This window comes from Paenibacillus camerounensis (assembly GCF_000723885.1).
GTDB classification, from domain to species: Bacteria; Bacillota; Bacilli; order Paenibacillales; family Paenibacillaceae; genus Paenibacillus_AQ; species Paenibacillus_AQ camerounensis.
In genome coordinates, this window is record NZ_CCDG010000035.1 from 57,672 (window position 1) to 141,170 (window position 83,499).

Annotated in this window: 81 protein-coding genes and 1 pseudogene (2 of these 82 running past the window's edge); 59 read left to right on the forward strand and 23 right to left on the reverse strand. The window is 50.1% G+C overall.

Annotated elements, in window-relative coordinates; all coding sequences use genetic code 11:
• Positions 1-3: the end of a Na(+)/H(+) antiporter subunit F1 gene (locus BN3772_RS13145; RefSeq protein ID WP_042176271.1), read on the forward strand. It extends 291 nt beyond the left edge of the window; the window shows 3 of its 294 coding nt (coding positions 292-294); its start codon lies beyond the left edge, outside the window; it ends in the stop codon at positions 1-3.
• Positions 1-358, forward strand: partial view of a monovalent cation/H(+) antiporter subunit G gene (mnhG, locus tag BN3772_RS13150; protein WP_042176273.1) — the 3' portion only. Its footprint begins 23 nt before the window's first position; 358 of the gene's 381 nt are visible here — the last part of the coding sequence; the start codon falls outside the window, past its left edge; the stop codon is at positions 356-358. The genes BN3772_RS13145 and mnhG overlap by 26 nt, the downstream gene beginning before the upstream one ends.
• A 108-nt stretch (positions 359-466) precedes the next feature.
• Here mnhG and BN3772_RS13155 read toward each other — a convergent pair whose 3' ends face one another.
• Complete coding sequence (locus tag BN3772_RS13155; RefSeq protein ID WP_042199919.1) at positions 467-1,711, reverse strand: MFS transporter; 1,245 nt, start codon at positions 1,709-1,711, stop codon at positions 467-469.
• Between the two features lie 203 nt (positions 1,712-1,914).
• On the opposite strand from BN3772_RS13155, the gene BN3772_RS13160 reads away from it, so the two are divergent.
• Positions 1,915-3,018, forward strand: coding sequence for a metallophosphoesterase (locus BN3772_RS13160; RefSeq protein ID WP_042200021.1), 1,104 nt, complete (start codon positions 1,915-1,917; stop codon positions 3,016-3,018).
• 51 nt (positions 3,019-3,069) lie between these two features.
• On the opposite strand, the gene BN3772_RS13165 is transcribed toward BN3772_RS13160, so the two are convergent.
• Positions 3,070-3,759: a DUF975 family protein gene (locus BN3772_RS13165; RefSeq protein WP_209443647.1), complete on the reverse strand. Its 690-nt coding sequence runs from the start codon at positions 3,757-3,759 to the stop codon at positions 3,070-3,072.
• A 321-nt stretch (positions 3,760-4,080) separates the two neighbouring features.
• Between BN3772_RS13165 and BN3772_RS13170 the strand changes: the two genes are divergently transcribed.
• The 3 genes from BN3772_RS13170 to BN3772_RS13180 all read left to right on the forward strand — a co-directional run bounded on the left by BN3772_RS13170 (position 4,081) and on the right by BN3772_RS13180 (position 7,829).
• Positions 4,081-6,054 carry a methyl-accepting chemotaxis protein gene (locus BN3772_RS13170; protein ID WP_042199922.1) on the forward strand — a complete coding sequence of 658 codons (1,974 nt, stop codon included), beginning with the start codon at positions 4,081-4,083 and terminating at the stop codon, positions 6,052-6,054.
• A gap of 208 nt (positions 6,055-6,262) precedes the next feature.
• Positions 6,263-6,949: a TetR/AcrR family transcriptional regulator gene (locus tag BN3772_RS13175; protein ID WP_042199924.1), complete on the forward strand. Its 687-nt coding sequence runs from the start codon at positions 6,263-6,265 to the stop codon at positions 6,947-6,949.
• Entirely contained in the window at positions 6,942-7,829 is an 888-nt protein-coding gene (locus BN3772_RS13180) for an alpha/beta fold hydrolase (RefSeq protein WP_244444736.1), read from the forward strand. Before BN3772_RS13175 ends, BN3772_RS13180 begins: the two co-directional genes overlap by 8 nt.
• Before the next feature lie 30 nt (positions 7,830-7,859).
• On the opposite strand, the gene BN3772_RS13185 is transcribed toward BN3772_RS13180, so the two are convergent.
• From BN3772_RS13185 to BN3772_RS13210, 6 genes are all read right to left on the reverse strand, one after another.
• Positions 7,860-8,570 carry an ABC transporter ATP-binding protein gene (locus tag BN3772_RS13185; protein ID WP_042199926.1) on the reverse strand — a complete coding sequence of 237 codons (711 nt, stop codon included), beginning with the start codon at positions 8,568-8,570 and terminating at the stop codon, positions 7,860-7,862.
• Between the two features lie 11 nt (positions 8,571-8,581).
• A complete protein-coding gene (locus tag BN3772_RS13190) occupies positions 8,582-9,343 on the reverse strand; it encodes an ABC transporter permease (RefSeq protein ID WP_042199928.1) in 762 nt (253 codons plus the stop codon).
• Positions 9,318-10,145, reverse strand: a complete 828-nt coding sequence (locus tag BN3772_RS13195; RefSeq protein ID WP_052380496.1) for an ABC transporter substrate-binding protein — start codon at positions 10,143-10,145, stop codon at positions 9,318-9,320. The genes BN3772_RS13190 and BN3772_RS13195 overlap by 26 nt, the downstream gene beginning before the upstream one ends.
• Before the next feature lie 534 nt (positions 10,146-10,679).
• Positions 10,680-12,968, reverse strand: coding sequence for a preprotein translocase subunit SecA (locus BN3772_RS13200; RefSeq protein ID WP_042199930.1), 2,289 nt, complete (start codon positions 12,966-12,968; stop codon positions 10,680-10,682).
• A gap of 37 nt (positions 12,969-13,005) precedes the next feature.
• Positions 13,006-13,212 (reverse strand): helix-turn-helix transcriptional regulator, encoded by a 207-nt coding sequence (locus BN3772_RS13205; RefSeq protein WP_042176301.1) that lies wholly within the window; start codon positions 13,210-13,212, stop codon positions 13,006-13,008.
• Between the two features lie 245 nt (positions 13,213-13,457).
• Positions 13,458-13,670, reverse strand: coding sequence for a hypothetical protein (locus BN3772_RS13210; RefSeq protein WP_042199935.1), 213 nt, complete (start codon positions 13,668-13,670; stop codon positions 13,458-13,460).
• 304 nt (positions 13,671-13,974) lie between these two features.
• Between BN3772_RS13210 and BN3772_RS13215 the strand changes: the two genes are divergently transcribed.
• Positions 13,975-15,879, forward strand: coding sequence for a serine hydrolase domain-containing protein (locus tag BN3772_RS13215; RefSeq protein ID WP_157643592.1), 1,905 nt, complete (start codon positions 13,975-13,977; stop codon positions 15,877-15,879).
• A 97-nt stretch (positions 15,880-15,976) separates the two neighbouring features.
• On the opposite strand, the gene BN3772_RS13220 is transcribed toward BN3772_RS13215, so the two are convergent.
• From BN3772_RS13220 to BN3772_RS13240, 5 genes are all read right to left on the reverse strand, one after another.
• Positions 15,977-18,037 carry a methyl-accepting chemotaxis protein gene (locus BN3772_RS13220; RefSeq protein ID WP_042199937.1) on the reverse strand — a complete coding sequence of 687 codons (2,061 nt, stop codon included), beginning with the start codon at positions 18,035-18,037 and terminating at the stop codon, positions 15,977-15,979.
• 142 nt (positions 18,038-18,179) lie between these two features.
• Entirely contained in the window at positions 18,180-19,466 is a 1,287-nt protein-coding gene (locus BN3772_RS13225) for a hypothetical protein (RefSeq protein ID WP_042199938.1), read from the reverse strand.
• 155 nt (positions 19,467-19,621) lie between these two features.
• Entirely contained in the window at positions 19,622-21,112 is a 1,491-nt protein-coding gene (locus tag BN3772_RS13230) for a DHA2 family efflux MFS transporter permease subunit (RefSeq protein ID WP_042199939.1), read from the reverse strand.
• A 40-nt stretch (positions 21,113-21,152) separates the two neighbouring features.
• Positions 21,153-21,686 carry a SoxR reducing system RseC family protein gene (locus BN3772_RS13235; RefSeq protein ID WP_042199941.1) on the reverse strand — a complete coding sequence of 178 codons (534 nt, stop codon included), beginning with the start codon at positions 21,684-21,686 and terminating at the stop codon, positions 21,153-21,155.
• A gap of 234 nt (positions 21,687-21,920) precedes the next feature.
• A complete protein-coding gene (locus BN3772_RS13240) occupies positions 21,921-23,189 on the reverse strand; it encodes a methyl-accepting chemotaxis protein (protein WP_209443648.1) in 1,269 nt (422 codons plus the stop codon).
• A gap of 420 nt (positions 23,190-23,609) precedes the next feature.
• Between BN3772_RS13240 and BN3772_RS13245 the strand changes: the two genes are divergently transcribed.
• From BN3772_RS13245 to BN3772_RS13255, 3 genes are all read left to right on the forward strand, one after another.
• On the forward strand, positions 23,610-24,281 hold the full coding sequence (locus BN3772_RS13245; protein ID WP_042199943.1) for a response regulator transcription factor: 672 nt from the start codon (positions 23,610-23,612) through the stop codon (positions 24,279-24,281).
• Complete coding sequence (locus BN3772_RS13250) at positions 24,278-25,354, forward strand: HAMP domain-containing sensor histidine kinase (RefSeq protein ID WP_042199944.1); 1,077 nt, start codon at positions 24,278-24,280, stop codon at positions 25,352-25,354. The genes BN3772_RS13245 and BN3772_RS13250 overlap by 4 nt, the downstream gene beginning before the upstream one ends.
• A gap of 74 nt (positions 25,355-25,428) precedes the next feature.
• On the forward strand, positions 25,429-25,980 hold the full coding sequence (locus BN3772_RS13255; protein WP_042199945.1) for a hypothetical protein: 552 nt from the start codon (positions 25,429-25,431) through the stop codon (positions 25,978-25,980).
• A gap of 71 nt (positions 25,981-26,051) precedes the next feature.
• Here BN3772_RS13255 and BN3772_RS13260 read toward each other — a convergent pair whose 3' ends face one another.
• Entirely contained in the window at positions 26,052-26,465 is a 414-nt protein-coding gene (locus tag BN3772_RS13260; protein ID WP_244444737.1) for a hypothetical protein, read from the reverse strand.
• Positions 26,466-26,922: 457 nt separating this feature from the next.
• Between BN3772_RS13260 and BN3772_RS13265 the strand changes: the two genes are divergently transcribed.
• The 4 genes from BN3772_RS13265 (at position 26,923) to BN3772_RS13280 (ending at position 31,808) form a co-directional block, all read left to right on the forward strand.
• Positions 26,923-28,542, forward strand: a complete 1,620-nt coding sequence (locus tag BN3772_RS13265; protein ID WP_244444738.1) for a helix-turn-helix domain-containing protein — start codon at positions 26,923-26,925, stop codon at positions 28,540-28,542.
• 106 nt (positions 28,543-28,648) lie between these two features.
• Positions 28,649-29,662 (forward strand): ABC transporter substrate-binding protein, encoded by a 1,014-nt coding sequence (locus BN3772_RS13270; protein WP_042199948.1) that lies wholly within the window; start codon positions 28,649-28,651, stop codon positions 29,660-29,662.
• Positions 29,662-30,699, forward strand: coding sequence for an NAD(P)/FAD-dependent oxidoreductase (locus tag BN3772_RS13275; protein ID WP_042199950.1), 1,038 nt, complete (start codon positions 29,662-29,664; stop codon positions 30,697-30,699). The genes BN3772_RS13270 and BN3772_RS13275 overlap by 1 nt, the downstream gene beginning before the upstream one ends.
• A 425-nt stretch (positions 30,700-31,124) precedes the next feature.
• Positions 31,125-31,808 carry a hypothetical protein gene (locus tag BN3772_RS13280; RefSeq protein ID WP_042199953.1) on the forward strand — a complete coding sequence of 228 codons (684 nt, stop codon included), beginning with the start codon at positions 31,125-31,127 and terminating at the stop codon, positions 31,806-31,808.
• Positions 31,809-32,526: 718 nt separating this feature from the next.
• Here BN3772_RS13280 and BN3772_RS13285 read toward each other — a convergent pair.
• The 3 genes and pseudogenes from BN3772_RS13285 to BN3772_RS13290 form a co-directional block, all read right to left on the reverse strand.
• The gene (locus BN3772_RS13285) at positions 32,527-33,441 is read right to left on the reverse strand and encodes a phosphotransferase (protein ID WP_042199954.1); all 915 of its coding nucleotides are present in this window, start codon (positions 33,439-33,441) and stop codon (positions 32,527-32,529) included.
• A 61-nt stretch (positions 33,442-33,502) separates the two neighbouring features.
• A pseudogene (locus BN3772_RS30655) lies at positions 33,503-33,613 on the reverse strand (IS1595 family transposase); the annotation flags it as partial.
• A gap of 168 nt (positions 33,614-33,781) precedes the next feature.
• A complete protein-coding gene (locus BN3772_RS13290) occupies positions 33,782-34,702 on the reverse strand; it encodes a sulfurtransferase (protein ID WP_042199956.1) in 921 nt (306 codons plus the stop codon).
• Between the two features lie 227 nt (positions 34,703-34,929).
• Here BN3772_RS13290 and BN3772_RS13300 point away from each other — a divergent pair, with 227 nt between their 5' ends.
• Positions 34,930-35,943, forward strand: a complete 1,014-nt coding sequence (locus BN3772_RS13300; protein ID WP_042199960.1) for a phosphotransferase enzyme family protein — start codon at positions 34,930-34,932, stop codon at positions 35,941-35,943.
• A gap of 357 nt (positions 35,944-36,300) precedes the next feature.
• On the opposite strand, the gene BN3772_RS13305 is transcribed toward BN3772_RS13300, so the two are convergent.
• Together BN3772_RS13305 and BN3772_RS13310 are read right to left on the reverse strand one after the other, a co-directional pair.
• Positions 36,301-37,671: a cryptochrome/photolyase family protein gene (locus BN3772_RS13305; RefSeq protein ID WP_042199961.1), complete on the reverse strand. Its 1,371-nt coding sequence runs from the start codon at positions 37,669-37,671 to the stop codon at positions 36,301-36,303.
• Between the two features lie 132 nt (positions 37,672-37,803).
• Entirely contained in the window at positions 37,804-38,175 is a 372-nt protein-coding gene (locus BN3772_RS13310) for a hypothetical protein (RefSeq protein WP_042176344.1), read from the reverse strand.
• A 243-nt stretch (positions 38,176-38,418) separates the two neighbouring features.
• On the opposite strand from BN3772_RS13310, the gene BN3772_RS13315 reads away from it, so the two are divergent.
• Genes BN3772_RS13315 through BN3772_RS13335 form a run of 5 tightly spaced genes read left to right on the forward strand, consistent with a single transcriptional unit; the run spans position 38,419 to position 41,938 of the window.
• Positions 38,419-39,390, forward strand: coding sequence for an ABC transporter ATP-binding protein (locus tag BN3772_RS13315; protein ID WP_042199962.1), 972 nt, complete (start codon positions 38,419-38,421; stop codon positions 39,388-39,390).
• A complete protein-coding gene (locus tag BN3772_RS13320) occupies positions 39,383-40,129 on the forward strand; it encodes an ABC transporter permease (protein WP_042199963.1) in 747 nt (248 codons plus the stop codon). Before BN3772_RS13315 ends, BN3772_RS13320 begins: the two co-directional genes overlap by 8 nt.
• A complete protein-coding gene (locus BN3772_RS13325; RefSeq protein WP_042199964.1) occupies positions 40,129-40,509 on the forward strand; it encodes a GntR family transcriptional regulator in 381 nt (126 codons plus the stop codon). Before BN3772_RS13320 ends, BN3772_RS13325 begins: the two co-directional genes overlap by 1 nt.
• A gap of 2 nt (positions 40,510-40,511) precedes the next feature.
• The gene (locus BN3772_RS13330) at positions 40,512-41,213 is read left to right on the forward strand and encodes an ABC transporter ATP-binding protein (protein ID WP_042199966.1); all 702 of its coding nucleotides are present in this window, start codon (positions 40,512-40,514) and stop codon (positions 41,211-41,213) included.
• Positions 41,207-41,938, forward strand: coding sequence for a hypothetical protein (locus tag BN3772_RS13335; protein WP_042199968.1), 732 nt, complete (start codon positions 41,207-41,209; stop codon positions 41,936-41,938). The genes BN3772_RS13330 and BN3772_RS13335 overlap by 7 nt, the downstream gene beginning before the upstream one ends.
• A gap of 66 nt (positions 41,939-42,004) precedes the next feature.
• Here BN3772_RS13335 and BN3772_RS13340 read toward each other — a convergent pair whose 3' ends face one another.
• Positions 42,005-42,382, reverse strand: coding sequence for a PilZ domain-containing protein (locus BN3772_RS13340; RefSeq protein WP_244444739.1), 378 nt, complete (start codon positions 42,380-42,382; stop codon positions 42,005-42,007).
• 124 nt (positions 42,383-42,506) lie between these two features.
• Between BN3772_RS13340 and BN3772_RS13345 the strand changes: the two genes are divergently transcribed.
• The 12 genes from BN3772_RS13345 (at position 42,507) to BN3772_RS13395 (ending at position 51,407) form a co-directional block, all read left to right on the forward strand.
• Positions 42,507-43,112 carry a pentapeptide repeat-containing protein gene (locus BN3772_RS13345; RefSeq protein ID WP_042199971.1) on the forward strand — a complete coding sequence of 202 codons (606 nt, stop codon included), beginning with the start codon at positions 42,507-42,509 and terminating at the stop codon, positions 43,110-43,112.
• A 171-nt stretch (positions 43,113-43,283) separates the two neighbouring features.
• On the forward strand, positions 43,284-44,915 hold the full coding sequence (locus BN3772_RS13350) for a sensor domain-containing diguanylate cyclase (protein ID WP_042199972.1): 1,632 nt from the start codon (positions 43,284-43,286) through the stop codon (positions 44,913-44,915).
• A 409-nt stretch (positions 44,916-45,324) separates the two neighbouring features.
• Positions 45,325-46,122, forward strand: coding sequence for a glycoside hydrolase family 73 protein (locus tag BN3772_RS13355; RefSeq protein ID WP_042176363.1), 798 nt, complete (start codon positions 45,325-45,327; stop codon positions 46,120-46,122).
• 5 nt (positions 46,123-46,127) lie between these two features.
• Positions 46,128-46,409, forward strand: coding sequence for a holin (locus tag BN3772_RS13360; RefSeq protein WP_042199974.1), 282 nt, complete (start codon positions 46,128-46,130; stop codon positions 46,407-46,409).
• A 121-nt stretch (positions 46,410-46,530) separates the two neighbouring features.
• Positions 46,531-46,953, forward strand: coding sequence for a hypothetical protein (locus BN3772_RS13365; protein WP_042199975.1), 423 nt, complete (start codon positions 46,531-46,533; stop codon positions 46,951-46,953).
• Between the two features lie 149 nt (positions 46,954-47,102).
• Positions 47,103-47,237: a sporulation protein YjcZ gene (locus BN3772_RS31260; RefSeq protein WP_197071804.1), complete on the forward strand. Its 135-nt coding sequence runs from the start codon at positions 47,103-47,105 to the stop codon at positions 47,235-47,237.
• A gap of 115 nt (positions 47,238-47,352) precedes the next feature.
• Positions 47,353-47,805, forward strand: coding sequence for a GNAT family N-acetyltransferase (locus BN3772_RS13370; protein WP_042199976.1), 453 nt, complete (start codon positions 47,353-47,355; stop codon positions 47,803-47,805).
• An 88-nt stretch (positions 47,806-47,893) separates the two neighbouring features.
• On the forward strand, positions 47,894-49,609 hold the full coding sequence (locus BN3772_RS13375; RefSeq protein ID WP_052380498.1) for an alpha/beta fold hydrolase: 1,716 nt from the start codon (positions 47,894-47,896) through the stop codon (positions 49,607-49,609).
• 156 nt (positions 49,610-49,765) lie between these two features.
• Positions 49,766-50,338, forward strand: a complete 573-nt coding sequence (locus tag BN3772_RS13380; protein WP_157643593.1) for a hypothetical protein — start codon at positions 49,766-49,768, stop codon at positions 50,336-50,338.
• A 4-nt stretch (positions 50,339-50,342) separates the two neighbouring features.
• On the forward strand, positions 50,343-50,891 hold the full coding sequence (locus tag BN3772_RS13385) for an accessory gene regulator B family protein (RefSeq protein ID WP_244444740.1): 549 nt from the start codon (positions 50,343-50,345) through the stop codon (positions 50,889-50,891).
• Positions 50,860-50,994 carry an AgrD family cyclic lactone autoinducer peptide gene (locus tag BN3772_RS31720; protein ID WP_086074564.1) on the forward strand — a complete coding sequence of 45 codons (135 nt, stop codon included), beginning with the start codon at positions 50,860-50,862 and terminating at the stop codon, positions 50,992-50,994. Before BN3772_RS13385 ends, BN3772_RS31720 begins: the two co-directional genes overlap by 32 nt.
• 17 nt (positions 50,995-51,011) lie before the next feature.
• On the forward strand, positions 51,012-51,407 hold the full coding sequence (locus BN3772_RS13395; RefSeq protein ID WP_042199981.1) for a LytTR family transcriptional regulator DNA-binding domain-containing protein: 396 nt from the start codon (positions 51,012-51,014) through the stop codon (positions 51,405-51,407).
• 24 nt (positions 51,408-51,431) lie between these two features.
• Here BN3772_RS13395 and BN3772_RS13400 read toward each other — a convergent pair whose 3' ends face one another.
• Positions 51,432-52,166: a DUF2569 family protein gene (locus tag BN3772_RS13400; protein ID WP_157643594.1), complete on the reverse strand. Its 735-nt coding sequence runs from the start codon at positions 52,164-52,166 to the stop codon at positions 51,432-51,434.
• A gap of 447 nt (positions 52,167-52,613) precedes the next feature.
• Between BN3772_RS13400 and BN3772_RS31265 the strand changes: the two genes are divergently transcribed.
• The 5 genes from BN3772_RS31265 to coaD all read left to right on the forward strand — a co-directional run bounded on the left by BN3772_RS31265 (position 52,614) and on the right by coaD (position 56,024).
• A complete protein-coding gene (locus tag BN3772_RS31265; protein WP_244444741.1) occupies positions 52,614-53,456 on the forward strand; it encodes a hypothetical protein in 843 nt (280 codons plus the stop codon).
• A 561-nt stretch (positions 53,457-54,017) separates the two neighbouring features.
• Positions 54,018-54,263, forward strand: a complete 246-nt coding sequence (locus BN3772_RS13410; RefSeq protein WP_042199983.1) for a sporulation protein Cse60 — start codon at positions 54,018-54,020, stop codon at positions 54,261-54,263.
• A gap of 399 nt (positions 54,264-54,662) precedes the next feature.
• A complete protein-coding gene (locus tag BN3772_RS31520) occupies positions 54,663-54,785 on the forward strand; it encodes a hypothetical protein (RefSeq protein WP_280114387.1) in 123 nt (40 codons plus the stop codon).
• Positions 54,786-54,922: 137 nt separating this feature from the next.
• Entirely contained in the window at positions 54,923-55,531 is a 609-nt protein-coding gene (rsmD, locus tag BN3772_RS13415) for a 16S rRNA (guanine(966)-N(2))-methyltransferase RsmD (protein WP_042199984.1), read from the forward strand.
• Complete coding sequence (gene coaD, locus BN3772_RS13420; protein WP_042176387.1) at positions 55,515-56,024, forward strand: pantetheine-phosphate adenylyltransferase; 510 nt, start codon at positions 55,515-55,517, stop codon at positions 56,022-56,024. The genes rsmD and coaD overlap by 17 nt, the downstream gene beginning before the upstream one ends.
• On the opposite strand, the gene BN3772_RS13425 is transcribed toward coaD, so the two are convergent.
• Positions 56,005-57,231, reverse strand: a complete 1,227-nt coding sequence (locus tag BN3772_RS13425; RefSeq protein WP_052380499.1) for a nucleoside recognition domain-containing protein — start codon at positions 57,229-57,231, stop codon at positions 56,005-56,007. The genes coaD and BN3772_RS13425 overlap by 20 nt on opposite strands.
• 153 nt (positions 57,232-57,384) lie before the next feature.
• Between BN3772_RS13425 and BN3772_RS13430 the strand changes: the two genes are divergently transcribed.
• The gene (locus tag BN3772_RS13430; RefSeq protein ID WP_042200035.1) at positions 57,385-58,434 is read left to right on the forward strand and encodes a SepM family pheromone-processing serine protease; all 1,050 of its coding nucleotides are present in this window, start codon (positions 57,385-57,387) and stop codon (positions 58,432-58,434) included.
• Here BN3772_RS13430 and BN3772_RS13435 read toward each other — a convergent pair.
• Entirely contained in the window at positions 58,412-59,650 is a 1,239-nt protein-coding gene (locus BN3772_RS13435) for a tRNA(Met) cytidine acetate ligase (RefSeq protein WP_042199985.1), read from the reverse strand. The genes BN3772_RS13430 and BN3772_RS13435 overlap by 23 nt on opposite strands.
• Positions 59,651-59,800: 150 nt before the next feature.
• On the opposite strand from BN3772_RS13435, the gene BN3772_RS13440 reads away from it, so the two are divergent.
• The 21 genes from BN3772_RS13440 to BN3772_RS13540 all read left to right on the forward strand — a co-directional run bounded on the left by BN3772_RS13440 (position 59,801) and on the right by BN3772_RS13540 (position 83,244).
• Positions 59,801-60,322: a YceD family protein gene (locus BN3772_RS13440; protein ID WP_042176393.1), complete on the forward strand. Its 522-nt coding sequence runs from the start codon at positions 59,801-59,803 to the stop codon at positions 60,320-60,322.
• A gap of 53 nt (positions 60,323-60,375) precedes the next feature.
• Positions 60,376-60,549, forward strand: coding sequence for a 50S ribosomal protein L32 (gene rpmF, locus BN3772_RS13445; RefSeq protein ID WP_026263995.1), 174 nt, complete (start codon positions 60,376-60,378; stop codon positions 60,547-60,549).
• Positions 60,550-61,019: 470 nt separating this feature from the next.
• Positions 61,020-61,580, forward strand: a complete 561-nt coding sequence (fapR, locus tag BN3772_RS13450; RefSeq protein ID WP_042199986.1) for a transcription factor FapR — start codon at positions 61,020-61,022, stop codon at positions 61,578-61,580.
• Positions 61,581-61,599: 19 nt separating this feature from the next.
• Positions 61,600-62,589: a phosphate acyltransferase PlsX gene (gene plsX / locus BN3772_RS13455; protein ID WP_042199987.1), complete on the forward strand. Its 990-nt coding sequence runs from the start codon at positions 61,600-61,602 to the stop codon at positions 62,587-62,589.
• An 8-nt stretch (positions 62,590-62,597) separates the two neighbouring features.
• Positions 62,598-63,587, forward strand: a complete 990-nt coding sequence (locus tag BN3772_RS13460) for a beta-ketoacyl-ACP synthase III (RefSeq protein WP_042200036.1) — start codon at positions 62,598-62,600, stop codon at positions 63,585-63,587.
• Between the two features lie 69 nt (positions 63,588-63,656).
• Positions 63,657-64,580: an ACP S-malonyltransferase gene (gene fabD, locus BN3772_RS13465; RefSeq protein ID WP_042199988.1), complete on the forward strand. Its 924-nt coding sequence runs from the start codon at positions 63,657-63,659 to the stop codon at positions 64,578-64,580.
• A 45-nt stretch (positions 64,581-64,625) separates the two neighbouring features.
• Positions 64,626-65,375 carry a 3-oxoacyl-[acyl-carrier-protein] reductase gene (gene fabG, locus BN3772_RS13470; protein ID WP_042176404.1) on the forward strand — a complete coding sequence of 250 codons (750 nt, stop codon included), beginning with the start codon at positions 64,626-64,628 and terminating at the stop codon, positions 65,373-65,375.
• Between the two features lie 122 nt (positions 65,376-65,497).
• Positions 65,498-65,731, forward strand: coding sequence for an acyl carrier protein (locus BN3772_RS13475; protein WP_019911228.1), 234 nt, complete (start codon positions 65,498-65,500; stop codon positions 65,729-65,731).
• A gap of 216 nt (positions 65,732-65,947) precedes the next feature.
• A complete protein-coding gene (gene fabF / locus BN3772_RS13480) occupies positions 65,948-67,186 on the forward strand; it encodes a beta-ketoacyl-ACP synthase II (protein WP_081947615.1) in 1,239 nt (412 codons plus the stop codon).
• A gap of 15 nt (positions 67,187-67,201) precedes the next feature.
• Positions 67,202-67,906, forward strand: coding sequence for a ribonuclease III (gene rnc, locus BN3772_RS13485; protein ID WP_042176408.1), 705 nt, complete (start codon positions 67,202-67,204; stop codon positions 67,904-67,906).
• Positions 67,907-68,136: 230 nt separating this feature from the next.
• Complete coding sequence (smc, locus tag BN3772_RS13490) at positions 68,137-71,706, forward strand: chromosome segregation protein SMC (RefSeq protein ID WP_042199989.1); 3,570 nt, start codon at positions 68,137-68,139, stop codon at positions 71,704-71,706.
• 77 nt (positions 71,707-71,783) lie between these two features.
• Positions 71,784-72,788, forward strand: coding sequence for a signal recognition particle-docking protein FtsY (gene ftsY / locus BN3772_RS13495; protein WP_042199990.1), 1,005 nt, complete (start codon positions 71,784-71,786; stop codon positions 72,786-72,788).
• A gap of 517 nt (positions 72,789-73,305) precedes the next feature.
• Entirely contained in the window at positions 73,306-74,769 is a 1,464-nt protein-coding gene (locus BN3772_RS13500) for a circularly permuted type 2 ATP-grasp protein (protein ID WP_042199991.1), read from the forward strand.
• A gap of 71 nt (positions 74,770-74,840) precedes the next feature.
• Positions 74,841-75,794: an alpha-E domain-containing protein gene (locus BN3772_RS13505; RefSeq protein ID WP_042176416.1), complete on the forward strand. Its 954-nt coding sequence runs from the start codon at positions 74,841-74,843 to the stop codon at positions 75,792-75,794.
• Positions 75,791-76,657, forward strand: coding sequence for a transglutaminase family protein (locus BN3772_RS13510; protein WP_042199992.1), 867 nt, complete (start codon positions 75,791-75,793; stop codon positions 76,655-76,657). The genes BN3772_RS13505 and BN3772_RS13510 overlap by 4 nt, the downstream gene beginning before the upstream one ends.
• A gap of 587 nt (positions 76,658-77,244) precedes the next feature.
• The gene (locus BN3772_RS13515) at positions 77,245-78,054 is read left to right on the forward strand and encodes an SDR family oxidoreductase (RefSeq protein WP_042199994.1); all 810 of its coding nucleotides are present in this window, start codon (positions 77,245-77,247) and stop codon (positions 78,052-78,054) included.
• Between the two features lie 166 nt (positions 78,055-78,220).
• Positions 78,221-78,565 carry a DUF1801 domain-containing protein gene (locus BN3772_RS13520; RefSeq protein WP_042200037.1) on the forward strand — a complete coding sequence of 115 codons (345 nt, stop codon included), beginning with the start codon at positions 78,221-78,223 and terminating at the stop codon, positions 78,563-78,565.
• 23 nt (positions 78,566-78,588) lie between these two features.
• Complete coding sequence (locus BN3772_RS13525; protein WP_042199996.1) at positions 78,589-78,981, forward strand: DnaJ family domain-containing protein; 393 nt, start codon at positions 78,589-78,591, stop codon at positions 78,979-78,981.
• 25 nt (positions 78,982-79,006) lie between these two features.
• Positions 79,007-79,837 (forward strand): class I SAM-dependent methyltransferase, encoded by an 831-nt coding sequence (locus BN3772_RS13530; protein WP_042199997.1) that lies wholly within the window; start codon positions 79,007-79,009, stop codon positions 79,835-79,837.
• 77 nt (positions 79,838-79,914) lie between these two features.
• Positions 79,915-82,410 carry an ATP-dependent helicase HrpB gene (hrpB, locus tag BN3772_RS13535; protein ID WP_042199998.1) on the forward strand — a complete coding sequence of 832 codons (2,496 nt, stop codon included), beginning with the start codon at positions 79,915-79,917 and terminating at the stop codon, positions 82,408-82,410.
• A 183-nt stretch (positions 82,411-82,593) separates the two neighbouring features.
• Entirely contained in the window at positions 82,594-83,244 is a 651-nt protein-coding gene (locus BN3772_RS13540) for a general stress protein (protein WP_086074566.1), read from the forward strand.
• Positions 83,245-83,499 lie beyond the last annotated feature (255 nt).

The window sequence follows — 83,499 nt, forward strand, 5'->3', positions numbered from 1 at the left end:
TGAGCTGCTGTTTGCCCTGCTTATTCTGACAGGGGCGCTGCTAAGCGCCGTCAGCTCGTTTGGGCTGATCCGTCTGCCTGACGTTTATCTGAGATCGCATGCGGCAGCCAAAAGCGCTACGCTGGGTGTCCTGTGTGTACTAAGCGGCGCATTTCTCTACTTTGCTGTGTTTCTCGATTTCATCAGCGCGAAGCTGCTGCTTGGAATTGTCTTCGTCTTTATGACTTCGCCGTTGTCAGCCCACCTGACCGGGCGGGCGGCTTACCGGACTGGAGTACCGCTGTGGAACAAGCGCATTCAAGATGATCTGAAAGAGGTGCTGGAGAAGGAACGGCTCAAATCTGATCCTACTTCCTAGCCTCCTGAACAAAACAGGGATGTCTTCACGCCATAATCCGGCAGAGAAGCATCCCTGTTTTGTTGCGGAGAATATTTGTGCAATTGCTGTGATCAGCGGATTCGTTTTTCAGAGCGCAGTGACGTTGCTTTTGCTCCCGGTACGTTTCTGGTATAGGTGCAGCAGCATGTAGGAAACGACAAAGGCGGCTGTTACGAGCCATAGGGGAATCCGCGGGTCGAGCTTGTAAGCCCAGCCGCCGATGATGCCCGCAGGTGCGGTGAACAGCAGAATCAGCACGGACAGCATGGAGAATACCTTGGCCCGCTTGTCATCGTCTATGGCGTTCTGCACTGCAGCCTCCAGATAAGGCGAGCTAATCATCAGTCCTACAGCAGCCAGAACAGTGCTGAGCCCGATCCACAGCAGGCTGGAGGAAGGATAGAGTACCAGCATAACATTGGATGCTGCAGAAAGTCCAAAGCCGGCCATCATCGCGCGGTGAGCGGCCTGATCCGGAATTTTGGGCATAAGGAGCCAGAGCGTCACCAGCATAATGATGGAGGAAACCGCCGGGAACAGAGAGATGATGCCGCCGTTAAGCCGTAAATAGTCTGCCATATAGAGTGAGAGATACGTCGTCTTCAAGGTTGCCTGGAAGTTGAACAGGATGTACACACCAAAGACAAGCAGCAGGTTGCGGTCCGTTCCCAGCTCCCGGAAAGCGCCGCCATATATGGCCATGCTCTCCCTCAGTCCCAGCTCACGGGTCTCCTGCCGTTTACGGATACCTGCCTCAGTCTCACGTGTAGTCAGATGACGGCCGGTAAACTGAAAGGTCATGAAAAGAAAAGCAATTACATACATAATCCGCATGCCTGTAACCATACCGTACTGATTCACCAGCAGGCCGCCCAGCGGGGCGAACAGTCCTCCGATAACCCCGATGATCTGCAGCAGGGTGAATACATAAGTCCGGTCAGACGGTTTGGTGTCCTCTACGATAAGGCAGTAAAAGGCAATATGCGGCACACGCTGAAAGCCGTTGATGATGGCTGCAGCAACGAAAAACCACAGGTTCTGTGAAAAAGCCCATAACAATGTAGCTAAACTCCAGCTGAGCAGGTCGAAATACAGAATGGCGCGTTTGCGTCCCATGCGGTCGGTTAAATATCCGCTTAGCAGGGAAGAGAATACCTGCACGATCAGTCCGATGGTCGTAATCCAGCCGATGTTCAGCTCGGTCAGTCCCAGCTCGTACATATATAGGGTAGCGTAGGTGGAGAACATGCTGAACGGGATCAGAAAAAACGGTTCAAAGGTCAAGCAGCCCCGGCTGTTCCCATGCAGCCGCGGAAAAATAGTCTTTGCCATGAAGTCCTCCGGATAGTAGTAAGAGAGTAAGGTCCAAACTAGTAAACGATAATTAAAGAATATTGTCAACAGAGCAGCGGTTAGAATACAGGGCTGTATCCGCGGAAGTTGCAGGAGGGCTCGCAGTTACTGTAGACTTGATGAGGACGGCTGTTAAGTATGCTTTTAAAGCAGATATCACTCTAATTAGTAAGGTGGTTAACATGTTTATTATTCTCGGAATCGTATTCATTCTTTTGTACGCCGCAATCGTATTCTACATCGGGTGGAGCGGCTGGAGCTGGATTAAGCCCGTCGTATCAGCCAGATTCCGCCTGGTCTATATCATTCTGCTCGTCTTTTTGGCAAGCTCACTTATTCTATCCAGAGTAGTGGCCGGCTCAGCGGTGTTAAGTGTAATCGGCAGCTATTGGCTGGCCCTGTTCAGCTTGTCGGTACTGCTGCTGCCGATTATCCATCTTATTGTCTGGCTAACCAAGCTGTCACGTCTGCCGCGCCATACCGTCCAGAAATGGTCGGGGATAATCACTTTGCTGCTGCTGGTAGTATTGATAGGCTTCGGCAGCTTTAACGCCTTCAGTCCGGTTACACGCTCCTATGATATCAAGATTGACAAGCCTGGTCCGGAGAGCGGTCAGCTGCATATTGTAATGGCTTCTGATATGCATTTCGGGTATCTGTCCGGAGCAGGACATGCCCGGCGGATGGTTAAAGAGATTAACGCGTTGAAGCCCGATATTGTACTGCTGCCAGGTGATATTATAGATGATGATATCGTACCTTATAAGAATAAAGGGATAGGGGATATTCTGTCGGGGATTAATGCACCGCTGGGAGTCTATGCCTCACTGGGGAATCACGACCGGTTCAACGGGGAGATTCAAGAGCTGATCAGCCTGCTTGAGGAGAGCGGGATGAAGGTGCTCTATGACGAGGCAGTACAGGTTGGTGACTGGCTGACGCTGGTTGGCCGGAAGGATTACAGTGATGATGAGCGGGCAGACCTGGCTGCTCTGACGCAGGAAATAGACCGGTCACAGCCGGTAGTGATGCTGGAGCACCAGCCGGTCGAATTGGGTACCGCAGAGGAGCAGGGCATGGATCTGATGCTGTCGGGCCACACCCACCGCGGTCAGATCGCACCGGCTAACCTGATAACCTCACGGATATTTGAAAATGACTGGGGTTACCTGCAGAAGGGGCAGATGCACTCCATCGTATCTTCAGGATATGGGTTCTGGGGACCTCCGATCCGGATTGGGTCACGCTCAGAGATTGTATCCATACATGTGACGTTTGCTGAATAACAAGAACAGGAGGCAACTGAGAGCTGCCTCCTGTTGTTTTTTCACTGTCCATCATTTGTAGTAGGGTGTTTCCATCACATTGAGCTCATACTCTGATGTCAATCCTCCAGCAAGCGCATTGTGACGCAGATCCAGATACAGCTCTGCTTTGGTCGCATTGATATAGGGCTGCACAAACAAGACACCGACCCCCAGTGCCAATAATCCCAGCAGAACCCAGCCAAGGAAGCTTAAATCAAGGACGAACATGCGGAACTTATGACCGTGAGTCATTTGTCTGCTTAAGTCGACTGCACGGCTGTACCCGATATGCGGATTGTCTGCGAGAATGTACGGTACCTGACTGTACGAATATGATTTTATGATACCTGGAATGATCAGCAGCAGGAACCACAGGAATAGTAAAAAGTTTCTCCAGAGCATCGTGGCCACAACCGCCCAGTAGCGGTCCTTGTTAAATGCGTAACCAACATTCCGCATGCTGACTTCACCTTCGGCTGACCGCTTAAAATAGCGCTGTGCACCGACTATCAGGGGAGAACTGATCAGGATGCCAAAGGCGATGCCGACCAGAACAATGATAATAATAAAGAACAGCGCGATTAGCAGGAAGGGGGCGAGAAACCCCCAATCAATGCTGTTAACAGAGTTATGCCATTCATACCGGTCTGATGATCTCAGATTTTGGCTGGCACTTGGAATACCTGAACCTTCCCCGAGAACAATCAGGATTAAGCTCACTACAAATGCCTTCCAATAAGAGGTGCGGAGGACATTCTTAGCCCTTCGTTTTAGATCTGCACGTTCCCACATAATAAAACCTCACTTTGTATGTATAATATTCTTCGTCCTACCATTGTTACCATAAAATATATTCCAACACAAATTTAAAAGTACAGTGAGCGCTGCTGCATATGCGGCATTCTGTGTTCATACCGGGCTAATATACTGAATCTCAGGATTGTTGTGGTGAATTTATCTTCTTCAGATGAAAAAAGTAATGAAAATATCAGAAAATCCGATATATTAAGTGATGAAAAAGATTGTAAAAGGGGAATGTATGTGAATCTGAAGACGAAAGTGATCATCCTTGTAACATCGATTTGTATTATTCTGGCGGCTCCGCTAAGTACCTTTTCATTGTTTCTGCTTCAAAAGCAGACACATGATGCCATTGATGAACAGCTCAAAAGCACTGTGCAAAAAGCCGTTGCCGAGATAGAAGGCTGGGCGCAGATCAATGCTAAAGTGATTGAAACGCTCGGCACAGTCATTGAACAGACAGTACCGCTGGAAGACATCGGCATGGAGCATTTGCAGGCCTTTCAGCTGCCGGAGAACAAACAAGATATCGCTACCATTTATTTTGGCCTGGAGGACGGAACCTATATGGATGGTGCAGGATTTATTCCTGACGCCTCCTTTGATGCGCGTGAGCGTCCCTGGTATTTGGCCATTAAGGCAGCTGATAAGCTGACCATAAGCGATGCTTATACAACAAAAGCCGGAATTCAGTCTATATACATAGGGGTTCCGCTTCATGATCAGAACGGCGGGTTTAAAGGGGCTATGGCGGAGAATATCTCCCTTGATTCCATTAAGACGCGGATCAGCTCCATAGAGACGGACAACGGCTTTACTTTTTTGCTGGACCGAACGGGAGTCGTTCTTTCCCACCCGGAGCAGGAGCTGCTGAATAAGCCGCTGGCTGAACAGCCCGGTTATGCCGGTCTTGCCGAGCAAATGCTCAAGCAGCCTTCAGGGCATTCTGAATATGTGTATAACAAGAATGACCAATTAATCTATTATGAACAGATTCCGAGTACCGGCTGGGTTATAGGAACCTCTATTTCCGAAAAAGAGGCATTTGCCGAGCTTGTATCCACCCGGAAGCTTTTGATTAGTTTAGTCGTCCTGTTCAGTGTCGTATTAGCTGCAGGCGCCTATTTATTCGCCCTAAAAGCGTTAAAGCCGTTGCTTAATATGAAAAAAAGTGCTGAGCATCTTGCGGCCGGTGATCTGACTGTACGGGTACCGGTGAAGGGGAAGGATGAGATCGCCCAGCTCGGATTATCCTTTAATGCAATGGCAGGCTCCCTGCGGAATCTCATAGCTCAAGTGAATCAATCGGCGCAGGTTGTCCAGGATTCTTCCAAAATCATGTATAAGGATGCTCTGGGCAGTAATGAAATTGCCGGACAAATCTCGGCAGTAATTGACGATATTGCAAATGGGGCTTCAGAGCAAGCCGAGTCGATCCAGTCCGGTGCAGAAATGGTAGCGGATATCAACGAGGTTATTGATCAGATTGTGGAAGAGGCCAGACATGCTAGTTCTAATATTATGGATGTAAATCAGGCAATGGAGAGCGGTGTCGGGGCAATATCCCGGCAGAATGATCTGGTACAAGCCGGACAGCAGAACACCGGGCGGGTTGAAGCCGCTAACGGGCTGCTCCTGGACAAAATCAATGAAATATCCTTCATCACGAATAGCATTCAGGCGATCGCAGCCCAGACAAATTTGCTTGCGCTGAATGCTTCCATTGAGGCAGCACGGGCCGGAGAGCATGGCAGGGGCTTTGCCGTCGTCGCCGGTGAAGTCCGCAAGCTGGCTGAACAGTCCTCCCATTCGGTAACCGGTATTGATCAGCTGCTTAAGGATCTCAATGAGGCCGGACGGCAAAGCGCCGGCGAGCTGGAACAGCTCCGCGTAAACAGCGAGTCTCAGCTGAGCTCAATGGAAGAGACATCAGAATCATTTGACCGCATACGCAAATCCGTTGAGGACATCATTGCCAAGCTGGGCTTTATAGCGGACGGCATGACCGAGCTGAAATCCGGATCAGGCCAGGTATCCGACGTGATTACAGGTCTGGCCGCTGTTGCCGAGCAGAGCGCAGCCTCTACAGAAGAGGCGGCTTCCTCAACAACAGAGCAGACTGCAACAATAAGCGCCATTTCAGACACCGCTAAGGAGCTGACCATAAATGCGGAGCAGCTCATTCAGGAAATAAATAAGTTTAAGACACAATAATAGATGAGAAATATGTAAAGCAGCTGACCCGGTTAACGGAATCAGCTGCTTTTGCTGTTTAACTAGGTTTATTAGCAGGTACTGCGGTCAAGGTCATTATTTATAGCAGAGCAGGCTGTAAATTTCGTCTTTACTAACTAACACCCGTTAGTTATACTAGGGACAATAGGATTAATTTAGCAAAATATAGAAATGGGAGATTTATTTTATGAATACGGTTGATGTATCGGGGATATTTGTTGATACGACAGGAGTGTTGATCGGGAATCAGAATAAAAATTTGATTCTAAAAGTTGCTATAGATCTCTTTTCTCAAAAGGGATATAATGCCGTTTCGATTCGTGATATTACCAGAGAGGTCGGGATTAAGGAAAGCTCTCTGTACAACCATTTTAAGAGTAAAGCATTCATTCTGGAGACGATTTATTACAACTTTAGGATGGACATAGCAAAAATTATACCGCCGCAGGATAGGCTTGATTATATTACGGGTGCTATGAATATAGAGTTATTTTTGACACAGGGGTTTCATAATTTTCTGGAGCATATCCAAAATCCGGAGACGGAGAAAATATGGCGGATTATCTATCTGGAACAAGTCAGGGATGATGTTGCGAGGGCAATCTATCTGAACAATATTGTTGCAGGTATAACGGATAGTATGACAGAGGTGTTTGAAAAATATATCGCTCTTGGTCAAGTCAAGCCGTACGACCCCCGAATGCTCTCCATTCAGTATCAGTATCCTTTGCTTCAAATGGTTAACTCCTTTATTCTATGCAGAATTGACGGACAGGAAACTGCAGGAGTTGAACAAATGATGGTGAAGCATATTCATTTTTTTCTAAGCATGTTCCGCAAGGATATAGAAGAGGGAGGGTTGCTGAGTGTATGAAGATCATCAAGTAATTTCAATCTACAGGAAGGCAGGCAAGCCTGATAGAGTGATGGAGGCTTACGATAATACGCTGCAGCTGTGGAAAGTTCAAGTTGAGTCTAAATATATTTCCACCTCTTTTGGTAATATCCATGTTCTTGTGGCGGGACCGGAAGATGGCGAACCAATGGTTCTTCTGCATGGTTTTGGATTCAGTTCGACAGTCTGGCTGGATACTATTGAAGCAGTATGCACTTGTTACCGGGTGTATGCAATTGATTTTCCCGGTGATATTAACAAAAGCATTTCAACCCGGCCGATTAAGAGCAAAGAGGAATGTGCAGCATGGTTTGCTGAGGTACTTGATGGGCTGGACATAGATAGGGTTCATGTATGCGGACATTCTTTTGGCGGATTTATAGCTTTGGTGCTTGCAGCCCGGTTATTCTCACGTATTCAAAAGATAATTGCCTTAGCCCCGGGCGCAAGCCTGCAGCCGCAGAGTAAAGAATTCTTCATACGCTCCTTATTTGCAGGATTAATGCCCACAACAACAAGGTTAACGAAATTTATGGATTATATGACGGGGAAAGGGAACAGCGTAAATGAGACAATCAAAAACCAGTTCATAACGGGTATGCAGCATGCGCTGCCCCGGACCAGATTATTTGTATCCTGCCTTAACGATGATGAATTACAGTTAATTAGCAATCCTGTCTTACTGATAATAGGGGATCAGGATATCCAGTATAATGTAAATAGAGCCGTTGAACGGGCTAACAAGCTGATACATAACATTGAAGCCTCGATTATTCCCCGTACCGGGCATGGGCTTCCGCTAGAAAGACCTGAATTAGTGAATGATCTAATACTGGAATTCTTGGGGCGGAAGCCGTAATGCAACAGTACTATGTCCAATTATATGATGCTATTGCGCATCCAGCAGCTGATCCAGAATATCAGTCCGGGCCAGCATCAGCTCCTGATCCTTCAGGGAGCGGCTGCGCTGCGGCGTGTTAATCTCAATGCGTTTTACAATTCTGCCGGGATGCCGGGACAGAATCAGAATTTCATCGCCCAGCAGCAGGGCTTCGTCGATGTCGTGAGTTACAAATACGATGGCGCATTGCCTTCGTTCCCACAGCACAATCAGCTTGTGCACCAGATCAAACCGCAGATGATAGTCCAGGGAATGAAACGGTTCATCCATCAGCAGTGCATTGCCTCCATGATAAAAGGCGCGGGCAATTGAACAGCGCTGGCGCATCCCGCCGGACAGCTGATGGGGATAATGATCCTTGTAGCCGGAAAGGCCGACCTCATCCAAAAAGCTGCTGATTTCCGCCCGGGCAGCAGCGGGCTCGTTATCCCTCACAAAACCAATATTCTCGCTTACCGTAGACCATGGCAGCAAACAATCCTCCTGAAAAACATAGGAGAGCTTCAGCTTGGGGCTGGTAAGGACGCTGCCGGAATCGGCGGCTTCCGTCTGCGAGAGGATATTTAGCAGTGTTGATTTGCCTGCCCCTGACGGACCGAGCAGGCATATTATTTTGGACGGCAGCAGGGTAAGGTTAATCTTCTCAAGGACCGGTACTCCGGAATAGCATTTGGATACATCTTGCAGTGTTATAAGCATAAGACCCATCCTTATTTGTTCAACTGAGCGGGCAGACTCACTCTGCTGCGGAACAGATACATAATGCACCGCTTGATTACATTCCAGAAAACAGCCATGAACAACGCCAGGGCAAATACACGGCTCGTTTCCAGATTCGTTCTGGCATCGGACAGCAGGCTGCCGATGCCGTCGGTGGAGGTTAGCAGCTCAGCCATCACGGCGAGCTTCCAGCCCAGACCGGCTGCTGTTATCATCCCGGACTTCAGATGGCTGCTGAGTGAAGGCAGAATGATATGCCGCAAGACCTTCTGACGGGGAATGTGGTATACCTGGGCCATCCGCAATAATTTGCTGTCGATGGAGGCAAAACCTTCGTGCAGATTAACAACCAGAACAGGTGTAGTAGACAGTACAATAATAAAAATAGACGGGACATCCGTAAGACCGAACCAGATAATAGCGATGCCCAGCCAGGCGATTGGCGGGATGGACTGCATCATATCGATTACAGGCTCCAAATAGGGCTTACAGCTCTTACGGAGTCCAATCAGCAGACCCAGGCTCCCGCCCAGCAGCAGCACACAGATCATTCCGATAATCAGTTTCTTAAGAGTCCGGTAAACAGCGTAATAGAATTCCGGGTCACCCAAATAATGCAGGAAGGTCCGGATAGTCTCCAGCGGCCCGGGCAGGACGAAGGGGTCCATCTGCATAGCGGCTATTTGCCACAGCAGGCAGATGGCGAGCAGGGACAGTCCCTTTTTGCTAAGGCTGGTAATAGAACTGTTCATCGGGAAGCTTGCCTCCAATGCTGTCCTTGCTGTAATTCATAAGGGTCTGATAATAAGTGGCCAGAACCTCCTTGCTGTCAGAAGCGGATGCGAAGGCCAGGGCCATGTGGGGGATTGCCTGTTCAACAACAGCTGCATCCAGCTTGAAGTATTTGTTGGCTAGTGCACCTGCTTCCTTGGGATTATCGAGTGTCCATTCCAGCGCTTTCTGATATTCCTCCTGGAAACGGGCAACCAGCTCAGGCTGGCTTGTAAGGACGGATTGTTTAGTGGCAAGGCCGGCGTTAGGCAGATCCGTGCTTAAACCGGTGACCTGCTGCCATTCTTTTTTATAATCCACGATGGAGCGCACCTGGTCATTTTTCATTTGAATCGCGGTAATCTGCGGCTGGATACTAACGATTGTAGAGGCTTTTCCAGACAGCAATAATTGGGCACCCTCGGCAAGCTGGGTATACTGCAGGTCTATATCTATTCCGGGTTCAAGCCCGTTCTGCTTCAAAAAGGTCTGTGTAATATAATCAACCGGTGAGGATTTCATCGGTACATAGAGCGTTGTTCCTTTGAGGTCAGCCCAGCCCTGCACAGCAGGATCTGTAGTAACCATGTCCATTACAGACCATGTGTTAATATTCATCAGAGACAGGTCCATCCCTTTATTGTACATAACCACGGCATTATTCAGCGGCAGGGCGAGGAAGCTGACTTTCGTATCGTTTGCCAGGGCAGTAAGCGTATCGATAGATTCCCAGGCCTGAAAATTGATGCTGACGGAATCGCCCAGTGCTTTGGATTCAATCATTCGTAGTATCGGTAAGGAAGGGGGAGAAGGCGGGCCGGCGACTGTAATGCTCATTTGTTCTATGGGAGCGGCCGTAGGTACGGCAGCAGATTCGGCTGTTTGAGGTTCCTTTTGCCCGGCACAGGCACTCAAAATAAAAGTTAAGCTTAACAGGAGACTGAAAATAATAGTGCATGAAGATTTACGGTTCATAGTGGAATTCCTTTCAAATCATTATTTTGGCTGAAAAAGGGTTGTTGTCCCTTTCAGATTATGCACAGGGTAGAGCAACTGTAGCCTCCTTGTTTCATCAATATGATAATGAGAATCAATATCATTTGTATTAGTATAGCAGAGTGAGTAGTGTGACTCCGTTGCTATGGCAACAGAAGACAGGAAATATTGTCAACACAAAAAAGCCGCCGGGAACGATCACGGACAGCTTCGCAAAATAATTACAACATTGTTTGCGATAATTCGACATCGCATAATATCTCGATCATAAATCTCCGTTACAATTGATGGATTCGCCTCATTATTGGAAGCCAGGCCGGCTCAATACTTAGGCAGCTTAATAACCGGTGACAATATCCACTTTAGAGGCTTGCGGAGCCAGTAGGACAGTACGGTAGCAGCGGTCCATGAGCTGCGTTTATCCTGGATGTATTGGTCATTGATAATATAAGTCCGGGTGGAGGGGGGACTCATCAAGCCGAGCTTTTCCCAATCTGCCGGATCATTCGAGCCTCCAAGTTTAGCAAGCATTTTAGCTGACGCCTTATCGATTTTAGCATGAAGCTGCTCGAAGGCTTGGCTGGTCTGGTGATGAAATTCGTCAATCGGATTGCGGCTGGCAAGGCTCTCCAGATGAATGCTTTCGCGCAGGTAAGAGATGTAGGCCAAATGCTCAGCCCAAAACTCGTCAATATAATAGAGCCGGACCCGCTGCTCCGAAGGGCTCAGCCCTTGTCTGTCTCTCAGAATATCCAGCCGTTCACTGTAGAGAATCCGCCTCTGATCCTCTACCATATCGGAATAACCGTTCAGCTCCTGGTGGATTTCAAAGTTCTGGCCCATAATAACGCGCTGTATATGTGTGATTGTGCTGCGGAGTGCCGGATCTTCGAGAGCGTCATCCTGCCGTGGTGTACGAACGGCCTTATCATTGCCGAAGCGCAGCATCAGCTCATCCTCCAGACTTACAAAAAATACAGATGAACCCGGGTCGCCCTGGCGCCCGGAACGCCCGCGCAGCTGATTGTCAATCCGCACACTTTCGTTCACATGTGTACCGATTACATATAGTCCTCCCAGCTTGGCAACAGCGTCAGCCTGCCGGGAATCGCCGCCGCCGAGCCGGATATCGACACCGCGTCCTGCCATATTCGTCGATACGGTCACGGCACCGAGCACACCCGCTTTGGCGATAATTCCGGCTTCCTCTGCGTCGTTCCTGGCATTCAGAACATGGCAGGGTACACCGGCGGCTGTCAGTGCCCCGGCCAGCTGGTCTGATTCCTCGACGCTTGAAGTCCCTATGAGAATTGGGCGTCCTGTGGCATGGACTGAGGATATATCCTTAACAAGCGCATGAAGTTTGGCTGCTTTATCGGTATAGATCCGGTACGGATGGTCTATCCGATTGTTGGGACGGTTAGGCGGAATTTGCACGACCTGCAGGCTATAGGTCTTATCGAACTCCATAGCTGATGCACGGGCTGTTGCCGTCATGCCGCAAATCTTCGGATACAGGCTGATAAAGTGCTGGACGGTGATCGTTCCTAGGATTTTACCGCCGGCTAAGGAAGTTAGTCCTTCTTTGGCAACAAGCGCGGCCTGCAATCCTTCCGGTAAATACCGGTTCTCCGCGACGCGCCCGGTGTATTCTTCGATTAACTCGATTTTACCGTCCCGGACGATGTAATCGATGTCTTTTTTCATCAATGCTTCCACATGCAGCGCACAATTCAGAGACGTTAATAAATCGCTGTTATGGCTGTCATATAAATTGCCGCATCCCAGCAGCAGCTCTGCTTGTACAGCACCTGCTTCATTCAGATAGACATTGCGCTTAAAGTCGTCAAAGTCGTAATGTTCAGCCGCTTGAAGCTGCCGGGCCACTTCTGAGAACCGCAGGTCCTCATTCGTTGAAGTGCTTGTGTCGCCGCTGATGACGAGTGGCACCCTGGCTTCGTCAAGAAGCAGTGAATCCGCTTCGTCTACAATGACATAGTGGAAGGGACGGTGTACGGTATCGGCTTCGTTTAATACGATGGAGTCGCGCAAATAATCGAATCCCGCTTCTTTTGCCGTAACATAGGTTATATCACTGGCATACGCTTCCCTTTTCAGAGACAGACTCATGCCTGCTTGAACCGCATTGACGGATAACCCCAGGAAACGATAGACCGGTCCCATCCACTGTGCATCCCGATCAGCCAGATAATCATTAAAGGTCAGCACATGTACACCTTGTCCGGTCAACGCGTTGAGATAAGCGGGCATAACGGCAGACAAAGTTTTACCTTCGCCGGTGTGCTGTTCGATCAAATGACGCTCGTGCAGGGCAATGGCGGCCATAATCTGGACCTTGTAAGGCTGTAACCCGAGGGTCCGCTTCGCCGCTTCACAGACTACAGCATAAGCATCCACCAGCAGCTCGTCCACAGCCGTGCCGGATTTTGCAGCCATCTGCAGCCGGAGAGATTCCTTCTGAAGCTGTTCATCGTCCCAAGCTGCCAGATTTCTGGCTCTGATAAGCTCTGCTTTGTGCTGAAGGTTTTTTAATTTATTCTGATTATCATAGTCTTTAAAGGAACGGAGTAACCGGCCGGCTATATTCATTGGATTAAATCCCCTCTCGATCGAATACCGCTAGTTGTTATTCAGCTTCTTCTTTCAGATAAAATACATCTTCGACATTCAGATGGAAGGCGGCGGCGATTTTTAGAGCGAGGGTAACAGAAGGGGAGTAGTCTCCTTTTTCTATCAGCCCTATGGTCTGGCGTGTGGCTCCGATTGCATCAGCCAGGTCCTGCTGCGACCATCTGAAGCGTGCCCTGAGTTCACGGACGTTGTTAGCAAGCATGCTGCAGTTCCTTTCCAGATAATGTATTAGGGATAATTGTAGCCTTTCGAGAGAGAAATGTAAATGATCTATTGCATTTTGGAAGGTATATTAGACATTATTGGGGAAAAGAGTGGATCATCTCACCGATAGCGGGGATTCTGACGAGTGCGTTATATGTAGGGGCCGGACTGATCCTTCGCAGTAGAAGATTGCGGAAGTCCAGTCCGGCCGGTGTTTATCCAGGTGTTTAACCAGTAGTCTGATTAATCCGTAGAACCGGATTCCTGACGTTTAATGGCTTTCTCATCGCTTACCGCGTTCAATTCATACTCGTTCTGATGGAATTCCTTAAGCATATTACGGTAAATATGAGCCTCCTGATGGTTCAGGCCATCACGGTTTTCTTTTAAGACCCAATTCTCAACGGTTTTTTTCAAAAGTTCGCTTTTCCGCTCCAGCAGTTCTGTATAACTCAAATTACTTCATCCTTTCCGGTATAGGTGATCGGTAAGTATAACGTTACACCCGGCGTAATGTTTCTCATTATACAGGAAAGCCTGAACGTTCCCAATTCGCGTCAGCAGTCCTTATATAGACTGAGCACGGCGCTGACAGGAACAGCAGGCCTCAGCAGGCTTCTTCGTAAAAGTCCGGCCGGATGCTCCGGTATGCTGGCTGATGCATCATCGGTACTATTTTAGATTATTAGGCTATATGGAAGGTATTTTGATAGAATAGGGGGGACTGCAGTAATTTACCTGACAACAAGGAGAGGTTTCATTGTTAAGAAGAGGAATGATACTTGTATTATCGGTCCTATTGCTATTATCCGGCAGTGTGACAGTATTTGCAGCTGAGAAGACAGGAGAGGGAGTGACACCTTCCGGTATTCCGCTGGCCGGCCTGGAAGCCTTTGTCGACAATTATGTACAAGAATACATAGGACAAAAGACGGTAGGCGCATCCGTTGTTATGGTGAAGGATGGCCGGATCGTTCTGTCCAAGGGTTACGGCTTCGCCGACGTAGAGCGGCAGATCCCTGTCTCCCCGGATACGGTGATGGAGTGGGGCTCCATCAGCAAGCTGGCAGTCTGGACTTCAGTGATGCAGCTGGCTGAACAGGGGAAGCTTGATCTGAATCAGGATATCCGCAGCTATCTGCCGCCGGATTTCCTGACCAGGCTGAAATACAGCGAGCCGGTTACGATGCTCAACCTGATGAACCATAATGCCGGATTTGAAGAGTATATGTTCGATATGGCCTATCAGTCCCCTGAGGAGGTACAGTCACTGGAAGCAGGGCTGCGGCTTGCCCAGCCGGCACAGATTTTCAGACCCGGGGAGGTGGTGGCTTACTCGAACTACGGGAATTCACTTGCTGCTTATATTGTGGAGTTAATCAGCGGCCAGCCCTATCATGATTATGTGCAGGAGCATATTTTTGAGCCGCTGGGCATGCAGGATTCCATTGCGTATTCCGTTGTCGAAGACCGTCCCGAGCTGCTTGAGCATAAGGCTAGGGGATATTTCTTCGAAGAAGAGGGCTCCTTCACGCAAGGATCATGGAATTATATGTCCATGTATCCTAACGGCGGCAATAACGGGACTGCAGAGGATCTCGCTAAGTTTGCAATGGCATTTATGCCTGCAGCAGGAGAACAATCTCCACTGTTTGAGAAGCCGGAGACGCTGGAGACGATGCTGGCCCGCAGCTATTCCAGCGCTGAAGGGATGCCGGGCATTGCCCATGGCTTCTGGGAATATCCGGGTACGCTGCGGACGCTGGGGCATGGCGGAAATACGATTGCTTTTGCTACGAATCTGCAGCTTGTGCCTGAAGACCGGTTTGCAGTTATTATTATGACCAATCAGGCCGGTGAATCCAATATCGTGCATGGCCTCACCAAAGAGATCGTAGGCATGCGCGGGCTGACAGAGGCTGTGGATCTGCCCGATACTTCTGCGGTGCAGGGCGAGTTCATGGCTGCGCGGCGCCCGGGGTATGGCTTCATGAATCTATTTCCATATCTGACGCTGATGAAGCTTAAGCCGCAGGGTGAGAATCAGCTTCAGGTATCTCTTGCAGGCATGACTGGAAGCTATCAGCAGGTTGAGCCGTACCTTTACCAGAAGGTGGGCGGAGATTCGGCACTTGATGTCTGGCCGATGCTGTACGCTAAGATGGGGGATGGCAAGGTGGAGGCAATCTCAGTCTACACCTCCGATTATTTACCGCTGCCGGCCGGCAGAACAATGCCTGTGCTTATTATCAATGCCTTACTTGCAGTGCTGGCTGTCGTCTATTTCATTATCTCCCCGTTTGTATTGCTGGTGCAGGCTGTTTTGAAAAAACGCAGAGCCAGCAGACACTCTGTGTCAGGCGCCGGGAGCCGCAGACTGCTGACCTGCCTTACCCTCACAGGGACAGGCATTGTGGCAAACAATCTGATATTGGCTCTAAGGATGCTCAGCAACAATGAGCGTGCATATTCCGAAGTCTATCCGCAGCTTGTAATTAACTACGTCCTGACCGGACTGGCGGTGCTATTTGCTGCGGTGCTGTTAATATCCTGGACATCAAAACGTTCTGCATTAACCGTCCGTGATAAGCGGGCAGCCATACTGCCCGTCGTAATGATTGCTGTACTGGCAGGGCTGCTGGTTTTCTGGCAATTCTACAGTTAAGCAAGTTTATCGTAACACCCATACAAAAGGCCTGCGCTAAGCGCAGGCCTTTTGTATTCATTAGCTTGACTGTAGGGCAGTCCCTATAATTGTCCCGTCACTCAACCTTAAATTGTTTTAATTCCTCCTCCAGCCTTTGGGAGATTTGACTCAATTGTCTGGATAATTCGGCGACCTGCTCGATGCTGCTTAATTGCTCCTGTGTATTGGCGCTCACCTCTTGTGTGGAGGCGGAATTCTCCTCGGTTGTGGAAGAGATGATCTCAATAGCCTGTAGAATCTCATCCTTGTGCTTATGGACAATGGAGGTGTTATTGCTGATCTGAATCATCCGTAGCTTCAATTCCTCCAGATCCCTGTTCAGATCAAAGAAGACCTGCTTCGCATTCTCTACGGACCGGGCATTTTCCTCAGCAATCTTCAAGCCATTATTAGTGTGCTCTACTGAGATTACTGTTTTTTCTTCAATGGCGCTGACTTTTTTGTAGATTTCCTGCGTCGCTAATGCCGTTTGTTCAGCGAGCTTCCGGACTTCTCCGGCTACCACCGCAAATCCCCGGCCATGTTCACCTGCACGTGCAGCCTCTATAGAAGCGTTGAGCGCCAGCAGGTTGGTCTGGGTGGCGATCTGATTAACGGTGCCCACAATGCCCGTAATCTCGTGCCGGCTGGTATCAATTGCCTCTATAATAGACGACACTGCCTGAGTTGATCTGTGATTGTCTTCAGCGGATTGGGATAGCTGTTCTACCAAGGCAAGACCTGTTTCGCTCAGCTGCACAGAGATTTGCGCCATCGATTCCACAGCCTGCGCATCACTGGTAATTTCGTTAATCTGATCCGACAGAGCCCCTGTTTTGCGCAGGATACTTTCTGATTCTGTTGACTGGTAATTTGTGGCGTTGGCAATCTCATTGATGGCTGTCGCCGTTTCGTTCATCGTTACGGCAGTGCCGGCAGAAATACTTTGCAGGTTATGGGAAGACTGGCTCAACACCTGGGTAGTATTGCTGATGACTTGGATCATGCCTTGAATCTTCAGGACCATGCTGGAGATACCTTGGGCAATCTGTCCGATTTCGTTGTCTGAATGTTCTTTGAACTGAACCGTCAGATCACCGTCTTCAATCCGTTTGATTGCAGTAAGCAGCCTTGGTATAGCCCGCAGCAGGTACCGGAGTGTGACATAACAGATTACCACCAAAAGAAGGGCAGCTGCTGAAAAACCGGCAATTGTGCTGCGGGTAAAGGATTTTAATTCGCTTAGCGCTTCTTGCTGAGTAATGGTCAAGCCGACAGACCACCCTGTATCCTTGCTGGTAGCGTACCCGATATAACGAGATTCACCATTATCATTTATCAGCTCTACGCCGGATTCGCCATTAACCATTTTTTTGCCGATTAAGCCGAGGTCACCAGAGCTATCATTAATTTTTTCATTCATGACTTTGTCTTTGTCGGGGTGATACAGCAGGTCACCGGAGCGGGTGGCCAGGATGGAATAACCGGTGCTTCCCAGCGAGTAGCTCTGCATGATGGACGGAATATCATCGAAGGCAATGTCTGCGGCAATAAAGCCGATCAGCTGATTACTGTCATTTTTAATCGGATAAAAGATACCCATCAGCAAAGTGCCGGTGTTGACATCAGCATAGGGCTCTGAATAATACAGGCCGTCAGCGTCGGATGCAGGCTTGAAGTAGGGACGTGAACGGATATCAAAATCAGACTTGGAGGCCACTCCGTCATTTTGCAGGAAATAGCCCTTTCCGGAAAATCCGGCAACCCAGGCATCGGCAAAGGACGGCTCTGATTTAACAATTTCTGCCAAGGTCGCTATGGTGTCAGCAGCATGCGGGGATGTGGTCACCTGATCTGGTGTTGTACTCTCAATATATTGCCTGAAAAGATCGTTCGTGGACATTTGCTTGACGAGTGAGCCCTTTTCCTTAAATAAGGCATCGAATTGGCTGACAATCCCCTGTGTTTGGGTCATGAGTATAGACTCCTGCTGGTCAACCAGAATGCTTTTGGTGTTCGAAAAAAAGAAGGTACCGAGAATCGAGAAGACGACAACGATGATGACTAGCAGGACGAGGGCCAAAGTGTTTGCAATGCTCGATGAACGAAAAGCCCGTTTTTTGATAAGCTGTGACATAAGTCATCCCCCGAAAGTATTATTGAGCGAAAGCTCTTAAATAATATGTCGGAATATGGGCGATAATCTTTTAGATATCATGCAAAACCGGTTTGGAGCATTGCTCCAAACCGGTTTTGCACAAGAATGCAGGCATCAGGCACTATTTCAAAATATATTTTGTCAAAGTATTATTGAACCAATAGTCTGATAGATAAAGCTCGCCTTTTCCGGCGTAGATGTATTGGTGTCCGGCGTGATAGTCGGTCCATAGCGTGGAGAGATGGTATTTAATCTGCAAATTCCCCGGATCAAGCACGTAAAAATCCTCTCTGGCTACATCCCCTTCAAAAGTCTCCGGATCAATTACTGCCGGACGTTCCTGCCACTGGTACTGCTTCTCTACAGTAATTTCGCCCGAAGGCGTTATGCGGGAATTCCAGCCGGTATCACCAAGCTCGCCGATTTGCTGCTTGCCGAGCAGCTTGTTGTCTTTGCTGTACAGCCGGTACACGGCACTGTTGCTCTGGACCAGATAGTTATTGCCGGTAATGCCGAGGACACGGTCTTTAGGGTTAAGCGTGTGTACCCAATTCTTTTTGCCATCCGCACCGAATCCGATTAGCTTGTAGTCAGTCTTGCTGTATAAGGAGACTAATACGGACCCGCCGCTGAAGGGCTGTACCCCCACATTGACGTCAACCATTTCTTTAGGGGCGGTGTATTTGACGAAAGGCGTTTTGAGGGAATCCAGACTCCGGTAGACATTCACGCTGGACTGGTCAGAATTATGCACAATATAGCCGTTCGGGAGTATCTCCAATGTACCTGTTGTTAGTGCACCTTTGGTTACTGCCAGTTTTCGGACCTGCTTCCCGTCACTGCTGAACTCCTCGAAGTGGCGGGTAGAGGTCTTGCTTGAATAGCTATAGGTAGTGTAATACAGCAGAAGATTTCCGGTATCCAGCACAACCAGATCGAACGTAGTATTGAACGTTTTGGTCCATTTCAGCTTGCCGTTCTCATTGACTGCGGAGAGGAGGACCTTTGTTCCATTATCGTTCCTTTTATAAAAATAGCTGTTGCCATCCTTGCTGTAGTAAGGGTACGATCCGCTGAAAATTTGGTCATTGGCAATATCATAGTAGTCATAGACCCAGTTGGCAGTGCCTGTTTTGCGGTCTGCGGCTGCGTAGGCTAAGAGGGTGGACTTGGTTTTGGATGCTGAGACAGCCACTTTCTTGCGCAGCTGGAAGAACACGCGGTTCTTGCTCTGTAAACTGTCATAGGTGTTAAAAGTGGTGTAGCCCTCGGGCAGCTTGTAGCTCCATTCCGGCTCCGGCAGCTGCTGGGTTTTGTAAGCTGCGGAGGTTCTGCCTGGTGTCAGCAGCTGGGCGGCAAGCAAAATAGCCAGCGCAGCTGCAGATAATTTGAATCGTTTTGTACTCATGCTCCTATACCTCTTTTTCTATGTATTGGACTTTCCTTCATTCCGTTTCCTATTGTAATAGCTCGGACCCGAAAAGAACAAGGAAAGCAATGTCAGAAATAGAGCCGGGAGGAGGCTTGGTATTACGTTCAAGCGCAAGACAGCGTATCTTTTCTTTAATTTCGGGCGGCTTTAACCTTCATCTTTTGCTGCAGCCCTTCGGATGTTCCCTGTGACGGTTGACCGGTTTGTTTGATAAACAAGGATAATAGTAAGCCAATGATGCTGATACCGACAATTACGAGGTAGGCGTCATTGATGCCCTGGATAGAAGCTTCGAGCATCATTTGCTCCCGGGTTCCGCCTCCGGCGATCATATCCTGCATATGAGTCTTGGTGCTGCTGGCCATAACGGTGACTAGCAGTGAAGTACCCACAGCGCCGGCTACCTGCTTAACCGTATTGGAGATGGCTGTGCCATGCGCATTAAGCTTGGCTGGCAGCTGATTCAGACCCGCAGTTTGTATAGGCATAAGAATCATGGCTAATCCAATCCGCCGGCCGGTTGACATGAGAGCCATATACAGGTAGCCGGTAGAGTCTGTCAAGTTAGTAAAGCTTATGGTGGTAGCAATCAGAATCAGCAAACCGATGATGGCCAGCCATTTGGCCCCGTACTTATCAAATAGCTTGCCGGTCACCGGCATCAGGATACCCATCACAAGGGAGCCGGGCAGCAGCAGAAATCCTGATTCCATTGCCGTGTACCCGCGGGCATTCTGCAGATAGAGCGGCAGCAGGATCATATCGGCATACATCACAATAGTTACGGCCATATTGATAACGGTGGTTAAAGAGAACATCTTGTACTGGAACGCCCGGAGATCAAGAAGCGGGCTCTTGGACACCAGCTGCCGCCAAGTGAATAATCCAAGTGAAAGGATACCGGCACCAAGAGATATGAGCACTTCGGTACTTAACCAGCCTGCACTGCCTGCCCGGCTGAAGCCGTACAATAAAGTCCCGAAGCCAATCGTGGAGATTGTGACACTTAGCAGGTCAAGCCGGGAAGAGGAACGTGCCGATACATTCTTCAGATAGATAAAGCCGCCGATGATGATAAGGGAAACCAAAGGGATCATGCCGTAGAACATGGTCTCCCAGCGGTAATGTTCCAGAATGTATCCGGCCAGGGTAGGTCCGACCGCGGGAGCAAAAATGACTGCTAACCCGACCATGCCCATAGCGGCGCCTCTTTTTTCTGGAGGATAGAGGGTTAGAATTACATTCATGAGCAGCGGCATGATAATGCCTGAGCCAACGGCCTGAATCAGTCGTCCCGTTAAGAGCACCGGGAAGCCTGTTGCGATTGCTGAAATGACCGTTCCTGCTAAAAAGATGATCATCGAAGTCTGAAAAAGCTCGCGTGTCGTAAATCTTTGCATTAAATAGCCTGTAATCGGAATCAGTACACCGCTAACCAGCATATAGCCCGTCGTTAACCACTGGGCGGTTGAAGCCGTTATACTGAAATCGATCATTAATTCAGGCAAAACCACACTCATAATCGTCTGATTCAGTGTCGCAAGAAAAGCTCCCAGAATCATAATGATAACAATGGGTACCTTTCTGACGGAACGGATATCTGCTGCTACATCTTTACTCATTTTTCTTCATCCTTTCAAATTGTACCGTTATTTGTCGGGTTTATCTTGCTAGCAGGGCATTAGCCGTCTGACACAGCTCATAGATTTCGTCATATTTCTGATCAATAAGAGGTGCTACCATGCCTGTCTTCTTCTTGCTGATATTGGAGTAGAGGAGGTAGGGGATGATCCAGCCTGCGAAACCAGGGATGGCCAGAAGGATAGAAAGAGTCTGACGGTCATCCTGGTTAGCGAACACAGAGGCAGCCACAAAGGCAGTCCCAATAACACCGGCAACATAGGCAATAGCAGAAGCACGGATAACCTTAGAGTTTTCCAGTGATACGATTTCTGCAACGGTGGCGTCAAACTGGCGCTGAAGACGGGTCAGTTCGGCTTTGTTGCGGATCTTGCGGTCCCGCTTGAACTTCATCGTTACGGAGTTCACATTCTGTACGGAGTTCGAAGTGCTGTCCAGTGCCCAGCCGAAATTATGATATCCGTCGATATACACCGACTCCATTTTGCGCTTTACCGTAACGTCTTTGTACTCATAACCTACAAAATCAGCTTTGTTTCCTGTAATCTCATTCATCCTTTATTCTCCTTTAACTGATAAAGTTTATTTGGTGAACCGTCTGCTTCACCTGATAGGATCATTGTAGAGGCAAGATATTTAAGAATTGCTTACGCCATGTTTGAGATATATTAATTGAAATCTATGAATTGAAAGTTCATACGGGGCTGGTCTTGAGTATAAAAAAACAGCCCGAATTCGTTGTTGAATTCGGACTGCTTCTATAATCTGGCGTATCTATAGTAGAGGGAACTAATCAGCTGAGCCTGTAGTTTGAATTAATCCTTGCAATTGGACACTTGAGTGGCTAATCCTCTCAATCGAGGTATAGATAATATCAATGCTGTCATCCTGCACCTTATTAGCACTGAGCAGTTCATTTGTGGCTATCAGATTCTTACCGGCAATAGCAGAGCTTGTCTCAGATTGCTCACGGATCTGCGAGAACACTTCGCTGACATGATTGATTTTATCAAGCTCAGCTTCGATATAACGGTCAATCGTTTCAAAAGCAGAGCTGATTTGTGCAAAGCTGCCAATGACTTGCTTCGTAATCACTTCTCCTTTTTTCACAGCTGCTTCCTCATCGGTCGCTTTCTGCAAAACGGCATTTGTTTTCGCTTTGATGTCCTGTACAATATCATTAATATCCTCGACGGTTCCGGCGCTTTGTTCTGCAAGCTTCTTAATCTGCAGCGCGACAACACTAAATCCTGCCCCGGATTCTCCTGCCCTTGCAGCTTCAATTCTTGCATTAAGCGCCAGCAGGTTGGTTTCACCGGCGATTTGGCTAATGGCAGCGAGGAAACCGTTCACCTGCTCTATGCTCTTGTTGAGGGCGCCGACAGTAGAGAAGGATTCCTGCACGGCTAACTTGATAATGCTCATCTGCTCGTCCATTTGACGGAACTGCTCCGCGCTTTGCGCCAGGGTATGGCTGGCGTCCTCAGAGGTTTTTGACAAGGCGGTTGACATCCTATTGATTTCCGTCATCTCTGTATCCGCACTGTTCATCATTCTATTCATTTGGACCAGGCTGTCCGTTTGCTGTGCAACATCCTCTGACACCTCATTCATTTGGGCCGACATCGTGCTGCTGATGTTTCGGAGTACATGAATATCCTTGTTGCAATGATCAATATTTTTATGGAGCTGAACCGTATTTTCACCAATTACACGAACCATATTTTGGGCTTCCGCTGCATTGCTCTGAGCTTCCGCCTCATTATAATTAGAGAGCTCTATTAAATCTGCACTCCGCTTGCATACAAAATACAGGACCATAACCAGTAGCACTAAAAACCCCATGTTTATAAAGTAGTAATTGAAATCTTTGCTATTCTGGTCTACAAAGTGCATTACGGTAAAGGTTATGGTGTATAAGCCGCCAAAGCTGAATAGCAGGGCTTTATTCAAATATAAAGAAACCAGGCACAGAACGGTTGCAATAATCATACCTGTATAAGCCCCGCCCACATAGTTAACAGTACAAGTAAGAATCGCCATAAATAAAACAGCCATCGTTAATGTATGCTTTTTTGTTTTGAGGATTAATATAGTAGCCGTACACAGCTCAATTAAGAGCGAACCAACAATGGCGCCGGGTACATTGTCCGTATAATACAGGAAGGCTGCCCCGATCAGGATGACCCATAATATAACGGTTAAAATCTTATTTACCTTGGCCCTGTTTGTAACTATAAAATGACTCTCCATATTCATTCCTCCAGCGGTTCAACTGTTTATTTTCTTGTGATGTGAGTGATTGTATTACCGGAATGTTTATGTTGTGCTTGTGAAATGTTTCTATTGTATTAATCCTGGGCTCTATCACGAAACCAATGTCATTTAATTAATAATTTATAAACAAAACGCAAACAAACTATAAATGCGAAGACAGTAATGTAGGACAAGATGCAGGATTTAGAGGAGGATAAGAGTATGATTCATATTTTGGTGGTTGAGGACGATATTAAGCTGAATCAGATCGTCTGCACCTATTTAAACGATAGCGGCTATAATGCCAAAGGATGTCTGAATCCGCGCGAGGCTTATGATTTAATGTATAACCATTTGTACGATATGATTATTTCAGATATTATGATGCCGGAAATCGACGGATTTGAGTTTGCAGATAACGTTCGCCAATTGAACAAAACCATTCCCATTCTTTTTATGACAGCCAAGGATGACATTATTTCTAAGCAAAAGGGCTTTAAAATCGGCATTGATGATTATATGGTTAAGCCTATTAACCTGGATGAGCTGATTATGCGGGTGGGGGCTCTGCTGCGCCGGGCTAATATTATGGAGGAACGCAAGATGACCGCCGGCAACCTTAAGCTGGATGCAGATGCAATGACCGCGTCGATCGACGATGAAGAGGTTCCCCTCACCCTGAGAGAGTTCAATATTCTGTATAAGCTGCTCTCTTACCCGAAAAAAACCTTTACGCGCGCACAGCTGATGGATGAGTTTTGGGGTGTAGAATCAGAGACCAGCCTGCGGGCTGTCGATGTCTATGTAACCAAGCTGCGGGATAAGCTGTCTTCCTGTACCGGTTTTCAAATCGTGACTGTGCGCGGATTGGGGTATAAGGCGGTGCTGCTGTGAGCGTAAAGGACCCAAGAGTTAAAGCGCCAATATTTCCCCTTTACAGCTTTGTTCTTTCTTTTTTGGTGCTCGGAGCACTCACTACAGGCCAGATGCTGATTCTACAGAACTATCTTGATTTTAAGAATGTATCCCAGGGGTATGTCGTTTCTGTTCTAATGTACTGGGTATTGGTCGCTGCCGCGTTCACCCTGTTAACCCGGTACCAGTTCATCCGGCGCTACCACAAACCAATGGAAGAGTTTGCAGCGGCCACCAGAAAAGTGGCAAGAGGTGATTTCTCGGTCTACGTTTCTCCAAGGCATCTTAAAGATAAAATGGATTATCTGGATGCGATATGCATCGACTTCAATGTAATGGTAGAGGAGCTCGGCAGTATCGAAACACTGAAAACTGATTTTTTCTCCAATGTATCCCACGAGATTAAAACTCCGCTGTCGGTTATTCAAAATTATGCGCAGGCGCTAAAAAATGAAAAGCTGACTCCCGAGCTAAGAGCAGGCTACATTGATACCATCCTTGACTCTTCCTCCAGGCTAAGCGGACTTATTACCAATATTCTTAAGCTGAATAAGCTGGAAAAACAAAATTTGCCGCAGATTTCGGAATCCTATGATCTTTGTGCTCAGCTATGCGAATGCGCTCTGGGATTTGAGGAGCTGTGGATGAGCAAGAACATTGAATTTATCGCAGACATCGAGGACCGAGCCATGATTGAGGCTGATGCCAGCCTTGTAGAGCTTATATGGAATAATCTTCTATCCAATGCCATCAAGTTTACTGAGCCTGGCGGCACCGTGATTCTCCAGCAGAGCTCAACAGATACCGAGGTGATTGTCTCTATAACCGATACCGGCTGCGGGATGAGCGAGGAAACCATGAAGTACATTTTCGATAAATTTTATCAGGGCGATACCTCCCACTCCACAGAAGGAAACGGATTAGGGCTCGCTCTTGTTCTCCGTATTTTACAGCTGATAGGCGGAAGTATTACCGTTGCAAGCATACCCTCGGACAAGACTTCCTTCACCGTTCGTATTCCTGTCCGTCCCGCAGCTGCAGCGGAGTATTAATGCAATGTGAACATATCTTAAGCAATCCTGCAATATTCGCTTGTTATTCTTAGGCCAGTAAAGGAGTTGATCTTATGAATGAAATCACAAGAAGCGGGAGCAGCTTTGTCGGCTATGATTATAAAGAAGTATTGATAGACCCGGAAAGAACCTCTATGTATGTTGACGGCTATGCAAATTTCGGATGGGTTCTGGAGGAAAAAATTCAGCCTGCAAGCTATACAGGTAAAGGCCCTATGGGCAAAGTGAAGCTCAAACTCAAGCGGGACCGCAAAATTTTGAACAAAACGGAACTGACCCGTCTGGAGCGTCATTTCGAAGCCTGCATGAGAGAACTGGAAAGGATTAATTATGCCAAAACCTCCTTCGCTATGATGTGGGCGCTGATTATTGGGATAATGGGTACGGCTTTTATGGCAGGCTCTGTATTTGCAGTTACACATGATCCGCCGAGAATTCTGCTATGCATTGTGCTGGCAATACCGGCATTTACGGGCTGGATTGTGCCCCCTGTTATCTATAAGACGCTGGTTCATAAAAAAGCAAAAAAGACCGATCCGTTAATGGAGCAGAAGGTAGATGAGCTTTATGAAATCTGTGAAAAAGGGAATAAATTGCTGATCTAGTGACACTAAGAAAAGGCTGGAGCGGGTGAAGCCCCGAATCCAGCCTTTTCTATTTAATTTGCATCAGTCTGCTAGAAGGTTTCATATTCAGCCTGTGGCGCCTGTTTTTTATGGAGCATGCAGAACCCTAAGATAATGAATAAAAGACTACAGCCCATCCCGAGTAAAGCGCTGCTCTTTAAGGCGCTTGGGGATTGCTGCATGGTCAGTAGCGTATACTGGGTTACTACAATCGACACCAATGCGTCGGTAAAACTGAATATTTTCAGCGTGGATACAATGGGGCCTTTACGTCCCCGGTTGCCCAGTATCCCATACAGGCCCAGTCCCAGCTTGGTGAAAGAAATAGTGGCGACAAGAAGAACAAGGGTTCCTTCAATGATTACAGCGTCTCCTAACAGATACATGCGCACAGAAATAAGCAGATAAGAGAGACCCAGCAGGCAAAGGAAAAAGCCGCTGCGCCTGAACACGGCATGTTCCATCCGGGCTCTTTCTGCGGGCTGCTCTATTAGTCGGGCTGCAGTATATTTATGAAGCGCCTGGCCTCTTGCTGCGCTGAGAAGCAGATAATAGACAGCATTAGTCATAAACCAGCCTGACAGAAGATACACACCAAGGATCAGCTTACCTGCGCCAATCAGCATATTGATTAGAAGTGAACCGGTGTTGACCAGTGCAGCCCGGTCTTGATAATCACTGCGGTAAAGCTTCAGTAACTCCTTAATGAATATCCATCCTTTCGGCCGGCCGGCGGTTTGCTTTTCGGCGTATTGTGATGAAGCAATCCTATCAGCACAATGTTGAAGAGATGCTTCTGAATTGTTAAAGAATTATTAATTCAGCAGCTGCATACAGGCAGATCATCTATAATGGAGTCCTTTGACGCTCACAGCAACAGCAGGTAGACTGGTAGAATGACATCGCAGAAAGGGTGACAGCATGGCAAGTGAAGAATGGGTAGCGGAATGGATCTCAACGAAGCCATTAACGGGGCGATGGATGGTTGCCGGGGAGGTTCATCACTTTCAGAATCCGGCTTTGTTATTTATTACGGATGGACAATCTGCCTGGGACATTAACAGTCAGAAGGTTCAGATCTCCTGCGGTCAGCTGATCGCTGTAGAGACCGGTACAGTCATTAAGCTTACTGAGGGCGGAACACCGGACTTATCGGGCTGGGAGCTTCAGTTCAATCTATATACGTTGTTTAGCGGAGAGGAAAGAAAAGAAGTGGACTGGAAAGTTCCCGCCGGAAATTCCTTTCAGCAGGTACAGTTATCGGAGCTGACCCTGGCAGGCTTGGGACATTATTTCAGAGCAGAGAATGCGCAGGAGCTGATTCAGATCCGGATTAGTAATCAATCGCTTCTATACGAATTGCTGAAACATATTTACCGGAAGCAGCCGCGCGCTGTGCAGACCATTGAGGAAGGGCTGCAGCGGTCCGTTTCTTATATGCAGGAATACTATGGAGAAGTGATTACCCGCAATCAGCTGGCGCAGATTACCGGGGTCAGCCCATGGCATTATTCAAGGAAATTTAGTGAGCGGTATGGGGTATCGCCACTGAGCTATCTGTCACAATACCGGGTGTTCCGGGCGCAGGAGCAGCTATTGCTGACCGAATCTTCCTCCCAGGATATTTCCAGGCAAGCAGGCTTTGAGGATGCCCATTATTTCAGCCGCCGCTTCAAGCAGCTCACAGGCGTATCGCCGCGGAATTATGTACAGTCACTGGGCCAGCGCAAAATCATGGCATTATCACCCCTTATCGCAGAAACGATGATTATGCTGGACATAATTCCCCATAGTGTGGCAGTGTCTCCCATTCTTCTGGCAGACCATCAACACAAGCTATTTGCAAGCCATCATATAGAGATTATAGAAACGGCCCAATTCGATCTGGATGTTGAACGGATTGCCGTTGTACAGCCTGAGTTAATTATAGGACCATATATTTTGGAGGAGAAAAAGCAAAAGCTGCGTACCGTTGCGCCAGTCATTGGTGATTTGCAGCTGGATCTGGAGGAGCTTCTTCAGTCTTTAGGAGCGTTGTTTCAGAAGGATGCGGAAGTGCGGAGTATTCTGATGGATCTGGAGAACAAGCGGGCAGAGGCAAGGAATCAGCTGGAGCGCGTGATACGGAGCGGGGCAACGGTGATGGTGCTAAGAATTGAACCCTTCGGCTACCGCTATCTGGGCGGCCGCTCTGCCAAGATATCCAGATTACTGTACGGACAGCTTCAGTTGACTCTTCCCGAGCCGTTAAAGTCTGGTGAAGGCTGGTTTAATCCCTGCTCTGTCGAGCTGCTGGAGCTGGCGAATCCCGATTATTTGTTTGTTGAGCCGCGTGTAATGGAGCATTTTGATGCCTTAGAACGCTGGAGAGAATTAATGGAGAGCCGGCAGTGGGGTCGCCTGAAGGCCGTTCAAAACAATAAGGTGTTCAATGTTGACACGCGTCTTTGGGTGGACGGATTCGGCAGCGCAGGTTTTCCCCTGATACTGGATCAGATTACCAGCTGTATAAGTGAACATGAAGAATACTGCACACAATAATCCAAGTGAATACGCACAATTCACTATGGAAAGGCTGCCCCTTATTTGATAACCTTTGATAATGATTATCATTAACAATCATTAACAACAAAAGGGGCGAAACAACATGTCTAAAATAGGTTTCAAAATGTCAGGATTTCTGCTGCTGGCGCTAATGCTGGTGCTTGGGGCCTGCTCGAATGCTTCAAGTACAGCAGATGTATCTACTACTTCAAATACATCTGCTGAAGTAAAGGAATCCGGGAATGACACTGCTGCTAATGCTACTAAGATAGTAAAGGATATCTTTGGTGAGGTGGAAATTCCGACCGAGCCCCACAACCTGCTTGTAACAAATTCAAGCTATGCGGAGTATCTGATCGAAATCGGAATTGTGCCGCAAATGGTGCTTTTAACTGCAGAGATAGAACCGGATTACCGTAAGCCTTATTTTGAGCAGCATGGGGTTAAGATGATTGAAACCGTGCAGTATCAGTATAATTATGAGCAGCTGCTGGCCCTTTCACCGGATCTGATTATATCCCAGGGATCAGGGATGGAGCAGACTGTGTATGACGATTTGAACAAAGTAGCTCCAACAGTGGCGATGGATACCACCGGCGATATGGAGGATGCGATACCGAAATTTGGAGAACTGTTCGGTAAAACAGCTGAAGCTACACAGGTGCTTGAGGTCTTCAACGGCAAGGTCGATCAGGCTAGAACTGAAATTGCCCAGGCCATTGGAGATAAGACGGTGCTGGTCCTGCGTGTGGAGAGTGACAGATACCGCTATATGGGGGCACAGGCAGCGAACAGCAGCAGCAGATTTTTTTATGAGAAGCTCGGATTACATATTCCTGAGATCTTTAAGGATTCCAAGGACTGGTTTACGCCGTTCTCATTAGAAATTCTGCCGGAGATTAAGCCGGATTACATTTTTCTGGAGCAACGGATGCTGCAAGGATCAGATGCTTCACAATCGATGAAGGATCTGGAAGCCAATCCTTTATGGAAAAGCATGGAGGCGGTTAAAAACGGACAGGTCTTCCCGCTGAAAACCAGTGATTTCGTACAGGGAGTGGGTCCGGTCGGATCTGCCCTGCTGATTGATTATATTGTTGAAAAGCTGGTGCCGTGATGAACCCTGAGCAGCTGGATATATACGACGTTACGATTGTGGGAGGCGGGCCTGCGGGGATGTATGCAGCTTTTTATAGCGGTCTGCGGGCTATGCGTACCAAGCTTATTGAGGCAAAAATGGAACTGGGCGGATTCATGCGCACCTATCCGGAAAAGCTGATCTGGGATGTCGGCGGAATTGAGCCGGTACGCTGTGAGAAATTGATAGAATCCCTGGAACGGCAAGCACGTACATTCGATCCGACTCTTATCTTCGGGCAGGAAATCGCAGATATGGAGCGGCGCGAGGATAATATACTTGTATTGACCTCCAGGACAGGAGAGCTTCATTACACCCGTACGGTGCTGCTGTGTGCCGGAAGAGGGATGACGCATATTCAGAAACTGGATATACAGGGAGCCAGCCGTTATGAATTAACGAACCTGCATTATACAATAACGGATTACTCCCGGTTTAGGGATAAGCATGTGCTGATCTCCGGCGGAGGGAATGCTGCCGTTGACTGGGCCAATGAATTAGCTGATGTGGCCAGGCAGGTCACGGTGGTTCACAGACGTCATGAATTTGGCGGGCATGAGCAGCCGGTAGAACAGATGAGGGCTGTCTGTAAAGTGATGACTCCTTATAGTCTTACCAGGTTATACGGGGCCGGTGAACGAATCGAACACGTCGAGCTTGTTCATACCGGAACAGGGGAAGCCCTGCAAGCCGATGTGGATGAAGTCGTGGTAAGTCATGGCTATGACCGTGATTTCGGCAACCTTACAAGCTGGGAACTTCACGGCGGTGACTACGGGGTAACGGTTGATGCGCAGATGCGGACGAGTGAGCCGGGGGTTTTTGGAGCGGGTGATTTCATCACCTATGACAGTAAGGTTCGTCTGATCGCAGGGGCCTTTAATGATGCCGTACTGGCTGTCAACAGCGCAAAAAAGTATCTTGATCCGGGAGCGGCAAAAATGGCGGGTGTATCCTCCCACAATCCCCGGTTCTTGGAGAAAAACAAAAAGATAAACCAGCGCAGCAAGAGCTAAGATAATAAAATCTGGTGTAATAAACATACAATGGACTGAAACGGGCGTGTTGCTTAAACCCTGGATCAGTCCATTGTGCTGATTACTGTGCTATTTATCGTGCTATTTATTCAAGTGACGGTGATTTTACGCTGCGCCTGTTGTCACAGGATTCCACTTACAGCTGATCCAGCAGCTCCAGCTTGCAGCGCTGTTTGAAACTGCTAGCGCTCGCTCAGCCTCTGGGGAGCGACGCTTAGTGCCGGTGGAGATAATATTAGTATAGTAAGTTGATATTTATGTATTGTATTAGCTGACCAATAGTGGCACACTAAGTATAGATACCAGTTAACGCGGCAAAGCATGCCCCGTCTCCTTATCCATTTGGAAGGAGGCGGGGTTTTGTGCATTCAGACAACACATTTTGTTGAAAGTGAGGAATGGGAATGGGTTTTACAAGTGAACATGATCAATGGTTGTCCAATCATTTGAAACAAAGAAGGGGGGAGCGGCTTGATGCCCTAAAACGGGGTCATGGGTACGGTAACCGCTTGTTTGTTGAACAGGTGTGGTGGCCGCTTGCCGGACATTTTCAGGGACTGCACCCGGAATACGAAGTGAAGGACTGGCGCGGCAGATCCTATTTTATCGATCTCTTATGGGAGGTCGGGTCGTCGCGGATTGCATTTGAGGTTATGGATTTTGGCTCGCACGGCAAGGACCGGAGCAAATACCGAATGGACCTGAACCGCGGGCTTTTTTTGCAGTCACAGGACTGTGCGGTGCTCTATATCTCGTTGGATGAGCTGAAGGAAAATCCCTTGTTCATCCTATCCGCGCTGCGGAACATCCTGTATCCTTATTTATCGGCGGGAAAGTCTGCAAATGCATGGGCTGAGCGTTCCTATTCAAAAATCGAACGTAACTTGATGCGCTCGGCCATCCGTCATCATCGTGTTCTTCGTCCGGTTGATGCCGCAAGAGAGCTGGAGCTGCATACAATGACAGTCATAAAATACTGCCGCATACTGGTGGAAAAGGGAAAGTTCCGCCCTGTGGCAAGAGGGGCATCTCAGCGGATTATTTGCTATGAGTATATAGGTACGCTACACAGTCCAGATCTGGTCTGAGGATTAGTGCGTCCTGCGAATGTATGTGAACAAGCGAATAAAATGAGCTGCTGTGGGGGGAACGAGCCCGAGGTATGTGAAAAAGCGAATATATTTGGCTTGTGTGAGGGGAATGAGCCGTATGTATGTGGAAAAGTGAGTACATGGTATTGGTGTAAGGGGGATGAGCCGTATGTATGTGAAAAAGTGAGTACATTCGGCTTATGTGGGGTAAACGAGGCGAATGTATGCGGAAAATCGAATACATAGTGCTTGTGTGGGGATAAACGAGCCAAATGTATGTGAAAAAGTGAGTACATGGTGCTGGAGTGGGGGGAAATGTGGCGAATGTATGCGGAAAATCGAATACATAGTGCTTGTGTGGAGATAAACGAGCCAGATGTATGTGAAAAAGCGAATACATGGCACTGGTGTGAGGGAAAACGAGCCGAATGTGTATGAAAAAGCGAATACAATGTGTGTTTGCGGAGGTAAATAGCTCCTTTAATTGTTGGCTATGTTAGATTCTATGTTGATATTTGAGCATAAGAAAACCACCTTCGTTGATAAGGCGGTTTATTGCTATCTTGACCCGTTAGCGCAACGACTTACACTGTTGAATTTCGTGTTCCTCAACATAAAGCGGCATCAGAGAAGGCGGATCGTACCTTATCGCGGACTTTAAATGACAAAATGATGCCGATAGCCATAGCCCCATAGCCGAAAGGAAATAATGAGCCTAATCCGACAGTGCCCGCATGATGTTGGATTTCGCCTCTGATGCAATCGCTTCATTCCGGTCATCGACCGCTTGCATTAAGATCAGCATGGGGATGTATACCGCGATCAGCCGCGCCAGCAGCTTCGTTTCCTCGTCCGCTCCTCCGTACGTTTCAAAAAACACGCCGCGAGCGAAGGGTGGTAAAAAGCTATAGGCAATGCTCAAATCGCAAGCCGGATGGCCTATGCTCAGATCGCCCCAATCAATGATGCCGGAAACGATCCCGTTCTCATTCACAAGCATATTTTTGAAATGAAGATCGCCATGTAGCAGTGCATTCACCGGCTCGACACGGTCCTTTTGCAGCCTGCTAATATACGCTTCGATCACACCGGACTCCTCCGGTGACAAGTGTTCAACCACCTTCGATAGAAAGCCCTCCATTTTCACTTTTCGCGATGTTATGTCCGTCAAGTTTCGATGATCTTGCCGAACTCCGAATTTCAGCGCCGCCTGCACCGGAAACTCATGTAATCTCCGCAAAAAATTTGCCAGCGTCTCTGCCGATAAAGCCCGGCGTTCTTCCGTCAAACCGATTGGGAAATCTCCTGGCACGTGGGCATAGCCAAGAAATGGTGCCGGGTATTCGTCACTTGCTTCGCCATAAAACAACGGTTTCGGGTAAGGGATGGTCAAATATGCCTCCAGCCTTGGCAGCAGCTTCCCTTCCATACGAATGGAGCCAACTGCAATCGTTCTTCTTGGAAACCGGAACACGTACTCGTCACCGATCAGAAAAACCGTATTGTCCCAGCCCCAGCCCATTCGCTTCACTTGCTTCGATGACAGCTGAGGGAATTGTCTGCCGATTAGCATCCGCGCTTCCTCTTCGTTTACCTCCCACTCCGCATCCCATACATTCGTTCCTCCCATGAAATGTCTGCCTCCTCGCTCCTTACGTTATTTAGATGATATCTATGTGCTTCTGCTCTTAAATTTCATCAATCGCTCGAACTGGAAGTGCTACTCCCTTGGTTCTGGAATGCAAAAAGTAGATAAGTTCTCGCTTACCATTATCGTCCAGCGTATCAGCAAGCTGTTTCAGTTCCTTTAATCTATGGGCAGATCATCTCCGAACAGTTATATTGCCCTTATTATAGAACGATTGTTCTTAATTATCGTATATCAACAACAAAGTTTAACATAGCCTAATTGTTAGAAAGTAACATTAGCCCGCGCTAGACGCGGGCTAATCATAAAACTAATCATGTAGCTATTCCCCAGTAGCCACCGGATTCTCCTCATAACTAATCCAATCGCTCCAGCTCCCTGCATACAGCCGTACTTTCTTAAATCCGGCCTTCTCCAGCGCCAGCACATTCGGGCAGGCGGTTACGCCGGAGCCGCAGTAAACGATGATCTCACGGTCCTTGTCGAGTCCGGCAAAATGCTCTTCAAGCTGCTCAGCGCTTTTGTAGCTGCCGTCAGCATTCTGCGTGTTCTTCCAGAAGTAGTTAAGCGCGCCGGGGATATGGCCGGCTTTCTTATCCATAGTCTCGTTCTTTCCCTGGTAGCGGTCATTGGCTCTGGAGTCAATCAGAATAGGGCCGGCAGAGGAGATAGCGGAAAGTTCGCTTTCAGTACAAGCATTAGTCTCAGCCCCAGTATCTGCGCCATCACCAGCAGCGGCACCAACCAGCTTTTCTGATACCGCCCGGACCTCATCCACACCCGCCAGCATCTGCGGCTGCACATTTGCAGTGAAGGTGCTAGGTACCCGCACAGGCTGGTGATCGGTCACCGGATATTTAGCCTCTTTCCATGTACTGAAGCTGTCCTCCAGAATAAAGACCTGCTCATGCCCCAGGTAACGCAGTAGCCACCAGAGCCGGGCCGCATTCATGCCGCTCTCGTCATCGTAGGCAACAATGCGTGTATCATTGCTGATGCCCAGCCTAGAGAGACGGGCTGAAAGCACCTGCGGGTCGGGCAGCGGATGGCGTCCGCCGTGCTCTGTGACCGGGCCGGACAGGTCCAGCTCCAGGTCGAGATAGACCGCTCCCGGGATATGCTCTAGCTCAAAGCTTTCCCGGCCGGCCTGAGGCTTGCCTAGTGTGAACCGGCAATCCACAATCGTCTGTTCCGGGTCATACAATCTGGCCAGCAGCCAGCGTTTGGATACAGTTGCTTCCATTCATGATCCCATCCTTTATATGATTCAATATGAAACTTATTATAGCGGAAAAACCGGAAATCCGCAGGTGCTCTGCTGTGAACGCTGCACATTGGAGAATTTGACAGAGCTGTGTGCTGATTTTACAATTGCTGATGAACAGTTGATTATTCTCATTGTATTGACGAATGTAACCTGTGTAATTATCACCATACATATTTGAACATCTAGGAAAGGGGTGTAAGCCTGTGGAAACTATTGTAAGCAAGGTCTGGCCGCAATGGGACGGAACCCTGGAGAAACGCAGCGGGGGCTGGAATAACACGACCTATATTGTGAGCGGAAACGGCCGTAAGGGCGTATTGCGTATTTATGATACACACCGTGACAGGGGTAAAATCGAATTTGAACATGCTGTGCTGCTGGAGCTGCATAAGCTGTCATTACCGTTTGGTACACCGTTGCCGGTTCAGGCGGTGGATGGAGCTACAATGGTACAGCTTGAGGAGGTGGGCGGCAAATTCGCCTGTCTGTTCCGTTATATGGAGGGGGATTCGCCAACTAAGCAGGATACCCGTTACTATGAATCCTTCGGTATGGCGGCTGGACAGCTCACTTCCGTATTGGCCGGAATTGATCCGGTGCTGCAGCCGGTTTACCGTCCCTACTATGAGCTGCGTCAGGCCTATCCGCTTTGTACCGAAGAGACGGTCCGGCAGCTATGCCATAACCCGCCCGAGGTGCTGGGAGATTTGAAAGCAGAGCTTAACAGCCTGTATCAGGCGTATGTAAATATTGCAGACTCGCTAAAAGAACTGGAGACGCTGCCCCATCAGCTGGTCCACGGCGATCTCAATGCCTCTAATCTGCTGGTGGATACGGAGGATCACAGCAGGGTAGCGGCGCTGCTTGATTTTGAATTCTGTACATATGATCTGCGCGCAATGGACGCCGCGGTAATCCTGTCGGGTCTGCTGGGCCTTCCTGAAGAGCAGCGGATCATCCGTGAATTCTGCCTGGGGTTCAGCCGCAGTGTAACGCTGACTGATGATGAGCTGACAGCCATTCCGACTCTGATGCTGCTGCGCAAGGTGGATGTATTTCTGCATTTTGCCTCACGTTATCTGGAAGGAACGGACGGGGCAGAAGTGTTGCAGGAGCAGACAAGAATGCTGGCTGCTGATCTGATTCAGCTGTCGGCGGGCACAGCGGATATTCTGGATATTTTGCGGGAGGAGCAGAATAAGGTTGGCCGCGGATAGTAAGCCAGGTGGATAACTGTATTCCGTGCAACTAAAAGCAGGAAAAACGAACCCCAGTGGCATATAGCTGCACTTGGTACAGCTAAAACGGTTCCAAATCGCTAAATCCGGCGTTTAGCAGACTTTTAAGTGTACAGAGTGCAGCTAAAGGTGTATTCAACCAGAAATCCGGTGTTTTAGTTGTATCAAGTACACTTATACCAAACATTCATCCTTCACATCAAAACAGCTGCAGCACCAATCCCTGAAAAAGCTTCTTCAGGCACATTGATGCTGCAGCTGTTCCTATTTCTGCTCTTTTAAGCCTACTTCTGCTCACCCTCCAAGCCTCATAACTGCCACTATTTCTTCAACCGCTCAGCCGCTGTTCACAGCCTGCTTGCTTCTTAATATCTCTTTATAGACATCTATCGCAAGCGCCCTTGAGCGCTTCAAATCGACAATCGCCTCCGGGCGTGGCAGGTGAATCTCCTTGTCGGACAGCTTGGACAGCTCTGGCATCCAGGTGCGGATGTAAGTGCCGACCGGATCATGAGTCTGCGACTGCGTGACCGGATTCATTACTCTGAAATAAGGGGAGGCATCATATCCGAGCGAGGAGCTCCACAGCCAGCCGCCGCGGTTCAGCACGTTATCGTAATCCGTAAGCTTCAGCCGGAAATAGCGTTCCCCGTAGATGAACGGGCAGCCGAGGTTTTTGGTCAGGAACATGGCGGTAATCATCCGCAGCCGGTTCGGCATCCAGCCGGTCTCGTTCAGCTGGCGCATAGCGGCGTCGATGATGGGGATGCCGGTAGCGCCGCTGGACCACGCTTCAAAGTGGTCTGTGCTAAGCAGCGACAGATCATAGGCCTTTTCATAGCTGAAAAAATCCGGGTCCAGCCGGGCCTGATACAGATAGAAATCCCTCCAGGCCAGCTGCCTCAGCCAATCCTCACCGCTCCTGCCGTCCTCCGTCAGCCGGCTATAGACGGTCCGTACCGAAACAGCTCCGGTATTCAGGTGTCTGCTTACCATGCTTGTCCCCTGCAGGGCGTATTGGTCACGTGTCCGTGTATACTGCTGCAGCCCGTCCTCAAAAAAATCATCCAGTATGAGGTCAGGGCTTATACTGCGGGCTGATAAGGCCAGCAAATCAAGCTGCCGGACAATCTCCACAGGCAGACTGAATTCCCGGACCGTCTCCTCGTCTATCGCGGCTGTATCCAGCTGCTGCAAGGATGCTGCGTAAGGAGGGCGGTAACGTTCGGCGAGAAAGCTGCGCCAGCGGCGGTAAAACGGTGTGAATACCTTATAGGGTTCGCTCCGGCCACTCCATTCCATGAAATCATTCAGGTCACAGAGCATACTGTCCTGACAGGAGAGCAGCCGTATGCCAAGCCGTTCTGCAGTCCTACTTAGCTGAGCCTCTCTTTTTAGCGCATAGGGGGTATAGTCGGCATGAGTCAGTACGAGATCTACCGGATGGACCTGCGCCAGCTTGGTAACTATAGCATCAGGCTCGCCGTACAGGATATGCAGCAGCTTGCCGTTCTGCGTATATTCTTCTTTTAATCTTGATACATGAGTAAGGAAGTTGATCCCGCTGTGTTCAAGATGCCGTCCGTTGCGCAGCAAAAATGGCTCAAGGATCAGCACATGCAGTGAACGGTCCCCGGCAGCCTGGATAAGATCAAAGGCCGGGAGATCATGGGTCCGCAGATCCTTGCGGTGAATGAATAGAATCATAGAGTCGGGTTCCTTTCCGGTGAAAAAAGAGATGAACAAGGTTCATTATCTATTAAACCATGATCTCAAAAATGAACAAGAGGCAGATCAGCGCAACCTTCTGCGCGATCCGCCTCAGCTTGTTGAATCTGGTTAAATTAAACGGTAGCCCGAGGGCAGATCTCCGGTTCTGCGGATATCACGGATCTGCTGGAGAGTCAGCCGCTGGTTGGTCGAGATGAGGGATTCGACATCGTTGCCGCGGATATAATCGTCCAGGTCACGGATGTTACGGTTGCCGCGGATTACCAGGAAGCTGCCTCTGAATCTTGTTCTGCTGAACAGGACGAGTGTGGCGTTGCTGCTGGTGGAGAAGAAACGCAGGCTCTCGATACCGTCAAGGATATTGTCCGTATTGCGGATGCCCAGGTTTCCGGTGTAAGTTCTTCTGCGGCCCAGGTAGTTCTCTTCCTCATAGACTCTCAGCCGCGGATAGGTCTGGGATATATGGACTGCTGGCTTCATTGTCATTCCTCCTAAGGTTATCGTCTTTAGATGCAATTCTATTCTATGTACCGCTGGCTTATCGGTGTGGTTGATAGACTACAGGGCGGACAATTAGGTGAACTGGCGGAAAGTAACACAACCAGGTCTGGTCAATTTTTTTATTTACAGGCTTTACTTGGCTAACTTCCTAGTGTACTATGTAACTAACACACCGATACATTAATTAAGAATTCAAGCGTTATAGGATAAAGGGAGGAAATTATGGAGCGGATAACAGCTAATCAGGGACAGTCGGAGATAAAAGGCGGCGTACCGGTTCTGCAGATGAACAAAGTCACGAAGATGATCAAAGGGAAGGCGATTGTGAATCAGCTGTCCTTTGAGATCGGTAGAGGGGAGATTGTCGGGCTGCTCGGGCCTAATGGTGCCGGTAAGACAACAACCATCCGTATGATGACCGGATTAATCAAAATGACTGAAGGGGATGTGCTGGTTCAAGGCCATAGCATCCGTAACGATTTTAAGCAGGCGATTGCCCATATCGGAGCCATTATCGAGAACCCGGAATTTTATTCCCATATGACCGGGCTGGATAATCTGCTGCAATACGTGCGGATGAGTGACGGTATCTCGAAATCACGGATAACAGAGGTTGTGGAGCTGGTGGGGCTTCAGGAAGCAATGAACAAGAAAGTAAAAGCCTACTCGCTGGGTATGCGCCAGCGGCTGGGGATTGCCCAGGCATTGCTGCATTCACCGAAGCTGCTCATTCTGGATGAGCCGACCAACGGCCTCGATCCGGCAGGCATCCGTGAGATGCGTGATTATATGCGGAAGATTGCTGAAGTGGAAGGAATCTCAATCCTGATCTCCAGCCATATGCTGGGTGAAATTGAGCAGATTTGCCACCGGGCGGTTGTGATCCAGAACGGTACACTGGTCAGAGTTACCCGGCTGGGAGCAGAGGCACAGACTGAAGGCGAAGTGGCGCTGACCGTTCGGGTTGATAACATTGCAGCTGCACAGGCCGTAATACAGGCAGAAGACGGAGTAAAGCTTACAGGTGCGGACGAACTTCACTCTGAGCTGAACATCAGGCTGTATGACCATAAGGTGCCGGAGCTGGTTGCTGCACTTGGTGCAGCCAAGGTCGGGGTATACCGCATCACAGAGCATAAGCAAAGTCTCGAGGAAGATTTCCTGAACTGGACGGGAGGAAACCGAATTGCGTAAATTTAATCTGCTGGTACTCAACGAATGGCTGAAAATATTCAAAAAGCGCTCCTTTTTTATCCCCTACCTGATTGCTGTGCTGTTCCAGGCGATGATCGCGTATATCAGCCATTCTTTTTCACCGGATTCATTCCCTTCTGCTGCTGCCTTCATCAAGGAAATGCTGCTGCCCACCGGATTGGGCCAGATCATAGCCATACTCGCGATCATTGGAACAGCGGGAATCGTCAGTAAGGAGCATAGTCAGGGTACAGTGAAATTTTTGCTGATCCGCGCCCGCAGCCGCACGGCCATTTTGGCCTCCAAATATGTAACGGTTCTGCTGTACGCCCTTAGTCTGACAGTTGTCACTGCTGCTTCAATCGTCATCTCAGGTATACTGTTGTTTCAAACAGGCGGCGGGGAGACAGGTATAGCAGATATTCTGCAGTCATTGCTGTACGGCTATGTATATACGGTGGTGTACGTAACCTTTGTCTTTATGGTTGGTGTACTGACCAATTCCACAGGTGTTACCATCGGGATCTCGATGTTTGCAGTTATGATGGACAAAGTTGTAATCTACCGCGATTTCTATAAGTACTTTTTGTTTCCCAACCTTGATTTGTCCATCTATCGGGGCGGGACTCCGCCGTTGCCCGGCATGACACTTGGCTTCTCCATTCTCATGCTGGCGGTTTACATGGCTGTCTTTCTGCTGGCAGGCTTCTTGGTGTTCAGACGAAGGGACGTTGCTTGATGACGATTGAATTTGACAACAATCAGCCGATATATCTTCAGATCATGAACTACCTCAAAGGCGAGATTATTACTGGCAAGCTGAAGCCTGGCGACAAAATCCCCTCAGTACGTGAGCTTGCCACTGAACTGCAGATTAATCCGAACACCGTGCAAAGAACCTTTCAGGAACTGGAGCGTGAAGAGATTGTGGAGACAAGGCGCGGCATGGGCAGATATGTAACCGGGAGGGAAGAGACGATTATGAAGATTAAACGGGAAATGGCTCAGGATATTCTGGACCGGTTCGTCCGCGGCATGCAGGAGCTCGGCTTCCAGAGTGAAGAGATTGTAAAGGCCGTTGCTGATAATATCGCTGCCAAAGAAAGCAGAGGGGTGTAAGGGTGGACAGCATACTTCAGGTACAGCAGGTTTCGAAAAAATACGGCTTCAAGCAGGCGCTGAATCAGGTTTCCTTTGAGCTCGGTGCCGGTAAAATTGTCGGACTGCTCGGCAGCAACGGCAGCGGTAAAAGCACAATCATGAAACTGATTGCCGGACTTCTCCGCCCTGGCTCAGGCAGCATTTCTGTGCTGGGGCTTCCGGTTGGCGAAGCGAGTAAGGCCCTTGTATCCTTCATGCCGGACCGGCCGCTGACAGAGAAATGGATGAAGGTAGGCGATGCGCTGAAGTTCATGGAGGATTTCTACGCGGATTTTGACCGGATTAAGGCACGCCGGATGCTGGAGTTCATGAAGCTCAGTGAAAAGGAGCGCGTGACCTCCCTGTCTAAAGGAATGAGCGAGCGCCTGCAGCTTACTCTTGCCCTTTCACGGAAAGCCCGGCTGTATATGCTTGACGAACCGATTGGCGGCGTGGACCCGGTAGCCCGGACCAAAATCCTCAATGCCCTGATGGAGTTTTATGAAGAAGACAGCACAATTCTGCTCTCGACCCACCTGGTTTCGGATATCGAACGGATTTTTGATGAGGTAATCTTTATAAAAGAAGGAGAAATTGTCTTGCACAGTGATGCTGAGAAATTACGGCTGCAGCGCGGCATAAGCATTGATGAGCTGTTTAAAGAGGTGTATGCGGAATGCTGAAGCTGATTCGTTATGATTTTCGGCGCAGCCGTGACAGGATATTGGCGGCAATGGTCATCTTAGTGCTGTTTCATATCGGGATCTGGTTATCCTCTGATTCTTCAGTTAGTGACACTGTATCCGCACACCTGGTTGCCTATTTCTCTATCGGTGCAGTTTTTCTGTTCTTCGCATCATTTAATTATAACCGTAATCTGAAATCCTATCAGCGGCAGCTCCTTCCGGTAAAAGCTTTGTACACCGTGCTTTCTCCGCTGTTGCTATACTGGCTGCTTCTTGTCTGCCTGCTGATCATCGGGCTGCTTCAGCTCGGCCTGTATATCCTGTTTTATTCGGCGGATTTTCTGCCGGCGAATTTTTGGACGGTGGCAGCGCGCAGTGTGCTGCAATGCACCTGGTCAGCCGGATTCGTTCTGCTTATGATCATGTTTGCCAGTACAGTAGCCAGAAGTATTCCGCTTAATAAAAAAATATGGGTTACCCTTATCATCGTGTTTGGTCTGCAGAGCGCAGTCGGCTATCTCGAGGAGCTGCTGTTCAGCAATTATTTTATGGGCATTGATAGTGCTTTCCGGTTCGAGATTGTAAAAGCTTCGGATATTCCGAGCGGGCTTGAAATGCTTTATGCAGGCTCCGGTCCGTGGCCTTTTTTCTTTGAAGCCGGTATTGCATTGCTGCTGATCTATGGGATGACCGTGCTTATTCAGAAAAAAACAGAGGTCTAAATATAGCAGGAACATAAAAGAGAGCAGGGCATATAACAGCGCTGCTCTCTTTTATGCACACAAATATTATTGAGCTTTCAGCCTGTTCGTCCATAGCTCCAGCTCACGCGCCAGCTGTTCATCCTCGGCCTCGCTGAGCTCAAGCCGCACCCCGTATTGAAACTGTCCGATCCCGAACATCCAGCCCCAGCGTACACTGCCTTCAAACTGCAGATTCTCTTCAGCCAGCCGGAAATGAATGATCAGCTTGGTATCGCCTGAAGTAAAGCGGAGGTTCAGCGAGGTGCGAACCTTACAGCCTGAGCGGCTGAGATCTAGCAGCACACCCTCGGTTAATTTGCCGGCGCCCGGACCGTTATTTCCTGCTGGAACCTCAAGCCAGCACTGGATCGGCTGGTTCATCACATATCGGAATGGTTCTTTTCTGCTGGAGTCGTCCATCATTTACCTCCGCCTGTTTTTTTGCTATTATAGCGGAATGGCAGATTGAGAACAATCTACTATAGTGCCATTTTTAAAAGATTCTTTCTAAAATTATTTTAACGGGAACAAAAGGGGCGTACGGATCATGTATCAGTATGATAATGAAAGCTTCCTCGAGCACAAATTTGATTATGCTGCTTTGCAGGACGGGGAGCTGAACAGCTGTACCTTTGAGCGCTGTTCATTTAAGGGGGCATCGATGGAGGAAGTGGCCACCAGCGGCTGCAGATTCATCGATTGTGATTTCTCGGGGGCACAGCTGAATGCTTCACTGCATAAGGGGGCGGCTTTTACAAACTGCAAATTTACAGGGGCTAATCTGTTCGTTGCCCGGTTTGTGGACTGTAAAATGACCGGCTCCGACTTCGCCAATGCTTCCATGGACGGCATTACGCTGGACGGCGGGGACTGGTCTTATACTAACCTCCGTCACGTTAATCTGACACGGCAGGATTTGCGGGGCATCCGGTTCACAGAGGCGGATATGCTGGGCTGCAATCTGCAGAAAAGCGATCTGCGCGGCGCTGATCTGAGCAGAGTACGGCTGAGCCAGTGCAAGCTTGACGGGGCAGATCTGCGGGATGCCAAGCTAGAGGGCATTGATCTGAAGAGCCTGGATCTCAAAAACGTGCGGATGGATGTCGAGCAGGCAGTGCTCCTGGCCCGATCTTTAGGAGCTAAGGTAGACTGAGAAGGTTAAGCGGAATAAGGCAGCAGCCCCGCTCTTTAAGGAGAGGAGGGAGCTGCTTTTTTTGTGTGATTAGAATCAGCAAAGGGATAAAATACATAATAGTACGCTTACTGCTGTACCTGTTTTATCCGATATATAATTAACGACTCATTTCGACAAGGGGACATGTCTATGTCATTTAACCTGCGGACTTTTTTTTCAGGCGCCTTCGCCGTCATTATTATTCTCCTTACAGCCCTGCTTATCTGGATTATCGGTAGCCAATCTACAAAATCTGTAGAACGGGGCATTGGCGGATCGCTCGCAGAAGAAGCTTATCAGATGGCTGAGAAGCTGGATCATTTCATGTGGTCACGCTCCGGTGAGGTGCAGGTGCTCAGCAAGCTTAACGCTTTTCAGGAGCCGTATGACAAGGAAGAAATCAGCGGCCTGCTTAACCAGTTGAAGAGCAGTCTGCCCGTATTCACCTGGGTGGGCTTTCTGGATACAGAAGGAAATGTGCTCTCATCCACAGATGATATTCTGGCCGGACAGAATATCAGCCAGAGGCCTGTATTTCAGGAAGGAATTAAAGACTTGTTCGTGGGGGATGTCCACGATGCTGTACTGCTGTCGAAGCTGCTGCCCAATCCCGGCGGTGAAGACTTGCAGTTCGTCGATGTCAGTGTTCCGGTATATAACAAACAGAATCAAACGACGGGTGTTCTGGCGGCACATCTCAGCTGGGAATGGTCACGTGAAGTCGAGCAATCTATCATGGCACCGCTGAAGGACAGGCTGAGCAATGTTGAGGTGCTTGTAGTCAGCCGCAAGGATGACACTGTGCTGCTGGGTCCGGACAGTCTGATCGGGACAAAGCTGTCAGATACAGCACTGCAAAGAGCACGTGAGGGTGAGAACTCATGGATAGTAGAGCAGACGAAGGGCAAAGACACTTATCTGACAGGATATTCTATCGGTGACGGATATCTTAACTACCCCGGCCTTGGCTGGACGGTCATTATCCGGCAGCCGGCAGACATTGCCTTCGCTTCGGTGCATCAATTTGAACGGTTTATTATATTGATCGGCCTTGCGGCGGCTGTGGTCTTCGGGATCATCGGATGGCTCCTGGCCGGCTGGATTTCCCGGCCGCTCCATGACATTTCCCGCACAGCAGATATGCTGAGCTCGGGCGCCTATGTGGAGATTCCTACCTCGGCCAGAATTAAAGATGTGGCTGTCCTCTCCGCATCTCTGCAGAATCTGGTTGATAATTTGACCAAAACAGAGAGCAAGCTCAGTTATATGTCTAATAAGGCTATGCATGATGCGTTGACCGGACTGCCTAACCGTACAGCGCTGAATGAATTTATGTCTCATGCGGTCAGCAAGGCTAAGCAGAACCAGTCTACACTAAGTATCCTGTATCTTGATCTGGACGGCTTCAAGAAGGTAAATGACTCATTTGGTCATGCTACAGGTGACGTTCTGCTGCAGCAGGTGGCGGGGAGGCTGCTCGAATCTACCCGTGATCATGAGATTGTAGCACGGCTTGGCGGAGATGAGTTCGTTGTCATCCTGCATACTTCAGCAGGTAAGCCGATGCAGGAAGCGGAGGTTGTTGCTACCCGAATAATCAAGAAGCTGAATCAGCCGTTCCTGATTGGTGGCGAGAACCTTCATATCGGCTGCAGTGTTGGAGCCGCTGTATGGTCACCGGATGCCGGGGAGCCTGACGACACGATGCGCCTGGCGGACGAAGCGCTGTATATCTCCAAGCGCAGCGGCAAAAACCGGATTACCTTTGAGGCGGCGAGCTGATTTTATGCACGAATTCGCCTGAACAGTAGAAAGCTCTTTTGGCCTGCAGCATGCTAGACCTGCCGCAGCTCAAAAGAGCTTTTATATTTGTGCAAAAGTGTATATAGGACGATTAGCGCAGTTTTTTACGCGGGTTAGACCACCATTTAATCCATAGGTTCTCCTCGTCGTCATGAAAGAACTTGATTCCAATCCATTTTAGAGGTGTCCACACCTCTTTAAAATAATATGAAGGCATAGTCTTTTATACCCTCCTTATAGTTAATTTTTACTATATATTACGCCTGAATTTATAGATTAACAAGACATGTCAAAAAAAAATAAAAATTTATATTAAATCAGAGTGTTCGCTATAAGCACAAGCCATCTTTCAAAAAGTGCATTTAATATAGGGAAAGGATGTGAGAGTATGACTAATGCCGAGTTTATTGCCCGGATTGTTCCTTTTGCGGTAGCGGATATGCAGCGCAGCCACATTGCCGCTTCGCTTACCATAGCCCAGGCTGCACTGGAATCCGGCTGGGGCAAGAGCGGACTGACGGAGAAGGCCAACAACCTGTTCGGCATAAAGGGCAGCGGACCGGCAGGAAGCGTAGCTGTCAGGACTACGGAATACATGAACGGCAAGCCTGTGCAGGTTACTGCAGCCTTCCGTGCTTATAACAACTGGGGTGAGTCGGTAGCTGACCATTCTGCGCTTATTATCGGCGGTGTATCATGGAACCGTAATCTTTACAGCAGAGTAATCGGTGTGGACGGACGGGCAGCGGCCAGGGAAATAGCTGCGGCGGGTTATGCCACTGACCCGAACTATTCGGCTAAACTGATTCAGATCATGAATACTTACAATTTATACCAATATGACGAAATCAAGGAGGATGATGAGATGTCGGCTGAAGACAGACAAAAGCTTGCCAGCCTGGAAACGGAGCTTAAAGACCTGCGTGTGTTGCTTGCCGCGCTTACAGTCAGCCGGGATACACTCAAAACCGGTGTGCAGGAGCAGGGGCAGTCGATTAAAAATGCAGCGGACCGGCTTACCGTGATCGAAGGGCGGGCGGTAATGAATGTACCGGCCTGGGCAGAGCCGGCAGTTAATGCTGCTGTTGCTGCCGGGCTGCTGGATACGCCGACAGGCGGAAGCTACGACTTCTACCGTCTGCTCACCGTACTTCACAGAGCGGGACTGCTGGTGACCGGGAGGTGAATGCCATGGTTAATGAGGCGCTTAACAATGTGTTAGCTTTCGCATCCGTACTGGCTGTGTTTGTTATGGCGCTTGTCCAGCTGGTGAAGAACAGTGTCAATCTTCCCAAGCAGCTTGTTCCGGCAGTAGGCCTGGCGGTCGGTCTTATTGTCGGAGCTGTTTCTTATCCGTTTACGGATATGCCGCTGGTGCTCCGGCTGTGGGCCGGCGGGCTGGCTGGCCTGTCGGCTACCGGTTTGTTCGAGCTTGCTTTTAACAAAAGAGACGGAACAACGAAGGACAAGTGATATACCCGGTAGTCGCCAGTGGCAGTAAGGTTGTACTTTTGCCTGCTGGTGATAAGAACAAGCCATCAAAGGCTGAAGTTAATATGATAAATTATGCCTGAGAAAAAAGGAGGTGCTCTTGATGGGAACTTATCTTGATGCCAGAACATCACAGAATGCCAGTACGGCGAACTCTATTGCCATTCCGATCCTGGTTATTAATACGCCGCAGCTATTTGGCCAGATCGGCCTGCTTACCGGGGGAGTTACGACGAATCCGCGTGCATTGCTGAAAGGCACAATCTCTGTGCAGGTTCCGCTCGCGCTTGTCGGAATAACCATTACCATCGTGAGGGGAACCGATCCGACCGATCCAGTTGTCTACTCTGCTACTTCTACCTTTAGCCTGAGTCTGCTGGCTCCGCAGGTTATCGCATTTTCAGCTGCTGACTTTAATCCTCCGGTGACGCCGCAGCTGACTTATACTGCATTCGTGTCTTCTAACCTGCTTGGAACAGTTCGTGTAGGTCCGGAGAGCTTTGACGGAATCCTGGTTTCTGACTAACTGCTGCCGACAGCGCAGCTTGCCATGCTTATACAGTATGGCAGGCTGCATCCAGGCTGTTTTCCCAAAAAAAGTCTGATTTGCCCAGTCTGCGCAGAGCCGTTATACATACTCTATCCTGTAGTCATCATTTTGAAGGAGGTTATCTCATGGGTGCAGATTGCGGATACGGCGGTAATGTTGGTGGCGCTAATGTAGGTCCTGTAGGTCCTTGGACATCTACTGGTGCGATTCTGGTTCTTTATATCCTGCTTGTTATTATCTTGAGTGCCTGCTTCATCTAATGGGGGTCCCCTATGCATGTTCCCGTTACAGCGGGAGCATGCTTTTTTTTTTGTTGCGACCTGCGGGTGCAGTTAGGGTATACTGGAGAAAAATGGCTGGAGGTATTGCAGCAAGATGATTATAAGAAGACTGGCTGAGCATGAGCATCCGCTGATAGAATTGCTGCTCTCAGCAGACCCTTGCCGTAAGAAAGTCGAGGCTTACCTGAAAAGAGGAGAGTGTTTTGCAGGATTCATAGATGACGAGCCTGCAGGTGTATTTGTGCTTCTTCCGACGAGACCGGACACAATTGAGCTGGTGAATGTGGCTGTGGAGGCTAAACATCAGGGCAGAGGAATCGGTAAACAACTGATTTTACATGCGGTTCAATACGCTGCGCTGCTTGGATACCGGACAATGGAGTTAGGAACCGGTAATTCGAGCGTGAATCAGCTGGCTTTATATCAAAAATGCGGTTTTCGTATTGTCGGGGTTGACCTCGATTTTTTTACAAGACATTATCCTGAGGTTATTTACGAGAACGGGATGATCTGCAGGGATATGCTGCGTCTGTCTAAGAATCTTTAACTCACAAACAACTATTTAAATAAAATGAACGATAATTGAGAGTTAAACGTATTACAAGAATAAAATTCAAAGCAGGGAGAGGTTGTTTATGAGAAAAAAAGCTGTGTTGATATCGGTCTGCGGTCTGCTGCTGCTTGGGGCAGGAGGAGTAACGCCTTTGGCACATGGTGCTAATATTCGGGCAGGAATTACCCTTAATAATGAGCCGTTCATTCTTCCGGAGGGAATGGACACCTTCTTGCACGGTTCAGAAATCATGGTTCCGGTTCGTCCTCTGGGAGAAGCTTTCGGTTATGAGGTCAAGTACATAAAAGGGCAGAACAGTCTGGAGCTCAATGGAAATAACCATTCTTTTGTTATAAAGCTTGATGAGACAACAGTTTACGTGGATGGAGAGGCTGGGCAGGATATTTTCGTTCAGCCGGAACTGAGAAACAGCCGGATTTATGTTCCAGTCTCCTTTTTCAGAGTGTTAGGGCTGATTACAACCAGCAATGCAGGCTCAGCCCAAGCCGCTGTCACTACTCCGCACAAGTATGCTGAGAACATTACAGTATTGCTTAGCGGCGGCAAGTATATGGAGCTGTGGCAGCAGACCTTCAGCAAAGACGTCCAGCTGGCATTTCCGGTATTAAAGCTGCAAGCCTTCTGGGAAACGCTTACGGGTACTCACGGTTCCTTTGTCCGGCTGGATTCAGTTAAAGCGACTCAGGAAGCAGATTATACTGTCATTCAGGCACCTCTTGTGTTTGCAGAAGGACGGCTGACCATGAACCTGAAGGTGGACAGCTCCGGCCGCCTGGCCGGTATTCTGTTCGGACCAGCATCAACAGCACCGGAGCTTTCGCTCCCGGCAGGACTCATTGAAGAGGAGACCGTTGTTGGTGCCGGAACTGCTTATCCGCTGGAAGGTGTGCTGACTCTGCCGGAGCATGCATCGGGTCCGCTTCCGTCAGTTGTCCTGGTGCACGGCTCCGGCTCCGCTGACCGTGACGAAACGGCTCTGGGCTACAAGGCATTCCGTGATCTTGCCTGGGGACTTGCCCGCCAGGGGATTGCAGTCCTCCGTTATGACAAACGGACGTTTACTTACGGACATCAATATGCAGGCGACAAGGCGGCAAGCCTGACTGTGAAAGAAGAAACCGTGGAGGATGCCGTACTGGCAGCCAAGCTGCTCAGACAAGACAACCGTTTGAATCCGGATCAGGTATACATCGCCGGACATAGCCTGGGCGGTATGCTGGCCCCGCGGATCGACGCTGCTGGCGGCGATTTTGCCGGACTGATTCTGCTGGCAGGCTCGCCGCGTAAGCTTTGGGAAATCGTCTATGACCAGAACATGGCGTTAATCCGGTCTATGAATGAAGGTGATCCGCTTAAAGCCCAGTCTGCTGCACTTATTGATGCTGAGGCTCAAAAGGCTAAAGCGCTGGATTCCTTGACCGCAGAGCAGGCGAAGCAGGCACCGCCGGTGTTCGGGATGCCGGCGAATTATCTGCTGGAAATGCAGCAGCATGATACGGCAGAGCTTGCCCGCAAACTGACCAAGCCGGTACTCGTGCTGCAGGGGGCGGATGATTTTCAGGTATATGCGGATAAGGATTATCTGCTGTGGAAAGAGGTGCTGAGCAATAATCAGGCAGCCGAGTTCAAGCTGTATTCCGGTCTGAACCATTTCTTTGTGAATTATGACGGGGCTGGTGCTGGAACAACCGATGAATACAATGTGCCGGGGGTTGTGGATGAGCAGGTCATTTCGGATATTGGAGGGTGGATCAGCAAATATAACAATAAAAATTAGAAGGATTCCAATTTAAATTTTATCTATACGAATATAGGTCTAAAGATATATTATAGAGTTAAAATGGTTACTAATTGATTTTTAGGCCGGGCGGTGTATGTGTTGTTGCGGGAAGTTGCAGGATTCATGTTTTTCTCAGCAGTTGAAGGGTTAGCTTTGTATTACTTAATCATGTGTTTATTCCGGTTTAAATGGAAAGGGCATATATGGCCGGCGATGTTCGTCATTCTGCTCAATAATCTTCAAAGCTATCTGGTGCGCAATGAGCTGAACATGGACAATGTTTCACCGCTGATTACCATTATTGTGTTTATTTTGTTTTTTGCTGCTGTTGTACGGATGCCTGTTGTTTTGTCGGTTATAGCGACGGTTTCCGGGTATGTTATTTTTGCGGCGGTGCAGACGGCACTGGTCTTTCTCCTGTTTGGATCACTTACTGCCGTCAATGAGAACCTGTATAGGGGGTATCTGCTGCAGACAGCGACCGCCATTGTGATTGTGGCAAGCTTCTGGCTGCTGTACCGCAAAGGCAAAGGCTTCACGTTTGATCTCGATAAGCTCAGGCTCAAGCTGGAGGATATTGTGCTTACGGTGCTGATCGTCGTCTTTTTACTGGCAATTTCGGTGCTCCTGCTATTTAATAATCTGCTGGTTAATATCGTGTTCTTCCTCGTAATGTCGGCGTTTCTGCTGTATTACTCTACTAAGAAGGAGCAAGAGGATGCTTGAACAGATGTCCGGATGGATCGCGGCCCGAATCAAACAAATCGTTCCGGAACATCCGGCATCCCATGCTGTTCTTAAATTTGCGCTTGCTGTTATTCTCAATATAGTATCTGTAATCGGCTTGACATTATTAATCTCGCTGGCAACAGGACGAACTTCGGAAGCTGTACAGATCCTGATAGCCTTTGCATTATTGCGGCAGGTCTCGGGCGGTATACATCTGAAGTCCGGAATGGCGTGTATCCTGTTTACAACGGTTTTGTTTACCATTCTATCCTATGTGCAGGCCGGGCAGCCCGGTGTCCATCTCATGAACGTACTAAGCCTGCTGCTCGTCCTGCTGCTTGCGCCTGTAGGCATCGACAAACAGACCCGTATTCCGGGTCAATACTGGTCCAGGCTTAAATGGATCGGCGCAGTGCTCATAGCTGTTAATTTCATTATTGCATCTCCGGTTATTGCGGCCGCTTATACGGCCCAGTCCTTAAGCTTAATCCTTGCATGGAGAAAGGGGAGCCGAAAGCATGAGAACATTTCAGCGCAAAGCCGTCTATAAACTGGCGTCAGTCCTGTTTGCCGTTGCTGCGTTTGTAGCAGATGCTGTACCGAGTATACTTTACATCCACCAGCCGGAGATTCCGGAAGAATTACTGAAATAGCATTGGAGCTGGTTCTATTGAGCAGTATATCTGTAACCCGTGATCCCAAGGGCAGCACCGGACTGTCCGCACTCGACATCACTGAAATCACCTACATGGAATTTGAACAGAGCCTGTACCGGATCATGGTCCACACGAAGGACGAGGTGTTCTACACGGTCGGGACGCTGAAATATTGGGTAACCACCCTCAAGAGCTCCGGCTATAACTTTGTACTGGCAGACCGCAATACTCTGATTAACGTGAAAAATATCATTCAGCTGGACAAAACCTTCCACGTTGCCTATTTCGGAGAAAACCGCAAGGGCATAGAGCAGAAGTGCTTCCTGTCGGAGAAGGGATATAAAGAAGTCGTCAAGGACGTCAAAATCTCGCAGCCGAATATTGCGTTTATTGAGCTGCCGCTTTGGTAGTTCTTTTTTTGTTTTTGGGAATGATCAGCTAGTGTATGTATTCTTGACCCGCTTCGACAGGAGGAAATAAGGCAGCCATACCACCGTATAGAGGGTGGATTTTAAAACACCTTCGTAGATGTTTGTTCCTTCGAAGACCTCATCAGCAAAGCCGCTGGTTATGCGCAACACGAGAGCAAGATCAAGGTATGTGAATACTGCGGAAACAATAATGACAGCTATAGCGAGATATTTGAATTGTTTTCTGTGTTTTATACACATGAAGACCATAATTATAATGAATACAGCGATTAAGGCTTCAATAATTGTTTCGAAATATACAGTTGGCAGCCATAGAGGGCTGTAATAGTCGTTAGAAGAATCAACCAGTAACCGAAAGTCTGCCATTCTAAGTGTTATATAGTTGTCGTAAACACTTGTGATGTGCAGATACAATTGTCTGATCATTCCGAGTGCAAATAAAATAAGCCAGCCGCCAAAGCCGTACGGCCCTGTTCTCTGTGGATATGTAAAAGGAACAGATTCTGCTGCCGCTGCCGATTCTATATTTCCGGAAATCTGATTGTCTAACCTCTCAGCGCGGAGCTGTCTGCGCACCTTATCGAAGGAGTGGCCCACCAGTCCGAAGCAAAAGGCAAAGATTATGCCGTTCAATAACATGCCCGGGAACCCGAAATCATAACGGATCAGAGCCAAATAATAGAAAACAAAGCTGAAAAACAAACCTGTTATAGAAAAAACGCCTGTCACAATATTCACCTACATCATATCTGCATCGGATGCAGTATTTGCTAGATCGTATGCAGGGTTAAGAATACAATACATGCGGATGTTATGAAATAACATAATTCTCATATTTAGCAAAAGTTTGTGAAAGGGCCTTGGAGGACTGTTTACCAGGCGGATGGTACCGGGAAGAACCGGCTCCAAATGGTCACCTAATTGACTAGGGTTGGATTAGTGGAGAAATTTATGCCTGAATCCATTAAACTATCCGGGTCGTTTTGATGCGACAACGTTTTGAAATTTGAGCAGAACTAGCCCGTCAACCTTAACTGGTTGGCGGGCTCTTTTGCATAAATTAAGATCCGCATATTTCCTCTATTAACTCTTAAGTCTATTGTAAATAAATGTCGAATAACAGACTATTTGTTCCCCTTTTTTTAGTGTAGTCTTGATGCATACATATTAAAGGAGATGGATTTTTTGAAGAAGAAAATAGCTGGATTTTTAGTTTTGTGCATACTATTCTTTATCCTGATGCCAGGAGCAACAAAAGCAGCAGAACAACCTGTTGGGTTATTGGATGGAGTTAAAATGTTAACAGGGACCAGCGTTACCAATGAACTGGGCTCAACATTAAAGGTAACAGATAATGATGTTTCAACTGTTTTTAGTCTGCCTTATGAAAGATCTGGTAATGTAGAAGATACAATTTTTTATAATTTCCCAAAAGCAGTGACTATTAATGCATATAAAATGCATATTACTAATTATGATAACGGACCTGTTTACTTGGCATATTGGAACAGTTCTGGTACATTGGTGTCACGTATTCCATTACAGCCGAATGCTGGAACAGATCAAATATATTTTTTTCCCGAAGCAATAACTGGTGTAACGAGAATATCAGTTTACCAGACTAGCACAATTACATATAAACTTGCTGAGATGAACGTTTATAATATTTTATCAGAACCAACATCTGCACCCACTGCAGAGCCAACACCGGAAATTACTGCTACTCCAGAACCAACTGTAGAACCAACACCAACTCCATTGCCGTCACCAACACCGGAAATTCCAGCGGGAAATCGTGCAATCTTGGTTGTAACGATGAATACTGGACTGGAAAAAGAATTTGATTTAAGCATGCAAGAAGTAAATGCTTTTATTGCTTGGTATGAGAACAAACAGGCAGGTTCAGGTACAGCATCTTATGCTATAGATAAGCATGATAATAATAAGGGGCCATTCACCAGTCGGAAAGACTATGTGATTTTTGATAAAATCCTAACTTTTAGTGTTGACGAATATTCTGCTGAGTAAAGATTATTAAAATAACCCGCCGGGCTTATGCCTGACGGGTTTGTTTTTTTATTATGCGTTTGGTAGGTAATCTGGATTGCTCAGGATTTGATCCACAATATAAAGTAAATCATCGTCATTGTTGTATTCATCTCCAGCTTGCTGCGCGTTGTATTTAATTGAATCGACATCAGCTGCAAAATACTAGAAGCATCTTTCATCAATTGTAATATCAGGAAGAGTAAAGGTGCCTGATTTGTTGACGTCAGTCGCCTCTATTATGATACTGTCCTCTAAGCAATTCTCTGTTTCCAGATCATACTCATCTCCGGTATCAGCGATTCTCGCCTTAGTGGAATCGACCACTGCGGTACCTATAGCTCGAGCTTAAAATTAAGTTTGAGAATAACAGTATTCTCGTTGATTCCGTATTCCTGGCCTCGGCTGGCTACGATAAAGCGAACGGCACCATTTAGATCGACCGGCTTATTGTATACTTTGATTTAAACGGCTGGCTTTGGCAGGAAGAAATTTGCAGGAGTTTGCTCCCATTTGCCGAATTATGGTTGTGGAGGTGATTTCATGACAAAGGTAAAGTTGTTCGCGGCAGACAGCGTGGTAACATTAGAAGAAAATATTAATTATTTTCTGGAGTCTGAGGTTGAGCAGGTCATTGGTATTAATTACAGTACAAGTGCTGCTGCTATTCCAGACGGGTACGGTAGAGCAGAAGCTTATTGCAATTTCTCAGCACTAGTTCATTATGAAGCTAAGAAAGCGGATGACAATGAAAAAACTGGTGTTGCAGTAGAACATGTATTTTCTTAAATCTTCAAAAAATATAATTGCAGAAGCAGCCATCCACCTCGGGTGGCTTTTTCATGCCAATTCATTATGAGTATTCACACACAATATACAGCGTATATGAATGCTGAGGGAGAGAATTAGCCCCCAAAGAAAGGAAACTTAAAGAAATATATAAAGAGATATATAACACTGTTTTTCATCTGCATAAACTATTGAATAAATCCAAGCATACAGGCTGCTCATAACAGAGAAGCCTATTTGCTTTTCAGAGAAAGAAGGTGAACCGGTTTAAAAAACGGCACCCAATCGGCACCCAATAACAAGATTCTGACACCATATGGACACGAGTCGCGAACCGAAAGACCTTTTACATCAGGGTTCAGACAAAAAAATCGGGCGCCCCTTTCGGAGCGCCCTTTCATGGGAGAGGAGAAACCGGACGAAGAGCTTATGGGGAAACGTAAGCCTGCTCCGCGGTTGTCTACGACATTTTGTGATGTCGATAATTACATGATGTCCGGAAATGAATGGTTCTATACATAGCAGCAGAAACTTTTCTGCTTCATTATAAAGTGACAGAGACAGACAATCTTTTTATTTAACCTGGCAATTGTGGTACTATAGGCTTGGACTTATGCCCTATGCGGCATAACAAACAGAGACATAGAGCAGGTGAATCGGTGAGAGTTGTATCGGGAAGTGCCAAGGGGAGACCCTTGAAGAGTGTGCCGGGTAACGGGACGCGTCCAACGACCGACAAGGTGAAGGAAGCACTGTTCAGTATGATCGGCCCTTATTTTGACGGCGGTATTGCACTGGATTTGTTCGCAGGCACCGGTGGTCTTGGGATTGAAGCGCTGAGCAGAGGAATGGAACATGCCGTGTTTGTGGACATGGAGCAGAAAAGCATTGATACAGTCCGTGCAAATCTGAAGGCGGCCAGGCTGGAGGATAAGGCGGAGGTGTACCGTAATGATGCGGGAAGAGCGATTGGTGCGCTTGAGAAACGGGGGCGTGCTTTTGATCTTGTGTTCCTGGATCCGCCGTACCGGCTGAAGCACGGGGATGAGCTGATGCTGACTCTAGCCGGCAAAGGATTGCTGAAACCGGATGCGGTAATTGTACTGGAGCATGAGTCAGGCTACGCCTATACCGAAGAAATTACGGGTTTTTTCCGGACGCGGCAGGCTATATACGGGGAGACGGCAATCTCCATTTATCAGTATGAAGCTGCTTCAGAAGAAGCCGGCTTGAGCAGTGAGGAGGGTAACGATGAGTCTGCAAATTAGAAAAGAACGAGTTGCCATCTATCCGGGGAGCTTTGATCCGGTAACGATGGGGCATATCGATATTATCCGGCGCGCTGCCAAACAGTTCGACAGGCTGATTGTTACCGTGCTTAATAACCTCAGTAAAAAGCCGATGTTCAGCGTGGAAGAGCGCACTGAGCTGCTGCGGCAGGCAACGGCGGATCTTCCTAACGTGGAGATAGACAGCTTCAGGGATCTTCTGGTGAATTACCTCCGCCAAAAAAATGCCCAGGTTATTGTTCGCGGTATCCGTACGGTTACCGATTTTGAATATGAGCTGCAGACCGCTTCGATTAATCACAGCCTGGACCCTGAGGTGGAAACCATCTTCATGATGACCAATCCGAAATATTCGTACCTCAGTTCGAGTGTAGTGAAGGAGCTGGCGCATTTTGGCGGCAATGTATCGGAATTCGTTACTCCTGAAGTCGAGCAGGCAATGAAGCTTAAATTCAGCCAGCTGGACGCCTGAACCAGGCTAAGAAACCGATCAATCCGGATAATACGGCCAAAAACAGCATTATAACGGCCTGTAAGCTAAGGAGCTGGGGCACCATGTTCCAGACTACAGGCAGAGCGGCTGCATCTGCTGAGCCTGACGGATCTATGCTGCTGATTGCCGGCAGGGAAGCAGCAACATGCCGCAGCGGCTGCCACATGATTAAGGTCAGGCCAAAAGCGTAGAAACCGTGCAGCAGCCTTCCGGCGGCAAACGGGAGAAAACGGGCCTTGGCCTGTTTCAGTGCGGTTAACGCCTGAAGCTGTCCGCAAATTCCGCTCCATCCCAGCAATGCAGAGAGCAGAGCAAGGCTGGTTACACCCATTGCGCCAAAAGAAAACGGCTCTGTAACCTGTGAAGTCACAGCACTGGCACCCAGATGGATCTCGAGGATACCGGCAGCCAAGGCTGGAGACAGATGCGGGAGCCGGACCGCAATAATGTTGATGACAACAGAGAACATAATCATATATCCCCCGATGACCATCAGGCTCTGCACTGCGGTTGACACGGATTCGCCCAGCAGCCTGCCGAAGCTGCGGCCGTCCTGTTCACGGGCTTCTGTTACGGCTTGCCGGACTCTTGACGGGAGTGAGCCCGGCTTAGCCTGCTGAAGCTTTACGGGGCCGTTAGCCCGGCTGCCTGTGGCAGTGAACAAAACGGAAGTTAAGCCGGCGCCGAGTCCCGACAGCCAGTGAATGGCAAGCAGAATATACCCTGCGGACGGACTGTGCAGAAAAGCCGCCCCGACAACGATAATTATCGTGACCGGGCTAGCAAAATGGGCCAGTGAAGCGAGTCTTCCGGCATCCTTGTCCGAAATCCCGCCCTGCTTATGAAGCTGCTGTACGCCTCCGGCGCCTGCCGGAAATCCTGCTGTCATACCAAGGGCGAGTGTCCAGCCTGCGGCTCCGGGCAGCCGGAATACCCTTGTCATCAGCGGTCCCAGCAGCACGCCGAACCCGTGCACGAAGCCTGAGGCAGTCAGCATTTCCGAGAGGATCAGAAAAGGCAGCAGCGCCGGGAATATCAGTGTCCACCAGAGCTTGAGGCCCTGCAGCGAAGCCGCGAACGAGGATTCAGGAGCAGCGATAATCGCCGCTGCCAGCAGAATGGCTGCTGCCCCGGACAGAAAAGGTGCGGAAGCTGAGGTCATTCTCCGTATTTTAACGTTATTCATTTTAAGCATCACCTCTTCATAGGTTAAGACAAGGCTTACGGGCTGTTATCAATTTATGCACAGCAGACAATCATCATGCCACAGCAGGAGAAAGCGCAGCAGTGGGCAGGCTGCCTGATCCGTTACAGAGCCCCAAGAAAGAAGGGAATGTCATTGAGGCAACAGAAACGCCGGGTAGGATTCCGTACAATCGCCTACCTGTTTACTTTTGTGGTCATACTCTATGTTACTGTTTTTATGAATACGCCTTATATTGTGTACCAGCCTGGCAGAGCCTCTGAGGTCGCGCCGATGATCAAGGTGGAGAACGCCGACAAGGATGAAAAAGGCACCTTCATGATGACAACGGTATCAGCCAGCTATGCTAATGTGGCCCTGCTGATTGCTTCTATTTTTAATTCGAATAGTGAGGTTGTGCTGAAGGAGACACGGCTGGGTGATAAAACAGAGCAGGAATATGCGGCAGAGCAGGTCTACTATATGAACAGCTCACAGTCGTTCGCAGTTCAGGCTGCTTATCATGCGGCAGATATCCCTTATGAGGACGTTGTGGATTATCTCTATGTCTTCTCTGTTCCTGATACAAGCAATCCGGGGCAGTTCCGTCCGGGAGACCGGATTATTACGGTTGAGGGACAGCATATCCCCGATCCGCAGGCTTTGTCGGCGCTGCTGTCTTCCAGAAAGATCGGCGACCGTGTAGAGGCTGTTCTACAGCGCGGAGGTAAGGAGATCAAGGAAGAAGTCACCCTGGTTGAGGTGAAAAATGCTGATAACGGTGCGGTTAAGCCGGGGTTCGGGGTTGTCATAGGGGCGGTCCAGAAGGTGGAGCCCAAGGTTGCCGGCAAAGCAGTCAGCTTTACTGACACGGATGTCGGCGGGCCGTCAGCCGGGCTGATGTTCACGATGGAGATCTATAACCAGCTGACCCCGGGGGATCTGACTGCAGGTCACCGGATAGCCGGTACGGGAACCATTACTGCAGAGGGTACCGTTGGTGCGATTGGCGGAGTGAAACATAAAATTGTTGCTGCAGACCGCGAGGGGGCAGAGGTGTTTTTTGTTCCCGTCAAAAACTATGACGAAGCCAAAGCAAAGGCAGACCAGATAGGCACCGCCATGAAGCTGGTGCCTGTGTCAACGCTGGATGAGGCGCTGGAGTATATGGAGAAGCTGCCGGCTACAGCATCACCGGCGGCATGAGATAGTCAGCATAGAGATCCTTGTTCTGCGGGGCTGTGAAGGCGCCGGCATATGCGGCAGCAGCCCGGAGATCACGCTCAAGTCCGGGATGGCTGAACTGTGCCGGGGAGAGGACCACAGGCCATGCAGCAGTCTGCTTCATCTGCTTCAGCAGCCTGCGTCCGCTCTCACGGAAGCCGAGCACCCGGATGTAACCGGGTCCTTGGGCTAACGCAGACGGGGCCAGCTCTGCTTTGCTGTGATTCAGTAAGGTGTGCACAAGCAGGCGCTGCAGGCGGGTATGCGTGTAGCGCTTGCTTTTTAGTGCTCCCAGGAGTCCGCTGACAGTGAACTGTCCCAGCTGCGGAAGCACCTTGAGCAGCCGGTTCTCCAGCCCTTCATTCATGTCCTGGAGCAGCCGCAGCTCGTCCGGTGTCCGGGTAACAAGGACGTGACGCAGCTGGCTGCTGAAGTCCTCCAGACTTACCGGACCCCTGCCTGCCGCATGCTCCCGTTCCAGAATGGATATGCTATATTCCGGCATGTATGCCGCCGGAGAACCGCCCTCCTGCAGCAGCCGGCGGATTGCCGTCGCGCTGGCAATGGACGACCCGCGCTGCAGCGGGTCGTGGAACCCCGCGCCGGTGCGCGGCACGGTGAGGGGCCTGATGTCGCTGCCGAGCCGGCGCAGCGCGATCAGGTAGTGCAGGCCGAGGCTGTTGTTGGGCTGCCGCAGCAGCGCCTCGGCCTTTAGGGGACTCCCCGGTCCGCCGGGAGTCCCGGACCAGACGGCCGCCGCAGCAGCGCTGAAGGCGGCCGGAAAGCTCGCTCCGAGCGCCAGGCGGCGGCGGAGCTCATCCTGCAGCTCGCTGCTCTCATCGGCCAGGAACTCCGCCAGTCCGAGCAGCCCGCCAAGACTGCCGGCTTCGGAGCCGAAGCACAGGCTGTCCGCTACTCCGGTTGCTTCCAGCAGGGAAACCGCTCCGAAGGCGAACCATTCCGCCGGCTGCAGCGCATAGCCGGCGGGCAGCTCAAGCACAAGATCGGCGCCCATATGCAGCGCCATTTCCGTACGGGCCTGCTTGCTCACCGCCGCCGGCTCGCCGCGCTGGGTGAACGGGCCGCTCATCACGACGATGCAGGTGTCCGCACCGGACAGTCTTTTGGCCTCATTAAAATGATGGACATGGCCGTTATGCAAAGGATTATATTCAGCGATTATGCCGACTGTAGTCACTGCTCGTGTCACTCCAAATCGTATTTGATATATTGGGCTAATAGTTATATCATAAGTTGTCCCGGTTATCGAAACAATATAAAGGAATAATGGTTGACAAACTTCGGTAATTCTAGGTATAATAATTTTTGTTTGTTTGGAGTGATGAATATGAAGATTCACTTTCGCAAATTGGCAAATGCCGACGAGCCTCTGCTAATCCATGAAACACTGGATATCAGCGAGCTTGTCAAAGGGCGGAAGGATATACTTTCTGTTGCACCGCTTACAGTGAACCTTAAAGCGCTGCCCGCGGGAACCGATAGTGTGAACGTGGTGGGAACATTGGAAGGGAATGTGGACATGTTATGTGCACGTTGCCTCAGCGAGGTTAACAGCAAATTGAACATTCCTTTTGCTGAGACTTTCAAATGGCTTAAGCAGCCGCTTCTTCCTGAAGACGAAGATGACGAACTCATCTACGCCCCGGACGAGATTGTGGATCTTGTTCCTTATGCGGAAGAAAACTTCGTACTGCACTTACCGGATTCGGTATTGTGCAAGGCAGACTGTCTTGGTCTTTGTCAGACATGTGGACAAAATTTGAACGAAGGCACCTGCAGTTGCGACAACACAGTAGTCGATCCCCGGCTTGCTGCGTTGAAAGGATTCTTTACCAAGCAAGATGATTAAGAACAAATCCCGGGTTACACCGGGTCAACAACAAATTCCGGAGGTTGATAATCATGGCAGTACCACAACGCAGAACGTCTAAGACCCGCCGCGACAAACGTCGCACCCACTTCAAATTGGCAGTACCGGGTATGGTGAAATGTGAACAATGCGGAGAGCTGAAACTGGCTCACCACGTATGCAAAGTTTGCGGAACTTACAAAGCTAGAGAAATCATCAAACAATAGTTTGTGATAAGAGATAGCACTTCATCTTAGGGTGGGGTGCTATTTTTTTGTGGCCAAAACTGCACGCGCCTGTTAACCGTCAAGGCCGAATTATCATTCGTGCCTGCTGTTAGTGCAATTTCCTGTGTGAACGGAATTAGTGTAAATTAGACTATACTTGGATTAAAAGAAGCAAACACTGCCTGAGCGTACAAGCTTGTTGACGTAACTTTCATGTCAATGCTTTATTTTTGACGGCTGATGCATTATACTACATATTAGTACCTGGTTCTAAAATGAAATTTTAACCATACAAGTTATGATGACAGCGGCCTTCCGCGGCCGGATGCTTTGATCAGATATAAGAATACTACAGGCATTTTGCCAAATATCACTTATATTAACTGTTGGAGCGGTAACCCGGCTATTGTGCAGGGCTCAGCCGCTTCACACCCGGAGCATATGCCAGGAGGTGAGCCGCCATAGAGCGGATGTCCAAGAAAGAGCGCCAGCAGAAGCTGCTTCAGACTATAGACGGCAACCCTTTTGTGACCGACCGGGAGCTGACCCGGCAGCTAAAGGTCAGCATCCAGACCATCCGGCTGGACAGGCTGGAGCTGGGAATCCCTGAGCTCCGTGAACGGATGAAGCTGATGGCGGAGCATTCCTACGATCAGGTCCGCTCATTGCCGCCAGATGAAATCGTTGGTGACATTGTCGATCTGCAGCTGGATAAGAGCGGTATTTCCATATTTGAAATCCGTGAGGAGCATGTCTTCTCCCGGAACGGAATTGCACGCGGCCATTATGTGTTCGCCCAGGCCAATTCGCTGGCGGTTGCCGTTATCAATGACGAGATTGCCCTGACGGCGTCTGCTGATATCCGTTTTGTGCGGATGGTGCGGCTCGGAGAGAAATGTATTGCCAAAGCGCAGGTGCGTTCACTTGCCGGCCGGGGCGGAAAGGCCGAAGTGGACGTGTTTACATATGTCGTGGAAGAATTAGTGTTCCAGGGACATTTCGTAGTGTACCGCTCTGCAGTTGAAGAATAAGGCGAAGGGGGAAACGGCAATGCTGATCGCCATTGATGCGATGGGCGGAGATAATGCACCTGAATGTAATGTGGAAGGTGCGTTAGCTGCGGCCGCAGAATGGAGCGATACCCAGCTGGTACTGGTCGGCGACGAAGCCAGACTCGCACCGCTGCTAAAGAATAGGCCGTCTAACCTGACGGTGCGTCATGCGGGCGAGGTTATCAGCTCCGATGAGGAGCCTGTGAAGGCGGTCCGCCGCAAAAAGGATTCATCGATGGTTGTGGCCGGACGGATGGTACGTGAAGGCGAAGCAGATGCCATGATTTCTTCGGGAAATACGGGGGCCCTGATGACTACCGGGCTGCTGGTTGTGGGAAGAATGAACGGTATTGAACGTCCCGCGCTCGCCCCGATGATTCCGACCCTGGATGATGTCGGCGTGCTGGCTCTGGACCTTGGTGCGAACATGGATGCAAAGCCGCAGCATCTGGCGCAGTACGCGCTGATGGGCAGCATCTACCGCAGCAAGGTGCACGGGATTGCGAAGCCCCGGGTAGGTCTTTTGAATGTCGGAACAGAACCCGGTAAAGGCAATGAGCTGACCAAGGAAGCATATCCGCTGCTGGAAGCACAGCCGGGCATTCATTTTGTCGGCAATGTGGAAGCACGCGATGTGCTCACAGGAGCCTGTGATGTTCTCGTCTGCGACGGCTTTGCCGGAAATATTCTGCTTAAGACGCTGGAGGGAACGGCAGGCGCAATGTTCTCTCTGCTTAAGGAGCAGTTCAGCAAGTCTCTAAAAACCAAGCTCGGTGCAGCAATCCTGATGCCTGAGCTGAGAAGCCTCAAGGGTAAAATGGATTATAAAGAGCATGGCGGCGCACCGCTGCTGGGCCTCAGCGGCCTGGTAGTAAAGGGCCACGGCTCATCGGACGGCAATGCGGTCAAGAATGCGGTCAGACAGGCGCGGATCGCACTGCAGGCAGGGCTTGTGCCCGGCATATCCAAGGAAATTAGCGGGAAGTGAGTGACGAAATGAATCAGATGCGTTCGGTAGGGGTTATCGGTACAGGGAAATATGTGCCTGAGAAAATATTGACTAACAGCGATCTTGAAAAGATCGTAGAAACCAATGATGAATGGATTGTCAGCCGTACAGGCATCCGTGAGCGGCATATTGCGGCACCGCATGAGGCGACCTCGGACCTGGCTTATGAGGCTGCACTGAAGGCGCTGGCATCCGCCGGGATGAAGGCAGAGGATCTTGACCTCATTATTGTTGCGACCATAACACCTGACACCTCGTTCCCTTCCACTGCCTGCATCCTGCAGGATAAGCTGGGAGCAAAAGGTGCAGCGGCGTTTGACTTGTCGGCTGCATGCTCGGGTTTTGTCTACAGTCTGGCAACAGCAACAAGCTTCATCAAGACAGGAATGTATAATAATGCGCTTGTTATCGGGGCGGATACGCTTTCCCGCATTACCGACTACACAGACCGTAATACCTGTGTGTTGTTCGGAGACGGGGCTGGCGCCGTAATTATAGGTGAGGTTCCGGAAGGACGCGGATTCCAGTCGTTTGACCTGGGCGCAGAAGGGGCGGGCGGAAGCCTGCTGAAGCTGGAAGCAGGGGGCTCGCGCCTGCCGGCCTCTAACCAGACGATTGAAGACAAGAAGCATTATATTTACATGAACGGCCGTGAGGTATTCAAATTTGCAGTACGGGTGATGGGTACAGCTACAGAACGCGTGCTCACCAAAGCAGGACTGACTAAGGAAAATATTGATCTGTTTGTACCGCATCAGGCGAACATCCGGATCATTCAGTCAGCCATGCAGCGTCTTGATCTGCCCGAAGAAAAATGCGTGATTAATGTAGACCGTTACGCTAATACTTCCGCAGCTTCTATACCGCTCGCGCTGGTGGAAGCGGCAGAGGAAGGTCGGATGAAGGAAGGCGACACGGTACTTATGGTCGGCTTTGGCGGCGGACTTACCTGGGGCGCTTCCGTATTGATCTGGTAAACGAATAATGAATCCTGTGTATCAGTTGGCTGATCCGCTTATACACAGGTACTTGAAGGAGTTTCTACAATGGGTAAAATTGCATTTGTCTTTCCCGGACAGGGTGCGCAGGCTGTCGGGATGGGTAAGGATATTTATGACGCAGTGCCGCAGAGCCGTGCGGTGTTTGAACAAGGTAATAAGGCACTCGGATTTGACCTGAGCCACCTTGTGTTCGAAGGACCTGACAGCGAGCTTAAGCAGACGGTGAACACCCAGCCTGCACTTCTAACAACTAGTGTGGCCTATCTTGCAGCGCTTAGCGATAGAAACATCAAGCCTGATTTTGTTGCCGGTCATAGTCTGGGTGAGTACAGCGCGCTTGTAGCCGCAGGCGTACTTTCCTATGAGGATGCTGTGCAGCTGGTACGGCTGCGCGGACGCTTCATGGAAGAAGCGGTGCCGGGCGGACAAGGCGCAATGGCTGCTGTGCTGGGTGCAGAGCGCGGGGCACTTGCTGAATTGTGCCGCAGTATCTCTGAAAAAGGCAATGTAGTAGAACTTGCTAACGTCAACTGCCCCGGCCAGATTGTAGTCTCCGGCTCACAGACTGGTGTTGCAGCTGTAGTGGAGCGGGTTAAGGAAGCCGGCGGCAAACGGGCAATTCCGCTGGAGGTCAGCGGACCGTTTCATTCGTCAATGATGAAAGCAGCTGCTGAGCGCCTGTCCGCAGAGCTTGCGCGTGTAACCTTTAATGCTCCGGCTGTGCCGGTGATTGTTAATGTCACTGCCCAGCCGGTAAGTAATCCGGAAGAAATCCGGGAGCTGCTGGTGCAGCAGGTATATACACCTGTACTCTGGCAGGACAGCGTGGAATGGCTGATTGCAGCTGGTGTAGATACCTTTATTGAGATTGGCTCCGGCAGCGTATTGGCCGGGCTGATCCGCAAAATCGACAAAACGGTCAAGGTTGTCGGTATTAACAGTCTGGAAAGCGTTCAGGCTGAGCTGTAGCTGCCTGGACATATTACCGGTCATATGATGGAAAGGGGATATACAATGTTCTCAGCATTAAAAGGCCAGACGGCTCTGGTTACCGGCGGATCACGCGGAATCGGCCGCAGTATTGCACTTGCTCTCGCAGAGCAGGGCGTTAAGGTAGCCGTTAACTATTCCGGCAGTGAAGCTGCAGCCCAGGAGACAGTTGCGCGTATTGCCGAGCTGGGCTCTGAGGGCATTGCCCTTAAGGGGAATGTCGGCAGCAGTGAACAGGCAGAGAACCTTGTCAAGGAGGTAATCAACACCTGGGGCAGAATCGACATTCTGGTCAACAATGCCGGAATTACCCGGGATAACCTGATTATGCGCATGAAGGAAGAAGAGTTCGATCAGGTCATTGAGACAAATCTCAAAGGTGTGTTCAACTGCCTGAAGGCTGTTACCCGCCCTATGATGAAACAGCGCTACGGCCGGATCATCAATATTTCTTCTGTAGTGGGTGTAACAGGTAATCCGGGTCAGATCAACTATACCGCCGCCAAGGCGGGAGTAATCGGGATGACCAAATCAGCGGCACGGGAGCTGGCTTCCCGCGGAATTACGGTGAACTGTATTGCACCGGGGTTCATTGATACTGATATGACCCGTGAGCTGTCCGATGAAGTCCGCAGCGAGCTGGTGAAGGGGATTCCCCTTGCCCAGCTCGGTCGGCCGGAGGACATTGCTAACACGGCTGTATTTTTGGTCTCGCAAGGGGCAGCTTATATGACAGGCCAGACACTTCACGTGGACGGCGGCATGTACATGTAAGGCTAAATCAAGCTTTGAACAGCTATGGAGGGAACGGGAAGAGGCAGCCGGAAAGCGTTTTTTATGCTCTATGGTATTTTGACTTCATATCTCGTATAATACCAAAAGAGGAGGTGAACCGGATGTCCGATGTATTGGAGCGTGTAAAACGCATTGTCATCGACCGCTTAGGTGCCGATGAAGCAGAGGTAACATTAGAAGCGTCTTTCAAAGATGATTTGGGTGCTGATTCTCTTGATGTAGTAGAATTGGTTATGGAATTGGAAGATGAATTCGATATGGAAATCTCTGATGAAGATGCAGAGAAGATTACGACCGTGGGTGAAGTTGTGAAGTACATACAATCTCATACCTAGAGTCATATGATTGAGGGTCCCGTCCCCAGGGGGGCGGGACTTCTCCTCATTTTACACGTATACAGCATTACAACAGGCCGTTGGCCTTCTTAATATGGGGAAAATAACAGAACCGCAGGCAGAAAGCCTTGGCGGTACTGAAGTTTATATATAGAGTTCAGAAAGCACAGCTTCATAACAAATGAAGTATACAGCTTACAGATGGGGTGATTGCGTTTGAGTCATAGAGTGGTTATTACAGGAATGGGCGTAATAACGTCCCTGGGCAAGGATCTGGATACCTTCTGGGAGAGCCTGATGAGCGGCAAATCCGGAGTTTCTACAGTTGATGCCTTTGATGTCAGTGATTACACTACGAAAATTGCAGCTTCGGTTAAGGATTTTGATGCGGAGGAGCGTTTTGGCCGCAAGGAAGCCCGCAAGATGGACCGTTTTGTGCAGTTTGCAGTAGCCGCCGGTGAGGAAGCGCTGAAAGACAGCGGACTTAAGATCGGTGAAGATATTGATGCAGAACGGATCGGCGTATCAGTCGGCTCCGGTATTGGCGGACTGGGAACATGGGAGGACAATCACAACCTGCTGCTCGAAAAGGGGCCGAAGCGAGTGAGTCCGTTCTTCATCCCGATGATGATCGCCAATATGGGCTCCGGCCAGCTGTCGATTAACCTCGGCGCCAAAGGACCTAACACTACTACTGTTACTGCCTGTGCGACAGGAAGCCACTCCATTGGAGAATCCTTCCGTCTGATCCAGCGCGGTGATGCGGATGCAATGATCTGCGGCGGTTCGGAAGCGACAATCCGTCCTACAGGTATGGCCGGCTTCTGTGCGATGAGAGCCATGTCAACGCGTAATGATGAGCCTGAAAAGGCAAGCCGCCCGTTTGATGTTGACCGTGACGGTTTCGTTATGGGTGAAGGGGCCGGTATTCTGATTCTGGAATCACTGGAGCATGCCGAGAAGCGCGGGGCAAAGATCTATGCCGAGGTGATCGGTTACGGCCTGAGTGCGGACGCACATCACATGACTGATCCGGACCCTGACGGCGCAGCACGCTGCATAAAGATGGCGATCCGTGATGCCGGAATTAATCCGGAAGATATTGATTACATCAATGCGCACGGAACCTCCACGCCTGCCGGCGACAAGTCGGAAACGACTGCCGTGAAGAAGGCGCTTGGAGACCACGCTTATAAGGTAGCTATCAGCTCGACAAAGTCGATGACCGGCCATTTGCTTGGTGCAGCCGGCGGTGTTGAAGCGATCATCTGCGGGCTTTCCCTGCAGAAGAACAGAATTGCGCCTACAATTAACCTGGACAATCAGGACCCGGAATGTGATCTGGATTATGTTCCGAATGTACCGCGTGATGCCGATCTTAACATTGTTATGTCCAACTCATTCGGATTTGGAGGACATAACGCTACCGTTATTCTCAAAAAATATAAACAGTAAGGGGAGAACAGTGCAGTGAAAGGAGACCTGAAGCAGTTACAGAGCCAACTTCAAATCCAATTTCACGATCCTGTACTTCTGAAGCAGGCCTTTACCCATGCATCTTATGTGAACGAACACCGGTTCAACCAGCATCAGGATAATGAGCGTCTGGAATTTCTGGGCGATGCTGTGCTGGAGCTGACGGTTTCTGAATATTTGTACAACCTGCTGCCCGACAGGCCGGAAGGTGAGCTGACCAAGCTGAGAGCAGCAATCGTATGTGAGCCTTCACTGGTCAAGTTTGCCGAAAGTCTCGGCTTCGGGCGGTTTGTATTGCTGGGCAAAGGGGAAGAGCTTACGGGCGGGCGAACCCGCCCGGCCTTGCTGGCTGATGTGTTTGAATCCTTCGTGGGAGCGCTCTATCTTGATCAGGGGCTGGAGACTGTACGCCGCTTTCTGGATAATCACGTATTTCCGCTGGTGGAGACAGACGGCAAGCTGCAAATGCAGATGAGCGATTTCAAGACTGAGCTTCAGGAGCTGATCCAGCACCACGGATTAGGTACGCTGGAATACCGGATTATTGAAGAGCGGGGACCGGCGCATGAGCGTGAATTTGTGTCTGAGGTCTACATGTCCAGCCAATCACTTGGCAGAGGTAACGGCCGTTCCAAGAAGGAAGCGGAACAGCAGGCTGCAGCAGCAGCACTTTTGCGGCTGAAGGAAGATGGCGCTTGAATACAGCAATTGCAATTGTAAATGTACAAGCTGAGGCTACCCGAGGCAATTAGCGGAGGAGAGCAGCAATGGTCTGAATGCCGGCGTTAAGGCGGAGGTCAGACTTTTGCTGCTCTTTTTCGTCTCAGGGTCCCCGCAAAGTACCTGATTCAGCATCGATGGAGAGAGCCACTTTGTGGGGTTATTTCGAGAACGCTATGTTATAATAGTTCAGAGGTGATAGGCGAGTTATGTTTTTGAAACGGATTGAATTGGCTGGCTTTAAATCTTTTGCCGACAAAACAGAAATGGAATTCGTGCGCGGCATTACGGCTGTAGTAGGGCCGAATGGCAGCGGCAAAAGTAATATTTCTGACGGTATCCGCTGGGTGCTTGGTGAACAGAGCGCCAAGTCGCTGCGCGGCGGCAAGATGGAGGATATTATCTTCGCGGGCAGTGATGCGCGGAAAGCAGTGAACTATGGCGAGGTTTCGCTTACTCTGGATAATGAGGATCATGTGCTGCCGCTGGATTTCAGTGAAGTAACTGTAACCCGGAGGGTACACCGCAGCGGAGACAGTGAATATCTGATCAACAAGCAATCCTGCCGGCTGAAGGACATCACAGAGCTGTTCATGGATACCGGTATCGGCCGTGAGGCTTATTCCATTATCGGGCAGGGTCGGATTGAGGAAATTTTAAGCACCCGTTCCGAGGACCGGCGGGGGATATTTGAAGAAGCATCCGGTATTGTTAAATATAAATCGCGCAAAAAGGAAGCCGGACGCAAGCTGGACGATACGGAGCAGAATCTGCTGCGCATTCACGATCTGCTCAGCGAGCTGGAGGATCAGATCGGTCCGCTGAAGGAGCAGTCTGAGAAGGCGATCCGGTATAAAGAGCTGCGTGAGCAGCTGAAGCAGCTGGAAATTTCGGTCTACGTTCATCAGATCGAAGGGATTCATACCGCATGGAAGGAAGGCAATGCACGTCTTGAGGTACTGGGCAAGGAACAGCTGGAGCTATCGACCGTTGTATCCGCCCATGATGCCAAGCTTGAAAGCGGACGTGCTGAGCTGCGCTCACTGGAAGAGCTGGTAGAGAAGCTGCAGGAGCAGCTGCTCCGCTACAGTGAGGCGTATGAGAAGAATGAGGGCTATGGTGAAGTCCTGAAGGAACGAAAAAAAAACCTTGAAGCCAACCGGGAGCAGCTGATGGCTAATCTTGGGTCTGTTGGTGAACGCTCTGCAGACCGGCAGCGGGAGCTGGCTGAGCTGGAGCTGAAGCTGGAGAAGGCCCGTCAGGCGCTTGAGGACTTACGCAGTCAGCTTTCCGCTGAAGAGACCCGGCTGGAGGGCGTTGCCGTCGGTATCAGCCAGAGCAAGGAAGAGCAGCTGAAGAGTGCTTTGCTTGAGCTGATGAATCTGATGGCCCAGGCCAGGAATGAGATCCGTTATGCGGACCAGCAGAAGGAAAGTCTGGAGCGGCGGATGAGCCGCAGCGCTGAAGAAAGCGGCAAATGGACTGCCCGGCTGGAGGAGCTGTCCGTTTCACAGAAGACGCTTAAGGACCGGATTACCGCACTCGGCAAGGAGATCGGGAATCTGCGGAATAGCTATATTACCGAGAGTGAGCAGACCAACAAACGGCATAAGCTGATTGAAGAGACGCAGTCAGGACTTCGTAAATGGGAGCAGAAGCGCGAAGCGCAGGTGTCCAGGCATGAGACGATGAAGGAGATGCAGGATGACTTCGACGGCTTTATGCTCGGAGTCAAGGAAGTGCTGAAGGGGGCCCGTAAAGGACAGCTGAATGGTGTGCACGGTGCGGTCGCTGAGCTGATTTCTGTGCCGGAGCGCCTGGAAATGGCCGTGGAAACAGCGCTTGGCGCTTCGCTTCAGCACGTCGTTATGGACAATGAAGCAGTCTCCCGTCAGGCGATAGCCTTTCTGAAGCAGCGCCAATTAGGCCGGGCGACTTTTCTGCCGCTGGATGTTATCCGTCCGCGCCAGATAACCGGAAGTGACCGCAGCATGGTAGAGGGTGCTGAAGGATTTGTCGGTATCGGCTCTGAGCTGGTGGGATTTGAAGACAAATACAGCAGCATTATAGGCAGTCTGCTGGGTAATGTGGTCATTGCGGAGAATCTGGAGCAGGCTAACAAGATTGCCGCCAGATGCCAGTACCGCTACAGGGTTGTAACGCTTGAAGGCGATGTTGTGAACGCCGGGGGTTCAATGACCGGGGGGAGCCAGCACAAAAAAAATAACAGTCTGCTGAGCCGCAAGCGGCAGCTGGACCAGCTGTTCAGCGGGATTGAAGAAAGTGAGCGCCAGATCGCCAAGCTGAAGCAGGGCATCGGCCGGCTCAGGGATGAGCAGGAGAATGCCTCGCGTAAGCTGGAGCAGCTGCGTCACGACGGTGACGAGAAACGGCTGGAAGAGCAGCGCGTAGCCGGCGACCTGAAACAGCTGGAGCAGGAGCTGCGCCATGTGCAGGAGCAGGTAGAAGGTGCCGGTGCAGAGCGCAGCGGCTTCGAGGCAGAGGTCAAGGGACTGGAGGAAAGCCGGGTACAGGCGGTAACTGAGCTTGCCCGCCTGGAGCAGGAGGAAAAGGCTGCCCATGAAGCGATCCGAAATGCCGAGTCTGAGCGTAAAGCGAGCGAATCCGCCAAGGAAGAGCTTCAGGGCAAGCTGACCGGTATGAAGGTGTCAGAAGGCAAGCTGGACCAGGAGATTTTCTCACTGGAGGAGCAGCTGCGCCGGATGCGCCAGGATGCCGGATCCCAGGATAAAGAGCTGAAGCAGAGCCGCAGCCTCCTTATGACGATTGAGCAGGATCTGGAAGAGAATGTCCGTGAAGCGGTGAAGCAGCAGGAGAACCTGAACAGCTACCGGCTGAAGCGGGACGAAAGTGCGGCAGCGCTTGATCTTGCCCGTGCAGACCGTGCAGTCCTGACCCGCAAGCTGGAGCTGGCTGAAGGCGAGACCAAAGATCAGCGGCAGGCGCTCCGCGCTGTGGAGGACAAGCTCCGCACGACCGAGGTGTCGGTCGGCCGGCTTGATGTGGAGCTGGACAACATACTGCGCAAGCTGAGTGAGGATTATGAGCTGAGTTATGAGCTGGCTAAGCAGCGTTACCCGGTTCCTGAGGATGTTCCGGCAGCCCAGATGGAAGTACAGCGGCTGAAGCGCAGTATTTCTGCCCTCGGAGAAGTCAGTCTGGGAGCCATTGAGGAATATCAGCGTGTGCATGAGCGTTATACCTTCCTCAGCAGCCAGAAGGATGATCTGGTAGAGGCTAAGACAACGCTGTATCATGTGATACATGAGATGGAAGAGGAAATGTCCAAACGCTTCAAACAGACCTTTGATGCCATCCGCCGGGAATTCGGAACGGTGTTCTCGAAGCTGTTCGGCGGCGGCCGGGCCGATCTGCAGCTGCTGAACCCGGAGAATATGCTGGAGACCGGCATTGATATCGTAGCCCAGCCGCCCGGCAAAAAGCTGCAGAACCTGCAGCTCCTCTCCGGCGGTGAGCGCGCGCTGACGGCGATGGCTCTCCTGTTTGCCATTTTGCAGGTTAAGCCGGTTCCGTTCTGCGTGCTCGATGAGGTCGAGGCGGCGCTGGATGAAGCCAACGTCGTCCGCTTCGCCCAGTACCTGCGTGAGTTCTCGGAGCAGACCCAGTTCATCGTCGTAACCCACCGCAAGGGCACAATGGAGGAAGCAGATGTGCTCTACGGCGTCACGATGGAGGAGGGCGGCGTATCCAAGCTCGTCTCCGTGAAGCTGGAGGATGAAGAAGCGATTATTGCATAGTAAATTGACAACAACAAAGGGAAAAGTGACGGCTGGAAATTCTGTCAAGGCTAATCCCGTAATTGAGGGGGACCATAATGAGCTTTTTTAAGAAACTGAAGGACAGTATTTCCGGCAAAACAGAAAGTGTAACAAAAAGCTTCCGCGACGGGCTGGAGAAAACACGTAAGGGCTTCGTCGAGAAGGTCTCTGACCTGATCATCCGCCGTAAAAAGATTGATGAGGAGTTCTATGAAGAGCTCGAAGAGATTCTGATCGGTGCGGATGTAGGTGTTAACACGGTAATGACACTTGTAGAAGAGCTGCGTGCAGAGGTTAAGCAAAAGCGGATTGAGGATGCAGCGGAGCTGCAGCCGATCCTCTCACGTAAGCTGATGGAGCTGCTGCGCGGTGATGATGACAACAGCCTTAATGAAAATCCGGACGGCATCACCGTGATCCTGTTTGTCGGCGTTAACGGTGTCGGCAAAACAACAACGATCGGCAAGCTGGCCCACCGTTACAAGCAAGAGGGCAAGAAGGTTCTCCTGGCAGCAGGCGATACATTCCGCGCCGGAGCCATTGAGCAGCTTGAGGTGTGGGGCCAGCGTGCCGGAGTGGACGTAATCAAGCAGCAGGCGGGATCAGATCCGGCGGCGGTTATGTTCGATGCCGTGCAGGCTGCCAAGCAGCGGAATGTCGATGTGCTGATCTGTGATACGGCCGGCCGTCTGCAGAACAAATCGAACCTGATGGAAGAGCTGAACAAGATTTTCCGGGTTATCCAGCGTGAGATTCCAAGTGCTCCGCACGAAGTACTGATGGTGCTTGATGCGACAACCGGACAGAATGCGCTCAGCCAGGCCAAGCTGTTTGGTGAAAAAAGCGGAGTCACCGGTCTGGTGCTGACCAAGCTGGACGGCACAGCTAAGGGCGGTATCGTTGTGGCCATCCGCCAGGAAATGAACCTGCCGGTGAAGCTGGTCGGGCTTGGCGAGAAGATGGACGATCTGCAGGCCTTTGACTCCACCCAGTTTGTACATGCCTTGTTTGCCGGCTTGATCAGTGAGGAAGAGGCTGACCCGGACAAAGAGAACGAATAACAAATCTAAGAGAATCTGCTTCACTCTGATAAGATCCGTTTACCGGCAATGGCTGGTGGGCGGGTCTTTTTTGAAATATAATCTATATGTTTTGCGCTATCCATAATCTTTATATTTCTCGCAGGAACGGTTACCGCCTTCTCTGAAGGACGGCATAGCCGTTTCTATTTGTATGAAGAGCAGCAGTCATTGTAACGGTACTTTCACATCGCACCATATACATAATAATTTCAACATATGAAAAATTCAAAATAGTACTGCTTGTCAGCCCTCCCGCATACAATTCATTGTATCCTCAGCATTACAGCACCCGGAAAATACGCTCAGGAGAAAGGAAGCGATTCCAAGGATGCGAAATGGTTCATAAACTCCATTTTGCTGTTATATATATTGACATCAAGATTATCATTTACGTATTATGAAAGTAGAATTAAAGTTTTTCGTGATTAAATCTATAAATTTAAATTAGTTTGTAAACAAACATAACACATTTGAACATCCGAAAGGAGTCGGGCTCATGTCCAAATTAGATCCTTTGCCCGGTATCTCTCCGTATCCGCTGGAGCATTTTTACGACGAAATGTATGCCGATGAACGGAGTATCCGGCCTCATTACAAGCATGTGAGCCGCATGTTTAACGGGATGAGCCCCGAAGAGCTGCAAGCTAAGCAGAAATTGATGCAGCGGCGGATGATGGAAGAAGGAATAACATTTACACTGTACAACCCGGCGCAGGATCAGCCGATGGAACGGACGATTCCCTTCGACATGATCCCCCGGATTATCCCCAAGGGTGAATGGGAGCGGCTTGAGGCAGGAATCATTCAGCGGATTACAGCACTTAATCTATTTATTCACGACATTTATCATGAGCAATACATTGTCAAGGATGGAATTGTACCGCGGCGGATGATTATCAGCAACGTGTATTTCCGTCCCGAAATGGCGGGCCTCAGAGTACCCGGAGGGGCTTATGTGACGACCTCTGGCATCGATCTGATCCGCCATCATGACGGCGAGTATTATGTGCTTGAGGATAATCTGCGCACGCCGTCGGGGTTTTCTTACCTTTTTAAAGGCAGATCACTAATGAACCAGTTATTTCCTGAACTTGCCTTCGCCAGCTCCATCCGGGATGTGGATCACAGCCTTAACCGGTTTCTGTCAGTGCTGCGGAGCCTGTCTCCGTCCAGAACCAAAGATCCGGTAATTGCCCTGCTGACGCCGGGTGAATATAATTCAGCTTACTACGAGCATGCTTTTCTGGCCCAGCAGATGGGCATTCATCTGGTTGAAGGGCGCGACCTGGTAGCCCAGGATCACAAGATTTATTTAAAGGAAATGAACAGCCTGCGCAAAGTAGATGTGCTCTACCGCCGCCTGGACGATGATTATATCGATCCGCTGGCGTTTCAGCCGAATTCGCTGCTGGGCGTGGCCGGACTTATGAATGCATACCGGGCAGGCAATATCGCAATCGCCAACGCTCCGGGCACAGGGGTCGCAGATGATAAGGCCATGTACGTCTATGTTCCGGATTTGATCCGCTATTATCTGAACGAGGAGCCGATACTGGGCAATGTACCGACGTACTTGCTCTCACGGCCGCAGGAGCGCCAATATGTGCTGGATAACCTGTCTGAAATGGTGGTCAAAGAGACATCACTCTCCGGCGGGTACGGTATGCTGATCGGCAGTGAAGCGACGAGGGATGAGCTGATAGATTTCCGGCTGAAGATTCTGGCTGACCCCGCCCGCTATATTGCCCAGCCGATCATGTCGCTGTCACGGGCGCCAGTCTTATCCGGTGCATCCATGGTGCCGCGCCATATCGATTTGCGGGCATTTGTACTGATGGGTGCAGACCGCAAGCCTCATGTCATCCCCGGCGGCCTGACTCGGGTGGCGATGAAGGAGAATTCACTGGTCGTGAACTCTTCCCAGGGAGGCGGAGTGAAGGATACCTGGGTTATGGCCTGATGCCGGCCGCTTAAGCCGGATAGGAGGAACAAAGTGCAGCATCAAAATGTGGAAGCGGAGGAGTGGTGACGATGCTGAATCGCAACGCGGAAGCTTTGTTTTGGATTGGACGGTATATTGAACGGGCGGAGAATCATGCGCGGCTGATCGATGTCCATTATCATATTCAGCAGGAAGAGGATTTTCAGTCGGAGGGCCATAAGTGGTCCAGGCTAATTGATGCGTTAGGAGTCAGAAATGAGTATCTCAAGCAGTTTGACAGCTTTTGTGAGCAGGATGTGCTGTCTTTTATAACCCTTGACTTAGGCAATGCCAATTCCTTATTCTCCTGTGTGCATCAGGCGCGGAATAATCTGCGTACCTTGCGTCAGCATCTGCCGAGCGAGCTGTGGGATATTGTCAACGGCTTTAATCTCTGGCTCGGTGAGCAGTCAGTAGCAGATATTATGAGCGGCCCGCATCAATTCTATCAGCAGATTAAAGAGCGTGCGGCCATGTTCCTCGGTGCAGAACAGTCCGTGATGCTGCGCGGCAACGAATGGCATTTTATAGAAAGCGGACGGTTTCTGGAGCGTGCCGAGAACACGACGCGGATTCTGCAGGCTGTTACCGTATCATGCAAATCCAAGGAGAACAGCACCATCTATACCCAGCTGCAGGCTGTGCTGAAATCTGTGAGCGGCTATCAGTCGTTCAGACGCTATTATGCGGATGATATGACGCCGGAGTGCATCCTGGAATTTCTGATTGTGAATGCGCGCTTCCCGCGTTCGGTTCGCTTCTCCTTCCATAAGCTGGAGGAGCATCTGGCCAGGCTGGAGCTGGATTCCTCCGAGAAGGGCTCAGGACATGAGAAGGTTATCCGTCAGGCCGGCAAGATTAAGGCTGAACTGGATTATATGGAAAAAGAAGAGATGGCCGGTGATCACGTCGATGATGTTCTGGATTCCCTGATGATTTCCTGCCAGCGTCTAGGAAAGACGATGGAAGGCGCCTTTTTTCGCCGCGAAGGAGCCTATGTATGAAGATACAGATCAACCACACGACAACCTATTCCTATCCCGAGCCGGTTACGGACAGTGTCAATGAAATCAGGCTGACTCCGCGCACGAACTACCGGCAGTCCTGCTATCATCACGAGGTGGAGGTTACTCCGGCTGCCAATCTGCTGACCTATGAGGATTTTTTCGGCAACCGGGTGCACGCCTATTCGGTGAACAAGCCGCATACAGAGATGGTGATTCATACTAAGGCGACCGTAGTGACGCTGGATAAAGCGCAGGGCGCGGACCTTCCGCATATCCCGCTCGAAGATCAGGTTAAGCTGCTGAATGATGAAAAATTCCAGAACCGCTACATTGAATTCGTTCTGCCGACCCGTTACACGGAGGTTACACCGGAGCTGGTGGAGTTCGCGTCGCTGCATCCTTTTGAGGAAGCCGATGATATGTATGCGTGGACAAAAAAGTTGTCTTCTACCATCTACGAACAGTTCACCTATGATCCCGAAGCGACGAGTGTGAATACTACGGTCAAAAAAGCGCTCAAGCTTAAGCGCGGCGTCTGCCAGGACTATGCACATCTGATGATTGCCGTCTGCCGGAGTGTCGGGTTACCTTCGCGTTACGTCAGCGGATACCATTTTGTCGGTGATCTCCAGGGCGGAAATGCCGATTTCGAACAGGCCTCCCATGCCTGGGTCGAAACACATATCCCCGGAACGGGCTGGCTCGGCTTTGATCCGACTAATAATGCGGAAGTGAACTGGCGGTACATCAAGCTGGGCCACGGCCGGGATTATAAGGATATTGTTCCGGTCAAAGGCGTATACCGCGGCGGAGCCGGGACGCTCAGCGTCAAGGTGGATGTCCGTAAGCTGGATAATTGAGCGGAAGAGGATGGTCATCATTTATAGAAGGACTTAATAGTAAGAAGGTAATGTGCAGAGAGAAGGATAGTGCTGGCGAGTTAATGTACCAAAATAAAGCTGCTGTGGAGTGTATTTAGATAGACTGAAGATTGACTGAAGAGAAACTGAAGAGTAACCATAGAGTTATTGCAGAGAAACTATAAAGCTGTGCTAGAGCTATGCAGAGTTCTGTTGTAATGACACTAGATGCTGCTATAGAGCTGTAAGGTTAATATACAGCCACTATAGCTACATAAATTTGCTAACCTTGTAAAGGCCTCACGTTGTGGGGTCTTTATGGATTTTTAGGAGGTCAAGCTACGCAACTTTTAATACGCCAAAGTCGGCGGAATGGACGAAATGAAGGGCACAAATGCCTTTGATTACGCCAAAGCCGGCAGAAGGGATGATATGATGGAGGCAATGAGCCGGCTTTTAGTGCCTTCCTTAGTAAAGTTGCACAAATCTTGCACATATATTTGCACAAGGTGATTATAATCGAGGGGCATTTGGGTAATCTTGAAACAGAGTCACGAATATGGATGATGTGGAAGGAGAGTGTACATATGAGCCCCAATATAGCGAAAAAACAACGGTTTATCGGTAAAACGGCGATTATAACAGGTGCGGGCTCGGGGATCGGCCGGGCAGCGGCGATCCAGATGGCGCGGGAAGGCGCCAATGTAGCTCTTTTTGACCTGGTTAATGAACGCACCTCGGTGCTGGAGCAGAAGCTGAACAAGCTGCGCAAGGATTGCGCACTGGCTATTGATGTCGATACCTCTGATGCTGAACGGATGGAGGAGGCGGTGCGCAGAACGATTGAGCATTTTGGAAGCCTCGATATTGTGTTTGCCAATGCGGGCATCAACGGTGTAGTCGGGCCGATTGAAGAGCTGAGCCTCAGTGATTGGGAGCATACGATCAATGTCAATCTGACGGGGACGTTCCTGACACTCAAATACACCATTCCACATCTTAAGGCAAAAGGAAAAGGCAGCATCATTATCACCAGCTCGATTAACGGTAATACCCGGTTTACGAGCTTTGGCTGGTCGCCATACAGCACGACCAAAGCAGGACAGGTCGCTTTTGCCAAAATGGCTGCGCTGGAGCTTGCTAAGTTCAAAATCCGCGTAAACGTAATCTGTCCGGGGGCTATCTCGACGAATATTGACGAGTCCACAGAGTTTAATGAGGATGTAGAAGAGATTGTTATCCCGATCGAGTTCCCGGAAGGAGCCCAGCCGCTGGCAGACGGACCGGGTAAGCCTGAGAATGTTGCTGATCTGGTGTCGTTCCTTGCTTCCGATGATTCGATTCATATTACCGGGGCGCAAATTGTAATTGACGGTGCAGAGTCGCTGTTAAGCTAACACTGAATCATTGTCCGGTTAAATGTAAAAGGATTTACCGCAGCCTTACTCCTGTATTGGTAACCGGGGGTAAGGCTGTTTGCAGTGTACGGGGTTGTAAAGTATGCAGGTTATGGTAGAATCTGTGCATATACAGCAGCATATTTTAGCAGAAAAAGGTGATTGTGTGAATCAGGAAGTTACAGATTTTATCAACAGTGTCAAGCAGCCGTGGCAAATTGAGATCTGCAATGCACTGCGCCAGATGATTCATGACTCGGTTCCGGATGTGCAGGAGCGGATACAGTACGGCAAGCCCCATTTTCTCAAAAACGGCAAATATGCCGCGGTTATCACTACTGCGAAGGGCTGGGTGACCTTTACGATTTTTAATGCGGACGGACTTGAGGTGCCTGAGGGAGTATTTGAGCCCGGCAAGCCGGAGCGGATTACAGCAAAGCTGCTGGAAGGAAAGGCTGTGCGGTACGATTTGTTCGCAGACCTGCTGAAGCAGGCTTCTGCCGGATTATAAGGTTAATGGAAGGGGAAGAGACAATGCTGGCATGGCTCGCAGAGCAACGGATTCAGGAAGCAATGAGAAACGGTGAGTTTGCAGATCTTCCCGGACACGGCAAGCCGCTGGAGCTGGAGGACTTGTCCGGTGTACCGGAGGAGCTGCGGATGTCGTTCAAGATCATGAAGAATGCCGGGGTTGTGCCGGAAGAGCTGACCCTGCGTGCGGAATGCATCACCTTGGAAGAATTGCTTGCAGCCTGCCTGAGCAGCGGGACTTCCGATTCTGCCGGGCGGAAGTCACTTGAGTCCCGGTTAACTTTAAAAAGAATGCGGCTGGAGCAGCTTTTACGGGAACGGGGAATCGGGGGCAGCAGTGCCTTTACTCAGTACGGCGATGAAATCCGCCGGCGGCTGGCGGACCAAGAGAAATAAGGATACATCATACGGAGGTAAGCTAATGTTAGAGCGAAAATCTACGTACAGCATCGGAAATGTGCCTGCAGGCTTTCAAACAGAGGTTGAGCGCTTAAAGGCTCAGGCTGTTATGGGTTGGGACAAGGAGTTCCGCAACCTGCAGTGGTATGGCTTACGCAACGGAATGCGTGTGCTTGAAGCGGGGAGCGGCCCGGGGTTTATTACCGAACAACTGGTCAACAGTCTGCCTGATTGCCAGATTACTGCACTGGAATATGATAAAGCCTTATTGGATGAAGCAGAGCGGCGGATTGCTGCTCCTCCTTCATCAAGGCTGGAATTTGTGCACGGCTCGGTCTATGAGACCGGGCTGGCGGATAATACATATGATTTTGTAATAGCGAGGCTGCTGTTTCTTCATCTGCATAACCCGTCAGATGCGGCAAAAGAGATCTACAGAGTGCTCAAGCCGGGCGGAAAGCTCGTTATTATTGATATAGATGACGGGATATTTGGAGCGGTCAATCCGGACAGTGCAGTTCTGCCTTCCGTAATCCGCAAGCTGGCAGCCCATCAGGCGGCCAAAGGCGGTAACCGCTATGTCGGAAGGACGCTGCCGCGGCTGCTGACGGAGTCCGGCTACTGTGATGTGGATATGGATGCCGTCGTTCAGCACAGCGATCTGCACGGCATTGAAGGCTTCCGGCAGCAGTTTAACCTAAACAGATACACCCCCTTCTATAAAAAGGGAATAATCAGCGAGGAAGAATACGGGCAGATCAGCCGGGTATCCGAGGCGCTTAACAGCTCTCCGGAAGCCTATGCAATGATGACATTTCTGATGGCCTGCGGCCGCAAGCCCGGAGAAATTTGAACATGCCGCTTGAAATAATGCGTTGTATCGTCCAAGATAAAGTGAACTATAAACAGTAACAGTAATGGAGAACAACAATGAGACAGCTTCCGATTATGCAGGTGCTTCCTGACCTGACAAGAATACTCCGCAGCAGCACAGCCGCAGTGCTGATTGCCGAGCCCGGTGCCGGAAAGACGACGGGAACGCCGCCGGCTTTTCTGGACGAGCCGTGGATGACAGGTAAAACGATACTGATGCTGGAGCCGAGACGGCTGGCCGCCCGCTCAGCAGCTGTCTATATGGCGGCTTGCCTGGGTGAACAGGTGGGACAGACGGTCGGCTACCGGATGAGAATGGACAGCAAGGTAAGCAGGCAGACACGGATTACTGTGGTCACCGAAGGTGTTCTGACACGGATGCTGCAGAGTGACCCGTCGCTCGGTGACGTCGGGCTGGTGATTTTTGACGAGTTCCATGAGCGGAGCCTGCATGCTGATCTGGGCCTGGCCCTGGCGCTTGAGGCGCAGTCTGTGCTGCGGGATGATCTGCGTATCCTGATTATGTCTGCAACGCTGGATGCGGAGCGGGTATCTGCGCTGCTTGGCGGAGCGGCGGTAGTGAATTGTCCGGGGCGGACATATCCGGTTGAGACCATCTATGCCCCCTCTGCTAATAATACTATGCTTGAACAGTCCGCTGCCCAGGCTGTCCGCCGCGCGCTGGCGGAGCAGCCGGGAGATTGCCTGGTATTTCTCCCGGGAGAACGGGAGATCCGCCGGACGCAGCGCGAGCTGGAAGGCGGCAGCCTGCCGGCTGACACCGTGATCCGGCCGCTGTACGGCCAGCTCCCGCAGGCGATGCAGGATGCTGCGGTAGCTGCTGCAGTACCGGGCCAGCGCAAGGTTGTACTGGCCACCTCAATTGCCGAGACCAGCCTGACGATCGAAGGGGTACGTACCGTGATCGATACGGGCCTACGGCGCACGCAGGTGTTCTCGCCGCGGACCGGCATGCCGCGGCTCACAACCGTGCCTGTATCCAAGGCATCCGCCGACCAGCGGCGCGGCCGGGCAGGCCGGACGGCACCGGGGGTCTGCTACAGGCTCTGGAGCAGCGAAGAGCATGCCCGGCTTCCGGACGACAATGTGCCGGAAATGCTGGAAGCCGACCTGGCGCAGCTATCCCTGGAGCTGGCGCTATGGGGCGTGCGCGAGCCCGCCGCGCTGCCCTGGCTGGACCCGCCGCCCGCTGCGCCCTACGCGCAGGGAACGGCGCTGCTGCGCCAGCTCGGTGCGCTTGACGCCGGCGGCGCCATAACGCCGCACGGCCGCAGCATGGCCGCGCTTGGCGCACACCCGCGCGCCGCGCATATGCTGCTGCGCGCGGCTCTGCTTGGCGAAGCGCCGCTGGCCTGCCGGCTGGCGGCGCTGCTGCAGGAGCGGGACCTGTTCAAGGGTCCCGCGGATCAGGGCAGCGACATCACGCTCCGCGTGGAGGCGCTGCTTGCATTTGAGCGCTCCGGCAGCAGCGGGAGCGCAGACCCGGCGGTCTTGCGCGCGGTGCAGCGCGAGAGCCGTAGTCTCCTGGCGCAGCTGCAGCTGGCGCCGGGGGCAGGGCCGGAAGACAGCAGCGCCACCGGCCTGCTGCTGTCTTTTGCCTACCCCGACCGGGTAGGGCAAAAACGCGGCGACGGCGCGTTTCTGCTGTCCGGAGGCCGGGGGGCGGCCATGCGCGAGGGGCAGCCGCTGGCCCGCTCGCCTTACATCGTTGCCGCCGGCGTGGATGACCGTGCCGGCCAGGGCAGGATTCTGCTGGCGGCGGAGCTCGCTGAAGCAGAGCTGCTGCAGCACCATGCAGACAGCCTCACCGAGGAGAGGGCAGTCTTCTGGGACAAAGAAAGCGGAAGCGTCAAAGCCTCCCGCCGGACGATGCTCGGCGCACTGGTCCTGAAGGAAACAACGCATGAACGGCCTTCCTCTGAGGAGATTGAGGACGTGCTGCTGTCCGTTATTGCTTCGGAAGGGCTGGAACTCCTGCCCTGGGACAAAGGTACAATTCAGCTCCGGCAGCGGATGGCCTTCATGCAGGCAGTCCGTAGTGACTGGCCTGATGTATCAGATGCGGCTTTGCTTGGAGCAATGGACAGCTGGCTTCGCCCTTATCTGCAGGGAATACGCAATCTGCGGGAGCTGCAGCGTCTGCCGCTGGCCAGGGCGCTGGAAGGAATGCTGGACTGGAACAGTCGTCAGACGCTGGACCGGGAAGCGCCGACACATCTTACAGTGCCCAGCGGGTCGCGCGTATCGCTTGACTACGGTAACTCAGGAGCCCCTGTTCTTGCGGTGAGGCTGCAGGAAATGTTCGGGCAGGCGGATACACCGCGGATCGGAATGGGGAAGGTTCCTGTACTGCTGCATCTGCTGTCTCCGGCCAGAAGGCCAATGCAAGTGACCGCCGATTTGGGCAGCTTCTGGCGGAGTACCTATTTCGAGGTCAAGAAGGATCTTAAAGGACGTTATCCGAAGCATTATTGGCCGGATGATCCGCTGCAGGCAGTACCTACCAGCCGTACACGTCCAAACCATAAATAATCGGTGTAAACAGCCGCCAGCCTGCTAATGCCCGACAATTGAATATGGCTGGAATCTTGCAGCGGCTTCCCGATTGTATGAATAATACCTGCCCTACGGATAATCTGAGAGCCCGGCTGCTGTTTGACAAAACGTTATTGGGGTAATAATACTGCGAACGACAATTACTAAGGAGGGCTTCAAGTGACTACCAAAAAAATCGTAGGAATCTTTGATACGGAACAAGAAGCAACCAGAGCAATTGAAGATCTGCAGAACCGGGGAATCAGCAATGACGAGATCTCCATTATTACCAGAGACCGTGATGAATTAAAGAGCATTTCTGAAGATACAGGAACAATGGCGCCGGAAGGTGTAGCAACCGGGGCGGCGACAGGCGGTGTAGTCGGCGGGGTAGCCGGACTGCTTGCCGGAATAGGAGCTCTGGCTATACCGGGCATCGGACCGATCCTGGCTGCAGGACCAATCGTGGCAACGCTGACTGGTGCAGCTATCGGTGCAGGTGCAGGCGGACTGGTCGGCGGTCTGATCGGCCTTGGCATTCCGGAGGAAGAGGCCCGTGAATATGAGGGTTATGTCGACAACGGCAAAATTCTCGTCCTGGTCGATGACAACGGCAGAGGGAATTCCATTCACGATGTCTTCCGCGGCAACCATTCTTTGAATGCCAGCCGTTACGGCACCCTCGATACAGCCGGCGGCAGCCTGGCAGACAGGGGACCCACCAATCCTAACCTTACTCTTGAAGACACTACAGTAGGGAACGCTAGAGGCAACAGAGGTTCACTGAACGCCGACCGCGATCCGGATCTTTATAACCGTGACCGGATGTAAATAACATCATGACATGCAGAATACGGCAATCCGATTCTGCAGTATTAATACCGGCAAATATCAAGACTGCAATTCCGGCTGGAAGGCCGGAATTGCAGTTTTTTTGTTGTATAGGAAATTATACAATGCAAACAAAGGTGGATAACTCCGATGAAAAATAAAGGAGGGGTGGACGTGAAGAATCAGGAGACATGGAAGAAACGACCTGATACCAACCCCCACTTTGTATTCGTTATTTCGCATACAATGTGCCAT

What these genes read in the sequence shown, in the direction of transcription:
- BN3772_RS13155 (WP_042199919.1), bottom strand. Translation starts at nt 1,711, where the DNA reads ATGGCAAAGACTATTTTTCCGCGGCTGCATGGGAACAGCCGGGGCTGC.
- BN3772_RS13160 (WP_042200021.1), top strand. Translation starts at nt 1,915, where the DNA reads ATGTTTATTATTCTCGGAATCGTATTCATTCTTTTGTACGCCGCAATC.
- BN3772_RS13175 (WP_042199924.1), top strand. Translation starts at nt 6,263, where the DNA reads ATGAATACGGTTGATGTATCGGGGATATTTGTTGATACGACAGGAGTG.
- BN3772_RS13185 (WP_042199926.1), bottom strand. Translation starts at nt 8,570, where the DNA reads ATGCTTATAACACTGCAAGATGTATCCAAATGCTATTCCGGAGTACCG.
- BN3772_RS13190 (WP_042199928.1), bottom strand. Translation starts at nt 9,343, where the DNA reads ATGAACAGTTCTATTACCAGCCTTAGCAAAAAGGGACTGTCCCTGCTC.
- BN3772_RS13195 (WP_052380496.1), bottom strand. Translation starts at nt 10,145, where the DNA reads ATGATTGAATCCAAAGCACTGGGCGATTCCGTCAGCATCAATTTTCAG.
- BN3772_RS13200 (WP_042199930.1), bottom strand. Translation starts at nt 12,968, where the DNA reads ATGAATATAGCCGGCCGGTTACTCCGTTCCTTTAAAGACTATGATAAT.
- BN3772_RS13205 (WP_042176301.1), bottom strand. Translation starts at nt 13,212, where the DNA reads ATGCTTGCTAACAACGTCCGTGAACTCAGGGCACGCTTCAGATGGTCG.
- BN3772_RS13220 (WP_042199937.1), bottom strand. Translation starts at nt 18,037, where the DNA reads ATGTCACAGCTTATCAAAAAACGGGCTTTTCGTTCATCGAGCATTGCA.
- BN3772_RS13225 (WP_042199938.1), bottom strand. Translation starts at nt 19,466, where the DNA reads ATGAGTACAAAACGATTCAAATTATCTGCAGCTGCGCTGGCTATTTTG.
- BN3772_RS13230 (WP_042199939.1), bottom strand. Translation starts at nt 21,112, where the DNA reads ATGAGTAAAGATGTAGCAGCAGATATCCGTTCCGTCAGAAAGGTACCC.
- BN3772_RS13235 (WP_042199941.1), bottom strand. Translation starts at nt 21,686, where the DNA reads ATGAATGAGATTACAGGAAACAAAGCTGATTTTGTAGGTTATGAGTAC.
- BN3772_RS13240 (WP_209443648.1), bottom strand. Translation starts at nt 23,189, where the DNA reads ATGGCTGTTTTATTTATGGCGATTCTTACTTGTACTGTTAACTATGTG.
- BN3772_RS13245 (WP_042199943.1), top strand. Translation starts at nt 23,610, where the DNA reads ATGATTCATATTTTGGTGGTTGAGGACGATATTAAGCTGAATCAGATC.
- BN3772_RS13255 (WP_042199945.1), top strand. Translation starts at nt 25,429, where the DNA reads ATGAATGAAATCACAAGAAGCGGGAGCAGCTTTGTCGGCTATGATTAT.
- BN3772_RS13260 (WP_244444737.1), bottom strand. Translation starts at nt 26,465, where the DNA reads ATGGAACATGCCGTGTTCAGGCGCAGCGGCTTTTTCCTTTGCCTGCTG.
- BN3772_RS13265 (WP_244444738.1), top strand. Translation starts at nt 26,923, where the DNA reads ATGGCAAGTGAAGAATGGGTAGCGGAATGGATCTCAACGAAGCCATTA.
- BN3772_RS13270 (WP_042199948.1), top strand. Translation starts at nt 28,649, where the DNA reads ATGTCTAAAATAGGTTTCAAAATGTCAGGATTTCTGCTGCTGGCGCTA.
- BN3772_RS13275 (WP_042199950.1), top strand. Translation starts at nt 29,662, where the DNA reads ATGAACCCTGAGCAGCTGGATATATACGACGTTACGATTGTGGGAGGC.
- BN3772_RS13280 (WP_042199953.1), top strand. Translation starts at nt 31,125, where the DNA reads ATGGGTTTTACAAGTGAACATGATCAATGGTTGTCCAATCATTTGAAA.
- BN3772_RS13285 (WP_042199954.1), bottom strand. Translation starts at nt 33,441, where the DNA reads ATGGGAGGAACGAATGTATGGGATGCGGAGTGGGAGGTAAACGAAGAG.
- BN3772_RS13290 (WP_042199956.1), bottom strand. Translation starts at nt 34,702, where the DNA reads ATGGAAGCAACTGTATCCAAACGCTGGCTGCTGGCCAGATTGTATGAC.
- BN3772_RS13305 (WP_042199961.1), bottom strand. Translation starts at nt 37,671, where the DNA reads ATGATTCTATTCATTCACCGCAAGGATCTGCGGACCCATGATCTCCCG.
- BN3772_RS13310 (WP_042176344.1), bottom strand. Translation starts at nt 38,175, where the DNA reads ATGAAGCCAGCAGTCCATATATCCCAGACCTATCCGCGGCTGAGAGTC.
- BN3772_RS13315 (WP_042199962.1), top strand. Translation starts at nt 38,419, where the DNA reads ATGGAGCGGATAACAGCTAATCAGGGACAGTCGGAGATAAAAGGCGGC.
- BN3772_RS13325 (WP_042199964.1), top strand. Translation starts at nt 40,129, where the DNA reads ATGACGATTGAATTTGACAACAATCAGCCGATATATCTTCAGATCATG.
- BN3772_RS13335 (WP_042199968.1), top strand. Translation starts at nt 41,207, where the DNA reads ATGCTGAAGCTGATTCGTTATGATTTTCGGCGCAGCCGTGACAGGATA.
- BN3772_RS13340 (WP_244444739.1), bottom strand. Translation starts at nt 42,382, where the DNA reads ATGATGGACGACTCCAGCAGAAAAGAACCATTCCGATATGTGATGAAC.
- BN3772_RS13345 (WP_042199971.1), top strand. Translation starts at nt 42,507, where the DNA reads ATGTATCAGTATGATAATGAAAGCTTCCTCGAGCACAAATTTGATTAT.
- BN3772_RS13350 (WP_042199972.1), top strand. Translation starts at nt 43,284, where the DNA reads ATGTCATTTAACCTGCGGACTTTTTTTTCAGGCGCCTTCGCCGTCATT.
- BN3772_RS13355 (WP_042176363.1), top strand. Translation starts at nt 45,325, where the DNA reads ATGACTAATGCCGAGTTTATTGCCCGGATTGTTCCTTTTGCGGTAGCG.
- BN3772_RS13360 (WP_042199974.1), top strand. Translation starts at nt 46,128, where the DNA reads ATGGTTAATGAGGCGCTTAACAATGTGTTAGCTTTCGCATCCGTACTG.
- BN3772_RS13365 (WP_042199975.1), top strand. Translation starts at nt 46,531, where the DNA reads ATGGGAACTTATCTTGATGCCAGAACATCACAGAATGCCAGTACGGCG.
- BN3772_RS31260 (WP_197071804.1), top strand. Translation starts at nt 47,103, where the DNA reads ATGGGTGCAGATTGCGGATACGGCGGTAATGTTGGTGGCGCTAATGTA.
- BN3772_RS13370 (WP_042199976.1), top strand. Translation starts at nt 47,353, where the DNA reads ATGATTATAAGAAGACTGGCTGAGCATGAGCATCCGCTGATAGAATTG.
- BN3772_RS13375 (WP_052380498.1), top strand. Translation starts at nt 47,894, where the DNA reads ATGAGAAAAAAAGCTGTGTTGATATCGGTCTGCGGTCTGCTGCTGCTT.
- BN3772_RS13385 (WP_244444740.1), top strand. Translation starts at nt 50,343, where the DNA reads ATGTCCGGATGGATCGCGGCCCGAATCAAACAAATCGTTCCGGAACAT.
- BN3772_RS31720 (WP_086074564.1), top strand. Translation starts at nt 50,860, where the DNA reads ATGAGAACATTTCAGCGCAAAGCCGTCTATAAACTGGCGTCAGTCCTG.
- BN3772_RS13410 (WP_042199983.1), top strand. Translation starts at nt 54,018, where the DNA reads ATGACAAAGGTAAAGTTGTTCGCGGCAGACAGCGTGGTAACATTAGAA.
- BN3772_RS31520 (WP_280114387.1), top strand. Translation starts at nt 54,663, where the DNA reads ATGGGAGAGGAGAAACCGGACGAAGAGCTTATGGGGAAACGTAAGCCT.
- coaD (WP_042176387.1), top strand. Translation starts at nt 55,515, where the DNA reads ATGAGTCTGCAAATTAGAAAAGAACGAGTTGCCATCTATCCGGGGAGC.
- BN3772_RS13425 (WP_052380499.1), bottom strand. Translation starts at nt 57,231, where the DNA reads ATGAATAACGTTAAAATACGGAGAATGACCTCAGCTTCCGCACCTTTT.
- BN3772_RS13440 (WP_042176393.1), top strand. Translation starts at nt 59,801, where the DNA reads ATGAAGATTCACTTTCGCAAATTGGCAAATGCCGACGAGCCTCTGCTA.
- rpmF (WP_026263995.1), top strand. Translation starts at nt 60,376, where the DNA reads ATGGCAGTACCACAACGCAGAACGTCTAAGACCCGCCGCGACAAACGT.
- fapR (WP_042199986.1), top strand. Translation starts at nt 61,020, where the DNA reads ATGTCCAAGAAAGAGCGCCAGCAGAAGCTGCTTCAGACTATAGACGGC.
- plsX (WP_042199987.1), top strand. Translation starts at nt 61,600, where the DNA reads ATGCTGATCGCCATTGATGCGATGGGCGGAGATAATGCACCTGAATGT.
- BN3772_RS13460 (WP_042200036.1), top strand. Translation starts at nt 62,598, where the DNA reads ATGAATCAGATGCGTTCGGTAGGGGTTATCGGTACAGGGAAATATGTG.
- fabD (WP_042199988.1), top strand. Translation starts at nt 63,657, where the DNA reads ATGGGTAAAATTGCATTTGTCTTTCCCGGACAGGGTGCGCAGGCTGTC.
- fabG (WP_042176404.1), top strand. Translation starts at nt 64,626, where the DNA reads ATGTTCTCAGCATTAAAAGGCCAGACGGCTCTGGTTACCGGCGGATCA.
- BN3772_RS13475 (WP_019911228.1), top strand. Translation starts at nt 65,498, where the DNA reads ATGTCCGATGTATTGGAGCGTGTAAAACGCATTGTCATCGACCGCTTA.
- smc (WP_042199989.1), top strand. Translation starts at nt 68,137, where the DNA reads ATGTTTTTGAAACGGATTGAATTGGCTGGCTTTAAATCTTTTGCCGAC.
- ftsY (WP_042199990.1), top strand. Translation starts at nt 71,784, where the DNA reads ATGAGCTTTTTTAAGAAACTGAAGGACAGTATTTCCGGCAAAACAGAA.
- BN3772_RS13500 (WP_042199991.1), top strand. Translation starts at nt 73,306, where the DNA reads ATGTCCAAATTAGATCCTTTGCCCGGTATCTCTCCGTATCCGCTGGAG.
- BN3772_RS13505 (WP_042176416.1), top strand. Translation starts at nt 74,841, where the DNA reads ATGCTGAATCGCAACGCGGAAGCTTTGTTTTGGATTGGACGGTATATT.
- BN3772_RS13510 (WP_042199992.1), top strand. Translation starts at nt 75,791, where the DNA reads ATGAAGATACAGATCAACCACACGACAACCTATTCCTATCCCGAGCCG.
- BN3772_RS13515 (WP_042199994.1), top strand. Translation starts at nt 77,245, where the DNA reads ATGAGCCCCAATATAGCGAAAAAACAACGGTTTATCGGTAAAACGGCG.
- BN3772_RS13525 (WP_042199996.1), top strand. Translation starts at nt 78,589, where the DNA reads ATGCTGGCATGGCTCGCAGAGCAACGGATTCAGGAAGCAATGAGAAAC.
- BN3772_RS13530 (WP_042199997.1), top strand. Translation starts at nt 79,007, where the DNA reads ATGTTAGAGCGAAAATCTACGTACAGCATCGGAAATGTGCCTGCAGGC.
- hrpB (WP_042199998.1), top strand. Translation starts at nt 79,915, where the DNA reads ATGAGACAGCTTCCGATTATGCAGGTGCTTCCTGACCTGACAAGAATA.